The organism is Mycobacterium gastri (assembly GCF_002102175.1).
GTDB lineage: Bacteria > Actinomycetota > Actinomycetes > Mycobacteriales > Mycobacteriaceae > Mycobacterium > Mycobacterium gastri.
Genome location: NZ_LQOX01000119.1, coordinates 1 through 115,343, shown reverse-complemented (window position 1 = coordinate 115,343; position 115,343 = coordinate 1). Strand labels below are relative to the sequence as shown.

Annotated in this window: 91 protein-coding genes and 3 pseudogenes (1 of these 94 running past the window's edge); 52 read left to right on the top strand and 42 right to left on the bottom strand. The window is 65.1% G+C overall.

What is annotated here, in order from left to right:
• The 5 genes from pgl to tkt form a co-directional block, all read right to left on the bottom strand.
• A protein-coding gene (gene pgl / locus AWC07_RS17605; protein ID WP_036415631.1) for a 6-phosphogluconolactonase crosses the window boundary here: on the bottom strand, positions 1-637 show its 5' portion. 107 nt of this gene lie to the left of the window's left edge; 637 of the gene's 744 nt are visible here — the first part of the coding sequence; its start codon is at positions 635-637; its stop codon lies beyond the left edge, outside the window.
• A complete protein-coding gene (gene opcA, locus AWC07_RS17600; protein WP_036415633.1) occupies positions 634-1,545 on the bottom strand; it encodes a glucose-6-phosphate dehydrogenase assembly protein OpcA in 912 nt (303 codons plus the stop codon). The genes pgl and opcA overlap by 4 nt, the downstream gene beginning before the upstream one ends.
• A gap of 102 nt (positions 1,546-1,647) precedes the next feature.
• Positions 1,648-3,198 (bottom strand): glucose-6-phosphate dehydrogenase, encoded by a 1,551-nt coding sequence (gene zwf / locus AWC07_RS17595; protein ID WP_036415635.1) that lies wholly within the window; start codon positions 3,196-3,198, stop codon positions 1,648-1,650.
• The gene (tal, locus tag AWC07_RS17590) at positions 3,195-4,313 is read right to left on the bottom strand and encodes a transaldolase (protein ID WP_036415638.1); all 1,119 of its coding nucleotides are present in this window, start codon (positions 4,311-4,313) and stop codon (positions 3,195-3,197) included. The genes zwf and tal overlap by 4 nt, the downstream gene beginning before the upstream one ends.
• Before the next feature lie 14 nt (positions 4,314-4,327).
• Positions 4,328-6,418, bottom strand: a complete 2,091-nt coding sequence (gene tkt, locus AWC07_RS17585; RefSeq protein ID WP_085105167.1) for a transketolase — start codon at positions 6,416-6,418, stop codon at positions 4,328-4,330.
• A gap of 293 nt (positions 6,419-6,711) precedes the next feature.
• Between tkt and AWC07_RS17580 the strand changes: the two genes are divergently transcribed.
• Both AWC07_RS17580 and otsB read left to right on the top strand, forming a co-directional pair.
• On the top strand, positions 6,712-7,695 hold the full coding sequence (locus AWC07_RS17580) for a heme o synthase (protein ID WP_139829750.1): 984 nt from the start codon (positions 6,712-6,714) through the stop codon (positions 7,693-7,695).
• Between the two features lie 179 nt (positions 7,696-7,874).
• Complete coding sequence (otsB, locus tag AWC07_RS17575) at positions 7,875-11,612, top strand: trehalose-phosphatase (RefSeq protein WP_036414771.1); 3,738 nt, start codon at positions 7,875-7,877, stop codon at positions 11,610-11,612.
• A gap of 137 nt (positions 11,613-11,749) precedes the next feature.
• On the opposite strand, the pseudogene AWC07_RS29855 reads toward otsB, so the two are convergent.
• Both AWC07_RS29855 and AWC07_RS17565 read right to left on the bottom strand, forming a co-directional pair.
• Positions 11,750-11,896: pseudogene (locus AWC07_RS29855) on the bottom strand (YbaB/EbfC family nucleoid-associated protein); the annotation flags it as partial.
• 123 nt (positions 11,897-12,019) lie between these two features.
• Positions 12,020-13,006 carry a quinone oxidoreductase family protein gene (locus AWC07_RS17565; protein ID WP_036414781.1) on the bottom strand — a complete coding sequence of 329 codons (987 nt, stop codon included), beginning with the start codon at positions 13,004-13,006 and terminating at the stop codon, positions 12,020-12,022.
• A gap of 19 nt (positions 13,007-13,025) precedes the next feature.
• On the opposite strand from AWC07_RS17565, the gene AWC07_RS17560 reads away from it, so the two are divergent.
• Entirely contained in the window at positions 13,026-13,880 is an 855-nt protein-coding gene (locus AWC07_RS17560) for a hypothetical protein (RefSeq protein WP_036414783.1), read from the top strand.
• Here the strand turns inward: AWC07_RS17560 and AWC07_RS17555 are convergent.
• From AWC07_RS17555 to mptB, 4 genes are all read right to left on the bottom strand, one after another.
• On the bottom strand, positions 13,830-14,765 hold the full coding sequence (locus tag AWC07_RS17555) for a COX15/CtaA family protein (RefSeq protein WP_036414871.1): 936 nt from the start codon (positions 14,763-14,765) through the stop codon (positions 13,830-13,832). The two genes, AWC07_RS17560 and AWC07_RS17555, sit on opposite strands and share 51 nt — an antisense overlap.
• 150 nt (positions 14,766-14,915) lie before the next feature.
• Complete coding sequence (locus tag AWC07_RS17550) at positions 14,916-15,626, bottom strand: ABC transporter permease (RefSeq protein WP_425271258.1); 711 nt, start codon at positions 15,624-15,626, stop codon at positions 14,916-14,918.
• Between the two features lie 65 nt (positions 15,627-15,691).
• On the bottom strand, positions 15,692-16,642 hold the full coding sequence (locus AWC07_RS17545) for an ABC transporter ATP-binding protein (protein ID WP_036414786.1): 951 nt from the start codon (positions 16,640-16,642) through the stop codon (positions 15,692-15,694).
• The gene (gene mptB, locus AWC07_RS17540; protein WP_036414787.1) at positions 16,639-18,351 is read right to left on the bottom strand and encodes a polyprenol phosphomannose-dependent alpha 1,6 mannosyltransferase MptB; all 1,713 of its coding nucleotides are present in this window, start codon (positions 18,349-18,351) and stop codon (positions 16,639-16,641) included. Before mptB ends, AWC07_RS17545 begins: the two co-directional genes overlap by 4 nt.
• Positions 18,352-18,404: 53 nt before the next feature.
• On the opposite strand from mptB, the gene AWC07_RS17535 reads away from it, so the two are divergent.
• The 7 genes from AWC07_RS17535 to AWC07_RS17505 are packed head-to-tail and all read left to right on the top strand — an operon-like array spanning position 18,405 to position 25,726.
• Complete coding sequence (locus tag AWC07_RS17535; protein WP_036414789.1) at positions 18,405-19,190, top strand: helix-turn-helix transcriptional regulator; 786 nt, start codon at positions 18,405-18,407, stop codon at positions 19,188-19,190.
• The gene (sufB, locus tag AWC07_RS17530; protein ID WP_036414791.1) at positions 19,187-21,706 is read left to right on the top strand and encodes an intein-containing Fe-S cluster assembly protein SufB; all 2,520 of its coding nucleotides are present in this window, start codon (positions 19,187-19,189) and stop codon (positions 21,704-21,706) included. Before AWC07_RS17535 ends, sufB begins: the two co-directional genes overlap by 4 nt.
• Positions 21,703-22,872 (top strand): Fe-S cluster assembly protein SufD, encoded by a 1,170-nt coding sequence (gene sufD / locus AWC07_RS17525; protein WP_036414793.1) that lies wholly within the window; start codon positions 21,703-21,705, stop codon positions 22,870-22,872. Before sufB ends, sufD begins: the two co-directional genes overlap by 4 nt.
• Positions 22,872-23,654, top strand: coding sequence for a Fe-S cluster assembly ATPase SufC (gene sufC, locus AWC07_RS17520; protein WP_036414796.1), 783 nt, complete (start codon positions 22,872-22,874; stop codon positions 23,652-23,654). The genes sufD and sufC overlap by 1 nt, the downstream gene beginning before the upstream one ends.
• 2 nt (positions 23,655-23,656) lie before the next feature.
• Positions 23,657-24,919 carry a cysteine desulfurase gene (locus tag AWC07_RS17515; RefSeq protein ID WP_036414799.1) on the top strand — a complete coding sequence of 421 codons (1,263 nt, stop codon included), beginning with the start codon at positions 23,657-23,659 and terminating at the stop codon, positions 24,917-24,919.
• Positions 24,916-25,386, top strand: coding sequence for a Fe-S cluster assembly sulfur transfer protein SufU (gene sufU, locus AWC07_RS17510; RefSeq protein ID WP_036414812.1), 471 nt, complete (start codon positions 24,916-24,918; stop codon positions 25,384-25,386). The genes AWC07_RS17515 and sufU overlap by 4 nt, the downstream gene beginning before the upstream one ends.
• Positions 25,379-25,726, top strand: coding sequence for a metal-sulfur cluster assembly factor (locus AWC07_RS17505; RefSeq protein WP_036401045.1), 348 nt, complete (start codon positions 25,379-25,381; stop codon positions 25,724-25,726). The genes sufU and AWC07_RS17505 overlap by 8 nt, the downstream gene beginning before the upstream one ends.
• 440 nt (positions 25,727-26,166) lie before the next feature.
• On the opposite strand, the gene fmdA is transcribed toward AWC07_RS17505, so the two are convergent.
• The 3 genes from fmdA to AWC07_RS17485 all read right to left on the bottom strand — a co-directional run bounded on the left by fmdA (position 26,167) and on the right by AWC07_RS17485 (position 30,945).
• Positions 26,167-27,426, bottom strand: a complete 1,260-nt coding sequence (fmdA, locus tag AWC07_RS17500) for a formamidase (RefSeq protein WP_036414813.1) — start codon at positions 27,424-27,426, stop codon at positions 26,167-26,169.
• 454 nt (positions 27,427-27,880) lie between these two features.
• Positions 27,881-29,710, bottom strand: a complete 1,830-nt coding sequence (locus tag AWC07_RS17490) for an acyl-CoA dehydrogenase (RefSeq protein ID WP_036414874.1) — start codon at positions 29,708-29,710, stop codon at positions 27,881-27,883.
• A gap of 134 nt (positions 29,711-29,844) precedes the next feature.
• Positions 29,845-30,945, bottom strand: a complete 1,101-nt coding sequence (locus tag AWC07_RS17485) for a PE family protein (protein ID WP_036414814.1) — start codon at positions 30,943-30,945, stop codon at positions 29,845-29,847.
• A 341-nt stretch (positions 30,946-31,286) separates the two neighbouring features.
• Here AWC07_RS17485 and AWC07_RS17480 point away from each other — a divergent pair, with 341 nt between their 5' ends.
• From AWC07_RS17480 to AWC07_RS17460, 5 genes are all read left to right on the top strand, one after another.
• Positions 31,287-33,269 carry a heavy metal translocating P-type ATPase gene (locus AWC07_RS17480; protein ID WP_036414815.1) on the top strand — a complete coding sequence of 661 codons (1,983 nt, stop codon included), beginning with the start codon at positions 31,287-31,289 and terminating at the stop codon, positions 33,267-33,269.
• Positions 33,270-33,408: 139 nt separating this feature from the next.
• The gene (trxA, locus tag AWC07_RS17475; protein ID WP_036414816.1) at positions 33,409-33,738 is read left to right on the top strand and encodes a thioredoxin; all 330 of its coding nucleotides are present in this window, start codon (positions 33,409-33,411) and stop codon (positions 33,736-33,738) included.
• A 62-nt stretch (positions 33,739-33,800) separates the two neighbouring features.
• Entirely contained in the window at positions 33,801-34,610 is an 810-nt protein-coding gene (locus tag AWC07_RS17470; protein ID WP_036414817.1) for an enoyl-CoA hydratase, read from the top strand.
• A 24-nt stretch (positions 34,611-34,634) separates the two neighbouring features.
• Positions 34,635-36,263, top strand: a complete 1,629-nt coding sequence (locus AWC07_RS17465) for an ABC-F family ATP-binding cassette domain-containing protein (RefSeq protein WP_036414818.1) — start codon at positions 34,635-34,637, stop codon at positions 36,261-36,263.
• A gap of 78 nt (positions 36,264-36,341) precedes the next feature.
• Positions 36,342-36,566 (top strand): helix-turn-helix domain-containing protein, encoded by a 225-nt coding sequence (locus AWC07_RS17460; protein ID WP_036414875.1) that lies wholly within the window; start codon positions 36,342-36,344, stop codon positions 36,564-36,566.
• Between the two features lie 51 nt (positions 36,567-36,617).
• Here AWC07_RS17460 and AWC07_RS17455 read toward each other — a convergent pair whose 3' ends face one another.
• Together AWC07_RS17455 and acnA are read right to left on the bottom strand one after the other, a co-directional pair.
• The gene (locus AWC07_RS17455) at positions 36,618-37,181 is read right to left on the bottom strand and encodes a TetR/AcrR family transcriptional regulator (RefSeq protein ID WP_036414819.1); all 564 of its coding nucleotides are present in this window, start codon (positions 37,179-37,181) and stop codon (positions 36,618-36,620) included.
• Between the two features lie 24 nt (positions 37,182-37,205).
• Positions 37,206-40,037, bottom strand: a complete 2,832-nt coding sequence (gene acnA / locus AWC07_RS17450) for an aconitate hydratase AcnA (RefSeq protein WP_036414832.1) — start codon at positions 40,035-40,037, stop codon at positions 37,206-37,208.
• A 342-nt stretch (positions 40,038-40,379) separates the two neighbouring features.
• On the opposite strand from acnA, the gene AWC07_RS17445 reads away from it, so the two are divergent.
• From AWC07_RS17445 to AWC07_RS17420, 6 genes are all read left to right on the top strand, one after another.
• Entirely contained in the window at positions 40,380-40,958 is a 579-nt protein-coding gene (locus tag AWC07_RS17445) for an Rv1476 family membrane protein (RefSeq protein WP_036414833.1), read from the top strand.
• A gap of 229 nt (positions 40,959-41,187) precedes the next feature.
• Entirely contained in the window at positions 41,188-42,603 is a 1,416-nt protein-coding gene (gene ripA / locus AWC07_RS17440; protein WP_036414834.1) for an NlpC/P60 family peptidoglycan endopeptidase RipA, read from the top strand.
• A 10-nt stretch (positions 42,604-42,613) separates the two neighbouring features.
• The gene (gene ripB / locus AWC07_RS17435; RefSeq protein WP_036414835.1) at positions 42,614-43,333 is read left to right on the top strand and encodes an NlpC/P60 family peptidoglycan endopeptidase RipB; all 720 of its coding nucleotides are present in this window, start codon (positions 42,614-42,616) and stop codon (positions 43,331-43,333) included.
• Between the two features lie 210 nt (positions 43,334-43,543).
• Entirely contained in the window at positions 43,544-44,668 is a 1,125-nt protein-coding gene (moxR1, locus tag AWC07_RS17430; RefSeq protein ID WP_036414836.1) for a chaperone MoxR1, read from the top strand.
• Positions 44,665-45,618, top strand: coding sequence for a DUF58 domain-containing protein (locus AWC07_RS17425; RefSeq protein WP_036414842.1), 954 nt, complete (start codon positions 44,665-44,667; stop codon positions 45,616-45,618). The genes moxR1 and AWC07_RS17425 overlap by 4 nt, the downstream gene beginning before the upstream one ends.
• 34 nt (positions 45,619-45,652) lie before the next feature.
• Positions 45,653-46,660, top strand: coding sequence for a VWA domain-containing protein (locus AWC07_RS17420; protein ID WP_036414844.1), 1,008 nt, complete (start codon positions 45,653-45,655; stop codon positions 46,658-46,660).
• A 55-nt stretch (positions 46,661-46,715) separates the two neighbouring features.
• On the opposite strand, the gene AWC07_RS17415 is transcribed toward AWC07_RS17420, so the two are convergent.
• Positions 46,716-47,558 (bottom strand): hypothetical protein, encoded by an 843-nt coding sequence (locus AWC07_RS17415; protein WP_036414878.1) that lies wholly within the window; start codon positions 47,556-47,558, stop codon positions 46,716-46,718.
• A 147-nt stretch (positions 47,559-47,705) separates the two neighbouring features.
• Here AWC07_RS17415 and fabG1 point away from each other — a divergent pair, with 147 nt between their 5' ends.
• Genes fabG1 through AWC07_RS17400 form a run of 3 tightly spaced genes read left to right on the top strand, consistent with a single transcriptional unit; the run spans position 47,706 to position 50,353 of the window.
• Positions 47,706-48,473, top strand: coding sequence for a 3-oxoacyl-ACP reductase FabG1 (fabG1, locus tag AWC07_RS17410; RefSeq protein ID WP_036414847.1), 768 nt, complete (start codon positions 47,706-47,708; stop codon positions 48,471-48,473).
• A 21-nt stretch (positions 48,474-48,494) separates the two neighbouring features.
• Complete coding sequence (gene inhA / locus AWC07_RS17405; protein WP_036414850.1) at positions 48,495-49,304, top strand: NADH-dependent enoyl-ACP reductase InhA; 810 nt, start codon at positions 48,495-48,497, stop codon at positions 49,302-49,304.
• A gap of 5 nt (positions 49,305-49,309) precedes the next feature.
• Positions 49,310-50,353, top strand: a complete 1,044-nt coding sequence (locus tag AWC07_RS17400; protein ID WP_036414856.1) for a ferrochelatase — start codon at positions 49,310-49,312, stop codon at positions 50,351-50,353.
• Here AWC07_RS17400 and AWC07_RS17395 read toward each other — a convergent pair.
• A complete protein-coding gene (locus AWC07_RS17395) occupies positions 50,319-51,269 on the bottom strand; it encodes a hypothetical protein (protein WP_036414859.1) in 951 nt (316 codons plus the stop codon). The two genes, AWC07_RS17400 and AWC07_RS17395, sit on opposite strands and share 35 nt — an antisense overlap.
• Before the next feature lie 57 nt (positions 51,270-51,326).
• On the opposite strand from AWC07_RS17395, the gene AWC07_RS17390 reads away from it, so the two are divergent.
• Genes AWC07_RS17390 through AWC07_RS17380 form a run of 3 tightly spaced genes read left to right on the top strand, consistent with a single transcriptional unit; the run spans position 51,327 to position 53,294 of the window.
• Complete coding sequence (locus tag AWC07_RS17390; protein ID WP_036414862.1) at positions 51,327-51,761, top strand: NfeD family protein; 435 nt, start codon at positions 51,327-51,329, stop codon at positions 51,759-51,761.
• A 21-nt stretch (positions 51,762-51,782) separates the two neighbouring features.
• Positions 51,783-52,928 (top strand): SPFH domain-containing protein, encoded by a 1,146-nt coding sequence (locus AWC07_RS17385; protein ID WP_036414865.1) that lies wholly within the window; start codon positions 51,783-51,785, stop codon positions 52,926-52,928.
• Positions 52,929-52,937: 9 nt separating this feature from the next.
• Positions 52,938-53,294 (top strand): DoxX family protein, encoded by a 357-nt coding sequence (locus tag AWC07_RS17380; RefSeq protein ID WP_036412918.1) that lies wholly within the window; start codon positions 52,938-52,940, stop codon positions 53,292-53,294.
• Here the strand turns inward: AWC07_RS17380 and AWC07_RS28855 are convergent.
• The 4 genes from AWC07_RS28855 to AWC07_RS17365 all read right to left on the bottom strand — a co-directional run bounded on the left by AWC07_RS28855 (position 53,291) and on the right by AWC07_RS17365 (position 55,091).
• The gene (locus tag AWC07_RS28855; RefSeq protein ID WP_425271257.1) at positions 53,291-53,419 is read right to left on the bottom strand and encodes a hypothetical protein; all 129 of its coding nucleotides are present in this window, start codon (positions 53,417-53,419) and stop codon (positions 53,291-53,293) included. The genes AWC07_RS17380 and AWC07_RS28855 overlap by 4 nt on opposite strands.
• A 107-nt stretch (positions 53,420-53,526) precedes the next feature.
• Positions 53,527-54,144, bottom strand: coding sequence for a TetR/AcrR family transcriptional regulator (locus AWC07_RS17375; protein WP_036412917.1), 618 nt, complete (start codon positions 54,142-54,144; stop codon positions 53,527-53,529).
• 60 nt (positions 54,145-54,204) lie between these two features.
• A complete protein-coding gene (locus AWC07_RS17370; RefSeq protein ID WP_036412916.1) occupies positions 54,205-54,681 on the bottom strand; it encodes a hypothetical protein in 477 nt (158 codons plus the stop codon).
• A gap of 89 nt (positions 54,682-54,770) precedes the next feature.
• Positions 54,771-55,091, bottom strand: a complete 321-nt coding sequence (locus tag AWC07_RS17365; protein ID WP_036412915.1) for a hypothetical protein — start codon at positions 55,089-55,091, stop codon at positions 54,771-54,773.
• A gap of 83 nt (positions 55,092-55,174) precedes the next feature.
• On the opposite strand from AWC07_RS17365, the gene AWC07_RS17360 reads away from it, so the two are divergent.
• Both AWC07_RS17360 and AWC07_RS17355 read left to right on the top strand, forming a co-directional pair.
• Complete coding sequence (locus AWC07_RS17360; protein ID WP_051507969.1) at positions 55,175-55,915, top strand: response regulator transcription factor; 741 nt, start codon at positions 55,175-55,177, stop codon at positions 55,913-55,915.
• Positions 55,912-57,309, top strand: coding sequence for a sensor histidine kinase (locus AWC07_RS17355; protein ID WP_085105166.1), 1,398 nt, complete (start codon positions 55,912-55,914; stop codon positions 57,307-57,309). The genes AWC07_RS17360 and AWC07_RS17355 overlap by 4 nt, the downstream gene beginning before the upstream one ends.
• 108 nt (positions 57,310-57,417) lie before the next feature.
• On the opposite strand, the pseudogene arsB reads toward AWC07_RS17355, so the two are convergent.
• The 3 genes and pseudogenes from arsB to AWC07_RS17335 all read right to left on the bottom strand — a co-directional run bounded on the left by arsB (position 57,418) and on the right by AWC07_RS17335 (position 59,797).
• A pseudogene (arsB, locus tag AWC07_RS17345) lies at positions 57,418-58,910 on the bottom strand (ACR3 family arsenite efflux transporter).
• Positions 58,907-59,296, bottom strand: a complete 390-nt coding sequence (locus AWC07_RS17340) for an ArsR/SmtB family transcription factor (RefSeq protein ID WP_036412911.1) — start codon at positions 59,294-59,296, stop codon at positions 58,907-58,909. The pseudogene arsB and the gene AWC07_RS17340 overlap by 4 nt, the downstream one beginning before the upstream one ends.
• Positions 59,297-59,347: 51 nt before the next feature.
• A complete protein-coding gene (locus AWC07_RS17335; protein ID WP_036412909.1) occupies positions 59,348-59,797 on the bottom strand; it encodes an ArsI/CadI family heavy metal resistance metalloenzyme in 450 nt (149 codons plus the stop codon).
• Between the two features lie 101 nt (positions 59,798-59,898).
• On the opposite strand from AWC07_RS17335, the gene AWC07_RS17330 reads away from it, so the two are divergent.
• Entirely contained in the window at positions 59,899-60,258 is a 360-nt protein-coding gene (locus tag AWC07_RS17330; RefSeq protein ID WP_036412907.1) for an Rv2640c family ArsR-like transcriptional regulator, read from the top strand.
• 310 nt (positions 60,259-60,568) lie between these two features.
• Here the strand turns inward: AWC07_RS17330 and AWC07_RS17325 are convergent, their stop codons facing one another.
• Positions 60,569-61,336, bottom strand: coding sequence for a TVP38/TMEM64 family protein (locus AWC07_RS17325; RefSeq protein WP_036412905.1), 768 nt, complete (start codon positions 61,334-61,336; stop codon positions 60,569-60,571).
• A gap of 190 nt (positions 61,337-61,526) precedes the next feature.
• Here AWC07_RS17325 and mutA point away from each other — a divergent pair, with 190 nt between their 5' ends.
• The 4 genes from mutA (at position 61,527) to lipL (ending at position 68,082) form a co-directional block, all read left to right on the top strand.
• On the top strand, positions 61,527-63,392 hold the full coding sequence (gene mutA, locus AWC07_RS17320; protein ID WP_036412903.1) for a methylmalonyl-CoA mutase small subunit: 1,866 nt from the start codon (positions 61,527-61,529) through the stop codon (positions 63,390-63,392).
• Positions 63,393-63,397: 5 nt separating this feature from the next.
• Positions 63,398-65,659, top strand: coding sequence for a methylmalonyl-CoA mutase (scpA, locus tag AWC07_RS17315; RefSeq protein ID WP_036412901.1), 2,262 nt, complete (start codon positions 63,398-63,400; stop codon positions 65,657-65,659).
• Between the two features lie 100 nt (positions 65,660-65,759).
• On the top strand, positions 65,760-66,731 hold the full coding sequence (meaB, locus tag AWC07_RS17310) for a methylmalonyl Co-A mutase-associated GTPase MeaB (RefSeq protein ID WP_036412925.1): 972 nt from the start codon (positions 65,760-65,762) through the stop codon (positions 66,729-66,731).
• A gap of 64 nt (positions 66,732-66,795) precedes the next feature.
• On the top strand, positions 66,796-68,082 hold the full coding sequence (lipL, locus tag AWC07_RS17305; RefSeq protein WP_036412899.1) for an esterase/beta-lactamase LipL: 1,287 nt from the start codon (positions 66,796-66,798) through the stop codon (positions 68,080-68,082).
• A gap of 20 nt (positions 68,083-68,102) precedes the next feature.
• Here the strand turns inward: lipL and AWC07_RS17300 are convergent, their stop codons facing one another.
• From AWC07_RS17300 to AWC07_RS17290, 3 genes are all read right to left on the bottom strand, one after another.
• The gene (locus AWC07_RS17300; RefSeq protein WP_023373419.1) at positions 68,103-68,315 is read right to left on the bottom strand and encodes a dodecin; all 213 of its coding nucleotides are present in this window, start codon (positions 68,313-68,315) and stop codon (positions 68,103-68,105) included.
• A 137-nt stretch (positions 68,316-68,452) separates the two neighbouring features.
• On the bottom strand, positions 68,453-70,357 hold the full coding sequence (locus AWC07_RS17295; protein WP_036412898.1) for a hypothetical protein: 1,905 nt from the start codon (positions 70,355-70,357) through the stop codon (positions 68,453-68,455).
• Between the two features lie 17 nt (positions 70,358-70,374).
• Positions 70,375-70,833, bottom strand: coding sequence for a GtrA family protein (locus AWC07_RS17290; RefSeq protein ID WP_051507968.1), 459 nt, complete (start codon positions 70,831-70,833; stop codon positions 70,375-70,377).
• 292 nt (positions 70,834-71,125) lie between these two features.
• Between AWC07_RS17290 and AWC07_RS17285 the strand changes: the two genes are divergently transcribed.
• The 7 genes from AWC07_RS17285 to AWC07_RS17255 all read left to right on the top strand — a co-directional run bounded on the left by AWC07_RS17285 (position 71,126) and on the right by AWC07_RS17255 (position 80,887).
• Positions 71,126-72,385, top strand: coding sequence for a nucleotide sugar dehydrogenase (locus tag AWC07_RS17285; RefSeq protein WP_036412897.1), 1,260 nt, complete (start codon positions 71,126-71,128; stop codon positions 72,383-72,385).
• A complete protein-coding gene (locus tag AWC07_RS17280) occupies positions 72,382-73,401 on the top strand; it encodes an NAD-dependent epimerase/dehydratase family protein (RefSeq protein ID WP_036412895.1) in 1,020 nt (339 codons plus the stop codon). Before AWC07_RS17285 ends, AWC07_RS17280 begins: the two co-directional genes overlap by 4 nt.
• 29 nt (positions 73,402-73,430) lie before the next feature.
• Complete coding sequence (locus AWC07_RS17275) at positions 73,431-74,924, top strand: glycosyltransferase (RefSeq protein WP_085105165.1); 1,494 nt, start codon at positions 73,431-73,433, stop codon at positions 74,922-74,924.
• Positions 74,925-75,020: 96 nt separating this feature from the next.
• On the top strand, positions 75,021-75,464 hold the full coding sequence (locus AWC07_RS17270) for an Rv1352/Rv1906c domain-containing protein (RefSeq protein ID WP_036419508.1): 444 nt from the start codon (positions 75,021-75,023) through the stop codon (positions 75,462-75,464).
• 330 nt (positions 75,465-75,794) lie between these two features.
• Entirely contained in the window at positions 75,795-77,669 is a 1,875-nt protein-coding gene (locus AWC07_RS17265) for a hypothetical protein (RefSeq protein WP_244187619.1), read from the top strand.
• A gap of 286 nt (positions 77,670-77,955) precedes the next feature.
• Positions 77,956-79,464 carry a DUF2029 domain-containing protein gene (locus AWC07_RS17260; RefSeq protein WP_180276274.1) on the top strand — a complete coding sequence of 503 codons (1,509 nt, stop codon included), beginning with the start codon at positions 77,956-77,958 and terminating at the stop codon, positions 79,462-79,464.
• A 361-nt stretch (positions 79,465-79,825) separates the two neighbouring features.
• The gene (locus tag AWC07_RS17255) at positions 79,826-80,887 is read left to right on the top strand and encodes an NAD-dependent epimerase/dehydratase family protein (RefSeq protein WP_051508267.1); all 1,062 of its coding nucleotides are present in this window, start codon (positions 79,826-79,828) and stop codon (positions 80,885-80,887) included.
• 35 nt (positions 80,888-80,922) lie between these two features.
• On the opposite strand, the gene AWC07_RS17250 is transcribed toward AWC07_RS17255, so the two are convergent.
• The 7 genes from AWC07_RS17250 to rfbF all read right to left on the bottom strand — a co-directional run bounded on the left by AWC07_RS17250 (position 80,923) and on the right by rfbF (position 89,033).
• A complete protein-coding gene (locus AWC07_RS17250) occupies positions 80,923-81,873 on the bottom strand; it encodes an FkbM family methyltransferase (RefSeq protein WP_036419510.1) in 951 nt (316 codons plus the stop codon).
• 52 nt (positions 81,874-81,925) lie between these two features.
• Positions 81,926-82,537 carry a class I SAM-dependent methyltransferase gene (locus AWC07_RS27685; RefSeq protein WP_167380095.1) on the bottom strand — a complete coding sequence of 204 codons (612 nt, stop codon included), beginning with the start codon at positions 82,535-82,537 and terminating at the stop codon, positions 81,926-81,928.
• Positions 82,538-83,068: 531 nt separating this feature from the next.
• Entirely contained in the window at positions 83,069-83,776 is a 708-nt protein-coding gene (locus AWC07_RS17240) for an HAD family hydrolase (protein WP_036419514.1), read from the bottom strand.
• Positions 83,760-85,622 (bottom strand): thiamine pyrophosphate-binding protein, encoded by a 1,863-nt coding sequence (locus AWC07_RS17235; RefSeq protein WP_075509714.1) that lies wholly within the window; start codon positions 85,620-85,622, stop codon positions 83,760-83,762. The genes AWC07_RS17240 and AWC07_RS17235 overlap by 17 nt, the downstream gene beginning before the upstream one ends.
• Positions 85,623-85,663: 41 nt before the next feature.
• Positions 85,664-87,199, bottom strand: a complete 1,536-nt coding sequence (locus AWC07_RS17230; RefSeq protein WP_201258255.1) for an N-acetylneuraminate synthase family protein — start codon at positions 87,197-87,199, stop codon at positions 85,664-85,666.
• Positions 87,199-88,275: a glycosyltransferase family 2 protein gene (locus tag AWC07_RS17225; protein ID WP_082277003.1), complete on the bottom strand. Its 1,077-nt coding sequence runs from the start codon at positions 88,273-88,275 to the stop codon at positions 87,199-87,201. The genes AWC07_RS17230 and AWC07_RS17225 overlap by 1 nt, the downstream gene beginning before the upstream one ends.
• The gene (gene rfbF, locus AWC07_RS17220; protein WP_036414487.1) at positions 88,257-89,033 is read right to left on the bottom strand and encodes a glucose-1-phosphate cytidylyltransferase; all 777 of its coding nucleotides are present in this window, start codon (positions 89,031-89,033) and stop codon (positions 88,257-88,259) included. The genes AWC07_RS17225 and rfbF overlap by 19 nt, the downstream gene beginning before the upstream one ends.
• A gap of 78 nt (positions 89,034-89,111) precedes the next feature.
• Between rfbF and rfbH the strand changes: the two genes are divergently transcribed.
• The 3 genes from rfbH to AWC07_RS17205 are packed head-to-tail and all read left to right on the top strand — an operon-like array spanning position 89,112 to position 92,061.
• Positions 89,112-90,545, top strand: coding sequence for a lipopolysaccharide biosynthesis protein RfbH (gene rfbH, locus AWC07_RS17215; RefSeq protein ID WP_233027082.1), 1,434 nt, complete (start codon positions 89,112-89,114; stop codon positions 90,543-90,545).
• Positions 90,546-90,547: 2 nt separating this feature from the next.
• Entirely contained in the window at positions 90,548-91,564 is a 1,017-nt protein-coding gene (gene rfbG / locus AWC07_RS17210) for a CDP-glucose 4,6-dehydratase (RefSeq protein WP_036409442.1), read from the top strand.
• Complete coding sequence (locus AWC07_RS17205) at positions 91,561-92,061, top strand: GtrA family protein (protein WP_036409440.1); 501 nt, start codon at positions 91,561-91,563, stop codon at positions 92,059-92,061. Before rfbG ends, AWC07_RS17205 begins: the two co-directional genes overlap by 4 nt.
• Positions 92,062-92,291: 230 nt before the next feature.
• Here the strand turns inward: AWC07_RS17205 and AWC07_RS17200 are convergent, their stop codons facing one another.
• Both AWC07_RS17200 and pks2 read right to left on the bottom strand, forming a co-directional pair.
• Positions 92,292-92,948 (bottom strand): class I SAM-dependent methyltransferase, encoded by a 657-nt coding sequence (locus tag AWC07_RS17200; protein ID WP_036409438.1) that lies wholly within the window; start codon positions 92,946-92,948, stop codon positions 92,292-92,294.
• A 56-nt stretch (positions 92,949-93,004) separates the two neighbouring features.
• Positions 93,005-99,283 carry a sulfolipid-1 biosynthesis phthioceranic/hydroxyphthioceranic acid synthase gene (gene pks2, locus AWC07_RS17195; RefSeq protein ID WP_036409444.1) on the bottom strand — a complete coding sequence of 2,093 codons (6,279 nt, stop codon included), beginning with the start codon at positions 99,281-99,283 and terminating at the stop codon, positions 93,005-93,007.
• Positions 99,284-99,839: 556 nt separating this feature from the next.
• Between pks2 and AWC07_RS17190 the strand changes: the two genes are divergently transcribed.
• Positions 99,840-101,591, top strand: a complete 1,752-nt coding sequence (locus AWC07_RS17190; RefSeq protein WP_085105163.1) for an AMP-binding protein — start codon at positions 99,840-99,842, stop codon at positions 101,589-101,591.
• A 276-nt stretch (positions 101,592-101,867) separates the two neighbouring features.
• Here the strand turns inward: AWC07_RS17190 and AWC07_RS17185 are convergent, their stop codons facing one another.
• The 3 genes from AWC07_RS17185 to AWC07_RS17175 form a co-directional block, all read right to left on the bottom strand.
• A complete protein-coding gene (locus tag AWC07_RS17185; RefSeq protein WP_425271256.1) occupies positions 101,868-102,551 on the bottom strand; it encodes a VldE C-terminal domain-containing protein in 684 nt (227 codons plus the stop codon).
• Between the two features lie 66 nt (positions 102,552-102,617).
• A complete protein-coding gene (locus tag AWC07_RS17180) occupies positions 102,618-105,062 on the bottom strand; it encodes a glycogen/starch/alpha-glucan phosphorylase (protein ID WP_244187620.1) in 2,445 nt (814 codons plus the stop codon).
• Between the two features lie 203 nt (positions 105,063-105,265).
• Positions 105,266-106,129: an SCO6745 family protein gene (locus tag AWC07_RS17175; RefSeq protein ID WP_036415735.1), complete on the bottom strand. Its 864-nt coding sequence runs from the start codon at positions 106,127-106,129 to the stop codon at positions 105,266-105,268.
• A gap of 169 nt (positions 106,130-106,298) precedes the next feature.
• Here AWC07_RS17175 and AWC07_RS17170 point away from each other — a divergent pair, with 169 nt between their 5' ends.
• From AWC07_RS17170 to mmaA2, 4 genes are all read left to right on the top strand, one after another.
• Positions 106,299-107,849 (top strand): MFS transporter, encoded by a 1,551-nt coding sequence (locus AWC07_RS17170; protein WP_084293610.1) that lies wholly within the window; start codon positions 106,299-106,301, stop codon positions 107,847-107,849.
• Between the two features lie 68 nt (positions 107,850-107,917).
• Entirely contained in the window at positions 107,918-108,658 is a 741-nt protein-coding gene (locus AWC07_RS17165; protein WP_036415733.1) for a hypothetical protein, read from the top strand.
• 132 nt (positions 108,659-108,790) lie between these two features.
• On the top strand, positions 108,791-110,599 hold the full coding sequence (locus AWC07_RS17160; RefSeq protein WP_036415731.1) for a serine/threonine protein kinase PknE: 1,809 nt from the start codon (positions 108,791-108,793) through the stop codon (positions 110,597-110,599).
• A 136-nt stretch (positions 110,600-110,735) separates the two neighbouring features.
• Positions 110,736-111,623, top strand: a complete 888-nt coding sequence (mmaA2, locus tag AWC07_RS17155; protein WP_036415729.1) for a cyclopropane mycolic acid synthase MmaA2 — start codon at positions 110,736-110,738, stop codon at positions 111,621-111,623.
• Positions 111,624-111,833: 210 nt separating this feature from the next.
• On the opposite strand, the gene AWC07_RS17150 is transcribed toward mmaA2, so the two are convergent.
• A complete protein-coding gene (locus AWC07_RS17150) occupies positions 111,834-113,330 on the bottom strand; it encodes a potassium/proton antiporter (protein WP_036415742.1) in 1,497 nt (498 codons plus the stop codon).
• 152 nt (positions 113,331-113,482) lie between these two features.
• Here AWC07_RS17150 and AWC07_RS17145 point away from each other — a divergent pair, with 152 nt between their 5' ends.
• The 3 genes and pseudogenes from AWC07_RS17145 to AWC07_RS28850 form a co-directional block, all read left to right on the top strand.
• Complete coding sequence (locus AWC07_RS17145; RefSeq protein WP_036415740.1) at positions 113,483-114,187, top strand: potassium channel family protein; 705 nt, start codon at positions 113,483-113,485, stop codon at positions 114,185-114,187.
• Between the two features lie 151 nt (positions 114,188-114,338).
• Positions 114,339-114,923: pseudogene (locus AWC07_RS17140) on the top strand (IS607 family transposase).
• The coding region (locus AWC07_RS28850) for a helix-turn-helix domain-containing protein (RefSeq protein WP_244187618.1) at positions 114,920-115,343 on the top strand (424 nt) is incomplete at its 3' end. The pseudogene AWC07_RS17140 and the gene AWC07_RS28850, both read left to right, overlap by 4 nt.

Sequence of the window (115,343 nt, the reverse complement as noted above, 5' to 3'; positions counted from 1 at the left end):
CAGCGGCCACCGCGTCGGCCTTGGCGCGTCCGGAAACGATCAGCCACACCTCCCGGGAACGCCGGATTGCCGGCAGCGTCAAGGTAATTCGTTGTGGCGGGGGTTTGGGGGAGTTGTCGACGGGGACCACCAGGCGGGTGGTCTCTCGCACGGCCGCGGTGTGCGGGAAAAGCGAGTTGACGTGGCCTTCAGGTCCCATACCCAAGAGGTGGACGTCGAAATTGGGTGCCCGCTCACCGCGTGCGGCGTTGGCTGCCAGCACCTGTTCGTAGGCCAATGCCGCAGCGTCCAGATCGGTGCCGAACTCACCGTCACTGGCGGCCATCGGGTGCACCTGGCTCGGTGGGATGTCGACGTGATCGAGTAACGCGGCACGCGCCTGCTTGTCGTTGCGCTCGTCATCGTCTTCGGAGACGTAGCGCTCGTCGCCCCAGAACAGATGAATCTTGGACCAGTCGATCCGCGGCCCGGACGCACCGAGATAGCGCAGCAACGCGATGCCGTTCCCGCCGCCGGTCAGCACGATCAGTGCTTGCCCTCTGGCCGCCACCGCGCTGTCGATGGCCCGGATCAGTCGTTGGCCGGTGGCCTCGACCAGAATCTCGCTATCGGGAAAGGTCTGGACGTCCAGATTCATACGTACTGCACCTTCTTGATGCCTTCCAATGCGGCGAAGTAGATTTCGTCGGGGTCCAGCCGGCGCAGATCTTCGGCCAGGCATTCGCCGGTTACCCTGCGCGCCAACGGAACCCGGGCATCGGGCCTGGCCGTCCGGCTCAGGGTGGCGGTGGTCCCTTCCTGGGGTCGGCTCAACACGATGGTCTCGCTCTTGCGCACCAGCTCGACTTGGAGTTTGCCGACCGCACGGCGCACCGGACCGTCGATCCGGCTGGCTAGCCAGCCCGCCAGGATGTCGAGTGCCGGCTCGGTCTTCAAGCCCGACACGAGCGCCGACTCGATCGGTTCGTGGGGCGGCTGGTCGACGGCGGAGGTCAGCAATGCCCGCCAATAGGTGATGCGGCTCCAGGCCAGATCGGTGTCGCCGGCGGTGTATCCGGGTAGCCGGCTCTTGATCGCCGACAGCGGGTCGACGCCGTTGGTGGCGTCCATAATGCGCCGAATGGCCAACTTGCCCAAAGGATCCTGGGCAGGTACCGCCGGAGCGATGTCGGGCCACCAGACCACCACCGGGATGTCGGGCAGCAGGAAAGGGATGACGACGCTGTCGGCGTGGCCGGAGAGCGGTCCGGACAGTCGCAGCACGACGACCTCGCCGGCGCCGGCGTCGGCGCCTACCCGCAATTGCGAGTCCAGGCTCGGCTTCTCGGCGTACGGGTCGCCTCTCATCACGACGATGATGCGGCTGGGATGTTCATGGCTGGCGGAGTTGGCGGCTTCGATCGATTCCTCGACCATCGACTCGCTGTCCGGCGCGATGATCAGCGTCAGGACCCGGCCCATCGTGACAGCGCCGATTCTTGCGCGTAGCTCGTCGAGCTTCTTGTTGACCGTGGTGGTGGTGGTTTCGGGCAGATCGACGATCATTTGCGCCGCTCCTTCTCACTGCTTCGCAGTGCATCGTCGCCGGCGGGGATCATTTGCGCCGCTCCTCCTCATCGCTTCGCTCTGCATCGTCGCCGGCGCGGATCATGGGCGCCGCCATTCCCGGCCGGTGCGGTGCAGCATCTGGAAGGCCGAATCCGGGCCCCACGTGCCGGCCTCATAGGGGTCGGGTTTCCCGTGCGCCGCCCAGTAATCCAGGACGGGATCCAGTATCTCCCAAGCCAATTCGACCTCCGCATTGACCGGAAACAGCGACGGTTCGCCGAGCAGCACGTCGAGGATGAGCCGCTCGTAGGCCTCCGGCGAGTCTTCGGCGAACGCCGAGCCGTAGGAGAAGTCCATGTTGACGTCGCGGACTTCCATCGCAGTGCCCGGGACTTTGGATCCGAACCGCAGGGTCATCCCTTCGTCCGGCTGTACCCGGATGACCAAAGCGTTGGCTCCGAGCTCGTCGGTCATGGTGGCGTCGAACGGCAGATGCGGCGCTCGCTTGAAGACCAATGCGATCTCAGTCACCCTGCGGCCCAGTCGTTTTCCGGTGCGCAGATAGAACGGCACACCGGCCCAGCGGCGGGTGTCGACCTCCAGAGTGATCGCGGCGAACGTCTCGGTGGTGGAGTCCTGAGCGAAACCTTCCTCGTCGAGCAGGCCCACCACCTTTTCGCCGCCCTGCCAGCCGGCCGTGTATTGCCCACGGCTGCTGGTCTCGTCGAGCGGTTCAGCGAGCCGGGTTGCCGAGAGCACCTTGATTTTTTCGGCCTGCAACGCTGACGGTTTGAAGCTGACCGGCTCCTCCATCGCGGTCAGTGCCAGCAGCTGCATCAGGTGGTTCTGGATCACGTCACGGGCCGCGCCGATACCGTCGTAGTAGCCGGCCCGACCACCCAGGCCGATGTCTTCGGCCATGGTGATCTGCACATGGTCGACGTAGTGCGCATTCCAGATCGGATCCCAGAATTGATTGGCGAACCGCAGCGCCAGGATGTTCTGCACCGTCTCTTTGCCCAGGTAGTGGTCGATGCGGAAGACCGATTCCTCCGGAAAGACGGCGTTGACAGCCTTGTTCAGGTCGTGGGCACTGTCCAGGTCGTGGCCGAACGGCTTCTCGATGACGACCCGGCTCCAGCGGTCGCTCTGCGGACGGGCCAGTCCCGACTTGTGCAGCTGCTCGGAGACCACCGGGAATGCCTTGGGCGGGATGGCCAGGTAGAAGGCGTGATTGCCGCCGGTGCCGCGCTCGGCGTCGAGCTTCTCCAGTGTCTCAGCGAGCCGCGTGAAAGCCTGCTCGTCGTCGAAAGAGCCTGGCACGAAACGGAATCCCTCGGCCAGCCGGTCCCAGTTCTCCTGGCGGAACGGGGTCCGGCAGTGTTCTTTGACTGCCTGGTGGACCACCTGGCCGAAATCCTGAGTGTCCCAGTCTCGGCGGGCGAATCCCACCAGCGCGAATGTGGGCGGCAGCAGCCCGCGGTTGGCCAGGTCGTAGATGGCCGGCATCACCTTCTTGCGGGCCAGGTCTCCGGTGACACCGAAGATCACCATGCCGCACGAACCGGCGATTCTGGGCAGCCGCTTGTCCAGCTTGTCGCGCAGCGGGTTGTGCCACTGCGTGGCGGCGGAGTTGCGAGCTGCGCTCATTTGGTGACGGAGTCGAGCTGCGCCTGAGTCTCTTTGAGCAGCTCGGTCCACGCCGCCTCGAACTTCGCCACGCCTTCGTCCTCCAGCACGACGAACACATCGGCCAGGTCTATGCCGATCGCCTGAAGTTTGTCGAATACCTGCTGGGCATCGGATGCGGTGCCGCTGACCGTATCGCCATTGATCACGCCATGATCGGCGACGGCGTCCAGCGTCGGTTGCGGCATGGTGTTCACCGTGTCGGGAGCCGCCAACTCTGTGACATAAAGAGTGTCGGCGTAGTCGGGATTCTTGACGCCGGTCGAAGCCCATAGCGGTCGTTGTACGCGGGCGCCGTGTGCCTTCAGGGCTCGGTAACGGTCTTCGCCCCCGAAGACTCCCTGGTAGGCGGCATAGGCGAGGCGGGCATTGGCCACCCCGGCCTGCCCGCGTAATGCCAGCGCTTCTTGCGATCCCAGCTTTTCCAGCCGTTTGTCGATTTCGGTGTCCACTCTGGAAACGAAAAACGATGCCACCGAATGGATCTTGGACAGGTCCTGGCCGGCTTCTCGCGCCTTCTCGATTCCGGCCAGGTAGGCGTCCATGACCTCACGGTGGCGTTCGACGGAGAAGATCAACGTGACGTTGACCGAAATCCCTTCGGCCAGAACCGCGGTGATAGCGGGCAGGCCGGCCTTGGTGGCCGGAATCTTGATGAACAGGTTCGGCCGGTCGACGATCTTCCACAGCTCGACCGCCTGCTGGATCGTTTTGTCGGTGTCGTGCGCCAGCCGCGGGTCGACCTCGATCGATACCCGGCCGTCCAGTCCGTCGGAAGCCTCCCACACCGGAGTGAACACGTCGCAAGCCCGGCGCACGTCGTCGGTGGTGGCGGTGCGCACCGTGGCGTCCACGTCGGCTCCGCGCTCGGCCAGCTCGGCGATCTGGCCGTTATAGGCGTCGCCTTCGGCCAGCGCCTTCTGGAAGATGGACGGGTTGGTGGTCACGCCGACAACACACTTGGTGTCGATCAGCTCCTGCAGATTGCCCGAATTCAATCGGTCGCGGGACAGATCGTCCAGCCACACGGATACGCCCACGGCGCTGAGCGCAGCGAGGTTGGGGTTCTGAGTCATTGAAACGCCCTTTCTCAGTTGTCGAGTGCTCGTTCGGCGGCAGCGGCAACCGCTTGCGCGGTAAAGCCGTACTCCCGGAACAATGTCTTGTAGTCGGCGGATTCGCCGTAGTGCTCGATCGAGATGATCTCGCCGGTGTCGCCGACCAGTTTGTGCCAGCACTGCGCGACACCGGCCTCGACGGCGACCCTGGCCGACACCGACGGCGGCAGCACGCTGTCGCGGTACTCCGATGGCTGGGACTCGAACCACTCCACGCAGGGCATCGACACCACTCGCGCGATGATGTCCTTGTCCGCCAACAACTTCTGTGCCTCGACCGCGAGCTGCAGCTCCGAGCCGGTGGCGATTATCACCACGTCAGGCTCGTCGTCGCTGTCGTCGCCAAGGACATACCCGCCGCGGGCGACGCCCTCGGCGCTGGTGCCCTCGAGCACCGGTAGGCCCTGCCTGGTCAAAATCAACCCGACCGGACCGCTGCCGTTGCCGCGGGCCAGGATGGTGCGCCAGGCGTATGCGGTCTCGTTGGCGTCGCCCGGGCGTACCACCGAAAGCTGGGGAACCGCCCGCAGCGCCGCAAGGTGCTCGATCGGCTGGTGGGTCGGCCCATCCTCGCCCAGCCCGATCGAATCGTGCGTCCAGACGTAGATGGTGTCGATATCCATCAGCGCAGCTAGTCGCACCGCCGGGCGCATGTAGTCGGAGAACTGTAAGAACGTGCCCCCGTAGGCGCGGGTAGGGCCGTGCAGCACGATGCCGGACAAAATGGCGGCCATCGCATGTTCGCGGACCCCGAAGTGCAGGGTGCGGCCGTACCAGTGCGCGGTGTAATCCTTGGTTGAAATCGACGGTGGCCCAAAGGAATCCGCGCCCTTCATGGTGGTGTTGTTGCTGCCGGCCAGGTCTGCGGACCCACCCCACAACTCCGGCAGCTTCGGTCCCAGCGCAGACAGCACCTCGCCGGACGCCGCTCGGGTGGCCAGCGCTTTGGACCCGGGTTCCCAATGCGGCAGGTCGTCGTCCCAGCCGTCGGGCAACTGCTCGGCGGTCAACCGGTCCAGCAGCGCCTTGCGTTCGGGTTTGCGCTGTGCCCAGGCGTCGAACTCCGCCTGCCACTTCTCGTGCGCTTCCCTGCCCCGGTCCACCAGTGTGCGCGTGTGGGCGATGATGTCGTCGCGCACCTCGAATTTCCTGTCGGGATCGAAGCCGAGAATCTTCTTCACTGCGGCGACTTCGTCGTCGCCCAGGGCCGCGCCGTGCGCCTTACCGGTGTTCATCAAATTCGGCGCCGGGTAGCCGATGATGGTGCGCAGCGAGATGAACGACGGCCGGTCGGTGGCGGCTTTCGCGTTGGCGATGGCCTCTTCGATCCCGACGACGTTCTCGCCGCCCTCGACTTCTTGCACGTGCCAGCCGTAGGCGCGGTAGCGAGCCGCGGTGTCCTCGCACAACGCGATGTCGGTGTCGTCCTCGATCGAGATCTGGTTGTGGTCGTAGAACACGATCAGATTGCCCAGCTGCTGGACGGCGGCCAGCGATGACGCTTCGGAGGTCACCCCCTCTTCGATGTCCCCGTCGGAGGCGATCACGTAGATGTAGTGGTCGAAGGGGCTGGTGCCTGGTTCGGCGTCCGGGTCGAACAGACCACGCTCGTACCGCGACGCCATGGCCATCCCGACCGCTGACGCCAGCCCCTGACCCAGCGGGCCCGTGGTGATCTCCACACCTCGGGTGTGCCGGAACTCCGGGTGTCCCGGGGTCTTGGAGCCCCAGGTGCGCAGCGATTCGATATCGGACAACTCCAGGCCGAACCCGCCGAGGTACAGCTGGATGTAGAGGGTCAGGCTACTGTGCCCGCACGACAACACGAACCGGTCGCGGCCCAGCCAGGTGGTATCGCTGGGATCGTGGCGCATCGTGCGCTGAAAAAGGGTGTAGGCCAGCGGAGCCAGGCTCATGGCTGTTCCGGGGTGACCGTTGCCGACCTTCTGGACCGCGTCGGCGGCCAGCACCCGGATGGTGTCGACCGCAGCCGAATCGATCTCGGTCCAGTCGTCGGGATGGCGCGGTTGGGTAAGCGTCGAGATCTCTTCGAGTGTGGTCACAGATTCAGTCCTCAGTTCAGTCCGCAGGCCAGGGTCATCAAACTGATCAATCCCACCCTAGTGCGGGATGGCCGGCGGTTGCAGGCCCCAAGTTGGAGTAACCATCGCGGCCTGTCGCAAAGCTTCCAACAGCACGGTGAAAATAGCCTGTCGGCTGCGTACGCTGTGCAATCAGTGCCGCAAGGCCGGAAAAGTTGCTGTGAATCGACCCTGCGGCGCTGCTGCCGCGGCCACGCCGTCTACCATCGTGCGTAGTAGAAGCTGTGCGCGGCCGTTCCCCGAGGAGTTATTGCGTGAGCGTTCGTGGCCGCGTCGCGACGGGCCGCATACCTGGCATACCTGGCATGGCCAGGCGGCACTACGCGCCGGGCATTGCGACGTCGAAGAAAAGCCGCACGCTCGCAACGGCGCTGGCCTACCTGGCGTTGACCAAGCCGCGGGTCATCGAGCTGCTGCTGGTCACCGCGATACCGGCGATGCTGCTTGCCGATCGCGGCAGCGTCCATCCGCTGGTCATCCTCAACACACTGATCGGCGGGATGATGGCCGCCGGCGGCGCGAACACCCTTAACTGTGTGGCCGACGCCGACATCGACAAGGTGATGAAGCGGACGGCGCGCCGGCCGCTCGCGCGTGCCGCGGTGCCGACCAGAAGCGCGCTGGTGTTCGGTTTGGCGCTGACGGTGGTCTCCGTTCTCTGGCTGTGGTGGACGACGAACTTGCTGTCCGGGCTGCTGGCCCTGGCGACGGTGGCGTTCTACGTGTTCGTCTACACGCTGCTGCTCAAGCGCCGCACCTCCCAGAACGTGGTGTGGGGCGGGGCGGCCGGCTGCATGCCGGTGATGATCGGCTGGTCGGCGGTCACCGGCACCCTGGCGTGGCCGGCGCTGGCGATGTTCGCGATCGTCTTCTTCTGGACGCCGCCGCATACCTGGGCATTGGCGATGCGGTACAAGGAGGACTACCAAGAGGCCGGCGTGCCCATGCTGCCCGCGGTGGCGACCGAACGTCAGGTCACCAGGCAGATCCTGATCTATACCTGGCTGACCGTGTTGGCGACGCTGGCGCTGACGCCGGCGACCGGGTGGCTGTACGCGGCGGTCGCCGTGGTGGCGGGTGCGTGGTTCCTGGCGATGGCACATCAGCTGGACGCCGGGGTGCGCGCCGGTGAGCCGGTCAAGCCGCTGCGCCTGTTCCTGCAATCGAACAACTATCTGGCGTTGGTCTTCTGCGCGCTGGCGGTCGACTCGGCGCTGGGCCTGCCTACCCTGCTCTAGTTTTCGAGCGGCTCTAGTTTCCGAACGGCGTGCCGCCATGGTCAAGCTGCCTCAGCTCGGCGGGACCTTTGTCACTAATCGGCTGCCGAAATGCTCGGATGGCGCGGAAAGGGTTCTCGCAGTTGCCGATGCGCGCGAACATGAGACGTTGAGTACCCGGGCCTAGGGGGATCCTCTCGATGAAGTCGTTCACGATCGATCCGCGTCGGCACGACGGCGTGGTCTTCGTACTCGACACTCCTGCCGTTCCGGGGCGGCCCGAGCCCGACGACTCGGTGATGGAGTCGACCCTCGCGCTCGCCCATAGGCTCCGCCAGGCCGGTGTGGTCACCGCCCTCTACTCGCCGGGCGGCCACAGCGTCCGAGTGCTGGAGGCGGCGGGGATCGCCGAACCGTTCACCGCCCGGGTCGAGCGAGCCCCTACGGAGGCAGCGGAACTGCCCACCAAGCGCTACTGCACCGGCCTGTTAGCGGCCGCCGTCAAGCTGGGTGTGGCCGCGGAGCGGTCGGCGGTGGTTGCGGGTGATAGCGGCGGCGTGGCGGCGGCCCGTGAGTGCGGCTTCGCCGACGTCATCGGTCTCGACCAGGATGGGCATTCCGACGAGCTACTGCACTGCGGCGCCGACGTCGTCGTCGCCAATCTCTCCGACGTCATGGTCCGCACCGGCGACGAATGCATGTCGCGGCGCCCCAACGCGCTGGATTCCTATGGTCAGGTGATCGGGATGGTCTCCGGGCGGCAGCCGGTCGTCTGCGTGAACTACGACAGCACACTGTCGGAGATCGTGCCGGACCCCGACCTCGCAACGCTGGTCGACGGCGCAGCCGAGGCGCTGGCGGATCTGGCGGTGCAGTGCCCGGTCGCGATATTGTCCGGCCGGGATCTGGCGGATCTTCGCGACCGGATAGGGCTGCCGGGCATCTGGTATGCCGGCAGCCACGGCTTTGAGCTCATGGCACCCGACGGCACTCGGTATCACCATGACGCGGCGGCCGCCGCGGTGGCCGTGCTGGCAAGCGCGGCAACCGAACTTCGCGACGAGCTGGGCCCGACATCGGGCGCGCATGTCGAACACACCCGGTTCGGCGTCCGTGTGCACTATGGCAAGGTCGCGCACGAGCGGGTGCCCGAGGTGATCGCGGCAGTGCACCGGCAGAGCCGACGACAAGGCCTTCGGCTCACTACCGGCCCCGGGAGTGTCGAACTGCACCCGGATGTCGACTGGGACAAGGGCACCGCACTTGCCTGGATCCGCGATCACATCGTTCAATCGAGCGGCCAATCGGGGGTCGAATCGGGGGTCGGATCGGGGGCCCAACCAGGCCGGCTGCTGCCGATCTACATCGGTGGCGATCTCACCGACGAGGACGCCTTCGACGCGGTGCGGTTCAGCGGTATCGGGGTCGTCGTCCGGCACGACGAGGACGGTGACCGCCCGACCGCTGCCAGCTTCACGCTGACCAGCCCCACCGAAGCCCGTGACTTCGTCCGGCGCGGCGCCAGGTGGCTGGCATACGACCACGAGACGCGCGCTCGCGGTTGGACTTTCACCTGGGAGGGTTACGATCCGCCCAACGAAAAGCTGCGCGAAGCGCTGTGCACGGTGGGCAACGGTTACTTCGCCACTCGAGGGGCCGCTCCGGAATCGAAAGCCGGTCAAGTCCATTATCCGGGAACGTATGCCGCCGCTGTGTACAACCGGCTCGATGATCTGGTCGCCGGTACTCGGACTGCGCACGAAAGCCTGGTGAATCTGCCCAACTGGCTTCCGCTGACCTTCCGCGTCAACGACGGTGACTGGTTGGACCTCGACGCGGTGACATTGCTGTCCTACCGCCAGACTCTCGACCTGCGCGGTGCGGTGCTCACTCGGGAGCTGACGTACCGCGACGACGTTGGTCGCACCACCTCGATAACGCAGCACCGGTTCGTTGCGATGAACCAGGCGCACGTGGCGGCGCTGCAAACCACCATCGTGGCCCAGGACTGGGAGGGGACAATCGAGATCCGGTCAACCCTGGACGCCGGCGTCCGCAACTCCGGGGTGGAGCGTTACCGGGACTTGGCCAGCAATCACCTACAGGGACTGGAAAAGGTTGCGCTGTCAGAGAATTCGGTGCTGCTGGCCGTCGAGACCACCCAGTCGAAGATCCCGGTCGCACTCGCCGCGCGGACCAGCGTGTGGCACGGCGATACGCCGGCGCCCGCGACGTATCGACTGCTCGACGAGGAATTCGAAATCGGCCACCAGATCTTCACCGACCTGAAACCGGGTCAGCCGCTGACCGTGGAGAAGATCGTCACCCTGGTGACCGGACGTGACGTGGCCACGTCACACCCGTCGACCGGAGCCGAGCGCAGGCTCGCCCGCCAAGGACGATTCGCCGAGATTTGTGCTGCCCACCGGCTCGCCTGGGCGCATCTGTGGGAGCGGTTGTCGATCGAATTCAGCAACCACACCGAAGAATTGCGAGTCCTGCGGCTGCACCTGCTGCATCTGCTGCAGACGGTGTCCTACAACAGCGAGGAACTCGATGTCGGAGTCCCGGCCCGCGGTCTGCATGGCGAGGCGTACCGCGGCCATATCTTCTGGGACGAGCTGTTCATCTTTCCGGTGCTGAATCTGCGAGTTCCCACGGTCACCCGGTCGTTGCTGCGGTACCGGCACCGGCGCTTGGTGGAAGCGCGGCGCGCGGCCAAGCTGGCCGGTTACCGCGGCGCCATGTACCCGTGGCAGTCCGGCAGCGACGGGCGAGAGGAAAGCCCGGAACAGCACCTGAATCCGCGATCTGGCCGGTGGCGTCCCGATGCCAGCCATCGCGCGCACCACATCGGTATCGCCGTCGCCTACAACGTGTGGAACTTCTATCAGGTCACCGGTGATTTGGCGTACATGATCGACTACGGGACCGAGATGATGGCCGAGATCGCCCGGTTCTGGGTGAGCCGTGCCACCTACGATCGGGACCGCGACCGCTACACCATCAACGGAGTCATCGGGCCCGACGAATTCCACTCCGGCTACCCGGACCGGCCATACGACGGCGTGGACAACAACGCCTATACCAACGTGATGGCGGTCTGGGTGATCCTGCGGGCGATCGACGCACTGCAGCTGATGCCGCTGCCGAACCGGCTGGACCTGTGCGAAGAGCTGGGCTTGACCGACGAGGAACTCGCCCACTGGGACCACGTCAGCAGGCGCATGTTCGTCCCGTTCCACGATGGTGTGATCAGCCAGTTCGAAGGATACGAGCAATTATTGGAACTGGATTGGGATGCTTACCGGCGGCGGTACCGCAATATTCAGCGGCTCGACCGCATCCTCGAAGCCGAGGACGACGACGTCAACCGATACCGGGCCTCCAAGCAGGCCGACGCGCTGATGCTGCTCTATCTGCTGTCGGCCGATGAATTGCGGGAGCTGCTGGACCGGCTGGACTATCACCTGGATCCGCGCCGGATTCCGGAGATGGTCGACTATTACCTCGCGCGTACGTCACATGGGTCGACGCTGAGTGCGGTCGTCCATGGCTGGGTGCTGGCGCGGGCCAATCGGGATCGGGCGCTGGAGTTCTTCCAGCAAGTGCTCAAGTCCGATATCGCCGACATCCAGGGCGGCACCACGTCGGAAGGCGTCCACCTGGCCGCCATGGCCGGCAGCGTCGATTTCGTGCAACGGTGCTTCACCGGCCTCGAGATCCGGGGAGACCGCATAGTGCTGTCTCCGCTCTGGCCGGAATACCTTGGTGCACTTGGCTTTCCGATTCATTACCGCGGTAACCACTTACACCTGCGGGTCAGCGGCAAGGGCGCGGAGATCAGCGTCGAACCGCGTGATGTGCCACCGGTGGAAGTGGAATGCCGCGGACGAGTGGAACGCCTGATACCGGGCAGCGTCGTCCGATTCACCTGAGCCTGAGGTTCGCCCTCGCGGTGTCCAACGGCCAGGCAGGCGACACGCATTACCACCAGGGCATCGGCAATACTGTCTGCAAACTCCGCGACATCAGCAGTTATGCATTCCTCTGCGTAATCGCTTGCCGCACTGATGGTTTCGTTGATCATCTGGCCCACTTCATGGGCGCCCATGCCAAGTATCCCCGGGTGGATGCTGAGTCCGGTCAGGCTTCGATGCCCGTTAACCGTCACCTCGACGGCACCTGTCTGGTGTGTCGCGGTGAACGCCTCGGCGCTCATCCGGTGAACCTGCTGGTCGAGAAGAGACATCACGGCGTCGGCCTGATCAAACATCCGTCTGACCTGGAAGTGATGAGCAGGGCTCATGTTATCTCCGTCGATTCACGCGGCGGGGTCAGCGACTCACGGCAGCAACATTATTGAGCCAGTCGTCTTGCGGCCCTGCAAGTCCTGATGTGCCCGGGCCGCTTCGGCCAGCGGGTAGCGACCGCTGATTTCCACGTTGACCACTCCGCCGCCGATGACGTCGAACAGCTCGGCGGCGCGCCAGCCGAATTCCTCGCCGGTGCGCAGGAAATGGACCAGTGACGGGCGGGTCAGATACACCGACCCGGCCGCGTTGAGGCGCTGCGGGTCGACCGGTGGAACCGGACCGGAGGCGGCGCCGAACAGCGCCAGCGTCCCGCGGACGGCCAGGCTGGCCAGGCTGGCGTCGAACGTGGTGGCGCCCACGCCGTCGTACACGGCCGCCACACCGGCCCCGTCGGTCAGCGCTCGGATTTGATCGGCGAACTGCGCGGGGTCGGTGGGGTAGCCGAGAACCTCGGCCGCACCGGCTTCCCGGGACAGCTTGGCCTTCTCCGGGGTGGAGACGGTAGTGATCACCCGCACTCCCAGTTGAGTGGCCCACTGCGTCAGGATCAGTCCGACACCGCCGGCGCCGGCATGCACCAAGATGGTGTCGCCGGATTGCACCGGGTACACCGACTTCAGCAGGTAATGGGCGGTCAGGCCCTTCAGCAACGCCGACGCCGCCACCTCGGAGCTGACGCCGTCCGGCACCTTGGCGCTCAAAAAAGCTGGGGCCGTGCAAAATTCGGCGTAGCCGCCATTTGCTGACGCGCTGACTACCCGGTCGCCGACAGCGATGGCGCCATTGGCCGTCGCGCTTCCGTCGCCGAGGGCCACCACGGTGCCGCACACCTCGGAGCCGATGATGAACGGCAGTGGCCGTGGGTACTGCCCTGAGCGGAAATACGTGTCGATGAAGTTGACGCCGATCGCCTCGGCCTTGATCAGCAGTTGGCCGTGGCCGGGCTCGGGTTGTTGTGTCTCGACGTAACGCAAAACCTCGGGGCCGCCCGTTTCACTGACTTCGATTGCGTGCATCTGGCTATCATGCCCGGGCATGAAGCTTGCCCGGCCGGATATCTTCCATCCGCGCGTCGTGTTGGCGGGTTGGCCGCGGCAGCCCGCCGGCGACGGCGACGACGTCGGGCTGGCTGCGGCGCTGCGTCACCGTGGGTTACACGCCCATTGGTTACCTTGGGACCATCCCGACGTGGCTCGCGCGCATCTGGTGATATTGCGGGCCACCCGCGATTACGCCGGGCGCCTCGACGAGTTCTTGCCCTGGACCAACAGCGTGGCCAACCTGCTGAATCCGCCTTCGGTCGTCGCCTGGAACGCCGACCGGCGCTATCTGGACGACCTGGCTAGTCGGGGAGTGCCGACCGTCCCCGGTGAGATATGCACGCCGGGCCAGCAGATCCGGGCGCCGCATGCCGGACGGGTCTTCGTCAGCCCAACCGTCGGCACCGGTGCCCGCCGGTTCAGTGATCCCGCGGCGGCCGCTGCGTATATCGCCGAACGTCAGCAAGGCGGCCATCCGGTGCTGGTGCAGACGGCCGACCCGGCCGCCGAAACCGTGCTGATCTTCCTCGGGGGCCAGCCGTCGCACGCCTTCACTTCGCAGGATGACGCGCTGCGTCAGGGCGAGCCCGATTTCGAACTCTGGGAGATCGGCGCCGCGGCGCTGGGTGCTGCGGCGGCCGCGTCGGGCGTCGGCATCGGCGAGTTGCTCTATGCGCGAGCCCATCTGATCGACAGGCGGCTGCTGGAACTGCAACTGGTGGACCCGTCGCTGGGTTGGCGGCGGTTGGACGCAACGGCCCGCGATCGGGGCCAGCGCCAGTTCGCGGTGTGCGTGGAGTCAGCGCTGGAGCGGTTGGGGCTGGGCCCGTTCTCGCATCGACGCCCATAGCGCCGCGGTGGCCGCGGTACACGCTGCGGCCCCGGCGACGTGGAGTGCGACCAGGGCGGCAGGCACCCCGGTGTGATACTGGACGACGCCCACCCCGGCCTGCGCGAAAACCAGGGCGAGCAGCACGGCGAGGCGCCGCAAGATCGACCGGGTCGCACCGACAGCCAACAGCCCGAATCCGAGGCCGACCAGCAACGCCAGGTAGGAAACCAGCAGCGACGAATGCAGGTGCACCAAGGTGTTGATCTCGACTTTCAGCCGCGGCACCGTGCGGGTGGGGCTCTTGTCACCGGCATGCGGCCCCGCGGCCGTCACCAGCGTGCCGGTGACCAGAACCGCGGCCAGATTCACCGCGCTCAACACCGTGAGCACACGCAGCGGGCGAGCGACGAGCCGGCTAACAACCCCCTCGTCGGGCCCGCCGACCTTGACGTAGAGCAACACCGACAGCCAGACCATCGTCATGGACGCCAACAGGTGGATGGCCACCGTCCACCACAGCAGCCCGGTGCGCACGGTGATGCCGCCGATCACGGCCTGCACCACCGTCGAGGCCGGCATCAGCCACGCGTACACCAACACCTCGGCCCGCCGGCGCGCCCTGGTGACCGCCAGCACGGCCAGCGCCGCGGCGATCACGACCGCGAAGGTGATCATCCGGTTGCCGAATTCCACCGCCTGGTGGATCCGCGGCACCTCGGCAACCGCTACCGGGGTGAAACTGCCGGGAAAGCACTGCGGCCAGGTCGGGCAACCCAGGCCGGACGCCGTGACCCGCACGATCGTGCCGGTGACCGCTATGCCGCCCTGGGTCAAGATGACGGCGGCGGCAATTGCGCGCTGCACCCGCAGACTCGGTTCGGGGAGCAGGTCCACCAACCGCATCAGCGTTCGTCCGACGGTCACCGCCCGATCGTAACGACAACTACGTCGCGTAGTAGAAGCGGGCGTCGCGCCGAGATTGCTGCCCATGGTCGTGGTTTCAGCTAGGCCAACGACCCTGGCGGCAATCTCGGCGGGCTCGCCGGTGCCCGATCAGGTGAAGCGGAACCAGCGACGCGCCGCCACCGCGGCCAGCGTTCCCCAGACTGCCAGGACGATCAGCCCGAACCAGTCCACCGACAGGATCATCGCCTGCGACAGCGCCTCGGTGAGCGCACCGGACGGGGTAAGCCGGGCTGCCCATTTGATGGCCGTCGGGATCATCGTGGTTTCGAGGGTGAGCGCCCCGAACCCGGCGAACACGAACCACATCAGGTTGGCGACCGCGAGCACGATCTCGGCCCGCAACGTGCCGCCGAGCAGCAGCCCCAGCGCGGCGAAGCCCGCGGTGCCCAGCGCGATGACGGCCGCCCCCAAAGCCAGCGCGGCCAGCGCCGGTCGCCAGCCCAGCGCAAAGCCGATGGCGCCCAAGATGATTGCTTGCAGAAATACCACGGCAACCACGGCCAAAGACTTGCCGGCAATGATTCCCCAGACCGGTAGCGGGGTTGCGCCGAGCCGTTTGAGTGCCCCGTAGCGGCGGTCGAACGCGACCGCGATGGCCTGGCCGGTGAACGCGGTGGAGACCACGGCGAGCGCCATGATCACGGGCACGAAGGTGGCGGCGCGGTGCTGCCCGAAGGAGCCCAGCGGCAGCAGCGTGAGTCCGACCAGCAGGGTGATCGGGATGAACATGGTCAGCAGCAGCTGCTCGCCGTTGCGCAGCAACAGTTTGAGTTCCAGCCCGAACTGTGCGGCCAGCATCCGGGATACGGCATTGGGGCGTGGATTCGGGGCGAAGGTCCCCGGGGGAAACAGCGTCTTGTCGGTCACGGTCGCAATTTCCTGCCGGTGAGATCCAGGAACACGTCCTCGAGGCTGCGTTGTTCGACCCGCATATCGGTGGCCAGCACGTCGATCTGCGCGCACCAGGCGGTGACGGTTGCCAGTACCTGCGGGTTGACCGGGCCCTCGACGAGGTACTCGCCGGGCGTTGACTCGGAGGCCTGGTAGTCCTCGGGCAACGCGGAAGCCAACAGCGACAGGTCAAGCCGCGGTGGTGCGGTGAACCGCAGCTGGTCTTTGGCTCCGGTGCGTGTCAGCTCGGTCGGGGTGCCCGCGGCCACCGTGATGCCGTGGTCGATGATGACCAGCCGGTCCGCGAGTTCCTCAGCTTCTTTGAGTTGATGGGTGGTCAGCACGACTGTCACACCGTCGCGGCGCAGGGCGTCGATCAATTCCCATACCACTAGCCGGGCGTGGGCGTCCATGCCGGCAGTGGGCTCGTCGAGAAAAACCAGCTCGGGACGCCCCACCAGGGCGCAGGCCAGCGCAAGTCGCTGCTGCTGTCCACCGGAGAGCCGCCGATAGGTGGTCTGGGCGACCTCGGTGAGTCCCAGGGTGTCCAGCAGCCACCGCGGATCGATCGGGTCGGCCGCATAGGCGGCGACCAGGTTCAGCATTTCACCGGCGCGTGCAGCTGGATAGCCGCCGCCACCCTGCAGCATCACGCCGATGCGTGGGCGCAGCCGCGCGTTGTCGGCGATCGGGTCCAGTCCGAGCACCTCGATGGTTCCGGTATCCGGGCGCACGAAGCCCTCGCACATCTCGACGGTTGTGGTCTTGCCGGCACCGTTGGGGCCCAGCAGCGCCAATACCTCGGCGGCCCGCACCTCGAGGTCAAGGCTGGAGACGGCCGTCAGGGATCCGTACCGCTTGGTCACTTCACGTAGCCGGACTATTACGGCGTCTCCTGGGGACGCTTGGGAGGCCGAGCTCACGTGGAGTCAGCGTAGGCGTCCGGCGCCGACGTCGGCCGCCGGGTCGCCGAAGTCTCAGCTGCGGGGACCGGATCCATGGGCGCGCGTTGGCCGGGTTCGCCGTTACCCGTCGGCGGTCCTTGCCACGGTAACCGGTGGTAGGTCAGCGCTATCAGGACCAACACGATGATTGCGCTGGCCAGGGTGGCATCGATGATCTGAAACAACGCGAAACGGTCCCCGTTGGCGGTCGGCCCGAAGATGCCGACGATGAGCGTGACGACGATGGCGGCCACCCGAAATCCGGTGCGGGTTGCCCACGCCGCCATCGGAATAATGGCCCAGAGCAGATACCAGGGCTGCACCACGGGGAACAACAGCACCGTGATGCCCAACGCGACTCCGAGGCCGCCGATCGGGTGCAGCCGGCCGCGGAACACCGCCAGCAGCAACCAGCAGACCATCACCATGATGATCAGCACACCCATGGCACGCGTCAGCGACAACACCGCGGTGGTGTGATCGCCCAACCGCAGCAGAATGCCCACCTGCCCGGTGCCCAGCGCCAGCAGTGTCGGCGGCGACATCCAGCTGCGCACCACGTTGGCGGTGCCCAGCGTGTAGACCCAGCCGAAGCCAAGCCCGCTGACCCATCCGACGATGGCCATCACCGACAGCGACAGTGCCGCCATGCCGCCGCCGGCCAGCAGCAACGCCTTTATCGTGCCGCCGTAGCGGTAGGCCAAGGCCATCGTGATGAAGCCCAACGCCAGCAGGGAAGGAAGCTTCACCTGCGATGACAGGGTGATCAGGATCGACCCGCCGAGCAGCATGGCCAGTGGTTCCCAGTCCGCGCCCGGACGCCACGATCTTGGCATCAGTCGCGAGGCTTTTCCCAAATCGATGCCACGCAGCGCGATTTCGGCGCCGGTCAGCATCAGCCCGAGCATCAGTGCCTCGTTGTGGATACCGGCGACCAGGTGCATGAACAGCAGGGGATTGGCCGCGCCCAACCACAGCGCGCTGACTTCGGCCACACCACAGCGCCGCGCCAGCCGCGGCGTAGCCCACACGATCATCGCCACGCCGATCAACACCACCAACCGGTGGCAGAGCACCGCGGCGACAATGTTTTCTCCCGTCAGCGCGGAGATTCCGCGACCGATCCACAAGAACAGCGGACCGTAGGGGGCCGGCGTTTCCCGCCAGAGGCTGGGAACCGACAGCGTGAACACGTGGCCCAGGCCCAGACCGGACGCCGGGCCCACCCGGTAGGGGTCGAGTCCGTCGCGGGAGATCTGGCTTTGGGCCAGGTAGGAATAGACGTCCTTGCTGTACATCGGCGGAGCGATGAGCAGCGGCACCATCCACAACATCAGGGTGCGGTCCAGGTCGCCGCGCGACATCTTTCTCTTGCCCAGCGCGAACCTGCCGAGCATCAGCCAGGCCAGCGCCATCATGACGGCTCCGGTGGTGGTCATCGTCAATGACACGGTCTGGATTCGCGACGGCAGGTTGAGCAGCCGGACCCCGAAGGTGGGATCCTGCACCACCGGCCTGGCGCCGGCGCCCAGGGCACCGATGCCCATCAACACCGTGCCGGTGGCGCCGAACAGCCGGGTGCGCGCCAGTGCGGTCAGTTCGGCGGCATTCAGCGGCGAGCCCACCGCCTGCTCGTCGCCGTGGAGGCTGGCGATCGACGAACTCAGCGTGTGGTGGCGCGCTGCCATCACAGCAGCCTAGCCCCGGCGACTCGGGATGGGCGGGCGCGCCGCGTTGCGGCGTGAGGGCACCCTCGCTAGACAGCTCCCTGGAATTACGTCACACTTGTGTTGTGAAAATCCCGGCAGCTACTCCTGCTGTCCCAGCCGCGGTCCCGGACGGTCATACCCGTCGCGCCATTGTGCGCTTGCTGGTGGAATCCGGGTCGATCACCGCCGGTGAGATCGGCGACCGGTTGGGGCTGTCGGCCGCCGGTGTGCGGCGTCATCTTGACGCGCTCATCGAAGCGGGCGACGCGGAATCCGTACCGGCCGCACCGTGGCAGCAGGCGGGACGCGGACGGCCCGCCAAGCGTTACCGGCTGACCTCGGCCGGGCGGGCCAAGCTGGACCACTCATACGACGACTTGGCGTCGGCGGCCATGCGGCAACTGCGGGAGATCGGCGGCGAGGACGCGGTGCGGACGTTCGCGCGGCGACGCATCGACGCGATTCTGGCCGATGTCGCCCGGGCCGACGGCCACGGCGACGCCGCGGTGGAAGCGGCCGCGGAGCGGATCGCTGACGCGTTGACCAAAGCCGGTTACGTCGCCACCACCACCCGCGTGGGTGGGCCGATCCATGGTGTGCAAATCTGCCAGCATCACTGCCCGGTGTCCCATGTCGCCGAGGAATTCCCGGAGTTGTGCGAAGCCGAACAGCAGGCCATGGCCGAAGTGCTGGGAACCCACGTGCAGCGGTTGGCGACCATCGTCAACGGCGACTGCGCCTGCACCACCCACGTGCCTTTAACCCCGGCGCCCAGCCCGCGCCGCGACACTACGAGCATCAAAGGAGCGTCCGTATGACCCTTGAGGCCAGCAAGACCGCTGCCGAGCCGCTGACCCAGGCGGAGGCCATCGCCTCGCTGAGCCGCTACGGCTACGGCTGGGTCGACTCCGATGTCGCCGGCGCCAGCGCTCAGCGCGGGCTGTCCGAGGCGGTGGTTCGCGACATCTCCGCGAAGAAGAACGAGCCCGAGTGGATGCTGCAGAACCGGCTGAAGGCGTTGCGTATCTTCGAGCGCAAGCCGATGCCGCGCTGGGGCTCCAACCTCGAGGGCATCGACTTCGACAACATCAAGTACTTCGTGCGCTCTACCGAGAAGCAGGCCGCCACTTGGGATGATTTGCCAGAAGATATTAGGAATACCTACGACCGGCTGGGAATTCCGGAGGCGGAGAAGCAGAGATTAGTTGCTGGTGTAGCGGCACAATATGAGTCAGAAGTTGTTTACCACCAGATCAGAGAGGATTTAGAGGCCCAAGGGGTCGTATTCTTAGACACTGATACTGGTTTGCGAGAGCGCCCGGAAATATTTAAGAAATACTTTGGAACAGTAATTCCAGCAGGAGATAATAAGTTTTCCGCGCTGAATACAGCAGTGTGGAGTGGCGGATCCTTCATCTACGTCCCGCCCGGCGTGCACGTCGACATTCCGCTGCAGGCCTATTTCCGGATCAACACCGAGAACATGGGCCAGTTCGAGCGAACACTGATCATCGCCGACGAGGGTTCCTACGTGCACTACGTAGAGGGCTGTCTGCCCGCCGGGGAGCTGATAACTACGGCCGACGGCGATTTGCGACCCATCGAATCGATCCGTGTGGGTGACTACGTCACCGGCCACGACGGGCTGCCGCACCGCGTGACTGCCGTGCAAATGCGCGACCTTAACGGCGAGCTGTTCAGCTTTACCCCGATGTCGCCCGCAAACCAGTTCTCCGTCACGGCAGAGCACCCGTTGCTTGTCATTCCGCGCCGGGAGGTGCGTGTCAAGCGTAACGAGCGCAACGGGTGGAAGGCTGAAGTCGACAGCGCCAAGCTGCGTCGCGCCGAGCCCCGTTGGATCCCGGCGAAAGACGTCGCCGAGGGCGACTTCCTGGTCTATCCCAAGCCGAAGCCAATCCCGCACAAGGCAGTTTTGCCGCTTGAGTTCGCACGGTTGGCTGGTTACTACCTGGCCGAGGGTCATGCATGTTTGACGAATGGTTGTGAGTCACTGAGCTTCTCATTCCATAGCGACGAGTTCGAGTATGTCGAGGATGTGCGGCAGGCGTGCAAGGCGCTGTACGAGAAATCGGGCTCTGTGTTGGTCGAGGAGCACAAGCATTCGGCTCGCGTCACCGTCTACACCAAGGCGGGTTATGCCGCGATGCGCGACAATGTCGGCATCGGGTCGTCGAACAAGAAGCTGTCGGACCTACTGATGCGTCAGGACGAGACGTTCCTGCGGGAGCTGGTGGACGCCTACGTCAACGGTGACGGCAACACCACCCGGCGTGGCGGCGCGCTGTGGAAGCGGGCACACACGACCTCGCGTGTCTGGGCGTTCCAGTTACAGGCCATTCTGGCGCGGCTGGGTCACTACGCCACCGTCGAACTGCGGCGCGCTGCCGGCCCCGGTGTGATCCAGGGGCGCAACGTCATCCGCAAGGACATCTACCACGTTCAATGGACCGAGGGCGGCCACGGGCCCAAGCAGGCCCGCGATTGTGGCGACTACTTCGCGGTGCCGATCAAGAAGCGGGCAGTACGCGAGGCGCACGAGCCGGTGTACAACCTCGATGTCGAGGAGCCGGACAGCTACCTGGCCTACGGGTTTGCGGTGCACAACTGCACTGCTCCCATTTACAAGTCGGACTCGTTGCACTCAGCGGTGGTCGAAATCATCGTGAAACCGCATGCGCGCGTTCGTTACACCACCATCCAGAACTGGTCGACCAACGTCTACAACCTGGTCACCAAACGGGCCCGCGCCGAAGCCGGCGCCACCATGGAGTGGGTCGACGGCAATATCGGGTCGAAGGTGACCATGAAGTACCCGGCGGTCTGGATGACCGGCGAACACGCCAAAGGTGAAGTGCTGTCGGTAGCGTTCGCCGGCGAAGACCAGCACCAGGACACCGGCGCCAAAATGCTGCACCTGGCGCCCAACACGTCGAGCAACATCGTGTCCAAGTCGGTGGCCCGCGGTGGCGGCCGCACCTCCTACCGTGGTCTCGTCCAGGTGAACAAGGGCGCGCACGGATCCAAGTCCAGCGTGAAATGCGATGCGCTGTTGGTAGATACGATCAGTCGCAGCGACACTTACCCCTACGTCGACATCCGCGAGGACGACGTCACGATGGGCCACGAGGCCACCGTCTCCAAGGTCAGCGAGAACCAGTTGTTCTACCTGATGAGCCGCGGCATGACCGAGGATGAGGCCATGGCGATGGTGGTGCGCGGCTTCGTCGAGCCGATCGCCAAGGAATTGCCGATGGAGTACGCGCTCGAGCTCAACCGGCTGATCGAGCTGCAGATGGAGGGCGCGGTCGGATGACGTCCGCTCCTGTGAAAGCCGGACTGAATAAGGGTGAGCTGTTCGCGTCTTTCGACGTCGACGCTTTCGAGGTTCCGCACGGCCGCGACGAGATTTGGCGCTTCACCCCGCTGAAGCGGTTGCGCGGCCTGCACGACGGCTCGGCGCCGGCCACCGGCGCTGCCCAGATCACGGTCAGCGAGCACCCCGGCATCAGCGTGGAGACGGTGCGCCGCGGTGACAAGCGGCTCGGGCAAGGCGGCGTTCCGGCCGACCGGGTTGCGGCGCAAGCATTTTCGTCGTTCAACTCGGCGATCCTGGTTATCATCGGACGGGACACGCCAATCGGCGAGCCGGTGAACGTCACCGTCACCGGCCCCGGCGAAGGCGCGGTCGCCTACGGGCATCTACAGATCCGGGTCGAGGAGCTGGCCGAGGCCGTCGTCATCATCGACAACCGGGGAAGCGGAACGTACGCCGACAATGTCGAATTCGTCGTCGACGACGCCGCCCGGCTCACCGTCGTGTGGATCGCGGACTGGGCCGATGACACCGTCCACCTCAGTGCCCACCACGCCCGGCTGGGCAAGGATGCGGTGCTGCGGCACGTTGCGGTCATGCTGGGCGGGGAGGTGGTTCGGATGGCGGCCAACGTGCGGTTCGATGCCCCCGGCGGCGATGCCGAGCTGCTGGGGCTGTATTTCGCCGACGACGGCCAGCACCTGGAATCACGGCTGCTGGTCGACCACGCGCACCCTGACTGTAAGTCGAACGTGCTGTACAAGGGTGCGCTGCAAGGAGATCCAGCTTCGTCGCGGCCTGACGCCCACACCGTCTGGGTGGGTGACGTCCTGATCCGCGCCGAGGCGACCGGCACCGACACCTTCGAAACGAACCGCAACCTGGTGCTCACCGACGGAGCCCGCGCCGACTCGGTGCCCAACCTGGAGATTGAAACCGGCGAGATCGTCGGCGCCGGACACGCCAGCGCCACCGGACGTTTCGACGAAGAGCAACTGTTCTACCTGCGCTCTCGTGGCATCCCCGAAGAGCAGGCCCGCCGGCTGGTGATCCGCGGCTTCTTCGGTGAGATCATCGCCAAGATTGCGGTGCCCGAGGTACGCGAACGCCTGACCGCAGCCATCGAACACGAACTGGCCATCACGGAATCGAGATCAACAGCCTGATGACGACCCTGGAAATCAAAGACCTGCACGTCAGCGTCGAGAACCCCAACGCCGCCGACGGAGAGCGGGACATTCCCATCCTCAAAGGCGTCGAGCTGACCGTGAAATCCGGTGAGACACATGCCTTGATGGGTCCCAACGGCTCGGGGAAGTCCACCCTGTCCTACGCCATCGCCGGCCACCCCAAGTATCAGGTGACCTCGGGATCCATCACGCTGGACGGCGCCGACGTGTTGGCCATGAGCGTCGACGAGCGAGCGCGAGCCGGAATATTCCTGGCCATGCAGTATCCCGTCGAGGTGCCCGGCGTCTCGATGTCGAACTTCCTGCGTTCGGCGGCAACCGCCATCCGCGGCGAGCCGCCGAAGCTGCGGCACTGGGTCAAAGAGGTCAAGGCGGCGATGGCCGCACTCGACATCGAGCCGGCCTTCGCCGAACGCAACGTCAACGAAGGCTTCTCCGGTGGCGAGAAGAAGCGGCACGAAATCCTGCAACTCGAGCTGCTCAAACCCAAGATCGCCATCCTCGACGAGACCGACTCGGGCTTGGACGTCGACGCATTGCGGGTGGTCAGCGAGGGCGTGAACCGCTACGCCGAAACCGAGCACGGCGGCGTCCTGTTGATCACCCACTACACCCGCATCCTGCGCTACATCCATCCGCAACACGTGCACGTGTTCGTCGGCGGCCGCATCGTCGAATCCGGTGGCCCGGAACTGGCCGACGAGCTGGAGGAAAACGGCTACGTGCGCTTCACCCAAGCTGCGGCCGCGGGGGCGTAAGCATGACCATCTCCGCGACGCCAATGGATCTCGCGGCGATCCGTGCCGATTTCCCGATCCTGCAGCGCGTCATGCGGGGCGGAAATCAATTGGCGTACCTGGATTCCGGCGCGACGTCGCAGCGGCCGCTGCAAGTACTCGACGCCGAACGGGAGTTTCTCATCACCTCCAACGGCGCGGTGCACCGTGGTGCGCACCAGCTGATGGAAGAGGCCACCGACGCCTACGAGCAGGGCCGGGCCGCCATCGCGGCGTTCGTCGGTGCGTCATCCGGATCAGCCGACGAATTGGTATTCACCAAGAACGCCACCGAGGCGCTCAATTTGGTGTCATATGTGTTGGGCGACAAGCGGTTCAACCGTGCCGTCGGACCCGGAGACGTCATCGTCACTACGGAACTCGAGCACCACGCGAACCTCGTCCCATGGCAGGAGCTGGCCCGGCGCACCGGCGCGACGTTGCGCTGGTACGGCGTGACCGACGACGGCCGCATCGATTTGGACTCGCTACAGCTCGACGAGCGCGTCAAAGTCGTTGCCTTCAGCCATCATTCCAACGTGACCGGCGCTCTGGCACCGGTGACCGAATTTGTCTCCCGGGCGAGAGAAGTCGGCGCACTCACCGTGCTGGACGCCTGCCAGTCGGTGCCACACCAGCCGGTGGATTTCCACGCGCTGGACGTCGACTTCGCCGCCTTCTCGGGGCATAAAATGTTAGGCCCCAACGGAGTCGGCGTGCTATATGGCCGTCGCGAGTTGCTGGACGCCATGCCCCCATTTCTCACCGGCGGTTCGATGATCGAGACGGTGACCATGGAAGCGTCCACCTATGCGCCGTCGCCGCAACGCTTCGAGGCCGGCACCCCGATGACCTCTCAGGTGGTCGGATTAGCTGCCGCTGCAAGCTATCTGGGCGCTATCGGCATGGACGCCGTCGAGGCTCACGAACGTGAACTGGTCGCCGCGACCATCGATGGCCTGTCCGGTATCGACGGTGTTCGTATCATCGGGCCCACATCGATGGAAAACCGCGGCTCCCCAGTCGCATTCGTTGTCGACGGGGTGCACGCCCACGACGTCGGCCAGATTCTCGACGACGAAGGTGTGGCCGTGCGGGTTGGACATCACTGCGCCATGCCGCTGCACCGGCGGTTCGGCGTGGCCGCCACCGCGCGAGCATCCTTCGCGGTGTACAACACGCTCGACGAAGTCGACCGGCTGCTGGCCGGGGTGCGACGATCCCTGAAGTTCTTTGGGAGAGCCTGACGTTGCGACTAGAGCAGATGTATCAGGACGTGATCCTGGATCATTACAAACACCCGCAGCACCGCGGGCTGCGGGAACCGTTCGGAGCGCAGGTCTACCATGTCAACCCCGTCTGCGGCGACGAGGTCACGCTGCGGGTCGCGTTGTCCGGCGACGGTATGACGGTCACCGACGTCTCCTACGACGGCCAAGGTTGTTCGATCTCCCAAGCGTCGACGTCGGTGCTCACCCAACAAGTGATCGGCCGCAGCCTGCCGGAAGCGTTGCAGATCATCGACGCGTTCACCGAGATGGTTTCCTCGCGTGGGACGGTGCAGGGTGACGAGGACGTTCTCGGAGACGGGATTGCGTTCGCCGGCGTGGCGAAATACCCCGCACGGGTGAAATGCGCGCTGCTCGGATGGATGGCTTGCAAAGATGCGCTGGCTCAGGCCAGTCATGCCCTGGAGGAGGTCAGCAATGAGTGAAACCGCCGCTCCCAACGAAGAATTGCTCGCCGATCTCGAGGAGGCGATGCGTGACGTCGTCGACCCGGAGTTGGGGATCAACGTCGTCGACCTGGGCCTGGTCTACGGGCTGGACGTGGCCGACGGCGACGAAGGAACCGTCGCGCTGATCGACATGACCTTGACCTCGGCGGCCTGCCCGCTCACCGATGTCATCGAGGATCAGTCGCGCAGCGCACTGGTCGGCAGCGGTCTGGTCGACGAGATACGGATCAATTGGGTGTGGAACCCGCCGTGGGGTCCGGACAAGATCACCGACGACGGCCGCGAGCAACTGCGCGCGCTCGGCTTCACCGTCTGACTTCCTTTTGCTGACGGGCAAGGCGGGGACTGGTTACATCAGTCACACGCGTCACCCGGAGGCTAGGGTGCCCCTCGTGTCCACCTCACTCGGAAATTCATGGTGACCACGAATGCTGCAGGTCAACGATGTCCTCGCGCGCGGCCGTGGCTGCCCGCGCGCACTTTGCTCTATTTTCGGCACGCCGATACCGCCGCACCTTCGCTCAACCCTCATGTGACGGCGGGCGTTCGGGGGATGTCTCACGTGCTCACCGAGTCGGCTGTCTTGCCGCGGTGTCGGGTGTGCGGTGGCGGCTTTGGCTGTGTATGTAGGGCGCGAACCGCCACGATCGGTCGCCCTGACGGCACAGTCGGCGCCGTCAGCGCACAGTCGGCGCCGTCAGCCGGGCGACCCAACCGCACCAGCGTGCAATTTCCATCTCCCACACCGGGGCGTGGTCAACCGGTGAAGCTGGCCCGCGGCGCCCCCATGCCGGGGTCGATCCGATGCGGTCCAGATGCTGAGGGCGTCACCGGGAAGTCAAAGATCGCAGTCGGGATGTACACGGTGGCACACGAATTGGGAATATCGACCACTCCGGACAAGCGTCCCTCGATAGGGGCCGATCCGAGTAGCAGATAGGCCTGCTCGGGGCTATACCCGAACTTTGTCAGGTAGTCGATCGCATGGAGGCAGGCGCGCTTGTAGGCCAAATCAGAATCGAGATATTTCTGTTCGCCGTCCAAGGTCACCGACGTGCCCGAGAAAGCGATCCACTCCGAATACTGCGGGTCGGTATTGCCCGGGACGAAGATGGCGTTTTCATGGACGCCGTAGGTCTGCATGCCTCCTTTGATCACGTCCACATGGACGTCGATGAAACCACCCATTTCGATGGCCCCACAGAAGGTGATCTCGCCGTCACCCTGAGAAAAGTGCAGATCGCCGAACGACAAGTTGGCGCCGGGCACGAACACGGGATAAAACACCCGGCTACCTTTGGTGAGATTCTTGATGTCCTGGTTGCCGCCGTTCTCGCGGGGCGGAGCGGTGCGGGCGGCCTCGGCCGCGACGCGGTTGAACTCGTCGCCGGTCAGCGCACCCAGAATGGCGCCGTCGGGTTCGGGTGGCAGCGCAAGTGGCGGTACCCGGTTGGGATCGGTCGCGATGAGCGCCCCCTCGCGCTTGTTCCAGGTCGCCAACAGCTGCGCGGACGGGGCCGTTCCCATGAGACCCGGGTGCACGATGCCGGTGTACTTGACGCCGGGAATGTGTCGCGAGGTCGCGGTTTGTCCGGCGAAGTCCCAGATCGCCTTATAGGCGTCGGGAAATTGATCGGTGAGAAAGCCGCCGCCGTTGCGTTTGGCGAATATCCCGGTATAGCCCCAGCCCTGTCCGGCAAGCGGGCCCGAGTCCTCCTGCGGGATGGGACCGAGGTCCAGGATGTCCACGATCAGCAGGTCACCCGGTTCGGCGCCGTCGACCGCGAACGGCCCGGACAGGCAGTGCACATTCTGCAGGGGAGCGTTGAGGATGTCGTTGGCCGAATCGTCGTTGTGTATGGCGCCGTCAAACCATTCCCGGCAGTACGCGCGGAACGGGGCACCGCGCTTGACGGTGACAGCCGGGGGGATATCAGGATGCCAGCGATTGTGGCCGATTATCTGTTGCTCATGGAATTTCTTGGCCGAATCCAACGGGAACAGTAATTCAGGCACGTGTCACTCGCCGCACATGCCGACCCTTGCAGCCCAACATGGCCGGTAACTGTGATGGCGCTGATGATCTTCTGCAAACCGCCCACGACAACGCCGGCAGCGGCCTACCCGTCGCCGCCAACGATTTATAGTCGGCGGGGTGCCGACCTACGTATTCCGCTGCGCGCAGGGCTGTCCGAAATTTGTCGAGCGGCATCCGATGGCCTCAGTGCCCGACAGCGCAGACTGCCCGCAGTGCGCTCGCGTGGCCAGAAGAATTCCCACTGCGCCTATGGTCGGTGTCGGTCGCACCGCCGCGATGCGACTCCATGACCGCACCCGGGCCACCGCTGACTCGCCGCAAGTGGTCGGCGCCCTGCCTCCTGCCCGACGTAGCAGCTCCAACATCACTATGAACCCACTGCACCGCGCACTGCCCCGGCCATAGCACGCCGGCTTCGACGCCGACGACGCGTCAGAAGGCAGCTTCAGGCATGCGCATGATCTCGTCGTCGACGGATTCGATGACGGCCCGAAGTCCGGACAGCTTGGGCAGTATGTTCTTGGCGAAGAAACCCGAAACCGCGACCTTGCCTCGATAGAACGCCTCGTCGTCCTTGGAAGGTCCGTTGGCCAACGCCGCATGGGCGACACCGGCTTGCACCAACAGCCGCCAGCCGATGATCAGGTCGCCGACGGCCAGCAGGTATCGCACCGACGCGAGCCCGACCTTGTAGATGTCGGTCGGGTGCTGCGCGGCGGACATCAGGTAGGTGGTCAGCGCGCCCGTCATTGCGGTGACCTCGTCGAGCGCGGTCTGCAGCAGCGCGGCTTGCGGTTTCAGCGCTTCGTCGATGTTGTCGATGGTCCGCGTTATCTGAGCTGTCACAAACTGCAGCGCCTGGCCGTGGTCGCGCACGATCTTGCGGAAGAAGAAGTCCAGTGCCTGGATGGCGGTGGTGCCCTCATAGAGCGAATCGATTTTCGCGTCGCGGATGTATTGCTCGATGGGGTAGTCCGTCAAAAAGCCGGAGCCGCCGAGGGTCTGCAACGACTCGGTCAGGACCTCGTAGGCCCGTTCTGAGCCGACCCCTTTGACGACTGGCAGCAGCAGATCGTCCACGCGGTGCGCCATGTCTGGGTCGGCGCCCGAAACATGTTGCGCCACAGCGTTATCCTGGTGCGCGGCGGCATAGAGATACAGCGCCCGCAGGCCCTCGGCGTAGGCCTTCTGGGTCATCAGGCTGCGGCGAATGTCGGGGTGGCGCATGATCGTGACGCGAGGCGCGGTCTTGTCGGTCATCTGCGTCAGATCCGCGCCCTGCACCCGTTCTTTGGCGTAGGCGAGCGCGTTGAGGTAACCGGTGGACAGCGTGCCCGTGGATTTGACGCCGATCGTCATGCGGGCGTGCTCGATCACGGTGAACATCTGCGCGATCCCGTTGTGCACCCCGCCGACCAGGTAGCCGACCGCGGGCACGTCGGTGGCGCCGAAGGTCAACTCGCACGTGGGAGAGGACTTCAGGCCCATCTTGTGTTCCAGGCCGGTGACGTAGACGCCGTTGCGGGGGCCGAGTTCACCGGTGTCCGGATCGAACAGGTAATTGGGCACATAGAACAGGCTCAATCCTTTGGTCCCCGGACCGGCGCTCTCTGGTCGGGCCAGCACCAGGTGGAAGATGTTCTCGGCCGTGTTGCCTACGTCGCCGCCGGAGATGAACCGCTTGACGCCCTCGATGTGCCAGGTGCCGTCGGGTTGTTCGACGGCCTTGGTCCGGCCGGCACCCACATCGGAGCCCGCGTCGGGTTCGGTGAGCACCATGGTGGCCTGCCAACCGCGTTCGACACCCATCGCCGCCCACTGCCGTTGCTGCTCGTTGCCCTCGACGTACAGGGACTGGGACAGCGTCGGGCCCAGGTTGTAGAAGGCCGCAGAAGGGTTGGCACAGTAAATCATTTCGTTGACAGCCCAGACCAGCGGCGCGGGCGCGGGCATGCCGCCGATCTCCTCGGCCAAACCCAGGCGCCACCACTCGGCGTCTTTGATCGCTTGCACCGTCTTGACCAACTCGTCGGGCACGCTGATGGAGTGGGTGGCCGGGTCGAACACCGGCGGGTTGCGGTCGGCGTAGGCGAAGGTCTCGGCGACCGGACCTTCGGCCAAGCGGGCCGCCTCGGCCAGGATGGTGCGCACCGTGTCGGCGTCGAGTTCGCTATAAGGCCCGGTGCCGAGGACGGCGCCCACATCGAGGACCTCGAAGAGGTTGAATTCGAGATCGCGGACGTTGGCGATGTAGTGGCCCAATGCGGTTCCCTTCACTTCGGCGGCTCGATCCTTGGCCGGGTTTTGATCCGGCCCAGTTTCCCCGAGTGAGGAAAACGTACGCAACCGTAACCACCGGCACGGTGCGCTGACCTGCCGCTCCTCCTAGTACGAAGCTAGCCGTTCGCGCCGTTTTGGCCGAACAGCAGCCCGCGCAGGCCGCCGGTGCCGGGGGTGCCGGCGGTGCTATTGCCGCCGTTGCCGCCGTTGCCGATCAGCAGCGCGTTGCCGCCGTTGCCGCCGTTGCCGGGCGGAAACGCTCCGCCATTGCCGCCGCCCCCGCCGTTGCCGATCAACCCCGCCTGGCCGCCGAGCCCGCCGCTGGCGTTGCTAAAGCCGTTGCCGCCGGCACCGCCGTTGCCGACAAAGAACCCGCCGCCGCCGCCGGCCCCGCCGGTCCCGGCGGAGAGAGCGTCCCCGCCGGTGCCGCCGTCGCCGAGCAGGAAGGCCCTGCCACCATTGCCGCCGCCGCCGAGGAAGCTACTGCCGCCACCACCGCCGTTTCCGTACAGCACACCGCCGTTGCCGCCGGCGCCGCCGGCCCCCGCGCCGTTGGGGCTGATACCGCCGGCGCCGCCATGTCCAAACAGTAAGGCGGAGCCGCCGACACCGCCCGCACCGCCGCCGCCGCCGCTGTTGCCGCCGGCACCGCCGTTGCCGAAGAACAGCCCACCGGTGCCGCCGGCGCCGCCGTTGGCGCCCGCGTCGCCGACGCCGCCGGCGCCGCCGAAACCGACCAGGCCCGCGGAGCCGCCCCGACCGCCGGCCTGCCCAGCCACTCCATCTCCGCCTCTACCGCCGTTGCCGAACAAGATTCCGCCGTCCTCACCGGCCTTGCCGGGCCCGCCGTCGACGCCGTCACCGATCAGCGGACGCCCGAGTAGCGCCCGGGCGGGCGCGTTGATCGCGTCGAGCAGCGGCTGCAACGGGTTCGCCGCGGCGGCCTCAGCACTGGCGTAGGCCTGCGCGCCGCCGAACAGGTTCTGCACGAATTGGTCATGGAACGCCGCTGCCTGCGCGCTGAGCGTCTGATAGCTCAGGCCGTGCGCTTGGAAGAACGCCGCGATGGCGGCCGACACCTCGTCTGCGCCCGCGGCCGCCACGGCGGTGGTCTGGGCCGCGGCCGCCGAGTTGGCCTCGCTGATCACCGAACCGATGCGCGCCAGATTCCCGGCCGCCCCCGACACATACTCCGTATTAGTGACCACGAACGACATCCCGCACCTCCACAGTGAAGCGTCAGCGACTGACGAATCCTATCGCGATTCGGCAGCTGTGATTGGCCATTCCACGAGCAATTTCATGACATGAATTTTTCTGCGCAGATGCAAATTTCAATCGCCTGCGCAATACCCGCCACGGCAGTAGCCGGGGTTGCGTGCACGCCCGGCGCTGCCGCCCACGGCAGCGCCGGCGCCGGTAACGGCAGACACCGCTTACCTTGTGCCAGTGACCAATTCAATCGCATACCGCAATGCAATCGAGATACTCGACGATCGCCGTGTCCCTAGACTCGGTTCATCCTGACGAACTCCCACCCCTCTGTGAGGCCGCCGGAATGACCTTGACCGCTGTTGAAGCGTGCACCTCCGAGGTTTCTTTCGACCACATTCCCGTCGCTGTCGCGCGGCCGCTGAGTTGGCGTGCGGCGTTGTGGTCGGTGATGTCGGTCCGCTGGGCCGCATTCGCGCTGGCCTTGTTTCTTGCCGGGCTGGTCGCCCAGCTGAACGGTGCACTGCATCCCGTGTGGTGGACCCTGTATTTGGCCTGTTATCTCGCCGGTGGCTGGGGCTCGGCATGGGCTGGGGCGCAAGCGCTTTGGAACAAGGCACTGGACGTAGACCTGCTGATGGTGGTGGCGGCGATCGGAGCGGTCGCAATCGGGCAGATCTTCGATGGTGCCCTGCTGATCGTGATTTTTGCGACGTCGGGCGCCCTGGACGACGTGGCCACCAAACACACCGCCGATTCGGTCAAGGGGTTACTGGACCTCGCCCCGGAGCAGGCCGTCGTCGTCGATGGCGACGGCCGCGAGCGGCTGGTTGCGGCCGGCGAGCTGGTCATCGGTGACCGGGTGCTGGTGCGGCCGGGCGAGCGCATACCCGCCGACGGCGCCGTGCTGTCGGGCTGCTCCGAAGTCGATCAATGCTCGATCACCGGCGAGTCCATCCCGGTGGCCAAGGGCCGCGGTGACGAGGTGTTCGCGGGCACGGTCAACGGGTCCGGGGTGTTGCAGCTGCTGGTCACCCGGGACCCGTCGCAGACAGTGGTGGCCCGCATCGTCGAGCTTGTCGCCGAGGCGTCGGCCACCAAAGCCAAAACCCAGTTGTTCATTGAAAAGATCGAGCAGCGGTACTCCGTGGCCATGGTGGCGGCGACCCTCGCGCTGATCGGCATCCCGTTGATGCTGGGCGCGCCTCTGCAACCAGTTCTATTGCGCGCCATGACATTTATGATCGTGGCTTCGCCGTGCGCGGTGGTGCTGGCAACCATGCCGCCGCTACTTTCGGCGATCGCGAATGCCGGTCGGCACGGAGTTCTGGTCAAATCGGCTGTGGTCGTGGAACATCTGGCCGACACCAGCATCGTAGCCTTGGATAAGACCGGCACATTGACCTGTGGCACACCGCAATTGACCACCATCGAGCCGCTACGGCCGGACGTGGTAGGTCTGCGAAGGTTGCTCCAATTGGCTGCTGTCGCAGAGCAATCCAGTGAGCACCCGTTGGGCAGGGCCATTGTCGAGGAAGTTCGCCGGCGCGGTATCGCCATCCCCGCGGCCGAGGATTTCCGTGCCCTGCCCGGCCGCGGAGTGCGAGCCACCGTGGGTCGCGATTTCGTCGAGGTGTGCAGTCCGCAGAGCTACCGGGGTGTGCCGCTGCCCGAGCTCGCGCCGATCCTCGACGCCGGTGCCACGGCTGCCATCGTGATGCTCAACGGCGTCGCCGTCGGTGTGCTGGGGCTCACCGACCAGGTGCGCCCCGATGCCGCGGAGTCCGTCGCGTGCTTGACCGCACTGACGTCGGCGCCGCCTGTCCTGCTGACCGGGGACAACGGGTGCGCGGCCCGGTGGGCGGCCGGGCGCGCCGGGATCAGCGATGTGCGGGCCGCGCTGTTGCCCGAGCAGAAGGTCGAGGCGGTTCGCGATCTGCAAGCCAGCGGTCACCGGGTGCTCGTCGTCGGCGACGGTGTCAACGATGCTCCCGCAATGGCCGCGGCGCGTACGTCCGTCGCGATGGGCGCGGGCGCCGACCTGACCTTGCAGACGGCCGACGGCGTCACGGTTCGTGATGAGCTGCAGGTCATCCCGACGATCATCGGGCTCGCCAGGCAGGCCCGCCACGTGGTGACCGTCAACCTGATCATCGCAGGCAGTTTCATCAGCGTCCTGGTGTTGTGGGACCTGTTGGGGCACTTGCCGTTACCGTTGGGTGTGGCCGGTCATGAAGGATCCACGGTGCTGGTCGCCCTCAACGGCATGCGCCTGCTGACCAACCGGTCCTGGCATGCGGCGGCGTCGATGGGCGCGCCAACGGCCTGAACCCGCAGCGATTCTGGCCGCGCTCGACGTACGCTCTACGTCGCCGGACCCGCCAGGCCTGGAGTCTCGCCGTCACGGCAGCGCGGCCTGCTGTAGACCTCCTGGAACAAAGTCGCCTGGCCGAGGCGTTAGGGCAGTCATGGCAACCAAAGACCTCACTGCTGCGCAGTTCAACGAAACCGTCAACGACAACGACATGGTGCTTGTCGATTTCTGGGCCTCCTGGTGCGGCCCATGTCGCGCGTTCGCCCCGACGTTCCAGGCGTCCTCGGAGAAACACCCGGACGTGGTCTACGCCAAGGTCAACACCGAAGAAGAGCAAGAATTGGCAGCGGCGGCCCAGATCCGGTCGATTCCCACGCTGATGGCATTCAAGAAGGGCCAACTGCTGTTCAACCAGCCCGGGGCGCTGCCCCCGGCAGCCCTAGAAGACCTGGTACAGCAGCTCAAGGCCTATGAAGTCGCCTAGACCGTCACTAATCCGGCGGCGGTGACAGCCGGGCGTACTGCCGTCCGCGATACCGTGCACGGGTGAGTTTGGTCCTGTTGGAACACCCGCGCCCAGATGTTGCGCTGATCACCCTCAACCGGCCGGAGCGGATGAACTCCATGGCTTTCGACGTCATGGTGCCGCTCAAAGAGGTCCTGGAGACGGTGAGTTACGACAATTCGGTTCGGGTGGTGGTGCTGACCGGGGCGGGGCGCGGGTTCTCCTCCGGTGCGGATCACAAGTCCGCGGGTGCGGTGCCGAACGTCGAGGGCCTGACCCGGCCGACCTATGCGCTGCGGACGATGGAGCTCCTCGACGAGGTCATCCTGAAGCTGCGCCGGTTGCACCAACCGGTGATCGCCGCGGTCAACGGCCCGGCCATCGGCGGGGGTCTGTGCCTAGCGCTGGCCGCGGACATCCGGGTGGCCTCCACCAGCGCTTATTTCCGGGCCGCCGGCATCAACAACGGGCTGACGGCCAGCGAACTGGGGCTGAGCTACCTGTTGCCCAGGGCCATCGGATCCTCGCGTGCCTTCGAGATCATGCTGACCGGACGCGACGTCAGCGCGGAGGAAGCCGAGCGCATCGGACTGGTGTCCTGCCGGGTGCCCGACGCCCAGCTGCTGGACACCTGTTATGCGATCGCGGCACGGATGGCGTCCTTCTCGCGGCCGGGAATCGAGTTGACCAAACGTACGTTATGGAGTGGACTAGACGCCGCCAGCCTGGAAGGGCACATGCAGGCCGAGGGCTTGGGCCAACTTTTTGTGCGGCTGCTCACGGCCAATTTCGAAGAGGCCGTTGCCGCACGCGCCGAGAAACGGCCGCCGGTGTTCACCGACGACAAATGACCAGCACCACCAAGGAGAGCGATTGTGATCACGGCGACGGACCTCGAGGTCCGAGCTGGTGCGCGCATCCTGCTCTCGCCCGAGGGTCCGGACCTGCGCGTGCAGCCGGGCGACCGCATCGGGTTGGTGGGCCGCAACGGCGCGGGCAAGACCACGACGCTGCGCATCCTGGCCGGGGAGAGCGAACCGTATGCCGGATCGGTCAGCCGTAACGGCGAAATAGGCTATCTGCCACAGGATCCCAAAGAGGGAGACCTTGACGTGCTGGCTCGGGACCGGGTGCTGTCGGCTCGTGGGCTCGACGTGCTGCTCACCGATCTGGAGAAGCAGCAGGCGTTGATGGCCGAGGTCGCCGACGATGACGCGCGCGACCGCGCGATCCGCCGCTACGGTCAGCTCGAGGAGCGCTTCGTCGCACTGGGCGGCTACGGCGCCGAAAGCGAGGCGGGCCGGATCTGCGCGAGTCTCGGCTTGCCCGAACGGGTGCTGACCCAACAGCTGCGTACCCTGTCCGGAGGCCAGCGCCGCCGGGTCGAGCTGGCGCGGATTCTGTTCGCCGCCTCCGACAGCGGCGCGGGCTCGGGGACCACGCTGCTGCTCGACGAGCCGACCAACCACCTCGACGCGGATTCGATTGGCTGGCTGCGGGATTTCCTGCGGTCACACACCGGCGGGCTGGTGATGATCAGCCACAACGTCGACCTGATCGCCGATGTGGTCAACCGGGTGTGGTTCTTGGATGCGGTGCGCGGCGAGATGGACGTCTACAACATGGGCTGGCAGAAATATCTCGATGCCCGGGCCACCGACGAGCAGCGTCGTCGCCGGGAACGCGCCAATGCCGAACGCAAGGCCGCCGCGCTGCGAACCCAAGCCGCCAAGCTGGGCGCCAAGGCCACCAAAGCCGTTGCGGCACAGAACATGTTGCGTCGCGCCGATCGGATGATGGCCGCACTCGACGAGGAACGGGTAGCCGACAAGGTGGCCCGGATCAAGTTTCCCACCCCGGCCGCCTGCGGCCGCATTCCGCTGGTGGCCAAGGGGCTCAGTAAGAGCTACGGATCGCTGGAAGTGTTCAGCGGTGTCGACCTGGCCATCGACCGGGGCTCGCGCGTTGTCGTGCTCGGACTCAACGGCGCCGGCAAGACCACGCTGCTGCGACTGCTGGCTGGTGTCGAGACACCCGACACCGGGGCGCTTGAGCCCGGACATGGTGTGCGCATCGGCTATTTTGCGCAGGAGCACGACACGCTGGACAACGATGCGACCGTCTGGCAGAACGTTCGGCACGCCGCACCGGAAACCGGTGACCAGGAGTTGCGCGGCCTGTTGGGCGCGTTCATGTTCAGCGGCCCGCAGCTCGAGCAACCGGCCGGCACACTGTCCGGCGGCGAAAAGACGCGCCTCGCGCTGGCCGGACTGGTGGCCTCCACGGCGAACGTGCTGCTGCTCGACGAACCGACCAACAACCTCGATCCCGCCTCGCGTGAACAGGTCCTTGACGCGCTGCGCAGCTATCGCGGCGCGGTGGTGTTGGTGACCCACGACCCCGGTGCCGCCGAGGCGCTCGACCCGCAACGGGTCGTGCTGTTGCCCGACGGCACCGAGGACTATTGGTCCGAGGAGTATCGGGACCTCATCGAGCTGGCCTGAGAAATCGCAAGCGTTTTCAGCCAAAGCGGTCCCGCTATCGCCGGCCGGTTCCTACCCTGGAACCCGGGGATCGTGATCATGCGTGGGAGGCAGCCGGTGAGAACCCAGCGGAAGTCGAAGAAGACGCGCGATCAGTTGTTGCACGAGTTGCGCAACGCTTATGAGGGCGGAGCCAGCATCCGCAACTTGGCGGCCAGCGTTGGGCGATCGTACGGATCCGTTCACAGCATGCTGCTCGAATCCGGTACCACGATGCGCAGCCGCGGCGGACCAAATCATCGCGCCCGGCCGGCCCGAGCGTAACACCACGGCGAGATTCGGATTTTCGCCGTGGCGTGACGCGCACGGCCCAAATCAGCGGCGGCGCACTGAGTTTTCCACCAGGTCCAGTACGGCGGAGAGCCGCTGCGGGTCTTCGCCGGAGGCCAGCCTGGCCACCAATCCGTCGAGGACCAGATCCAGGTAGCACTGCAACACGTCACTGGCAACGTCGTCGCGCACCCTTTTGGCTTGCTTCTGCCGGCGCAGTCGATCGGTGGTCGCGGCGGCCAGTTCCAGGGAGCGCTCTGCCCAGCCGCGGTTGAACGCCGGGTCATTGCGTAGCTTGCGCGCGATCTCCAGCCGGGTGGCCAGCCAGTCGAACTGTTCGGGCGCGGCGAGCATGTCACGCATCACCTGGATGAGGCCTTCGCGCGAAGCGACATCGGCCATGCGCTCGGCGTCCTCGTGCGCCAGCGCGAAAAACAGCGCGTCCTTGTCCCGGAAGTGGTGGAAGATGGCACCGCGCGACATACCGATCGCCTGTTCCAGACGCCGGACGGTGGCTTTGTCGTAGCCGTATTCGGCAAAGCAGCGGCGTGCGCCGTCGAGGATCTGGCGGCGGCGAGCCGCCAGGTGGTCCTCGCTGACTTTCGGCATGGCCAGGGCTGGGGTCGCCTGGCGTTAACCCGATTTGAGCATGTTGCGCAGCACGTACTGCAGGATGCCGCCGTTGCGGTAGTAGTCGGCCTCGCCGGGTGTGTCGATGCGTACCACCGCGTCGAACTCGACTGCGGCGTCACCGCCGGCATCCTTGCTGGCCTTGACATGCACCGTTTTCGGCGTCTTGCCGTCGTTGAGCGCCTCGATCCCGGTGATGTCGAAGACCTCGGTGCCGTCCAGTCCCATTGACGAAGCGGACTCCCCCTCGGGGAATTGCAGCGGAATCACCCCCATGCCGATCAGGTTGGAGCGGTGAATGCGTTCGAACGACTCGGCGATCACTGCCCGCACGCCCAGCAGCAGCGTGCCCTTGGCCGCCCAGTCGCGTGAGGAGCCGGAACCATACTCTTTACCGCCGAGCACCACCAGCGGAATGTTTTGTGCCGCATAGTTTTGCGCCGCGTCGTAGATGAATGCCTGCGGGGCCTTTCCATTTTGGGGGTCTTGGGTGAAGTCGCGGGTGTAACCGCCGGACACGTCGTCCAGCAACAGGTTGCGAAGCCGGATGTTGGCGAACGTGCCGCGGATCATCACCTCGTGGTTGCCGCGCCGCGAGCCGAAGGAGTTGTAGTCCTTGCGCTCCACACCGTGCTCGTCGAGGTATTGCGCGGCGGGGGTGCCCGGTTTGATGCTGCCGGCGGGGGAGATGTGGTCGGTGGTCACCGAGTCACCGAGCAGCGCAAGCACCCGGGCGCCGGTGATGTTGCCCACCGGCTCCGGTTCGGCCGACATTCCCTCGAAATACGGCGGCTTGCGGACGTAGGTCGAATCCTGGTCCCACTCAAAGGTATTGCCGCTCGGGGTCGGTAGGTTACGCCAGCGCTGGTCACCCTTGAACACGTCGGCGTAGTTCTTGGTGAACATCTCCTGGTTGATCGCCGACGCGATGGTGTCGGAGACGTCTTTCTGCGACGGCCAGATGTCTTTCAAGTAGACGTCGTTGCCGTCGTTGTCGGTGCCCAACGGCTGCGACTCGAAGTCGAAGTCCATGGTGCCGGCCAACGCGTAGGCAACCACCAACGGTGGTGAGGCGAGGTAGTTCATCTTCACGTCGGGGTTGATGCGGCCTTCGAAGTTGCGATTGCCCGACAGCACGGCCGCCACCGAAAGGTCGTTGTCGTTGATGGCCTTCGAGATCTCGTCGGGCAGTGGGCCCGAGTTGCCGATACACGTGGTGCACCCGTAGCCGACCAGATAGAAGCCGAGCTTCTCCAGATACGGCCACAGCCCGGCCTTGTCGTAGTAGTCGCTGACCACTTGGGAGCCCGGCGCCATGGTGGTCTTCACCCAGGGCTTGGCGGTCAGCCCCTTTTCGACGGCGTTGCGGGCCAGCAGGGCCGCGCCGAGCATCACCTCCGGGTTGGAGGTGTTGGTGCACGAGGTAACCGCGGCGATCACCACCGCGCCGTGGTCGAGCACGAATTCGCCCAGTTCGTCGGATTTCACCGTCACCGGGTTGCTCGGGCGGCCTTCGGCACCCACGGCCGCTGACTGCATGACGGCGGCGTCGTCGTCGGCAAACGACAGCTGCCCCGGGTCGCTGGCCGGGAAAGTCTCCTCGACAACCTCGTCGAGCTTGGTGTGCACGGCCGGCTGATGCTCCTCGACGTAGTTGTGAATGTCCTTGCGGAACTGGGACTTCGCTTGCGCCAACACGATTCGGTCCTGCGGGCGCTTGGGTCCGGCGATCGACGGAACCACGTCGGAGAGGTCGAGCTCGATGTATTCCGAGTACGCGGGCTCGTGCTTCGGGTCGTGCCACATGCCCTGTTCTTTGGCGTAGGCCTCGACCAGCGCCAGCTGTTCCTCGTTGCGGCCGGTGAACCGCAGGTAGCTGATGGTCTCTTCGTCGATCGGGAAAATTGCTGCGGTAGAACCGAATTCGGGACTCATGTTGCCCAGTGTGGCGCGGTTGGCCAGCGGCACCTCGGCGACGCCCTCGCCGTAGAACTCGACGAACTTGCCCACCACGCCGTGCTTGCGCAGCATCTCGGTCACGGTCAGCACGACGTCGGTGGCCGTGACGCCGGGCTGGATCTCACCGGTCAGCTTGAAGCCGACCACTCGCGGGATCAGCATCGACACCGGCTGACCCAGCATCGCCGCCTCTGCTTCGATACCACCCACACCCCAGCCCAGCACGCCCAGGCCGTTGACCATCGTTGTGTGCGAGTCGGTGCCCACACAGGTGTCGGGGTAAGCCACCCCGTCGCGGGCCATCACGACACTGGCCAGGTATTCGATGTTCACCTGGTGCACGATGCCGGTGCCCGGCGGCACCACCTTGAAGTCACGGAAAGCGCCCTGGCCCCAACGCAAGAACTGATAGCGCTCACCGTTGCGCTGGTATTCGATCTCGACGTTGCGCTCGAACGCGTCGGCCCGCCCGAACAGGTCGGCGATCACCGAGTGGTCGATCACCAGGTCCGCCGGCGCCAGCGGATTGACCTTGTCGGGCTTGCCGCCCAGGTCGGCGATGGCCTCCCGCATGGTGGCCAAGTCGACGATGCAGGGCACGCCGGTGAAGTCCTGCATGACGACCCGGGCGGGCGTGTACTGGATTTCGACGCTGGGCTCGGCTTCGGGGACCCAGTTCGCGATGGCCTCGATGTGATCCTTGGTGATGTTGCTGCCGTCTTCGTTACGCAGCAGGTTCTCGGCGAGGACCTTGAGGCTGTAGGGAAGTCTTTCGGTGTTCGGAACGGCGTCGAGGCGATAGATCTGATAACTCCGGTCGCCGACCTTGAGTGTGTCGCGGGCTCCGAACGAGTTCACAGACTCTTTGCTGGTCACATCAACTCCCGAGGATTCAGTTCTGCCGCCGACGGGCCGTGTCGACGGTGCTTCACAGGCGCAGCTACTTTAACAGTACGTTTGTCCTGCATTGCGGTTGGTACCCGTGCCCTTCAGTCTCGTCGTGCCGGGCGCGAGTTGAAAAGCCCCTCGCTGATTCGACTGGCCGGGATACCGACGACGCGGCCCGCAGTGACGACGGCGCTCCGCTGGCTTCGAGCGCGTCGCCAGTGCGGATACTTCGCGAAATTGCCGTCCCTACGGGCACACTGAACGCCGCCGACGCATCCTCGACGCGTACGGTTCCTGTAGCACCGCGGGACGTGTGAGAGGAGCGACACCATGACCGGGCACGACACCGGAGGCCAGCTGCCGTTACCCCAGACGATCCCGTTCCTGCCGGCCTACATTCCACAGGATGTCGACATGACGGCGGTCAAGGCACAAGTCGCCGCGGTTGGCGTCAGCGCGCCACCGGCGGCCGTGCCGGGATTGCTCGAGGTGGTCAACCACGCTCACGACGAGGGCATCAACCTCAAGATCGTCCTGCTGGACCACAACCCGCCCAATGACACTCCGTTGCGGGATATCGCGACCGTCGTGGGCGCCGACTACAAGGACGCGACGGTGTTGGTGCTCAGCCCCAGCTATGTCGGCAGCTACAGCACGCAGTACCCGCGGGTCACGCTGGAGGCGGGGGAGGACCATTCCAAAACCGGTAACCCAGTGCAATCCGCGCAGAATTTCTTGCACGAGCTGGACACGCCGGAGTTTCCCTGGGCGGGGTTGACCATTTTTTTGCTGATTGCGGTGCTTGTCACGGCCGTCGGAACCCGGTTCATGCAACTGCGCACCCGGCAGTCAGCAACCTTGGGTGACAGCGCCGACGGGACATTGGATCAAGCCGGCCAGGGCATCTAGCCAGCATGTGAGCCTCGGCCGAGGGTAGTGCGCCGGCCGTGCGTCTGGTTGGCGGCAAACGCTTCACATCACCGTTCGGTCACATTAATTGCACGTCCAGGGTGCACTTTGTGACATACGTTTCTTTAGCGTCAGGTGTGACGTACGGTGCAAATGATGATTGTGATGCCATTAGCGCTTTCGGCGCTGACTCCGTCCATCCGGTTTGAGCCATAGGAGACCAAAGTCGATGAGACGGCCCCGAGGTGGCTCTGCTTCACGATCGGCAGCGCGGTGGGTGCGGCCGGCCATTCCGCCGGTCTTGAGTGTGCTCTTGCTGGTATCGACTCCCGGACTGGCGCCCGCCGCTCCCGGCACTGACCCCATCGCCGCACTGATCGCCGAGGTCGCCAAGGCCAATCAGCGGCTGGAGGACCTCAGCGCCGCCGTGGAGATGGAGCAGGAGAGCGTCAACAAAGCGATGGTCGCCGTGGAGACCGCTCGTGACGAGGCCACCGCTGCCGAACATGAGCTCGAGATCAGCCAGCAGGCCGTCAAGGACGCCAACGCGGCGATCTCGGCAGCGCAACACCGATTCGACACGTTCGCGGCGGCCACCTATATGAATGGCCCGTCCGACAGCTACCTGACCGCCAAGAGCCCCGACGACATCATCGCCGCGGCGACCGCGGCGCGGGCGATGACCGCCAGCACCCAGACGGTGATGGCCAACCTGCAGCGGGCCCGGACCGAACAAGTGAACAAGGAATCAGCGGCCCGGCTGGCCAAGCAGAAGGCCGACAAGGCCGCTGCCGATGCCAGGACCAGCCAGGACGCGGCGGTGGCCGCCCTCACCGACACCCAGCGCAAGTTCGGCCAACAGCGCGAGGAGGTCAACCGCCTGGCCGCAGAACGAGACGAGGCGCAGGCCAGGCTGCAGGCGGCCAGGCTGGTCGCCTGGTCCTCGGCCGGCGGGCAGGGTCTGCCCGGCGAGATGTGGGACCCGGGCGCGGGACCCGGCGGCGGCCGCCGGTGGGACGGGTGGGATCCCTCGTTGCCGCAGATTCCCAGCGCCAACATCCCGGGCGACCCGATCGCGGTGGTCAACCAGGTATTGGGCTACTCGGCTACCTCGGCACAGGTCACCGCTCAGATGGGACGAAACTTCCTGCAGCAGCTGGGCATCCTCAAGCCCACCGACACCGGTATCACCAACGCCCCGGCGGGTTCGACGCATGCCGGCCGGATTCCGCGGGTCTACGGACGGCAGGCCAGCGAGTATGTGATCCGTCGTGGCATGTCTCAGATCGGGGTGCCGTATTCCTGGGGTGGCGGCAATGCCGCCGGCCCCAGTAAAGGCATCGACTCCGGGGCCGGCATTACCGGCTTCGACTGTTCCGGTCTGGTCTTGTATTCGTTCGCCGGGGTTGGCATCAAGCTGCCGCACTACTCGGGTTCGCAATACAACCTGGGTCGCAAGATCCCGACTTCCCAGATGCGTCGCGGCGACGTCATCTTCTACGGTCCCGGCGGCAGCCAGCACGTGACGATCTACCTGGGCGACGGTCAGATGCTCGAGGCGCCCGACATCGGCCTGAAGGTCCGGGTTGCGCCCGTGCGCACCAGCGGGATGACGCCCTTCGTGGTGCGCTACATCGAGTGGTGAACGGGGATTTATGCGGCACAAGCGATTTCGCCTGATCAACCTAGCCTGGATCACCGCGATGGTGACCGGGTTCCTGGTTGCTGTAGCGGCGCCGGCCGACGCCGATCCCGGTCAGTGGGATCCGACTTTGCCGGCAACCGCCAGCGCGGGCGCACCCGGGGATGCTCTCGCCGTCGCCAACGCGTCGCTTCAGGCCACCGCCCAGGCCACCCAGACCACCCTCGACTTGGGGCGACAGTTTCTGGGCGGGCTGGGCATCAACCTCGGCGGCAGTCCTGCCCCAGGTGCCGCCAACACCAGCCCCAGCCGGATTCCGCGTGCCAACGGCCGGCAGGCCATCGAGTACGTGATCCGCCGGGCCGGATCGCAGATGGGCGTCCCCTATTCCTGGGGCGGCGGCACTTTGGAGGGCCCGAGTAAGGGCGTGGACTCCGGCGCCGGGACCGTCGGCTTCGACTGCTCGGGGTTGATGCGCTACGCGTTCGCCGGCGTGGGCGTGCTGATCCCGCGGTTTTCCGGTGACCAGTACAACGCGGGCCGCCACATCCCGCCCAATGAGGCCAGACGCGGCGACCTGATCTTCTACGGCCCGGGCGGTAGCCAGCACGTCACGATGTACCTGGGCAACGGTCAGATGCTGGAGGCGTCCAGCCTTGCCGGCAAAGTCACCGTGAGCCAGGTACGTAAGGCCGGCATGACACCGTTCGTGACCAGGATCATCGAATACTGAGCCGGTGCGGCTCAGGCAACTGTCCGGGGCGTCTCGTCCGGCTTCCCCCGCACGGTTGCGTCCCGCCCGGACGGTCTAGGGTGGCCGGGCAGGAACCGCGGCGTCGACGGAATCCACGGCGCCTGGAATAGTTGAACGCGGGCACGTCGCTGCCCCGCGACGTTGGTTGGTGTCAGCAGTCGTGTCTGATCGAGCGGTGGAGGGTTGTCGATGACAGCAGCAGGTGGCGGTTACCCGGGTCCGGGCGGGCATTCCGGCGCGCCGGCCCATGAGGCGCCGCCGGGCGGTCCTGGTGGTTCTGACGGGCTGGCCGCCGAGGTGCACACGCTTGAGCGGGCCATCTTCGAGGTCAAGCGGATCATCGTGGGCCAAGACCAGTTGGTGGAGCGGATGCTGGTCGGCCTGCTCTCCAAGGGCCACGTATTGCTCGAAGGCGTGCCCGGCGTGGCCAAGACGCTGGCGGTGGAGACATTCGCGCGGGTGGTCGGCGGGAGCTTCGCACGTATCCAGTTCACCCCCGATCTGGTGCCCACCGACATCATCGGCACCCGCATCTATCGGCAGGGCAAGGAGGAATTCGACACCGAGCTTGGTCCGGTGGTGGTCAACTTCCTGCTCGCCGACGAGATCAACCGAGCTCCGGCCAAGGTCCAATCGGCGCTGCTGGAGGTGATGCAGGAACGTCACGTCTCCATCGGCGGCAAGACCTTCGCGCTGCCCAATCCGTTCCTGGTGATGGCGACCCAGAACCCGATCGAGCACGAAGGTGTCTACCCGTTGCCCGAGGCGCAGCGCGACCGGTTCCTGTTCAAGATTCACGTCGGCTATCCCTCGGCAGAGGAAGAGCGCGAGATCATCTACCGGATGGGCGTCACCCCGCCGCAGCCCAAGCAGATCCTGGATACCGGCGACCTGGTGCGGCTACAGGGCATAGCGGCCAACAACTTCGTCCACCACGCGCTGGTCGACTATGTGGTCCGGGTCGTCTTCGCAACTCGGGCACCCGAGCAGCTGGGGATGAACGACGTCAAGAGCTGGATCGCGTTCGGAGCATCTCCGCGAGCCTCATTGGGCATCATCGCCGCCGCCCGCTCACTGGCGCTGGTGCGTGGTCGCGACTATGTGATCCCGCAGGACGTCATCGAAGTCATTCCCGACGTGCTGCGGCACCGGTTGGTGCTCACCTATGATGCGCTGGCCGACGAGATCACCCCGGAGGTCATTATCAACCGGGTGCTTCAGACGGTCCCGCTGCCGCAAGTGAATGCCGTTCCGCAACAAGGCCATTCGGTTCCGCCGGTGATGCAGGCGGCGGCCGCGGCTAGCGGCCGGTGACCGAAAGCAAGGCGCCGGCGGTCGTCCATCCGCCGTCGTTGCTGCGGGGCGACATCGATGACCCGAAGCTGTCGGCGGCGCTGCGCACCCTGGAGTTGGCCGTCAAGCACAAGCTGGACGGTGTCTTGCACGGCGATCACCTCGGCTTGATCCCGGGGCCGGGCACGGAGCCGGGGGAGTCGCGTCTCTACCAGCCGGGCGATGACGTGCGCCGGATGGATTGGGCGGTCACCGCCCGGACCACCCACCCGCATGTGCGCCAGATGATCGCCGACCGGGAACTGGAGACCTGGCTCGTGGTGGACATGTCGGCCAGCCTGGACTTCGGTACCGCCGTCTGCGAGAAACGTGACCTCGCGGTGGCGGCCGCCGCCGCGATCACCTTCCTCAACAGTGGGGGCGGCAACCGGATCGGTGCGTTGATTGCCAACGGCGCCACGATGACTCGGGTCCCGGCCCGTACCGGCCGCCAGCATCAGCACACCATGTTGCGCACCGTCGCGACCATGCCCAAGGCGCCGGCCGGGGTGCGCGGCGACCTGGCGGTGGCCATCGACGCGCTGCGCCGGCCGGAACGTCGCCGGGGAATGGCGGTGATCATCAGCGACTTCCTGGGCCCGATCAACTGGATGCGGCCGCTGCGGGCGATCGCGGCCCGCCACGAGGTGCTGGCCATGGAGGTGCTCGATCCACGCGATGTCGAGCTGCCCGATATCGGCGACGTAATCCTGCAGGACGCCGAAACCGGCGTCACCCGCGAATTCACCATCGACACACAGCTGCAGAACGATTTCGCCCGGGCCGCAGCGGCGCATCGCGCCGAGGTGGCCCGGACCCTCCGCGGTTGCGGCGCACCGGTGCTGACGCTTCGCACCGACCGCGACTGGCTGGCCGACATCGTCCGCTTCGTCGCCTCCCGGCGACGTGGTGCCATGGCGGGGGCTCAGTGACACACCTGCTCGCATCTTTTATGACGGGTCTGATATGACACTGCCGTTGCTCGGTCCGATGACACTGTCCGGCTTCGAACACTCCTGGTTCTTCTTGTTCCTCTTTGTCGTTGTCGGGCTGATGGCGCTCTACATCGTGCTGCAACTGGCGCGCCAGAAGAGGATGCTGCGGTTCGCCAACATGGAGTTGCTGGAGAGCGTGGCCCCCAAACGGCCCTCCCGCTGGCGGCATGTTCCGACGATCCTGTTGGCGTTGTCGCTGGTGCTGTTGACCACCGCGATGGCCGGGCCGACGCATGACGTCCGGATTCCGCGCAACCGGGCGGTCGTGATGCTGGTGATCGACGTGTCGCAGTCGATGCGCGCGACCGACGTCGAACCCAACCGCATGGGCGCCGCACAGGAGGCCGCCAAGCAGTTCGCCGACGAGCTCACCCCCGGCATCAATCTCGGACTGATCGCTTACGCCGGCACGGCGACGGTGCTGGTGTCGCCGACGACCAACCGTGACGCGACCAAGAACGCGTTGGACAAGCTGCAATTCGCCGATCGCACGGCCACCGGGGAGGCGATCTTCACCGCCTTGCAGGCCATCGCCACCGTCGGCGCGGTGATCGGTGGCGGGGACACGCCGCCGCCGGCGCGCATCGTGCTGTTCTCCGATGGCAAGGAGACGATGCCGACCAATCCGGACAACCCCAAGGGCGCCTATACCGCCGCGCGTACCGCCAAGGACCAGGGCGTGCCGATCTCGACGATCTCGTTCGGCACGCCATATGGCTTCGTCGAGATCAACGGCCAGCGCCAGCCGGTGCCCGTCGACGACGAGACGATGAAGAAGGTCGCCCAGCTCTCCGGTGGGAACGCCTACAACGCCGCGACGTTGGCCGAGCTGAAGGCGGTATACGCGTCGCTGCAGCAGCAGATCGGCTACGAGACCATCAAGGGCGACGCCAGTACGGGCTGGCTGCGGCTGGGGGCGTTGGTGTTGGCGCTGGCCGGACTGGCCGCGTTGCTGATCAACCGTCGGTTGCCGACCTGACGTCACGCCGAACGTAACGCCACGGCGAGAAATCGCGCCGGATTTCGCCGTGGCGTTACAGTCGGCGCGCTCGTGCTTCGCGCACCCGGTGGACGACATCCTCGGGGTGGTCTTCGGCTACCACTCGGATCACTATCCACCCGTAGCGCTGCTCCAGCTTGGCGAGGCGCCGGATGTCCTTCACATATTGACGGCGGTCGGACCGATGTTGGTCGCCGTCATACTCGACGGCGACCTTGATGTCTTCCCAGCCCATATCCAAATAGGCTTCTACCCAACCCCATTCGTTGCGGACGGCGATTTGTGTCTGCGGGCGCGGGAAGCCGGCGGTAACCAGCAGTAGCCGCAGCCACGTTTCCTTGGGCGATTGCGCCCCGGCATCCACAAAATCCAGGGCAGCTCGGGCCGCCCTGACGCCTCGGCGGCCCCGATAGCGATCGAGAAGTACCTCGACATCGACGAGCTTCAACTCCGTAGCTTGCGCCAGGGCATCGATCGCAGCGACCGCGACGCCCAGCGGGTAGCGGCATGCCAGGTTCAGGGCGGTGCGCGCCGGCGTGGTGACGCGCATGTCGTCGACAACGCCGATTTCATCGTCACCGATGAGCTCTTCCCATACCTGCACGCCCTTGGCGGGCCGGCGGTTGGTGTCGATGATCGTGGCCGGTCGGGCCGGATCGATCCACTTGGCGCCATGCAGGGCCGCGGCGGAGAAGCCGGCCAGGATGCCCCGGCGCCGGGAGCGCAGCCACAGCGCCTTTGCCCGTAGCACCGCCGTCAGCTCGGTGTCTCTCGGTATGTAGACGTCTTGATGCAGCGCGATATACCGACTGCGCAGCTCATAGCGGGACAACTGGTGCGAGGAGAGGGCTTCAGTGCCCAAGAACGGATCGGCCACGGCGAAAGTGTGCTCGATCACACCGACACCGGCCGCCGAGCGTAACGCCACGGCGAGATTTGGCCCGATTTTTCGCCGTGGCGTTACTGTCGCGACATGCGACGAGCCGATTTCGGTGTTGCCTCCACAAGGCGTTAGGTTGACGGGGTGACTGACACAGCCACCGACACCACAAGCGAGGCCGCCACCGACGGCGGCAAGCCCGCCTTCGTATCCCGTTCGGTCTTGGTCACCGGCGGAAACCGCGGGATCGGGCTGGCGATCGCACAGCGGCTGGCCGCCGACGGCCACAAGGTGGCCGTGACGCACCGCGGATCCGGGGCGCCCGAGGGGCTGTTCGCCGTCGAGTGTGACGTCACCGACAGCGACGCCGTCGATCGTGCCTTCAAAGAGGTCGAGGAGCACCAGGGTCCGGTCGAGGTGCTGGTGTCCAACGCGGGCGTGTCCGCGGACGCGTTCCTCATCCGGATGACCGAGGAGAGGTTCGAGAAGGTCATCGACGCGAACCTCACCGGGGCGTTCCGGGTGACTCAGCGGGCAGCGCGCAGCATGCAGCGACGGAAGTTCGGCCGGCTGATCTATATCGGTTCGGTCTCCGGCAGCTGGGGCATCGGCAATCAGGCCAACTACGCAGCCTCCAAGGCCGGTGTGATCGGCATGGCCCGCTCGATCGCCCGAGAGCTGTCAAAGGTCAACGTGACCGCGAATGTGGTCGCCCCGGGTTACATCGACACCGATATGACCCGCGCGCTGGATGAGCGGATCCAGGAGGGGGCACTGCAATTCATCCCGGCGCAGCGCGTCGGCACCGCTGCTGAGGTCGCCGGGGTGGTCAGCTTCCTGGCGTCGGAGGACGCGAGTTACATCTCCGGTGCCGTCATCCCGGTTGACGGCGGCATGGGCATGGGCCACTAAGAGCAAGAGGGGACGAAACAAATGGCAGGACTGCTGGACGGCAAACGGATCCTGGTCAGCGGGATCATCACCGACTCCTCGATCGCGTTTCACATCGCCCGGGTGGCCCAGGAGCAGGGCGCGCAGCTGGTGCTGACCGGTTTCGACAGGTTGCGGCTGATCCAGCGGATCACCGACCGGTTGCCGCAGAAGGCGCCGCTGCTGGAACTCGACGTGCAAAACGACGAGCACCTGGCGACTCTCGCAAACCGGGTTGGCGAAGTGATCGGCGAGGGCAACAAACTCGACGGCGTGGTCCACTCGATCGGCTTCATGCCGCAAAGCGGGATGGGTATCAACCCATTCTTCGACGCGCCCTACGAGGACGTGTCCAAGGGTATCCACATCTCCGCGTACTCCTACGCCTCGATGGCAAAGGCGTTGCTGCCCATCATGAATCGCGGTGGCTCCATCGTCGGCATGGACTTCGACCCGAGCCGGGCGATGCCGGCCTACAACTGGATGACGGTCGCCAAGAGTGCGCTGGAGTCGGTGAACCGGTTCGTGGCGCGCGAGGCCGGCAAGTACGGTGTGCGCTCGAACCTCGTTGCCGCCGGGCCGATCCGGACTCTGGCGATGAGCGCGATTGTCGGCGGGGCGCTGGGCGAAGAGGCCGGCGCGCAGATCCAGCTGCTCGAGGAGGGCTGGGACCAGCGCGCGCCCATCGGCTGGAACATGAAGGACCCTACGCCGGTCGCCAAGACTGTCTGCGCGCTGCTGTCGGAGTGGCTGCCGGCCACCACGGGGGACATCATCTTCGCTGACGGCGGCGCGCACACCCAGTTGCTGTAGCCCGCATGGAATTTGACGCCGTCCTGCTGTTGTCCTTCGGTGGGCCGGAGGGGCCCGAGCAGGTGCGGCCGTTCCTGGAGAACGTCACCCGGGGCCGCGGCGTGCCCCCCGAGCGCCTCGATGCGGTGGCCGAGCATTACCTGCATTTCGGTGGTGTATCACCGATCAACGGCATCAACCGAGCGCTGATCGACCAGCTTCATGCCGAACTGGACCTGCCGGTGTACTTCGGCAACCGCAACTGGGAGCCCTACGTCGAGGATACGGTAATCGCCATGCGGGACAATGGCATTCGCCGTGCCGCCGTGTTTGCGACATCGGCGTGGAGCGGCTATTCCAGCTGCGCGCAGTATGCCGAAGACATTGCCCGCGCCCGCCGGGCGGCCGGCCCGGACGCGCCCGAGCTGGTCAAGCTACGGCCCTACTTCGACCATCCGCTGTTCGTCGAGATGTTCGCCGATGCCATCGCAGCGTCCGCCGAAACCGTGCCTGATGGCGCGAGACTGGTGTTCACCGCGCATTCGATCCCGGTGGTTGCCGACCAGGGCTGGGGGCCCCGCCTCTACAGCCGCCAAGTCGCTTATGCCGCAACCCTTGTCGCAAAGGCCGCCGGATATGCCGACTATGACCTGGTCTGGCAGTCGCGCTCTGGCCCGCCACAGGTTCCGTGGCTGGAGCCCGATGTCGGCGACCACCTCACCACATTGCACGCAGCCGGTACCGCGGCCGTGATCGTCTGTCCCCTTGGATTTGTCGCAGACCACATCGAGGTGGTGTGGGATCTCGACCATGAATTGCGCTTACAGGCAGAGGCATTGGGTATCGTATTCGCCCGGGCCGGCACTCCCAACGCCGATCGGCGGTTCGCCCGGCTGGCCGCGGATTTGATCGACGAACTTCGCTACGGTCGGGCGCCGTCGCGGGTCAGCGGCCCCGACCCGGTGCCCGGCTGTCTGGCCGGCATCAACGGCGAGCCCTGCCGTCCGCCGCATTGCGTTGCGCGCGAACGGGAGGTCAGTCCGACCAAGCTGAATGCAGGATCGCGCTGACGGCGGCTATCCGCGCGGAGCGCACCACCGCGGTCAGCGGCCGCAATGCGTCGAACGCAGTCTGCACTTCCGACGACGACTGCGCTCTGATCAGTTCGAGACCGGCCGACGGGCGCGGCATGAAGCGGTCGGCTGCGGAGTCAGGCATTCGGCTGAGGCCGGCGCTGACCGCGATGATGGCGTCGACGTGGGCGGCGTTCTCCAGCACCCGCACTGCGCGCGACGGCGCATGGTCGGGAATGCGGTGTTGCCGTGCGGATTCCAGCAACTGCTCGACCAGGCCGCGCGGGTTGGCGATGCCGGCGGCGCTGGGTCCCATGCCGATGGCGCCCAACGCGTCGGCTGCCGAGCGCACCGCGGCCCGCAGGGCGTATTCGGCGTCGCCCAGTTCGCAGTGGTCCAACACCGGGGTGTCGGGCAGCGAGTACACCATCCACGACAGTGCGCACAACTCGGGCAGGCCCGAATCGTCGTCGGAGGCATGTTCGGTGTCGCGGTAAGAGAACTCGGGGACCAGTCCGATAGATCGACCGGGGTCATCGGGATTGGTGATAATGATGGCTTCGCCCGCGGCCAGCGCGTCGCGCTCGAATTGTGTTCCGGCGGAAAGCCCGCGCACATCGCCCGGCACCGGCAAAACAACGTTGATCGTCCTGCGCGGCCGATCCGGCGGGCCCGGCGCCGACGTCCTTCCCCGGCCCGCGGCAGCACGCAACGTTGCCAACAGCGAAACCGTCCCGGCGCTATCCACGTCCGGCCATGGCAGGCCGGTATGTCCGGCCGCGACCGCGTCATACGCCGTGACTGATTGCGTTGGGGCCCAGAGGGATAACGCGTCCAAGAGGTCGTCGGGCGCGGCCTTGCCGGCGAGCCAGGCGTTGGCCCACATCGAAAGCGTTGCACTGGGACACCACATGATCTCGCAGTCTAGTTGTTGGGCACGGTTGCCGGGGATCGCGCGTATTCTGTGCGCATGCCCGTCGCCCTGATCTGGCTGATCGCAGCGTTGGCGCTTGCCAGCGCGGAGGCGTTGACCGGCGACATGTTCCTGCTGATGCTCGGCGGCGGCGCGCTGGCGGCGTCGGCAAGCAGCTGGCTGATGGACTGGCCGGTGTGGGCCGACGGTGCGGTGTTTCTGATCGTGTCGGTGCTGTTGCTGGTGCTGGTTCGCCCCGCGTTGCGGCGGCGGCTGACGCCGGGCAAGGGCGTGCCGATGGGGATCAAGGCGCTGGAGGGCAAGAGCGCGCTGGTGCTGGATCGGGTCGCCCGTGATGAAGGCCAGGTCAAAATCGACGGCCAGGTGTGGACGGCGCGTCCGCTGAACGAGGGCGACGTGTTCGAACCGGGTGATTCGGTGACCGTGGTGCACATCGACGGAGCCACCGCGGTCGTATTCAAAGACGCGTAGCAACTCGAGAAAGGAATCCCGGTGGAAGGTGCCGTTGCCGGCCTGGTATTTCTGGCCGTCCTGGTGATATTCGCCATCATTGTGGTGGCCAAGTCGGTTGCGCTGATCCCGCAGGCCGAGGCCGCGGTGATCGAGCGGTTGGGTCGTTACAGCCGCACCGTCAGTGGGCAGTTGACGTTGTTGGTGCCGTTCATCGACCGGGTCCGCGCCCGGGTGGATCTGCGCGAGCGGGTGGTGTCGTTTCCGCCGCAGCCGGTCATCACCGAGGACAACCTGACCCTCAACATCGACACCGTGGTGTACTTCCAGGTCACCGTGCCCCAGGCCGCGGTCTATGAGATCAGCAATTACATCGTCGGTGTCGAGCAGCTCACCACCACCACGCTGCGCAACGTCGTCGGTGGCATGACCCTCGAGCAGACGCTGACGTCCCGCGATCAGATCAACGCGCAGTTGCGCGGGGTGCTCGATGAGGCGACCGGCCGCTGGGGTCTGCGGGTGGCGCGGGTGGAATTGCGCAGCATCGACCCGCCGCCGTCCATTCAGGCGTCGATGGAAAAGCAGATGAAGGCCGACCGGGAAAAGCGGGCGATGATCCTGACCGCCGAGGGCACCCGGGAAGCGGCGATCAAGCAGGCGGAGGGGCAGAAGCAGGCGCAGATTCTTGCGGCCGAGGGCGCCAAGCAGGCCGCGATCCTGGCTGCCGAGGCCGAGCGGCAGTCGCGGATATTGCGTGCCCAGGGCGAGCGAGCCGCGGCCTACCTGCAGGCGCAGGGGCAGGCCAAAGCCATCGAGAAGACGTTCGCGGCGATCAAGGCCGGCCGGCCGACACCCGAGATGCTGGCCTACCAGTACCTGCAGACGCTGCCGGAGATGGCCCGCGGCGACGCCAACAAGGTATGGGTGGTGCCCAGCGATTTCAGTGCGGCGCTGCAGGGCTTCACCAGGCTGTTGGGCACGCCGGGGGAGGACGGCGTGTTCCGCTTCGAGCCGTCTCCGGTCGAGGAGCTGCCCAAGCACGCCGCCGACGGCGACGACGCCGAGGTCGCCGAGTGGTTCTCCACCGAGCCCGACCCGACGATCGCCCAAGCGGTGGCCAAGGCCGAGGCGATAGCTCGCACACCGGCGGAAAATCCGCTGGGTCCGCCGCCGGAGCTCAGGCGCTAGGAGCAGCTGATGGGCCTTTTGACCTCACCGAAAACCTATGCGGCCCTGGCGGTGTTTCAGGCCGGCGATGCGGTGGCATGCGCGATCCCGCTGGCACCGATCGAGAAGCTGCTCGACGACCTGGGAGTGCCGGCCGGTATTCGTCCGGTCCTGCCCGTGGCCAAGGCCGCCTCGGCGGTCGGACTGCTCTCGGCCACCCGGTTTCCCGCGTTGGCGCGATTGACGACGGCGATGCTGACGGTGTACTTCGTCTTGGCGCTGGGCACGCATATTCGCGCACGAGACTTCAGTGTCCGGGCGATTCCGGCGGCCCTGTTTCTGGCGCTGTTCGCGGCGATGACGGCCAAGGGGCCGGACCGGGTTTAGTCGAGGCGCAACTCGACCAGCGGCAGTGGGGTGTCGGTGTCGGTGATGGCAGTGCCGAGAGTCTGCTCGAGTGCCGGCTTGAGCTGTCGCCAGGCTCGCGGGTGGCGGCTGCGGTAGGCGGCCATGGGCGCACGCATTAGCCTGCGGGAGCGTAACAGCCGTGCGCCGGCCGGGGCCAATAGGGACGCCAATAGGGACGCCAATAGGGACATTGTTAGCCTCCAAACCTTCGTCAGGTGCTGAGGAGTCCGTCGCGGTAGATCGAGAAGACCTCGCCGGCCCAGCGCTGCATCCCGGTAGCCGTGAGCGGGTCCACGTCAAGCACCTCGATCAGCCGTGGCCGTAGGGTCAGCAGCGCCAGATCGTTGACCAGCAAGAAGGCGGCGCGCATCTCGGGATCCGCGCCGGCACTGGCCGTGCCGGCGGCCACCATGGCGTCCAGAGCGGCTTTGCTGAGCCGGAAAAGGCGTTCGAACAATGTCGACCCGGCCGGACCCCCGGCGATCAACATCCGGCTCAGGTAGGCCGGGATCGCCGAGTCGGGCGGCAGGTGGGTGGCCAGGCCGTCGAGCAGGCCGGGCACCGTTGCCGGGCCGAGGCCCGATGCCCCGGTCTGGTCGGTGATTTCGGTCAGCAGCACGTCGAAGGTCGCGACGACATGAGTGTCGACGGCCTCGATCAGACCGTCCTTCGAGCCGTAGTGGCGGATGACCAAGGCCGCAGACACTCCCGCCGCGGTCGCGATGTCGCGCATCGTGACCGCGGCGGGGCCGCGCTCGGCGAACAGTCGCAGGGCCTCGTCACGGATTCGTGCTCGCGCTGTCCGGTCGTCCGGCTGGGGTAAACGCACGTTTACAATTATAAACGTATGTTCACTCCGGTGGTTGCGTGGTTCGTGCTCCGCGACGCATCAGGGGCGGGGCGTCGGCGACGGTTGCGACGACGGTGGTGCGGGCGGCTGATCGGGCGCTCCCGGTGGCTGACCCGGGCCGAAAGGCCCGGCTTGCGGTGGCGTCGGCGGCCGCGGACCACGCGGCACGCCCATCGGCCCGGGCATCGGCCGGAAAGCTCCCGCGACCGGCCCGGGTGGGCCGCCGGGACCGGGAGGGGGCGGTTGGCCGTGGCTGAACGCTTGCCCCGGCATTTGCATGGGCCCCGGCCCCGGGGGAGGTGGCGGTGGCCCGACGCTGATCAGCCAGGCGAACGCGATCGCAGCCATGCTGCCGGCTGCGCCCAGGATCAGGCCCGCAACCCCGGCGCCGATCAGCGCGGCCAGCGAGAAACGGCGGCGCTCACGTCCGGGATCGGCGACGACAGCCGGTGGGGGCCCGGCTGGTGCGGGAGTTGCGACAGGGCCGGTGGTGGTGGTGTTCTCGTCGGCGGTCATACGGCTCCTCACGTCGGGGTGTTCGGTAGTCGCGACGCTAACGGCCGTACTTGAAGTGGATCTGAAGAAACTCGGGTGCTCGAAGCTGCTTACTGACCAGGCGGCAATGGCGGCAACGGCGCCGGTGGCGGCGCGGGGGAGCTGCTCGGCGCCGATGTCGGCGCTGTCGGCGCTGCCGGCGGTGACAGGGGATTACTCACCGGTGGCGTCGCTGACAGCGCGGGTGGATACAGCGGGGCGGGCAGCTCGACGCGGATTTTCCAGGTGACGCCGGTGACCGCGAAGACGGCGAGTGCGCCGATCGCCAAACCCGCCACCGCGGCACCGATCACCACGCCGGTGGAATGGCGCCGCCCGGCTGCGGCTCCGGTTGCCGGTGGGGGTGGCGGGTTGGTGTGGTGGGCGGTCATGTGCTCCCCATGTCGGTGAAATTGGTTGGGACAAACGTGCGTGCTTCAGATTGATCTCAGCACCGCACGTTAACAATGGAGCCATGACCGATCGTTCGCGCCCGGACCGCGTCGCGGGTCATTCGGCGGCGGGGCGCATCGGCCGGTTCAGTGTCGGCACGCCGCGAGTGCTGGTGGTCGAGGACTCCGAGACCATTCGGGAAATGGTCGGCGAAGCGTTGGCCGACGTCGGTTATCACACCGAGACCCGTTGTGACGGGGAAGATTTGGAAGAGGTCCTGGAGGGACTGCGGCCCGATCTGGTGGTGCTCGACGTGATGTTGCCGGGTCGCGACGGCTTCGACCTCATCAACGTCATCCAGGCGTGGGGCGACATCAGCATCGTGTTGATCACCGCCCGCGACGGCCTGCCCGACCGGTTGCGCGGTCTTGACGGCGGCGCCGACGACTACGTGGTCAAACCCTTCGAACTCGCCGAGCTGGTGTCACGGGTGGGGGCGGTGCTGCGGCGGCGGGGCCGGTTACCGCGCGTGGTCCAGGTCGGCGATCTGATCCTCGACGTCGACGCCGGAGTCGCCGCACGCGACGGCCACCGGCTGGAACTGACCGCCACCGAGCTTCGGCTGCTCGACTTTCTCGTGCAGCAACGCGGCCGGATTGTCAGCGCCCGTCAGATCCTCAATGCGGTGTGGGGTTACGACGCCTACGACACCAATCTGGTGCAAGTCCACGTCAGCAGTCTGCGGCGAAAGCTCGAGGCCCGTGGCCCGCGGATGCTGCACACGGTTCGCGGCATCGGATACCGACTCCAACCACGGGCATGACGGTCGCGACGCCGACGCCGTCCCTGCAGCGTCGGGTGGTGCTGCTGGTAGTCGCCCTATTAGTGGGGTTGCTCGTGGTGCTGGGTGTCACCGTCGACGTCAGCCTGGGGCTGCAGGCTCGACGGAATCTGCGGGATCGGCTCATGGCGGCCACCTCGCGCGCCGATGCGCTGGTGGCCGCGCACACATCACCCGAATTGCTTGCCGCCCAGCTCAACGGGGGTAGTGTGCGGGCCCTGCTGGTGACCGCCGACGGCAGCGCCTATGGTGATCGCAGCATCAGCCCCGCGACCACCGCGGGCCCGGTCGTCCCGGCGCCGCCCGGCCTGCCACCCGACACCACTGCAACGGCGGTGGTGCACCCGCTGCCGGACGGTTCCCGGCTGATCCTGGTTGCCGACACCACGCAGACCACCCAGGTGACCCGTCAGCTGCGTCAGCTAATGATCGCTGCCGGGCTGGGAACGTTGGCGGTGGCGGCACTGCTGCTGGTTGCGGTCAGCAGGACGGCGCTGCGGCCCTTGGACCGGCTCGCCGCGCTCGCCCTGGACATCACCACCGGCGACCGCGGCCGTCGGCTGCACCCGGATCGCACCGATACCGAATTAGGCAGGGCCGCAAGCGCTTTCGACGGGATGCTGGATGCGTTGGAAGCTTCTGAGCTGCGGGCGCGGCAAGCCGCGGAATCGGCGCAGCGAGCCGAGAGCGCGACCCGGCAATTCCTCGTCGATGCTGCTCATGAGCTGCGCACCCCGATCGCCGGGATCCAGGCCGCCGCCGAACAGCTGGCCACCAGCGCCAGCCAGCACGTGGCCGACGCTGTGGCGCGCGGTCAGTACCGTCGCGCCAGCCTGTTGTTGTCGGACGCCCGCCGGGCCGGTCGGCTGGTCGCCGACATGCTGGATCTGAGCCGGATCGACACCGGGCTATCGCTGGATGTGCACGACACCGACCTGGGTGCCATTGTCGAAGCCGAAGTGCACCGGGTCGCCATGCTGGCGCCGAACCTCACGATCAACCGGACCGGCCTCGCCGAGTTGACCATCGCGGCGGACCCGACGCGGGTGGCGCAGATACTGTCCAACCTGCTTGACAATGCCCGCAGGTATACCCCCGCGGGCGGGTCCATCACCGTCGAGCTGAGCGCCGGCAGCGGGGTAGCCGAGGTCACCGTTACCGACACCGGCCCGGGCATCCCCGACGACGAGCGCTACCGCATCTTCGAGCGCCTGGTGCGCCTGGACGCTGGACGCGCCCGAGACCACGGTGGTGCCGGGTTGGGCCTGCCGATCGCGCGGGCGCTGGCTCGGGCACACGGCGGGGACCTGGTGTGCCTGCCGCATGATGGCGGCGCGCAATTCCGGCTCACGTTGCCTGCGGTCGCCGGCCGTTAGATGCGCGGGGGACGTCGGCCGCCGATATCAGGGCGGCGGTTTGGTTCGGTACTGAGGACCATGCCGGAGTCGGCGTGAAACCGATTGGCACACAAGCGTTCTAGCTCGTTACCCGGTAGTGGGTGCCGGCAGCAGTTCGGCGATCAGTGCACGAACATGTGCGGTGATGTCGTCGCGGATGGCCCGCACGACGTCAAGGGGCTGGTCGGCGGGGTCGTCGAGTTTCCAGTCGCGGTAGGACACCCCGGGAAAGTACGGACACGCGTCGCCGCAGCCCATGGTGATCACCACATCGCTGGTCTGCACGGCCTGAGGGGTGAGTGCCTTCGGGGTCGCCGAGGTGAGGTCGATGCCCAGTTCGGCCATCGCGGCCACTGCGACCGGGTTGATCCGGTCAGTGGGTTCGGTTCCGGCCGAACGGACTTCGATGCGGCCCTCGGACAGCTGGGTCAACAGAGCGGCGGCCATCTGGGAGCGGCCGGCGTTGTGCACGCAGACGAACAACACGCTAGGCGTATCGGTCATGAGCGCAGCCTTTCCACCGGACGGGTCGCGGTCGGCGGTGACGGGAAGAGCCGCGGCCGCAGCGCCAAAGAGACGTATACCAGGGTGACCAGCACGGGCACTTCGATCAGCGGTCCGACCACTCCGGCCAGCGCCTCACCGGACGAGGCGCCGAAGGTGGCGATTGCCACCGCGATGGCGAGTTCAAAGTTGTTGCCAGCGGCGGTAAATGCCTGCGTGGTAGTGCGGGCATAGCCCAGCCGCAACGCTAGTCCCAGCGCGTAGCCCCCGGCCCACATGACGGCGAAGTAGGCCAGCAGGGGTACCGCGATACGGGCGACGTCCCATGGCCGGGAGGCGATTTGATCACCTTGCAGGGCAAAGAGAATCACGATGGTGAACAGCAGTCCGTACAGAGCCCAGGGCCCGAGTCGGGGCAGCAGCCGGGTCTCATACCACTGCCGGCTCTTGACGCGTTCTCCGAGCCGACGGGTCAGGTATCCGGCGGCCAGGGGGATACCGAGGAAGATGAGCACGGATTTGGCGATTTGCCACGCCGAGACATCGATGCCGGTTTGCGGCAGGCCGAGCCAGCCGGGCAACACCGAAAGGTAGAACCAGCCCAGCACGGCGAACATGACGACCTGGAACATCGAGTTCAGCGCGACCAGGACGGCGGCCGCTTCGCGGTCACCGCAGGCCAGGTCGTTCCAGATGATCACCATGGCGATACAGCGGGCCAGCCCGACGATGATCAACCCGGTCCGGTAGTGCGGCAGGTCCGGCAGCAGCAACCAGGCCAGGGCGAACATGACCGCCGGGCCGACCACCCAGTTCAACAGCAGTGAACCGATCAACAGGCGGCGGTCGGCGGTAACGGTGTCGAGCCGGTCGTAGCGGACCTTGGCCAGCACCGGATACATCATGATCAGCAGCCCGGCCGCGATCGGCAGCGAGATCCCATCGACCTGGACGGCGCTGAGCAGCCCGCCCAGGCCTGGGATCAGCCGGCCCAGTGCCAGCCCGGCGGCGATCGCCAGCCCGATCCACACCGGCAGAAATCGATCCAGCGTGGAAAGCCGGCCTGTATCGGTCACCGGGCTGCCGCCGCTGCGGTCGCGGGGACACCGGCCAGCAGCTCCGATAGTTCGGTGAGCACCTCGGGCACTACGGCGTAGTAGACCCAGGTGCCGCGGCGCTGCGAGGTCAACAGCCCGGATTCGCGCAGCACCTTGAGGTGATGGGAGATGGTCGGTTGACCAACCCCGAGCGCGTCAAGGCCGGCGGCGATGTCGCACACGCAGGCCTGCCCGCCGGCGTGGCTGGCCACCGCCGAGAGCAGGCGCAGCCGTACCGGATCGGACAGGGCCTTGAACCGGGCCGCCATTACCGCTGCCGCCGGGGCGCTCAGCGGTTCGGTCACCAATGGGCTGACCTCACAACACGGATCGCCGACGCCAGTCGGCTCAGCCTGTTTCGACATACTTCGATATTGACAGTTATCGAATCAAGGCGCAACCCAGCAGTCGGGGAGTCAGCAGCACGACGTCGCCGCAGCCTCGGCGCCGCAGCACGCAGCGTCCCCGTCGCCGGGGCGAGCCGGGCTGGCGCCGAAGGTTTCGGAATCGGCCAGCACGGTGTAGACCTCCCAGCGCTCCCCGCCGGGGCCGGCGACCCAGACCTTGTCCTGGGTGGCGAAACAACAGGTGGTTCCCATCTCCTCCTCGGTGAACATGCCGGCCTCGGTCAGCCTGGCGATTTCGGCATGCACCGCGGCGCTTGAGTCGACCTCCACCCCAAGATGGTTCAGGCTGCCACCGGAGCCGGGGTTTTCCAGCAGCACCAGTTTCAGCGGCGGATCGGCGATCGCAAAGTTGGCGTAACCCGGCTTGACTTTCGCCGGTTGCGTGCCAAATAGCTTGGAGTAGAACGTAATCGCGCTCTGCAGGTCATCGACGTTGAGAGCCAGTTGGACACGGGGCATCGGAAACAACCTCCAGTCGGTTAGACATATATCGAACTGATGTCGAATGCCCATGATGCCACTATTTTGATATATGTCAAGAAACCTGGCATCGTGGGATCATGCCTAAAGCGTTGCCCGTAATCGATATCTCCCAACCGGTGTGCTGCGCTCCCGTGGCCGCGGGGCCGATGAGCGACGACGACGCCCTCGAGGTGGCACTGCGGCTTAAGGCCTTGGCCGATCCGGCCCGGGTCAAGATCATGTCGTATCTGTTCAGCTCCAGCGCGGGGGAGCAGACCAGCGGCGAGTTGGCCGCGGCCCTAAGCCTGTCGGACGGCACGGTCAGCCATCACCTGGCCCAGTTGCGCAATGCGGGCCTGGTCCGCTCCGACCGTCGCGGCATGTACGTCTTTCACCGCGCCCACCCGCATGGCCTGCAGGCACTGTGCACGGTTCTGGACCCGCGCTGCTGTAGCTGAACCGGTCGTGGTGGGCCGGGGTGCGGGCTACCCGGGCGCCCATTGCCGTGTCGCGATGGGCGAACGTTCGCTCCTGCGGTGTCGAACTGGGCGCCCGCGCCGCCACGGCCGAGATGGCCGCCATCCCCGCCGCTATCCCCGCCGACAGCGCCGGTGCCGCGGGCGCCGCCTCGCCCGTCGAAGCCGCCTTAGCCGTGCCTTAGCCGACCAGCCACCCGGCACACCAACCCTGGGGGGCGGGTATCCGGAGAAGGTGATTTAGGTAGGAAATGCGCTGGTTACAGCGTGACCGCTCGGTGCAGTCGCCGGCTCAGTGGGTGACGGTCGACTCGCGCAGAGGCTCGTCGTCATAGCGGGGCAGGCTGCGGCGGTGCTGGCGCCGATAGTGACGGATCTCGAAGATCAGGCCCGCCATGCCCAGGGTGCCCGTGCACACCCAAACCAGGGTCAACAGGGGGCTGCCGTCTCCGGCGAGCGCGTTGCCCAAAATCACCACCGCGGCGGTGCCGGGGAGCAGACCGGCCAGGGTGGCCCACATATAGGGCATGACCCGCACGGCTGAGGCGCCGGCGGCATAGTTGATCGCCGCGAAGGGTACGGCGGGAATCAACCGCAACGACAATATGGACAGCCATCCGCGCTCGCGCAGCCGCTCGTCCAGCCGGGCAATCGCGCCGCGGCGTACCAACCGGTCAAGCCGCCATCCGGTCGCGCGCACCAGCAGCATCGCGATCACCGCACTCGCTGTACTGGCGATTACCGCGATCATCACACCGACCAGCGGTCCGAACAGCAGGCCTGCGGCTACGGTGAACGCGGTGCGCGGAAACGGCGGCACCGTGACGACCACGTGGGCCACCAGGAAAGCCAGCGGCAACCAGGGGCCCACCGAGGTGGCCCAATCCCGCAGCTGCACCGCGGTGGGCAGCCGAACAAGCAGCGCCACGAGTACCAGAACTGTGATTCCCACCACGGTGACCACCATCCGCGGTAGCGACAGCTGGCGTACAGCCGCACCGAGCGCGATAACGATACCGCGCACCGTATCGGTGGTTTTGCACATGGCGGGAGCCGTCACGCCTACCAAGGGTACGGGTCGAAGGTGAATATCCCGTTTCGCCGGGCTGGCGTTTCCCATCCCACCCTGGCTCACATCCGGCCTCACCCACACCTCGCCACCGGTGTGACGGCCGTCATCAATTAGCCTTGTTAGTTACGTGGCAGTCTCGGATCAACCTCGTCAATTGCTGCGGAAATAGGAGCAGTCGGTGTCCATTGATGTACCCCGGCTCGCCGACCTAGAACAGGTTCGCGAGCGTTGGCGCAGCGCGGTCGCCGGTGTGCTTGCCAAGTCCAGCCGCCGCGGACCCGCCGAATCGGGAGATCGTCCCGAGCGGCTGCTGGACACCCCGACCTACGACGGGTTCGCTATCCGGGCCCTCTATACCGTTTTCGACGAGCTGCCCGAGCCCTCCCTACCCGGCCGATGGCCCTATGTGCGCGGCGGTGACGCGCTGCGCGACGTCAATGCGGGCTGGAAGGTCGCCGAGGCCTTTCCGCCTCCGCACGCGATAACGCCCGAAGACGCCAACGCGGCGGTGCTCGCCGCGCTCGGCGAGGGAGTGAGCGCGCTGCTGATCAGGGTGGGCAAACACGGTGTGGAACCCGACCAGCTCGGCGAGCTGCTTGCCGGTGTGTACCTGAACCTGGCGCCGGTCATCCTCGATGCCGGCGCCGACTACCCGGCAGCCTGCGAGGCCATGCTCGCGCTGGTGGCCAAACTCGACCCCGACCAGCACGCCACAGTGTCGATCGATCTGGGCGGCGATCCCCTGACAGCCTCGTTCAGCGATCGTTTCGCCCCGACCGTCGAGGACGTCGTGGCGGTCGCCACGCGGGTCGCGGGTGATCGGGGGGTGCGCGCCATCACCGTCGACGGACCGGCCTTTCACAACGTGGGCGCCACCGCGGCCTGGGAACTCGCCGGCACCATCGCCGCGGGGGTGGCCTATCTGCGGCTGCTCACCGAATCCGGGATTCCGGTCGGCGAGGCATTGCGGCAGATCAGCCTGCGGCTGGCCGCCGACGACGACCAGTTCATGACGCTGGCCAAAATGCGGGCCGCCCGCCAGTTGTGGGCCCGTGTCGCCGAAGTCGCCGGAGACCCGGATGGCGGCGCGGTCACCGTGCACGCGGAGACGTCGCTGCCGATGATGACCCAGCGCGACCCGTGGGTGAACATGCTGCGTTGCACCCTGGCAGCCTTCGGCGCGGGTGTCGGCGGCGCCGACACGGTGCTGGTGCATCCGTTCGATGTGGCGATTCCCGGCGGCTTTCCCGGCACTTCGAACAGCTTCGCGCGCCGCATCGCCCGCAATACGCAGCTGTTGCTGCTAGAGGAATCACATGTGGGCCGGGTGCTGGATCCGGCCGGCGGTTCGTGGTTCGTCGAGGATCTCACCGAACAACTGGCGCAACAGGCTTGGCGGCATTTCCAGTCCATCGAGGCGCACGGCGGTTTCGTCGCTGCCCATGACTATCTTGCCGGCCAGATCGCCGAGCTTGCCGCTCGCCGCACCGACGACATTGCACATCGCCGCCTCGCGATCACTGGCGTCAACGAATTTGCGAATCTCGAGGAACCCCCGCTGCCACAAGGTGATTCGCTGGGCAACGGCGGAAGCCTGGTGCGCTATGCCGCCGGGTTCGAAGCACTGCGTGATCGCTCGGATATCTTCCTGGCCCGCACCGGGTCGCGACCGCGAGCGCTGTTGCTGCCGTTGGGTCCGCTGGCCGAGCACAACAAACGGACGACGTTCGTCGCGAACCTGTTGGCCTCCGGTGGCATCGAGGCGCTCAACCCCGGACCAGTCGACGCGGCTGGTGTGGCAAAGGTTGTGGCGGAGTCGGGGTCGCCGACAGTGGCGGTGATCTGCGGTACCGACAAGCGCTACCGGGACGAGGCCGCCGACGTGACACAGGCCGCGAGGAACGCCGGCGTCGAGCGCGTCTACCTGGCCGGACCGGAAAAAGCACTGGGGGACTCGACGGCACATCGGCCCGATGAGTTCCTGACCGCGAAAATCAATGCGCTGGAAGCTTTGTCGAATTTGCTCACACGGTTGGGAGCGTAGCCACGATGACGACGACCGTACCCGCTATCGGCAGTTTCGCCGATGTCCCGCTGCACGGCGATGGCGCCGGGCAGCCGGCCACCGAACAGGCGGTGGACGAGCTTGTCGCCGCGGCCGCGGCCGCGCACGCCTACTCACCCGACCAGCTGCACTGGCACACCCCGGAAGGCATTGACGTCAAACCGGTCTACGTCGCCGCCGACCGCAGTGCCGCCGCTGCCGACGGTTACCCGCTGCATAGCTTTCCCGGCGAGCCGCCGTTTGTGCGCGGCCCTTATCCGACGATGTATGTCAACCAGCCGTGGACCATTCGCCAGTACGCCGGCTTTTCCACCGCCGCCGACTCCAACGCGTTCTATCGCCGTAACCTGGCCGCCGGCCAGAAGGGCCTGTCGGTGGCCTTCGACCTGGCCACCCACCGCGGCTACGACTCTGATCACCCACGAGTGCAGGGCGACGTCGGAATGGCTGGTGTTGCAATCGATTCCATCCTCGACATGCGGCAGTTGTTCGACGGGATCGACCTGTCCGCAGTCAGTGTGTCGATGACGATGAATGGCGCGGTGCTGCCCATTTTGGCGCTGTATGTGGTGGCGGCCGAGGAGCAGGGCGTGCCGCCGGAGAAGCTGGCCGGCACCATCCAGAACGACATCCTCAAAGAGTTCATGGTCCGCAACACCTACATCTATCCGCCCAAGCCGTCGATGCGGATCATCTCCGACATCTTCGCTTACACCAGCGCGAAAATGCCTAAGTTCAACTCCATCTCGATTTCCGGCTACCACATCCAAGAGGCCGGAGCCACAGCCGATTTGGAGCTGGCCTATACCCTGGCCGACGGCGTCGACTACATCAAGGCCGGCCTGGACGCCGGCTTGGACATCGACACGTTTGCGCCGCGGCTGTCCTTCTTCTGGGGCATCGGGATGAACTTCTTCATGGAAGTCGCCAAGCTGCGCGCCGGCCGGCTGTTGTGGAGTGAGCTGGTGGCCGGATTCGAACCCCAAAGCCCGAAATCGCTGTCGCTGCGCACCCATTCGCAGACCTCGGGCTGGTCGCTGACGGCACAGGACGTCTTCAACAACGTGGCCCGCACCTGCATCGAGGCGATGGCCGCAACCCAGGGCCACACTCAGTCGTTGCACACCAACGCCCTCGACGAGGCGCTGGCCCTGCCCACCGACTTCTCGGCGCGCATCGCCCGCAACACCCAACTGGTGTTGCAACAGGAATCGGGCACCACCAGGCCCATCGACCCCTGGGGCGGTTCGTATTACGTGGAGTGGCTGACCCATCAGCTCGCCCGGCGGGCGCGGGCCCACATCGAGGAGGTCGTCGAGCACGGGGGCATGGCGCAGGCCATCAGCGACGGCATTCCCAAACTGCGCATCGAGGAAGCCGCCGCCCGCACCCAGGCCCGCATCGATTCCGGTCAGCAACCGGTGATCGGGGTGAACAAGTACCGGGTCGACGAGGAGCAGCAGATCGAGGTGCTCAAGGTCGACAACAGCCGGGTGCGTGCCGAACAGCTGGCCAAACTGCAGGAGCTGCGGGCCGGCCGCGACCCGGCCGCGGTCGAGGCCGCGCTGGCCGAATTGACCCGTGCCGCGTCCGCCCAGGGCCGCGCCGGGGAAGACGGGCTGGGCAATAACCTGCTGGCATTGGCCATCAACGCTGCGCGCGCCAAGGCCACCGTCGGCGAGATCTCCGACGCGCTGGAGAAGGTGTACGGCCGTCACCAGGCCGAGATCCGTACCATCGCCGGCGTCTACCGTGACGAAGTCGAAGGAGGCGGCAACATCACCCCGCTTTCCAAAGCAACCGAACTCGTTGAGAAGTTCGCCGAGGCCGACGGCCGCCGGCCGCGGATTTTGGTGGCGAAGATGGGCCAGGACGGCCATGACCGCGGTCAGAAGGTGATTGCCACCGCATTCGCCGACATCGGGTTCGACGTCGACGTCGGATCGCTGTTCTCCACGCCGGAGGAGGTCGCCCGCCAGGCCGCCGACAACGACGTTCATGTCGTCGGCGTGTCCTCGCTGGCCGCCGGGCACCTGACTCTGGTGCCCGCGCTGCGCGACGCGCTGGCGAAAGTGGGTCGGCCCGACATCATGATCGTGGTCGGCGGGGTCATCCCGCCCCGTGACTTCGACGAGCTCCACGCTGCCGGGGCCGCCGCGATTTATCCGCCCGGAACGGTGATCGCCGACGCCGCCATCGGCCTGCTGCACCAGCTGGCCGAGCGTCTGGGATATGCGCTGGACTAGTGGCCGGCCAAAACCTTCCCGCGAGCGTGACGTCACGGCGAAATTTGGCGCATTTTTTCGCAGTGGCGTTACGCTCGGTGCCCGCGACGGGGCCGGCCAGGTGACCACCGAACAACTGGCGCAGGCCATCCGCAGCGGCGACCGCGCCGCGCTGCCACGGGCCATCACCCTGCTGGAATCCACCCGCAAAGACCACCGTGAGCAGGCGCAACAGCTGCTGCTGGCCCTACTGCCGGACTCCGGCAAGGCGCACCGCGTCGGCATCACCGGCGTTCCCGGCGTGGGCAAGTCGACCGCCATCGAGGCGCTCGGGATGTATCTGATCGAGCAGGGGCATAAGGTTGCGGTCCTCGCGGTCGACCCGTCGTCGACGCGCACCGGCGGGTCGATCCTGGGTGACAAGACAAGGATGACGCGGCTGGCCATCCACCCGGATGCCTACATCCGGCCCTCGCCAACCTCGGGCACGTTGGGCGGAGTAGCAAAGGCCACCAGGGAAACGGTCGTGCTGTTGGAAGCTGCCGGTTTCGATGTACTCCTGATCGAAACCGTCGGCGTCGGCCAGTCCGAGGTCGCGGTCGCCAACATGGTCGACACCTTCGTCCTGCTGACCCTCGCGCGTGCCGGCGACCAGTTGCAGGGCATCAAAAAGGGTGTGCTGGAGCTCGCCGACATCGTGGTGGTGAACAAGGCCGACGGCGAACACCTGCGCGATGCGCGGATCGCTGCCCGGGAGCTGTCCGGGGCGATGAGATTGATCCATCCTCGTGAAACACTTTGGCGTCCACCGGTTCTCACGATGAGCGCAGTCGAGGGGACCGGTCTGTCCGAGCTGTGGGAGACCGTCGAGCGCCATCGCCGGGTGCTCACCGAGGCCGGAGAGTTCGAAGCCCGCCGGCGAGAGCAGCAGGTCGACTGGACGTGGCAGCTGGTCCGCGACGCGGTGTTGGACCGGGTGCTGTCGCACCCAGAGGTGCGTAAGATCCGCTCTCATGTGGAGTGCCAGGTCCGAGCCGGGGAGTTGACCCCGGCCTTGGCGGCTCAGCAAATACTCCAGGCGGCATCGTCCTAACGGAACGGTAAATAAAATTCCGGTTTGACACTGGCCTCTGTGAAATCCAAGTAAATTTGAAGGTGTGACGGTAGACATCGGAGTCAATCGACGCGCGGTTCCTTTCCGCGATGACCCTGACGCAGGTCATCGGCTGTGCGGCGCGGCGGATTCCCACTTTGCGTGCGTCGTTCGTTTCTTTTCCAGCATGTTTCCCTCCCGCCGGACCGGCGGCGGGGCACTGACGGTGTATCTCGACGGGCAGCCCGTCGTCGACGTCTGGAAAGGGTGGGCCGACCGGCGCGCTGAGGTGCCGTGGTCGGCGGACAGCGCGCCGATGGTGTTCTCGGCGACCAAAGGCATGGCGGCCACGGTCATCCACCGGCTGGCCGATCGGGGGCTGATCGACTACGAGGCCCCGGTCGCCGAGTATTGGCCGGAGTTCGCGGCCAACGGTAAGGCGAACCTCACCGTGCGCGACGTGATGAGGCACCAGGCCGGTTTGTCGGGTCTGCGCGGCGCCACCATGGACGATTTGATGGATCACGTCGTGATGGAAGAGCGGCTGGCCGCCGCGGCCCCCGGACGTCTGCTGGGCAAATCGGCATATCACGCGCTGACCTTCGGTTGGCTGATGTCCGGGCTCGCCAGGGCCGTCACCGGAAAGAGCATGCGCACCCTGTTTCGCGAGGAGCTCGCCGAGCCACTCGACACCGATGGCTTCCACCTGGGTCGTCCGCCGGCCGGATCGCCCACCCGCGCGGCGCAGATCATCATGCCGCAGGATGTCGCCGCCAACCCGGTGCTGACTTACGCGATGCACAAGATCGCCAACCAGATCTCCGGCGGATTCCGCTCGATGTACTTCCCGGGCGTCCTGGCCGCCGTCCAGGGCGATATCCCCATGCTGGACGCCGAGATTCCCGCGGCGAACGGGGTGGTGACGGCCCGGGCGCTGGCGAAGATGTACGGTGCGATCGCCAACGGCGGCCAGATCGACGGGACTCGGTTCCTGTCGCCGGAGCTGATCGCGGGACTGACCGGTGAGCGGCGGCTTCGGCCGGATCGGAATCTGTTAGTGCCGCTGGCCTTCCACCTGGGCTATCACAGTTTGCCGATCGGCAACGTGATGCCGGGGTTCGGGCATGTCGGAATGGGCGGCTCGGTCGGGTGGACCGACCCGGCGACCGGGTTGGCGTTCGCCTTGGTGCACAACCGGTTGCTGACCCCGCTGGTGGCGACCGACCACGCCGGTTTCGTCGCTGTCTACGCCCTGATCCGGCAGGCTGCCGAGAAGGCGCGCAAGCACGGCTACCAGCCGGTGACGGGATTCGGAGCGCCGTATTCCGAGCCGGATGCGGTCGCAGGTTGATGGTCGGGGGTGGCCTCGGCCTACGAATCCTCTAGGCGGAAGCCGACTTTCATGGTCACCTGAAAGTGGCCGACGGCGCCGTCGACCAGGTGGCCGCGTACCGACTCCACCTCGAACCAGTCCAGGCTGCGCATGGTCTGCGCCGCTCGATCCAGACCATTGCGGATCGCGGCGTCGATTCCGTCGGGTGAACTTCCGACGATCTCGATAACCCGGTAGGTGTGATTGCTCATCGCATCCCCTTGTGTTCAGTGGTTGACGGCGCCCTCGAAGGCACCGAAGGCTCGAAGCATCATCTTGCTGCACTGCCGGCCGGGTGAGGTGCCGACGCGCCTGCCCGCTGATGAGAACGCTCGAACTCGGCCGGTGATTACCGGCTGATTCGCATTTCGTAGAAGCGCAGTCGTGCGGTGGGGTTGTGCTGTCCCAACGATCGGCTTCGGCCGACACCGATGGTGTGGGAGTGGATCTCGAGGTTGGTGGCGGTGACCGAATCCGGTGTGTTGACCAGAAACGGCTCGGCGGCGTTGCCGGCGGTGAGGCGGTAGCTGACCCCGTCGAGGGCCACCGTGTAGGTGGTCAGCGGAACGAGAGATCCCATGAAGAGCCGATCGACGATGGTCCGGTCCAGGTCGATGCCTACCAAGACCGCCGTGTGCGGCCCACTTGGTGCCGGCACCGCAACCGGGTTTCCTTCGCGCACAACAACTTCCGAGAGCAGGGCCAGCGGTCCGCAGTGGGGTTGACTGCGCGCCAGCAGCTCCCAGTGGTTCTCGACGCCGTCAACAGTGAAGTCGCACAGCAGCGTACGTGAATACAGCGGGTTTTCCTGCACGCCGAGCCGGCCGTTGATGCCGACGGCGGGCGAGGTCGGAGATTGTCGCGACAGCACGAATTGTGGCCCGGCGGCCAGCGTTTCGCTGTTCAGTTTGTCCAGCGTGGGTGTATAGGCCGAATAGGTCTGGAAGACGGGCGCCGGACGCCAGGCGAAGTCATACGCCCATACGACCGAAGTCTCGTCGGGATCGACGTGAACCGCTGCAGACCCGATGGTTTTGACGAACCGCTCGGGAATGCCGTAATGCCCGCGCTGGCGTGCCTTGCTCTGGCGGATGTGCGCCGCCGCGCGACCGGGAAAGGCCACTGTGGCCAGGCGATCGACCGAGCGCACGGGAGCCTGCAGCACCGCGAGGGGTCGCTGCTCGATCACCAGTGTCCCGATGAGGAACACGACCAGGATCACCACCACGGCGATTTCGAACCGAGGCCGGAGAATGCCGTAGAGCGGGGTGATGGCCACCGCAATCACCATCAGGCCCAACAGCGCGGAAAAGTGGTTGGTGTCGTAGCGTCCGAACGCGCTCTTGGCGATCAGCACCGAGGTGACGGCGACGAGCATCGCGTAGTTTCGCGGGATTACTCGGCCCCCGCGCACCAGCATTGCGCAAACCACGACGAGCCACGCAACGGTGAGCAGCGCCGCGCCTGCGGCATCGAGCGGGATGGGTACGGCCTGCGCATGGATATAGCCGGAGACGATCTGGCCGCTGTACCGAAGCCAGACGGGCAGGTTCCCCAGTCGCTGACCCGCCAGCAGCCACCAGATCGGGATTGACGCCCCGAAAGCGGTCACCGTTGCGCAGTGGCGCCCCACAGCTCGCCAGTCCCGCAAGATGGAAGCCGCCAACGCGATGAACGCGATGACGGGCCCGGTGTTGAACTTCACCAGCAGCTCGAAGCCGCCGACCGCGGCCAGCGCGACGGACGTGATGAACGCCGTCGACCGCTTCAGGTCGTTCTGCAAGAGCAGCAGGCTGGCCCACGCGAACGCGGCCAGAACGACCACCTCGGGATACATGGGACCCAGCAGAATGGCGGTGGTTCCGGTCGTCACGAACGCGCCGACCAGCGACGTTGTAGCCGGGTAGCGCCGGCGCAGGGCAGCCGCGACGCCGAGGAACAGCGCGGCGATGACGCCCACCTGGTAGAACGTGGCGAGCACCGCCTGCTGGGTCGAGTAGTAGCCGGTGTTCTGGAGGAATGCCAGGGGTCCGTAGGTGAAAACGATCTCGGGGCCCCACGCGAGATGGTGAATCCGGGCCAGCGCGACGGCGGCCTCCCAGGAGGGGTCGACCCCGATGTCGGCGTCGACCGACGACTGCGGCCAAAACAGGACGGCGGTGAGCAGCGCGGCGAGGCACCGTTGCCAACGAGCCAACCCCCAACCGGCCGTCGAACACCACGCTTTCACGCGACCTGCGCGCGTCGCCACCATCCCGGCAAGCTATCGATTCAGGTGCGGATTTCGCGGAACAGCCAGCGATCCAGGATCAGGTAGCGGCCGATCCATACGAGGCCGAAGCCGAGCACTTGAACCAGGAACACAACGATGCCGTGGACGGGTCTGCTGTGACCGGCCATGGCGTCGTCGACCAGGTAGGTGAGGTACGTGGCCAGTCCGACGGCCAGCATCACCACCGTCCAGAACACCAGCACCTGGTGATGGAGGTTCTTGCCCGAGGCCGCGCGCCAGACGAAGTGCTTGTTGGCGAAGAAGTTGGGAACCGTGGCGATGGCTGCCGCCAGCAGCGAAGCCCTGGTATAGCTGTTCAGCCACGGACCCAACACCTGGATGAGACCCTGCCCGATGGGCAGAAAGACCAGCGCTACGGCCGTGTAGCGCAACTTCTTGCGCGCTGCATCGGTGCCGGTGGTGTTGGTGTGCGCGACCCAGCCCCCCGCGAGCTCCATGGTGAGTCAAGGTACTAGGACTCACGTCGCCTCGGGTCAGAACCAGAGAATCGGAGTGCCGGAACTTTGTCATTCAAAAGACAAGGTCGGCGCCCACGTGAAATGCTGTCGCGAAAGGCTGCCGCCGTCAACGGAGCCGCGGGGGATCGGCCTTGTTGGTTCGCGTGAAATGCCGCGTGGTCGGGCGTTGATCTCGTAGGCTCCAACACCATCTATACAGACGACGATTGGTTTTGTTATGGTCCAGCACCCTGGACCAGACCGGGAACAGGAAGGGGAGGCGACGGTTCACGTGGCAACTCAACCCGCTGAGCGTATTTGCATAGTCGGTGGCGCCGGGCATGTCGGATTACCGCTGGCGCTGGTGTTGGCGGACGAGGGTTTCACCGTCGACATCTTGGACACCAACGCCGAGGCGTTGCGGACCATCATGGCCGGCCGGATGCCCTTCATCGAGAACGGCGCCGAGGATCTGCTCAAGCGGCTGTTGCCGACCGGGCGGATCAGCGCCAGCACCGACTCGTGGGTAGTCAGGAATTCCGACATCGTGATCTGCGTCGTCGGCACCCCGGTCGACGAATACCTGACACCGCAGGCGCACACGTTCTTCCGCATCATCGACGAGATCAGCCCCTACTTCCACGACGGGCAGACGCTCATCCTGCGAAGCACGGTCTACCCGGGACTGAGTCAGCGGGTCCAGGACATGTTCGCCGAGCGTGGGATCGGCGTTCACGTCACCTTCTGTCCCGAGCGGATCGCGCAGGGCCATTCGATCCGGGAGTTGCGGATCATCCCGCAGGTCATCAGTGGGTTCGACGCCGAGGGCCGGCGGGTGGTGCGCGAGCTGTTCTCGCGAATCACCAGCGAGATCATCGAGGTGGAGCCGCAGGAAGCCGAGCTGGCCAAACTGTTCTGCAACAGCTACCGCTATATCCAGTTCGCGGTTGCCAACCAGTTCTATCTGCTCAGCCGCGAAGCCGGACTTGATTTCGACCGGGTCCACCATGCGGCCACGTACAAGAATTTTCGGGTCGACAGCCTGCCCCGGGCCGGGCTGGCGGCCGGCCCGTGCCTGCTGAAGGACACCATGCAGCTTGCGGCGTTCAGCAACAACAATTTCATGCTCGGCCACGCGGCCATGCTCATCAACGAGGGCCAGCCGCAGTTCATCGTCAACATGCTTAAGCGCCGGGTTAACTTGCGCGACAAGACCGTTGGCATCCTGGGCATGACGTTCAAGGCCGATTGCGACGACACCCGCGACTCGCTCAGCTTCAAACTGCGCCATCTGCTGATGCTGGAAGCCAAGGAAGTGCTGCTGCACGATCCGTTCTTGGCGGGCAAGGACTACTACCCGCTGGACACCGTGGTGGATCGTGCGGACGTCATCGTGGTCGGCGTTCCCCACTCGGCCTACCGAGGTCTTCCGGTGCCGCGTGGCAAGATCGTCGAGGATGTCTGGGGATGCCTGGATGTGAGCGAGCTTGACACCGACGCGCTCAACGGAGCCCAGTTGGCGACGCTGGGGCCGGAAGCGGTGGCCCGGTGAAGATCCTGGTAACCGGCAGCGCCGGATTCATCAATGGCTACGTCGTCGAAGAGCTGCTGCGCGCCGGCCACGAAGTCGTCGGGATCGACAATTACTCGAAATACGGGCCGGTCAGCAAAAGCTACGACGACCACCCGCGGTACCACTTCGTCGAGGGCGACGTCAAAGACGTCGACTTGATGTTCCGGTTGGTCGAAGGCTGCGATCAGATGGTGGCCAGCGCGGCCCGCATCGGTGGTATCACCTATTTCCACGAGTACGCCTACGACCTGCTGGCCGAGAATGAGCGAATTGCGGCCGCCCACTTCGATACCGCAATCTATGCCTATCGCAAGGGCTGGCTCAAGAAGATCAATGTGATCAGTTCGTCGATGGTGTTCGAGAACGCCACCGTCTTCCCGACGCCGGAAAAGCACATCACCGAATGTCCGCCTCCGACAAGCACTTACGGGTTCCAGAAGCTGGCCTGTGAGTATTTCGCCCACGGCGCTTACGAGCAGTATGGACTGCCCTATACCATCATCCGCCCGTTCAACTGTGTCGGCACCGGCGAGCAGCGGGCGCTGGGCGGGCATGAAATCCCCAGCGGGAACGTCAAACTCGCGATGAGCCATGTGGTGCCGGATCTGATTCAGAAGGTGGCCAAGGGCCAGGACCCGCTGCACATCCTCGGGGACGGTACCCAGATACGGCACTACACCTACGGCGGTGACCTGGCGCGCGGCATCCGCATCTGCATGGAGCACCCGGCCGCGCTCAACGGCGACTTCAACCTGTCCACACCCGAGGCCACCACGGTGCTGGAGCTGGCCGAGGTGATCTGGCGCAAAATGCGGCCCGACACCCCGTTTCGCTACGAAAGCGATCCGCCGTTCGAGCATGACGTGCAGCTGCGCTCACCCGACGTCCACAAGGCATCGGAGGTACTCGGCTTCGAAGCCACAACTACCCTGGACGCCATGCTCGACGAGGTCATACCCTGGGTTGCCGACGCCGTCAAGGCGGGGACCATCTGACGTGTGTGGGTTGTATCCGCAAGGACGCCATGCGAATCGCGGGTGAGCCCGATCTTCAACAGCTCTACCGCAACCGGTTCGGCCACGCCCGGGAAGCGCGATCGGCCATCTGGGGCGTGCTGGTCCGCGACTTCTTCCAGGCATGGATCAGGCGCAGCGACACGGTGCTGGACTTGGGTTGCGGTTACGGCGAATTCCTCAATCAGGTGCGTGCCGCTCGACGAATAGGCGTCGACCTGAACCCCGACAGTGCCGGCATGCTCGAGGCCGGCGTCGAGTTCCATCACGGTAGCGCAGCCGATCTGAGCTTCCTCGACGATGACTCGGTGGATGTAGTCTTCACCAGCAACCTGCTCGAGCATCTGGCGAGTAAGGCCGAAGTCGAACGCACGATCACCGAGGCCCGCCGGGTGCTGAAACCGGGTGGGCACTTCATCGCCATGGGGCCCAATATTCGCTTCGTCGGCGGCGACTACTGGGACTTCTGGGACCACAGCGTGCCGATCAGCGACCGCTCGCTGATCGAACTGCTGGAGTCCAACCAGCTCAAAATCGTCGACACCTATGACCGGTTCCTGCCGTACACGTCGAGGTCGCCGTGGCCGCAGGCGCCGGTGCTGGTGCAGCTGTACCTGCATTCCAAAATGGCGTGGCCGGTCTTCGGCAAGCAGTTCGTGATCCGCGCCCGCAAGGCACGGGTAGCGGCCGGAAGCGAGCGGCTGGTGAGCGTGGTCATCCCGGTCTACAACGAGGGCGAGAATATCCAGGTCTGCGTCCGCAGACTCGCGGAGGCGCTCGCGGACATGCCTCATGAACTGTTGGTCTGCTATGACTTCGACGAGGACACCACGTTGCCGGCGCTGGCCGCCATGCCCGACAAGCCGGTCACCGTCCGGCTGGTCCGCAACTCTATCGGCAAGGGCGTGGCCAATGCGCTGATCGCCGGCTTCGCCGCCGCACGCGGTGATGTCGTGGTCACCAGCATGGCCGACCTGTCCGATCCGCCGTCGGCAATTCCCTTGATGGCGGCCAAGATTCGCGACGAGGGAGCCGACGTCGTCAGCGGGTCGCGGTACATGCCCGGCGGCTCCCAACAGGGCGGGCCCCGGCTGAAGACGCTGATGTCGCGGACGGCGGGGCTGAGTTTGCATTATGTGGGCCGAGTGCCGACCCATGATGCCACCACCAACTTCCGCGCGTACAGTCGCCGCTTCCTCGACGATGTCCCGGTGGAGAGTCTGCGCGGGTTCGAGGTGGGGCTGGAGCTCACGACGAAGGCGCACCTGCTGGGCTATCGGGTCGACGAGGTACCCAGCAGCTGGGAAGACCGAACCGCCGGCACCAGCAAGTTCGACTTGGCGGGTTGGCTGCCGGCGTATCTGCACTGGTACGGGCTGGCCATGCGGCGGCCGATGTTGCGCTGGACAGGCGGTGGGCTGGCCGCGATCGCGGCCGCACAGCTAATGCGCCGCCATCGACCGGGCGACTCTGACCGAGCTCGGCGCGAAAAGCCCCGTAGCTGAAGTGAATTGGAGCTAACCCGAGGGGCTCGAATGGTAGCGAGCTTTTTGGCAGAAAGTGGCCATATATCGAGTTGGCTCCGTCTACAATCCATCTGCATGAAGCCCCTTGCAGTGGTTGCCGGTGCACTACTGCTTTCAGCGTGCGGGGGAGGCACGCACACCACGGCCTCGACAGTGACCATCACGCAGACCGTCACCGTGCAGGCCACCGCCCCGCAAACGGTGGACGGTCTCAAGCCGCCGCCACCTCCGGGTTCCAAGACGGTCATTGACCCCTTCGGCACATACACCGGTGTCATCGATAGGGACGGCACTTATCTGGTCGGGGTGGATATCATGCCGGGGATGTATCGCACAGCCGGTGGGGCGATTTGTAGTTGGGCGCGGCTGGGCAGCCTTGACACGAGCGACATCATCGATAGCTGGAAGGGCAGTGGTCCGCAGCGAATCGAGATCAAGGAGAGTGACACCGCGTTCTTGACGCAAGACTGCGGTACCTGGCAGATGATGCATGTCCCGAGCGTCACGGGACTCGGATGACGATCCATTCCAAGGTGAACCTGTCGCGCTGTGCCTCAACCAGTTGGGTATTCGCCTGTGGCCGTTGATGCGGCCCGCGAGCCAGGCCGCACACACGATGGTGAGCAGCGTGCTGGTCGATCGCCGCACAACTCGGAGACGAGCTGCCCGCAAAGAAGCGACGAACTCCATGGTGATCGTCACCAGCGACAAAAACTGCGAATTCTCTTGGACTCATTGGTAGAACGCGGACGTGGCCGCGGGCGCGTGGGTACCCTGACGGCGTCGCGACGAGTGGGAACGTGGTTCTCGACGACAACATGGGGCTCCGCGTTATGGCAACGAGTTCTGGTGGCTGTCCTCGCCGCTGTCATCTTCTGGCCACAGCCATCGGCCGATCCTAACGTCGGGCTCGATCCGTCTTGGCAGGCCGGGCTCGCTATGGCCCGAATTGACCATATTGCGTGGGGTCGCGAGCTGGTGTTCACCTACGGGCCCCTTGGCTTCCTGCGGACCAGCGCCTACTACTCATTCGAGCAGTCGCTGCTCGCCACGATCTGCCAGCTGATTGTCATCGCCGCGCTGTTCCTCGGCATCGCGGCAGCCCTGCGCCTGCGCCACCCTCCGCTGCCATCACTTCTCGGCGCGTTCGCGTTGACCGGTATCCTCACCGTCCTGCACCTCGGTCATGGTTTGGCTCTCCGAGGGTCTTCCTCCCTGGAAATGATGTATCCCGAGCTGGGGGTTCTCGCGGCGTTCGTGTGGGCGAGCGTGCCCCTGTTGCAGCGCGAGCCCAAGCGGTCGAGGGTGTTCACCACCTGCGTCGTGCTCGGCGCCGTCGCAGGCTTTCAGCTGTTGATGAAATTCAACACCGGCCTTGCGATCATGGTTATCGCGTTGGCCACGTCGGTATTGCTCGGCTGGAAAGCTGTCGGCCGGCATTGCGCAACGGTAGCCGCATTCGCAGTGTCTACCCTCGTCTGCTGGGTGCTCGCCGGCCAACGACCGGGAGATCTTCCGGCGTGGCTTCGGGGCAGCGCCGCGATTGCATCGGGTTACACCGACGGAATGGCGACCGCGCCCCTCCCACAGTGGGCCCTACCGTCAATCGTCTTGAGCGTGGCCTGGATGGGCGGGCTCTGCGTGGTGTTCGTACGGGGAGGCCACGACATCCCGCGCCGCTACCTGGTGCTCGTCGGCCTCGCGAGCCTGATCGCCGGAAAGGCCGCGTTCGGACGTTTCGAACCGTGGCACTTCGCCATTTTGGTCGGCGTGATGGTTGTTGCGCTGGCCATCACCCCTTGGCCCCGGGCTCGCCGTCGTACCCTGGTGGTGGCTGCGCTGGCAGTCGCGTTGGTTGTCGTGGTCGACCTTGGGGGGACTCCCGCCCTCTCCGACCGCGGTGTGCTGGCGATGCGGGCACCGGTGCAAGCGGTGGACCGCATGGTCACGTTCGCCTCGCCCGGTCATGTGCAGCGCAAAATCGAAGAAGCCAAAGCACGCCAGCGTGCGCTTTACGGTATTCCGGACCGCTTCATCAAAACCATCGGGTCGAGCACGGTACACATTGACCCCCACGAGATTTCGGCCGCATGGGCCTACGATCTAACGTGGCACCCGACACCGGTCTTCCAGACATATCAGGCTCTCACGCCCATGCTCGATGCCCTCAACGGCGAATCACTCGCTAACGGGCCGCAATTCGTGCTCTCCCGCCTATCGCCGGCCATGCCCGCCCTCGGTATCGACGGCCGGCTTGGCGTGCAAGAATCCCCGCTGTATTCGCGTGCGCTGCTGTGCAACTACACGCTGAGCGGTGTCGAGAACCGCTGGGCCCTGTTCAGACACACCGCCCCCCACTGCGGACCGCTCACCAAGCTGTCGGAGGTCTCCGTGCGGGAAGACCATGCGGTTCCGATTCCCGCTCCCAGCGCACCGGATAGGGCGGTGCTCGTTGGAATTGATCTGGATCAGACCTTCGCCGACCGGTACTTCCACGGAAAGATCGCTCCACTGAGCACCTTCACGCTCGTGGTCGATGGGGTCACCTACCGCCTCATCGCGACGAACGCGGCCGAGCCGTTTCTCGTCAACACCCCTGCTTCGGCAGCGGACACGAATCTGCAGATCCAGGCTCACACCATTGGTGTCGGCCGTACCGTAAATCTCAATGAGCCCTTGGTTTCTGCACGATTGCGCTTTTATGAGATGCGCGTTGGACCGTAGGCCGCGGCCCAGGCATGCCGTTCAGCTTTTTCTCGGTAGCGGGCAACGGCACCACGTACAGGGGTTTGGACGCCGGACGCGGCGCGGTAGTTGTCGGCAGGAAAGGTGTTTCGTCGATCCGGTACGACGGCCAACGCCTTGCGCCGCTTGGTGGGTCACCATGAGCGGGCATGAACATCTGTATTCGTCGGCGCTGGCCCAACGCGGACATTAGAGTGTCTCCCGGTAGCCTGCTTGAGCGCCTCACTCTTGCCGGAGGCTCAATCCGAACCGAGGGGAATCGTCCGTGAGTGGACCTGCTGAGGTGGCACGGCGGGCCGTCACCCCAATCCGGCAGCAGCTCTTGGCATTAACTCGCCAATCCGAGCGCACGCTCCTGCTGGGCACCATTCTGCTGGTGTCAGCGCTGTCAGCGGTGACGAGCTTCGTTCTCGTGCAGTATTACTCGATCGATGTGCTTAGCTCTCTTGTTTTCCCACCCCAGGACTGCTGGCTCGATTGGGGTACGCGAATCGGCCGGCACTGCTTCTCCGATTATGGAATTTCGATGGACGTGGGGCTGCGAGCCAATCCTTGGGAGCCCTACCCGCTAATGCTGCCCTGGGACAATTACCGCTTGGGGGGCAGCAACTACCCTGCGGCCGGGTTGGTGCCGCAAACATTTTTCGGGCTTCTCGGCAGATTGCTGCATGCCCCGCGACTGGGCTTGTTGGCTTATCTGCTCGTTTTGACGATCGCCTTGCTGGCTTCGGCTGTCTGGGCGGCCCGGGGCGCTCGCGGTCTAGAGCGTGTGGTGGTATTTCTTACGTTGAGCGTCGCAGCCATTCCGGTGTGGGCGGTGATTGATCGGGGCAATTCGGTGGGATTTGTGACACCGATCGAGTTGGTCTTTCTGGTGGGGTTGCAGCGACGCCGGTGGAAGCTGGTAGCGATCATGGTGGTGTTGGCAGCGCTGGTGAAACCACAATTCGCGCTACTGGCTGTCGCGTTGTTCGCTGCCCGACAATGGCGGCTGGGCAGCATAGCGGTCATGGGGGTCGTTGTTTCCAATCTGGCCGCTTATCTGCTGTGGCCTCGCGACTTGCCGAGAACTGTCGCGCAGTCGATCCATGGCGTCCTCAACTACGGCGGTTCGCTCTCAATGCTTGTCGGTCCTTATAACGTGTCTTTCGGAAAGGGGATCTTATTCATTCCGGATAGGATCTCCCACCCACAATGGGGCTATTTGTCAAACGGCTTTCTTGATGGCGCACGATTGCACGTGGGGTACTTAGTACTTGCATTGGTCGTTGTCTCGGTACTTGCTCTGGGGCGACGTATTTCCCCAGTCATGGTGGGTATTTCGTTGCTGGTCACCGCGTCACTTTTCCCCGTCCTGGTGTACCAAACCTATCTGGTGTTCGCGTTGCCGGTTGCGGCGCTGGTGGTGCGGGATCCGGAGGGGCAGCCGGGATCTGGGATTTTCGACCGGTTCGCGGTCCTCGGTGACGGCCGTCGCGCGGTCGGCATTTGCGTGAGTCTTGCAGCGGCGCTGAGCATCGCGCACATCGCCCTACCCGGGCCTCCGATGCTGACGCCGATCGCTGGGCAACTGGGGGTCGTTGGGGTCGTCGGTAGCACGCCGATCGTTTACACAACTGCGGCCCTGGCACCGATTGCATGGATGATCGCGTGCGCGGCGATCATCTTCTCGTATGCGCGAAGACCGGCTCTCCACGCCCGAGCGGATGGCTCTGCTGAATCGGAGTTGGACGAAGCAGGACTCGTCGCCGCACCGCAAGGTGATCACAAGTGAAATCCGCCTGCTGAATTCGGGTATCCGCGCACTCGGGGCCGTTGATTTAGGAGGACAAGTGGCCTCGAATGCGCGCGTCAGGCGATCACCGCGCTGGCGATGAAAGCAAACCGGCTTCACGACGTAGCCCGCGCTACACAGCCGTCGATCGTGCACGCTACGACGGCCAACCGGCGGAGCAGTCCACCGGACACGGCTTTAGGGCGTTCCATTCGGTGTCGAGACGTGTCCGGTTCCGGAGACACGTCTTCCAGTTGGGGTAGGAGTTCCTCAAGGCGGCTGTGCAAATCCATTTCCACTCCACCTTCAGGCGGCTCCTGTCTTTGATGAACTCGCGAGCCCCGACCAAACTGCGGTTAGAATGCTCCCCATTACTGCCGTCGCTCGCCACCCGATCGTCGAGGCCGACCTAGACCAGATCCTCGAAGCGCCGCTGCCCTGGGAGCGCTTTGCCGGGCGGACCGTGCTGGTAACGGGGGCGGCTGGCTTTCTGGGCGCCTACATGGTTGAGACCCTCCTGCGTCTGAACGAGACCCGCGGCCAGGCGCCGGTCCGGGTGCTGGCACTGGCCCGGCGCGCCGAAGCCCTCCGGGCGAGGTTCCCGGCTCATGATGCGCGAGCCGATCTGGGGTTCGTGGTCCAGGACGCATGTGCCCCGGCGCCCAGGGATCAGCCGGTCAACTTCGTCGTCCACGCTGCCAGTCCGGGTACCCCCAGAGCTTTCGGCCGGGATCCGGTCGGCACCTTCGCCACCAACGTGCTCGCTACTCGCGAACTGCTGGAGCTTAGGCCACCCGACGGGTTTCTGTTCTTTAGTTCTGGCGAGGTGTACGGCCTTGGCAATGACCAGGTCATTCCCACCCACGAAGACGCGTACGGGTTCTTGGATCCAACACAGGTGCGGTCCTGCTATGCCGAGGGGAAGCGCGCAGGGGAGACGTTGTGCGCCTGCTATGCCGCACAGGAAGGCGTGCCCACCACCATGGCGAGGATCTTCCATACCTATGGACCGGGCATGACTCTGTGCGACGGTCGGGTGTTTTCCGATTTCGTCGGTGACGCCCTGGCAGGTCGTGACCTGGTGATGCGCAGCGATGGCCGGGTGAGCAGAGCGTTCTGCTACCTGGCTGACACCGTGGAAGGCTGCTTCACCATCCTGCTCAAAGGTGCTCCCGGCACGGCCTACAACGTAGGTAATGACCGAGCAGAGCTGACCGTCCTCGAGCTGGCGAATCTAGTCGCCGGGCTGGAGCCGGAACGCGGGCTGGCAGTGCGCCGGGAGGCGGCCGAGGCCGCCGATACTTACCTGCCGAGCCCGATCCAGCGCGGCTGTCCCGATGTGTCCCGCTTGCGCAGCCTGGGCTGGGCACCTCGGACTGAGCCGCACGAAGGCTTTCTTCGGACGCTCAAGAGCTTCCAATGAATCTGGTGGAGTTGATGGCAGCTTCCGCGTGAGCTTCAGGAATCTTGTGGTTCGAACAGAAAATTTCCGTTTGGCAGATGCTGGGGGTCAAGGTCCACAAGGTCTCCTCGATCTGCGATATAACGGCCGGTGTAGCCTCTTTCGACCAGGTATTGGTAAACCTCCTGTGGCGCGTGACCAAAACGCCGGCAATGGATATCGACGATCTCGATCAAGATGATGGGTCGAAACATCTTCAGCAGGTTTTCGCCACCGCGCAGCAGGTCCAACTCACCACCTTCAATGTCAGCCTTGATAAAGTCGACCCGGGCCAGGCAATTGTCTCTTACAAAATCGTCCAAGGTGGTCATCGGAACTTGAATTTTCTGGCCGGAATCCAGGAATTGTGATGCGGCCCCGGCGCCCAACGCGATTTGTGGGACATATATGTTGATTGGATCTGCGCTGTTTCCGACGGCCACGCGAAACATTTCAAGATTCTGGCATGAATTGAGCGCCACATTGGCGTTCAATTCCTGGAAGGTGTCGGGCACCGGTTCAAAGGCGAAGACTTTTCCGTCCGGTCCTACGAGCCGCGAAAGATGGACGGCGTGCCAACCGTAGTTGGCGCCGGCGTCGATCGTCGTCCAACCCGGCTTAACGATCCGGCGGAGTAAAGCGGTTTCCGTCTTTTCGTATTCTGCACTGAGCCACAATGCATGGCTATGCGATGTGTCGGAGTTAGACACCTCGAAAGCACAGTCGTCTTGGTAGACAAAAGTGGCCTTCCCCGCTGCAATCTCGATCCTTTCGAGCGGAGTTCCTTCAAGCGACGCGAGCACCCGCCGCCACGCAGCCATCTGCAATTTTCCCTTCAGATCTGTGATGCTGAGAAACCGTTGCAGGGTAAACAGGCGGATGGTGAAACGCGCACAAAATGCTACAAACCATTTTCGTGTCAGCGCATTCCGGTTGATAATGTTTCTGACGGTGTCCTTGATGCTCAAAGCGGATTCTCCCAGTCATCGAATTGCCGTGTCCTTTTGGAACTGTCACCACTCATACCGGAACCGCAAGAGCCCCCAGTCGGCCCAGACGCATACCGCCGTAGCTCATCTTCGGGTCGGCCTGGGCTCTGAGTACACGAAACCCACCGCCAATGAGCAGCTGCTCCAGAGATTGGGTGGAGAAGTAGTTGATGTGCTCGCTCTGCTTGACAGCCCCCAGCCTCGGCACCGTGCGCCCAAAATTGCGCGCGACGCCGGAGACGAAATCCGAGACAATCCAGCTGCCACGGGTAGCAGAAACCCAGTCAAGGAAACGGCGATAACGTGCCTGAGAGTGCCATTGGCGAACTTTGGGCCGGTCCAGCGGCACCTCAGCGTAAAACAATCCATCATCAGCGAGCGCGGCTCGGATCTCTTTCACCGTCGCCACGGGGTCGATGAGGTGTTCGAGAACGCCACATGCGGTCACCAGGTGCGGTCGCTCGGGAAGCTCAGCAAGTGATGAGGCAGCCTGGACGCCCTCGACCATGTTCTTTCCCGAAACGTCGATCACGTACTTCGGGCCCAAGTAACCCGGTGGGAAGAACTGACCTTCGTCGCCCCCGTAGTCGACGATGTTTCGCAAGGTGTCTATTTGGACATGCGGCTCGACGATGCTGGTCACAAACCGGATGCGCTCGGCGACCGCCTCCGATCCGGGTTCCATCGCGTTATGAACATCCCGCGAGTACCAAGGTTCCCAGTGTCGTCGGACCGATAGGTATCGGTCGTTGTGGTAGTCCGAATATATGGCGGCGAGAGTCTTGTCATCAAAGCGATGGGAGAAGTAGACCAAATCGCATTTGTCGCAACCGCATAGCGTGGTATCGCGCGGAACGTCCCTCGTGTCACCTCGCAGCTGAAGAATAAATGGCGCTATTCGGCCGTACGCCCGGATGGTCCCTGGGCTCCCGCAAATTGGGCACAGCTGAGACATGCCGCTATGAACCCCCGTTCGACTCGGAGTATGGCAAACTGATGATGGATTCGTCTCCGAAATCCGTTGGTAGCCAGCCGGACTCACCCGCCGGAACACCATCTCGGTGCGACCGCATATCAACACTGGTACGCGATAGGTGAGCGCCTGACCGGGTTTTGAGATCTAAAAGCTTTGAGGTGTCGCGAAAGGCGCACCTGCCGAACCAGCATCGCGAAGTCATCCGCGAGTTCCCTCTGCCTGTCGCGTACATCTGTGGGCGGACATCGAGCTCACCAGGAAGGGCAGCGCATCGAAGCTGTTGAGTCGCGCATCTGCTGGAATCGCGTCGATGTTGCCATGGGGATATCCGAACGTTACGAGGACAAAACGGAGCCCGGCGGCTATCGCGGTGTCGGCGTCGATCTCGCTGTCCCCGACCAAGATTGCTTCGTCTGCTTGTGCTCCCAGCTGCTTCAGTGCCATATGGGCAAGCAACGGATCTGGCTTGAGCTCGCGGCCAGGGGCCCCGCCGACGATGACATCGAAGTAAGCGGCGATACCGAGCCCGGCCACATAGGCTACTGCGATTTCTTCGCGCTTATTTGTGCAGATCGCGGTACGGTAGCCGCGTTTTCTTAGAGCCGTGAGCATGGCATGCACGCCAGGGTAGAGGTCGGTAGGGTCGGCGCGCTGGCGGCGCAGGATGTCGCGGAATTGGTCGAGATCACCGATTGGGTCGGTCTGCATGCCGAACGCTCCGCGCAGCATCGCCTCGCCGCCAAGGCTTACCCATCGGCGCACCGATGCTATCTCGACAGGTGGGGCACCGCGGCGACGCGCCATCTCATTGAGGCCCCGCGTCATCGTTGGGGCGCTGTCGACGAGCGTGCCATCGAGATCGAACAGGATCGCACCGGTCGAGTTCGGGCTAGGGTTTGGCACCATTTTTGGACTGTTCGATGAGTCGTTCGGGCAAGTTTTTCGACGCTGGATCCAGCGGCACTAGCATGTTGGCGCCGAACTCTGCCCGCGGCAGTAGCGGCGACATGTCCTCTAGCGGCATCGAGCGAATCGATCCGTCAGGCTGGGGCAGCGCGGCAGATTTTGGCCAAAGTGCCTCGTCGTGCTGGACCTGCACGTCCACGATAAGTGGTCCACGCTGCGAAAGTGCTTCGCGCACAACCAGAGCGAGTTCACCTACGTCCTGGATGCGCATCGACTCGATGCCGTTAGCCTTTGCAAGCGCCACGAAATCGGGCAGGCCAAGGCGTCCTTCTGGTCCGGTCCCGACATAGTGACCCTCGAAATAGTTGCGCTGCGTGTTGCGGATCGAGGCATAGCCGCCATTGTTAAAAAGGAAGAGCTTGAGCGGTAGGTCGAGCATGCGGATGGTCTGCAGCTCTTGGACATTCATCATGAGGCTGCCGTCGCCCTCGATGCCCACAAAGGATTTAGCGTCTGAGGCTAAACCCGCCCCGACCATCGCCGGCAAGCCGTAGCCCATTGCGCCGAGGCCAGAAGTGAGAAAGATCCGCTGCCCCGGCTTGTTCGCGAAGCCGGTGTGGAAGATCTCGATCGCTAGCCCCGAGCTGCCCGTGACGATAAGTGTGTTTTCAGGGATCTCGTCGGCGAGCACCTTGGTGAGGTGGTAATGGCTGATGACGCCCGACTTCGGGAACGGCGCACCGTCGTTAATCGGATACCGCGCCTTCCAATCGTTGCAATGGTCGAGCCAGGATGAGCGATCCTTGGCAATCATCCGTGGCTTCTGTTCCAGCATCGCGCGGATGAAGTCCCGCGCGTCGGCACAGACTGTGCGCGCGATATTCATGTCGTCGGGGAATTTGCCTAGTTCGGCGGGATCGACGTCAACGATGACCTTGGGCGCATGACGGCCGAACTTCGCCGGGTTGTAGGCAGTCACGACATTGTCGAGCCGAGCGCCGATGGACAAAACGAGGTCGCTGTTCTGGATGGCGAAATTTGGTGGGCGCAGCGCGACTGTGCCGGGCTTTCCCACCGAAAGGCGGTGGTTCGAGGGAATGAGGTCGGTCGCGTTCCACGTAGTGACGACTGGAATCCCAAGCGTCTCATACAGGGTGCCGAAATCCTCCGCCGCCTCGGCGAGGCGAATGCCGTGCCCCGCGAGAATGATCGGCCGTTCGGCCGCGTTGACGAGGTCGAGGACCGCGGTCGCGTCGGCGGTGAGGTTCTTGGAGCCGGTTGTCGAAGGAACATAGCCCTTGAGCGCGGAAGGGTTGATCTGCGCGGCTTGAACGTCGAGGGGAATGTCCAGCCAGACCGGCCCGCGCCGACCAGTAGTGGCCAGATGCACCGCCTTCTCGAAGTGGTAGCGAATCTCCGATGGATCCGGCACCGTCACCGCATATTTTGTGATTGGCTTCACCATCGAGACGATGTCGACTTCCTGCGGACCTTTTTGTCGCACGCCGCTGTTGCCCATAAGGTCAGCACGCTTGACTTGGCCAGAAATGACAAGAAGCGGTACCGATTCGATCCACGCGCCCGCGACCCCGGTGATTGCGTTGGTCGCGCCGGGGCCGGTTGTGACGAGCGCGCAGCCGAGGTGGCCATTGATGCGCGAGTAGGCTTCAGCGGCAATCGCCGCCGCCTGTTCGTGATGGGTGGGCACATAACGGAGTTCTCGGTTCTGTCCGAGGGCGTCGACGAGATACATCGCCCCGCCGCCTGGGACGAGAAAAACTGCGTCGACGCCCTCGTCTCGCAAGCGCGCAAACAGATAATCCGCGAGTCGCATGGTCTGGGACATGCCGGGGTTCGTCTTATCGGGCGCGACAGTCGCTGTTCTCATCACATCCAATGCGTGAGAAAAGTCTTACGCTCCATGTTCTCGCCGATCTTCGGATCGATATAGAACGAATCATCTTTGTAATGGGTCGAGGAGATCTCCTCGAAGATCGCGCCGTTCTTGCTATTGAAAGCATGGCGTACCGTGCGTTCGATTGTGATGACGTCGCCGGGTCCGCATTGGCGCGCCTCTCCGTCGAGCACGACGTCGAGGTCGCCGTAGAGAACGTGAAAAGTCTCTTCTTTGCGATTGTGATACTGCTCGGGATGTTTTTGTCCGGGCAGTACGACAATAAGCTTCTTGCAATATTCGCGGTTCACCACGGTGATCATGGTGATCCCAAATTCGTCAAACTTATCGATGCCGTAATGGTGTGAGATTTCGAGATCAGCCCGGCCGGGAATCACCACGTTGGCGCGTTCCAGCAGCGACTTCACACTTTGCACGATGGAGAACACCTTCTCGCGCACTTCCTCGCGCCGGCTGTTCGAAGTCAGAATCGGTTCGTTCTTCTTGATTTCAGTCGTGGCGTAGAAATGAGTGTATTTTGACCAGTCGTTGGCGGTGACATGGTCTTCCTGGGTGGGGATCGCCATGAAGACCTCGCCACTGCCGATCTTCTCGCCGGCCTCGATGTCGCGATTGGCGAAGACGCCTCGGCGCAGCGACAAGAGACTCGCCCGCTCGTCGGGTGTCGCTGTGGTGCGTTCACCGGATTTGCCGTTTATGGTACGTGCTGTGCGTGCCGCCTCAAGCCACGCCCGAGCCTGCTCGGGACTGGCGGAATAGCCATTGATGCCGTATTTGTCGGTGACTAGTCCGACATGTTTTTCGAACACGGTGCAGCCCTTGCCAATAGCGACCGCTACTGGCAGCGTCTCGGTAGGGAATTCGTGGGTCGAGTACCCGATACGGATCTCCTCATAGCGTTGACGCAGGAAGTCGATCTGGTTGAGCTGGAGTTTGTCGTTGCTGGTCGGATATTCAGCCACGCAATGCATCAGCACGAAATCTTTGTCGCGGTGTTTGAGGAACGCAACGACGTTGTCGATCTCTTCGAGAGTTGCTCCTGCAGTCGAGACAATCATCGGCAGGGTGCTGCCCACCGCCTTCTCCAGTAGCGGCCAGTCGGTGAGCGAGCAGCTCGCGATTTTGAGGATGTCAAAGCCATCTGCCACCACTCTGTCGACCGATTCATCGTCAAAGGGCGTACAGACCGGAATGAAACCGTTGTCGCGGATCGCATCCACCAGCTTGCGCGACTCCTCGGGGCGCAAGCGAGTTTCCTCAAACCGCTTGATGTATTTGATGTCGTCGCGCCCGTGGTAGTCGGGATGGATGAACGTGTCGAGCGCGCGATACTGCATCTTGAAGGCGAACTTGAAGTCGAAATCTCCTGTGAGCGAAGCGAATTCACTGATCAGGCGCAAGCCATGTTCCACGTCGCCCATGTGGTTGTTGGCCATTTCGAAGATGAAGAGCCAGTCCGGAATGCGTGATGGAGCAACATCCTTCGGGGCTTTCGCTTCCTGCAGCACTACAAACGACCTCTCGGTTGGTGGGGGACGGGCGTCATCCTGTCCGAGAATTTCGTCATTTCGCGGGCCTGCGCTTGGACGGCATTCCATCCCTCCTCCGCATCTTCTAAGCCGGATCGGAGCGGTCCCATACCGACTTTTCTGGTAATGACGAAGTTCGGCCGCTGTTTGACTTCCTCGTAGATGAGCCCGAGGTATTCGCCGACGACCCCGAGAAATAGCGTGACTACCCCGAAGCCGATCAGCATGACACAGATGAGCGAACCGTACCCATGGAAGGGAAGTTCGCCGTAGAAGACGATGCGCACTGCGAACACGAAGACGGCGACGGCCGCGATGAAGCTCAAGAGAAAACCGGTCATGGTGATAAGTCGTAGCGGCATGTAGGAGTGCGCAAAGATGCCCTTGAAAGCCAGGTTAATGACGCCGAAGCTGTATGCCTTGGACTCGCCCGCGAAGCGTGGCGGGCGCACCATGGGTAGCCCGACCGACTTGAAACCTACCCAGGAGAACAGGCCCCGAACGAACCTGTTGCGCTCGTCCATCGAGCGAACCACTTCGTAAACTTTTCGGTCAACCAAGCGAAAGTCGCTGGCGTTCTTGGTGATACGCTCGTCGGTGACTTTCCCCGCCAGCCAGTAGAACAGCCGGGAGTTCATCGCGCGGATCGGGCCGGTGCCTCGTCGTTCAGTGACCAGTCCGTAAACGTTCTCGTAGCCCTCCTCCCATTTGCGGATCATCTCCGGGATGAACTCGGGCGGATCCTGCAGGTCAGCAGTCATGAGAACGACGGCGTCAGCGTCAACCACATTGAGACCGGCCGTTAGCCCGCCGTCCATCCCGAAGTTGCGGGCTAATTGGACGATCTTGAACCGCGGGTCCGCTGCGCTGATTGTGAGCAGTTTGTCCATCGTGTCGTCGGTCGACCCGTTTTCTACGATTATTGCCTCAAAGTCATAAGCGGCCTCGCTATCGAACATCAGGGCCAGCCGCCTTGCTAGCTCGTAGACACATTCGCTTTCGTTGTAGGCAGGAACGATGCATGCGATCTTTTTCTTCACCGCCACACCTTCCATGGTGGGTTGCCGTTGCTCCAAAGGTTGTTAAGCAGTTGCGCTTCCCGGTAGGTATCCATTGGTTGCCAGAAACCGTGGTGCGGGTAGGCGGCGATCTGGTGTTCTTGGGCGAGCCGAAACAGCGGCTTGTCCTCGAGGACCGAGTCGTCGCCGTCGATGTAGTCGAACACTGCGGGCTCGAACAGGAAGTAGCCGATGTTGACCCAGTCGTCAGTCTGTGGCTTCTCTCGGAATGTGGCGACTGCGCCGTCCTCCTCTAGGTCGAGGACCCCAAATCGGCTAGTCGGCTGGGTGGCCGTAATCGTTGCGAGTTTGCCATGCGAGCGGTGGAACTTCAGCAGGGCATGGATGTCGACGTCGGCGATGCCGTCGCCGTAGGTGCATAGGAAGGTCTCGCAGCCTATGTACTTCTGAATGCGTTTGATGCGGCCCCCGGTCATCGTGCTCAAACCGGTGTCTGCGACGGTGACCTGCCAATTGCATTCGTCGTGGGAGCCATGGTAGCGAATGTTCGACTGGTCACCCAGGGTCACCGTGAAGTCCAGATTGGAGATCCCGTAGTTCGTGAAGTAGTTCTTGATGTGCTCGCTCTTGTAGCCCGTGCACACCACAAACTCGGAAATGCCGTAGTGACCAAGAATTTTCATGATGTGCCACAGCACCGGCCGACCACCCACCTCGACCATCGGCTTGGGGCGGAATTCGGTCTCCTCACGCATGCGCGTGCCAAGACCACCCGCCAGCAGAACGGCTTTCACGACGAGTCTTCCAATCTCAATCTATCGTCCCCCCGCGCGGTTTTGCTGACGCGGCGTCGCGTAGGTGACACACTATCAATGCAGTGGCACGCCCGTGGGGTTTTCGGCCGCAATATCTGGATTCACACGTCAGTAGGAGATCTGATTTCAACGTTCGATGCAGATGGTTCCGAGGAAGACGGGCTCGAGGCGGATCGTGAGGACATACTTGCGGCGGTTCGAGGCTATGCCAAGCGGAAGCTGGCGACATCCGAGTTTGTCCCGGGCACAACGCCGGTTCCCGTCTCGGGCAAGGTCCTTGACCCGGAAGACTTCGCCGCACTGGTCGACGCGTCCCTCGACGGTTGGTTGACTGCGGGCCGGTTCCATCCGTTGTTCGAGCGCGCCCTGTCCCGTTATGTGGGTGCCCGCGGTGCGGTCTTCGTCAACAGTGGCTCGAGCGCCAACCTGTGCGGCCTCAGTGCCCTGACTAGTCCAAGGCTGGGCAGGTCTAAAAAGAGACTTGGAAAACGTCCGCTGGAGCCCGGTGACGAGGTGCTGACTGTGGCATGCGGGTTTCCCACCACCGTCAATCCGATCATCCAGAACGGACTGCGGCCCGTCGTCGTCGACATCGAGCTGGGCACGTACGACGCTATCCCGGAGAGGCTGCGGGAAGCTGTCGGGCCCAAGACGCGGGCGATCATGATGGCGCACACCCTGGGCAATCCGTTCGACTTGGACACGGTGCAGGAATTGTGCGACGAGCATGGACTGTGGTTGGTCGAGGACTCGTGCGACGCCTTGGGCTCTACCTATGACGGCAAACGCACTGGGAGTTTTGGCGACACCGCAACCGTGAGTTTCTATCCCGCGCACCACATTACGACCGGCGAGGGCGGTGCGGTGTTCGTCAAGTCGGCACTAATCCGTAAACAGGTCGAGTCCTTCCGCGACTGGGGGCGGGACTGCTATTGCGCTCCGGGGAACGACAACACGTGCCAAAAGCGTTTTGAGTGGCAACTCGGCGGCCTGCCCAAGGGCTATGACCACAAGTACATCTACAGCCACATCGGATACAACTTGAAAGCCACCGACATGCAGGCCGCACTTGGACTTTCACAGTTGGCTAAGCTCGACGGATTCGTTCAGGCGCGTAAGGACAACTTCGACCACCTGACCGCGCGGTTGTCCCGAGTCGATGGGCTAATCCTGCCAGTCGCCACACCAAAATCGGAGCCGTCGTGGTTCGGTTTCCCGATCACACTCGACCCCGCGCACCCCGTGGAACGCAGCAAGTTCATGCGGTTCCTCGACCAGCGCAAAATCGGCTTTCGTCAGCTGTTCGCCGGCAATCTCATCAAGCAGCCGGCCTACCGCAACGTTGACTTCCGGATCGTGGGAGACCTGACCAACACCGATATCGTGATGAACCGTACATTTTGGGTGGGCACCTACCCGGGGCTGACCATTCCGATGCTCGACTTCGTGGCAGACTCGATCGGCGAGTACATGGCCGAAGCCGCGCGATAGCCGTGCACTACTTGGTCACTGGCCATACCGGGTTCAAGGGAGCTTGGCTGGCGTTGCTTCTGCTCAGCCGAGGCCATCAGGTTTCCGGTCTGGCGCTCGACCCGCAGCAGGGCAGCTTGTTCCAGCGGGCGGGGCTCGCCGACCACCTTGTCTCCGATCTGCGGGTAGACATCCGCGACGCCACGGCTACCACGGCAGCGATTCAAGCGGTTGCCCCCGACGTTGTGCTGCACATGGCCGCCCAGTCGTTAGTGCGTGAGTCGTATCGCAACCCGCGCTACACCTACGAGACCAACGTCTTTGGCACGCTCAACGTTCTGGAGGCCGTCGGGGCCACCCAATCGGTGCGTGCGCACGTCGTGATCACGACTGACAAGGTCTACCGCAACGTCAACCAAGAAGCCGGCTATGTCGAAACCGATCCCCTAGGGGGAGACGACCCGTATGCCGCATCCAAAGCGATGGCCGATCTGCTGGCACAGTCCTGGATTCGCAGTTTCGGCGGTTGCCCCACGGCCATTGCCCGTGCCGGCAATGTCATCGGTGGCGGCGACATCAGTCGTGATCGGCTGCTTCCGGACCTGGTGAACGCCTATGCGAATGGTAAGGCTCCCCAGCTGAGGTTCCCGCGCGCGGTGCGGCCGTGGCAACACGTACTTGATTGCCTCAATGGGTACCTGACCCTCGGCGACGCGCTGCTGGCCGGCTCTGGTCTGGGGCAATGGAACTTTGGTCCGGGCCATGACAGCTATATCGAGGTAGGCCAGGTTGCGACGTTGGCGGCCGAACTGTGGGGCTGCGGCGCGCATTGGGAACTGGATAGGGGGAACCATCCACACGAAGCAAACCTGCTTGCACTCGACGCCGCCAAGGCGCAAGCAGAACTGGGCTGGCGGAATCGGTTGGGATTTCGCGACGCGGTCGCATGGACGATCGACTGGGAGCGGCGCGTGTATTCGGGTGCTGACGCGCTGGAGCTGACCCGCGAGCAGATCGCCACATTCGAAAGCCTCCAATGACTGAGTTCGATCTGCCACCCGAATCCGCGCCGCCGGGGCCGCTAATTCGACTCTTCCGGGACCAGCGCGTGGCATTTCTTGTGGTCGGGGGCATCAACACGGTGATTGGCTTCGCAATTTTCATCGCCTGCTCAGTGATTGTGGGCCAGTTCATCGACCACCGATATGGCAAAGTCTTGGGGTCGATGGTGACGGTCGTCCTCACGCACGTGCTGGCCCTGCTGTCTGCCTTCGTAATGCATAGGCGGTTCGTATTCCGCGTTCGCGGCCATGTGCTGCGCGACCTAATGCGGTTCTGGAGTGTCTATCTGACCGCAGGGGCCATCAATCTTCTCGCCTTGCCCCTCCTGGTCAAGCTGGGCATGAACCGCATCCCAGCTCAGGCATTAATTATTGCGACCCTTACGGTGCTGAGCTACTTTGGCCACCGGCACTTTTCGTTTCGGCGCGGTCCCGCCGAGTCTCAGGATGGGACCTCAAATATCGGGCGAACTTAGAGCGCGTACCACCACGGCATCGGTGACGGGGATGATAAACCCAGGACGGTTACCCTCAACTCCACCATCCGCAGTGGGCCCGGCCCTATCCCTCACGGGCCAACGACATGCCCGACGCGGGCACTATTGATGGGGCAATGCGGCGCCGCCGAGGTACCAGCTGGCGTTGTCAATGCTGCTGCCGGCGCTATCGAGGCCGCTGTGACCTACGCGCTCGCGCAAGCTGGCCATCACGCAGCCGGCGACGCCACACAGGCGTACTGCAGAAAGACCCCGTCGGCGAAGTGCCCGCCGCTCAACACGATGAACAACGCCCCAAAAGGCCCCAAGAACGGGTTGATGCCCTTGATCCGCTGCATGGAATAGCCCGCGTCCTCGAACATCCGCACGATGCTGCTGCGTGTGAAGAAGCGCAAGTGGGTGCGGTCGAAGATGCCGAAGTCTTCCTGCGGGAAGTCTCTTCGAAACACCACCTTGCCCAGCGCGGGCAGGTAGCGGATGTTGGGGATCGAGGCGACAACGACGCCTTCGGGTTTGAGCTTGCTACGAAGCTGCGTCAGCGTCTCGAGCGGATTGACCAGATGCTCCAACACGTCGTTACAAACGATCGCGTCGAAGTAGCCATCAGGCAGCTCGGTGATCCGCTCGTTCGCGTCTCCGGCCAGAACATGATCGAGGATGTCGCCGGCGCGTCGGGCCGCTTCCTCGTTGTACTCGATGCCCCAGACTTCCGCACCCCGGCTTTTCTTGACCGCGGCACTGAACATGCCTGCCCCGCAGCCAAGTTCGAGCACGCGTCGCGCGTTGTCCGGGATGAACCGCAACATCTCCGGCCGCTTGTGGCCGTAATAGTGCCTGACGCTTGCCGGTTCCGGCAGGATACGCATGGCTTATCCGCCTCGTACCGCGAGCCGCCCTGAGCGGCAACCGTTCCCAGCGGCCATCAGGAGGACGTGGTGGCTTCTTCCGGGGCCAACTGAGTAAACAGGTGGTCGGCCAAACCCCGCACCGTGGTGATGTCGGTGGAGCTGATCCGTATCCCCGTTTCGGACTGGACACGGGTGCGCAGCTCCAGGTTGCCCAGCGAGTCCAGTCCGTACTCGGAGAGTTGACGGTCCGGATCGATGGTGCGCCGCAGGATCAGGCTGACCTGCTCGGAGACCAGACGCCGCAGCAGGCCCGGCCATTCGTCCACCGGCACCGAAGCCAGCTCGTTGCGGAATTTGCTTGAACCCGAACGTCCTTGCTCCGATGCCTTGAACGCCTCGGCGAACTTGCTCCGCTCCGCGAAAGCGGCCAGCCACGGCACTCCGACGGTCGGGGAGTAGCCGGTGTAGGCGCGGTCGTGGCGGAGCATCGCCTCGAACGCGTAGGCGCCTTCCTCCGGAGCGATCGCGGCATCGGTGCTCTCCGCCAGCGCGATGGCGCGTCCGATCTCGGCCCAGGCACCCCAGGCGATCGAGGTGGCCGGCAGACCTTGCAACTGTCGCCAATGGGTGAAGGCATCCAACCAGCTGTTGGCCGCGGCATAGGCGCCCTGGCCCGGCGAGCCCAGCATGGCCGCCGCCGACGAGAACGAGCAGAACCAGTCCAGCGGCTGACCGACGGTGGCCTGGTGCAGATGCCAGGCGCCGTACACCTTGGGCGCCCAGTCCCGGTCGAGCAACTCGTCGCTGATGTTGGTCAGGGTGGCGTCCTCGACCACGGCAGCCGCGTGGAGCACACCGCGCAACGGCAGTCCGGTGGCCGTGGCGTTGGCCACCAGCCGCTCCGCGGCGCCGGCCTGGGCGATATCGGCGCACTCCACCACGACATCGGATCCGATCGAGCGGATGAGTTCGATTGTCTCCAACGCCTTTTGGCTGGGAGCGGACCGGGAGCTGAGTACGATTCGCCCGGCGCCGGCGGTGGCCATCTTCTCGGCCAGGAAGAGCCCCAGGCCACCCAGGCCACCGGTGATGATGTAGGAGCCGTCGCCGCGGAAGACGGGCACCTGCTGCGGCGGCAACACCACACTGCTGCTCCCGGCACGCGGGATATCGAGGATGAGCTTGCCGGTGTGGTCGGCGGCACCCATAACCCGGATCGCGGTGGCAGCATCGGCCAACGGGTAGTGCGTGCTGTCGGGCATCGGCAGCGTGCCGTCGGCGGTCAGCCGGTACACCGTGCTCAACAGCTCGCGGATGTACTGCGGATGAGTGAGCGACATCATCCCCAGATCGACACCGTAGAACGACAGGTTGCGCCGGAACGGGAAGAGGCCCATCTTGGTGTCGCCGTAGATGTCACGCTTGCCGATCTCGACGAAACGCCCACCCCACGAAAGCAATTCCAACCCGGCGCGCTGGGCCGCGCCGGTCAGCGAGTTGAGCACGATGTCGACGCCGTAGCCGTCGGTGTCGCGGCGGATCTGCTCGGCGAAGTCGATGCTGCGCGAGTCATAGACGTGGTCAATCCCCATGTCGCGCAACAATTGCCGGCGTTTCGGACTGCCCGCGGTCGCGTAGATCTCGGCTCCCGCCGCGCGGGCGATCGCAATCGCGGCCTGGCCGACCCCGCCGGTTCCGGAGTGGATGAGCACCTTGTCACCGGCTTTGATCCGGGCCAGGTCGTGCAGCCCGTACCAGGCGGTGGCGTGCGCGGTGGTCACGGCCGCGGCCTGGGCGTCGGTCAGGCCCTGCGGGATCGGTGTCGCCAGGTTCGCGTCGCAGGTGACAAACGTCGCCCAGCAGCCGTGGGGTGACATGCCGCCGACGTGATCACCGACCTGGTGCGTCGTGACGTCGGGCCCGACGGCAGTGACCACGCCCGCGAAATCGGTGCCCAGCTCCGGCATCCGGCCGTCTGGGGAGTTGTATCGACCGAACGTGACCAGGACATCGGCGAAGTTGATGCTGGACGCGGTGACGGCGACTTCAATCTCGCCGGGCCCCGGCGTAATCCGGTCGAAGGCGACGAATTCCATGGTCTGCAGATCACCCGGGGTACGGATCTGCAAGCGCATGCCATCGCATTCGTGATTCACCACAGTCGTCTTGCGCTCTTCGGGACGCAACGGCACGGGCGACAGGCGCGCGGTGTGCCATTCGTCGTTTCGCCAGGCGGTCTCGTCTTCTTCCGAGCCGGACAGCAGGTGGCGCGCGATGTGCTCGGCCTGAGTGTGCTCGTCGACATCGATGTGGGTGGTGTGCAGGTGTGGATGCTCGGCACCGATTACCCGCAGCAGACCTCGCAGCCCGGCCTGCTCGAGGTTGGGGCTGTCGGCGGCGAGCACGGTCTGCGCGTTACGGGTCACCACATACAATCGGGGCGCCTCGCCCATGATTTCCGGTAGCTCGCGGATGATGCGCACCAGGTGCCGGACGCGCTCGACACCGCGGACTGCGCTCTTCTCGTCGCGGCCGCCGTTGTCCGGCACGGTCAGGATGACCACATGGTGAAAACCGCCGGCATTGAGCTGGTTTCGCAGCCGTTCGGCGCTGCCGACATGGTCGGCGTGTTCCGGCCAGCTCACCGTTGCGCACTGTGCGCCGTGCGACTTCAACGTGTCGGTCAACTCGGTCGCCAATAGGTCCGCAACGTCGGTGGTGCTGATCAGCAGCCACGTTCCGGCGTCGGCGAGGTCCAGTTCGGGCAGCTCACGTTGTTGCCATTCGATGGTCAGCAGCCGCTCGCCGAGTACGCGATCCCGGTTGCCTTGCTCGGAAACCCCCGTGCCGAGCCGTAACCCACGCACGGCCACCAGCACGGTCCCGTGCTCGTCGAGCACATCGAGGTCCGCGTCGACCCCGGCCGCGTCGACGTTTGTCACCCGCGCATAGCAGTAGTGGGCATTGCGAGTGGAGGCGTAGGCACGGATCCGGCCTACACCCAGTGGCAGCATCAGACCGCCGTTGCCCGCGACCTGGACGTCGGGGTGAGCGCCGACGGCCTGGAAACAGGCATCCAACAGGGCGGGGTGGATCGCATAAGCCCGCTGCTGGGATCGCATCGCGCCGGGCAGCGAGACCTCGGCCAGCACCGTGCTGACGGCCCCGTCCGCGATGTGCGCCGCGCCCAGTCCGGTGAAGGCCGGACCATATTGCACGCCGTGCTCGTCGAACCGTTCCCGTAGTTCGGACCCCTCCTCGGTGCGCAGGTGGCCGGCCAACAAGCCGGGGATGTCGTAGGCGGGCGGCTGGTCCTCGTCTTCGGCGACGTGCAGCACCGCCGCGCCGCGCCGAATGGACCCGCCCTCCTGGAAGGTCTCCACCACGAAGTCGACGACACCGGGCGATTTCACCGATCCGACCACCGACAATGGGGTTTCCTCGTCCAGCAGCAGCATCTGCTCGAAGCGCATATCGCGGACTTCGGACGCCTCGCCGAGGATGGTGCGGGCAGCCGCCAGCGCCATCTCACAATACGCAGCTCCCGGAAGTGCTGGGGCACTGTGGATTTGGTGATCAGCCAACCAAGGCAGCTCCTCGGTGCCGACGTCGGTCTGCCACACATGCCGCTCCGGTTCCTCCGGCAGCCGCACATGCGCACCCAGCAGCGGGTGCACGACCACCGACGAGCCGCCTTGGCCCTGGTAGTCGTGACCCGCGCGGTTCAACAGCAACGATCGGTGCGTCCACATCGGCAGCGGCGCTTCCACCAGCCGCCCGGCCGGATAGAAAACGGAGAAGTCCACCGCGGCGCCCGCGCTGTGCAGATCCGCCAGCAGGGGGCGCAGCCCGTGCGGCAGCGGCTGCTCGCGCCGCATGCCGGCCAATGCCGCAACCGGTATGTCGAGGCTCTCAGCCGTCTTTTCGACGGCGCGGGTCAGCAGGGGATGCGGCGCCAGTTCGGTGAAGACCCGGTAGCCGTCCTCGAGCGCCGCCTGCACCGCCGCGCCGAAGCGCACCGTGTGACGCAGGTTGTCCACCCAGTAGTTGGCATCGCAGTACGGCTCCTCGCGCGGGTCGAACAGCGTCGCGGAATAGTAGGGGACCTCCGGTGTCAGCGGCTCAAGGTCGGCCAGTATCTCGTACAGGTTGTCGAGGATCGGATCCACCTGCGGGGAGTGCGATGCGACGTCGACGGCCACCTCACGGGCCATCACCTCGCGCTGCTCCCACGCCGCGACGAGTTCGCGAACGGCCTCGGTGGCGCCGCCGATCACCGTCGACTGCGGCGAAGCCACGACCGCGACCACGACGTCGTTGACGCCGCGGGCCATCAGTTCCGAAAGCACTTGCTGGGCAGGCAGTTCCACCGATGCCATGGCTCCGGAACCGGAGATGCGCGTCATCAGCCGGGAGCGGCGGCAGATGACCTTCGCCCCGTCTTGCAGTGACAGCGCGCCCGCCGCGACGGCCGCCGCCGATTCTCCGAGGGAGTGCCCGATGACCGCGCCGGGGCGGACCCCGTAGGACTTCATGGTGGCGGCCAGCGCCACCTGCATGGCGAACAGCGTTGGCTGCACGCGGTCGATCCCGGTCACGGTCTCCGGTGCGGTCATCGCTTCGGTCACCGAGAATCCGGACTCCCGCGCGATCAACGGCTCCAGCTCCGCGATGGTCGCGGCGAATACCGGTTCGTTGGCGAGCAGGTCGGCGCCCATCGCCGCCCACTGCGAGCCTTGGCCGGAGAACACCCATACCGGGCCTCGGTCGTCCTGTCCGACAGCGGCTTGGTAGGGGGTCTCGTCGTCGGCAATCTCGCGCAAGGCCGCGGAGAGTTCCGCCGCGCTGCTGGCCAGCACCGACGTCCGGACGGGTCGATGACTGCGCCGACGGGCCAGGGTGTAGGCCAGATCCGACGCCGACCATTCCGGGGCCTGCGCATCGACCCAGTCCGCGAGCCGCCCCGCGGTCTGCCGCAGTGCGTCGGCTGACGTCGCGGACAACGGGAAGATCAGCTCGCCTGCAGCCGGGGTGGCCGGCACGTCGTCGGGCGCTGTGAGTTCGGGCGCCTGCTCGAGGATGGCGTGCACGTTCGTCCCGGATATCCCGTACGCCGACACCGCCGCCCGCCGTACCTGCTCACCGTTTGTTGGCCACGGCGTGATTTCTTGCGGCACAAAGAGTTTGGTTTCGATTCGGGCCATATCGTCGGGCAGGCGGGTGAAGTGCAGGTTCCGCGGGATCACCCCGTGCTGCAGGGCGAGAATGGCCTTCATCAGCCCGAGCGCCCCGGCGGCCGCTTGGGTGTGTCCGAAATTGGGCTTTGCCGATGTCAGCGCGCAGGGCCGGTCGATGCCGTATACCTCGGCCAGACTCTCGTATTCGATGGGGTCGCCCACCGGGGTGCCGGTGCCGTGCGCCTCGACCAAGCCGACGCTGTGCGGCTCCACGCCCGCCGCGGCCAGCGCCGCGCGGTACACCATGGACTGCGCGTGTCCCGACGGCGTCGCGATGCTTACCGTGTGGCCGTCCTGGTTGGCGGCGGTTCCGCGCACGACGGCCAGGACCCGATCGCCGTCGCGCAGTGCGTCCGGTAACCGCTTGAGCAACAGCACCACCGAGCCCTCGCCGGACACGAACCCGTCCGCCGCGGCGTCGAATGCGTGGCAATGTCCGGTGGGCGACAACATATTCTGCGCGGACGCCGAGGCGAACCTGCGCGGTTCCATCATCACGTAGACGCCTGCCGCGAAGGCCAGATCGCTTTCGCCGTCGATGAGGCTGCGGCAGGCCAGGTGGGTTGCGAACATGCTGGACGAGCATGCGGTGTCCACTGTGACCGCGGGCCCGTGCAACCGCAGCGCATAGGAAATCCGCCCCGACGCAAAGCAGGAATTGGTTCCAGTGTTGCCGTAAGGCCCGTCGAAGGCCTCCGCGTCAATGTGCACGAACTGGTAGTCGCCGTGATTGAGACCGACGAAGACGCCGGTTAGCGACTCGGCCATCTTTTCCGGTGTCAGCCCGGCGTGTTCCATCGCCTCCCAGGCGGTTTCCAGAAGCAAGCGGTGCTGCGGATCGACCGCCGTTGCTTCTTTTTCGGTGATCCCGAAGAACTCGGGATCGAAGTCGCCGACGTTGTCCAGGAAGGAACCCCACTTGCAGACGGTCCGGCCGGGCACGCCCGGTTCGGGGTCGTAGTACTCGTCGGCGTCCCAGCGGTCGGCGGGAACCTCGGTGACCGTGTCGTCTCCCCGTAACAACGCCTCCCACAGCGTTGTCGGGGAGTCGATTCCGCCGGGAAGCCGACATGCCATCCCGATCACAGCCACCGGGGTCACACCTGGTTCGTTCACCGCCGTCACCTCTTCTTCCCCCTGTCTTAAGGAGACTTCGCCGAATGTCGATCCGGGCTGTCGATGCCGGCGCATCGCGCGCCGCGCCGTGATCCCCCTGATCGCATCCGACCCAACTAGTCAGGTGAAAAGCAGCGTAGCCCCTCAGCTTCACCAATGTGGGAAAACTGTGCGTACGTACAAAAAAATCTGTCGAATAAGGCTGAAAGAGCAGGTCGACGGCTTAAGGGTGTCGCCGGATGTCCGTAAAAAGCGATATGCGGGCGCTTTGCTCGGCTCGCCGCCAGCGCCACCCGGTTGACGACTATATATGCGGTATATATGCGCCCAATACCTCGGCATGCCGAGGCATGCCGAGGCGGACCGCCGCGTGTTGCAAGCAAGTCGCACACAACGCGGGCGCCCCGGAGGTGCCAGATGTCAGGGCCTGACTGTCACGTCGGCCCCGAGCCGGCCGGATCCGTGTGGTCGGCCCGGCGGGCGGATAATCCGCGTGGTACCCCTGTGACGAGCGGATTTGGCACCAGCCAGGCGCATCCGAGGTAGTGTGAGGCCCGTGGTTGAGTCTTCGATTCCCGCTGTGCTGCGCGAGCGTGCGAGCTTGCAGCCCAACGACACAGCGATGACATTCATTGATTACGAGCAGGATTGGGAAGGTGTCCCGGAGACGCTGACGTGGGCGCAGCTGTATCGCCGCATGCTCAACGTAGGTCAGCTCCTCAGGCAATGCGGATCGCTTGGCGATCGGGCAGTGATACTTGCGCCGCAGAGCCTTGACTACATTGCCGGCTTTCTCGGGGCGCTGGAGGCCGGGCTGACCGCCGTTCCGCTTTCGGTTCCTTATTCCGGCGTTCATGATGAGCGCACCACTTCCGTGCTGGCTGATACGTCGCCCTCGGTCATCCTGACGACTTCCGCGGTGAGCGACCATGTCTCCGGTTACGCGAAGCCGCAACCCGGACAATCTGCGCCCGCCGTTGTCGAAATCGATCTACTGGATCTTGACTCTCGGCCGGCGTCGTCGGTCCGGCCGGGATCTCGTAGCGCAGAGGTGCCGGATGCGCTGTATTTGCAATACACCTCCGGGTCCACCCGCACGCCGGCCGGGGTTGTGGTCTCGAATAAGAATTTGTTCATCAATTTCGGGCAGATCATGGACGGCTACTACGGAAAGTACGGGAAGGTTCCCCCGCCCGGCAGCGGTGTGGTGTCCTGGCTGCCGTTTTACCACGATATGGGTTTCTTTGTCGGAATTATCATTCCCATTCTTGCGGGCATTCCCGTGGTCTTGACGAGTCCGGCGGGGTTTTTGCAGAGACCGGCTCGGTGGATGCAATTGATGGCAAGTAGTGGCCGGGTGTTCACGGCAGCGCCAAATTTCGCATTCGACCTGGTAGCGCGCAAGACGTCCGACGATGATATGGCCGGTTTTGATCTCGGGGAAGTGCTGCATGTCCTCAGCGGCAGTGAGCGGGTGCAGCCCGTCACCGTGAAGCGCTTCACCGACCGGTTCGCAAAATTCAACCTTGATCCCGCCGCGGTCCGGCCGTCATATGGGATGGCCGAGGCAACGGTCTATATCGCGACTCGTGAACCGGGCGAACCGCCGAAAGTCGCGTATTTCGATTCCGCGAAACTGCCCGCAGGTGAGGCGGAGCTGTGCGCATCCGGAACCGGTACCGGGCTGGTGAGCTATGGCAGCCCGCGGCAAATGACGGTGCGAGTCGTCGACCCCGATACCGCTGTCGAGTGCCCGGAGAGAGCGGTCGGTGAGATCTGGCTGCACGGACCCAACGTGGGTGCCGGCTATTGGCAGAAGCCTGTCGAGTCCGAGTGCACCTTCCGGGCGCGCATTGTCAACCCTTCGGCCGACACCCCGGAAGGTCCCTGGCTCAGAACTGGTGATTCCGGCTTCTTCTTCGACGGAGAGTTGTTCATCATCGGCCGTATCAAAGACCTCTTGATCGTGTACGGCCGCAACCACTCGCCAGACGACATCGAGGCGACGATCCAGGAGGTCACTCCGGGTCGATGCGCGGCAATATCGGTTCCGGACCGTGGCGCTGAGAAGCTGGTCGCAATCATCGAGCTCAAGAAGCGTCCCGGTACGGACGAGGATTTGGCTGACAGGTTGCAGGTCGTCAAACGTGAAGTGACGTCGGCAATTTCGAAGTCGCACGGCCTGAGCGTGGCGGATCTGGTTCTGGTCTCGCCCGGCTCGATTCCGATAACGACAAGCGGCAAGATCAGACGAGCGCAATGTGTCGAGCTGTATCGCCACGATGAGTTCACCCGCCTAGACGCTTAGTTCTTTCGCGCTCGCTAGTTTGGGTCAGACGTTCGCTGAGATCGACGGCAGCGCGACGTTCCGGCGGCGAGAGTGAATCTCACGACGCCTCCTGGGACACCTTCATTACCAGTCGACACCAGTCGACGTTCGCGACTCCTGACGGGCACGAAGTGGTAGTGCTCCCGATATCAGCAGCACGTCGTAATCGGTGTCGACGTGTCGGACCGACGCCGCTCGGCGGACTTCGCAGAAGTCCGGGGCCGGCGTAACTTCGGTCTAGCACCGATCAGCTGATCACTGTGGCGGCAGCGGCCGCATGGATCCGATGAAGTAGCTTTCCTGCCCGGTGGGGTATCCGCCGCCGTCGGTGGCGATATGAACGTGGTCGTAGTGGTTGAGGGTTTCGGAGCCGTAGTCCGCCGTCCAGCTCGGGGCGCCGATGCCCGGGTAGAGCTTCTGCCGCCAGATCACATGGAGCACGCCCCAGCGTTTGGCGTTGGCCAGGGCATACCCGGCGATCTGGTTGCCGAGCTCGATACCGGCGGGGGAGCTGTGGTCGGGGATCATCACGTCGATCGCCAACCCGTTGGGATGCCACTTCAGGGGATCCTGCCGAAACCCGTAGATGGCGCTGATCTGGGGAAAGAGCACGCTGATGGCGCGGGCCGCCCAGATGGTCTTGATCTGCAGCCCCTGCTCGGACGCGGCGCCGGCAGGTAACGCCATTTGGAAGTCTTGGCCGGCGACGGGTGCGGCCGCCGCCAACATGTCCACCTCCGCCGGACTGGCGGTGGGCGCTGCGCTGGGCGGCGCGGCTGCGGTACTTGTCGGGGTTGCTGCCGGGGCCTGGACGCAGCACGGCCGCTCGGTGCCTTTGCTTTGGGCGTAGATCATGCCGGCAGAGACGGCGAGTGAGGCCGCGATTGCCAACCAGCGACCTCGCCCGTTGGCTAACACGGCGGTGCCCACGCACAGCACTCTAGTGGCGTGTGCGACGCATGTGGCAGTCCTATTGATCTTTTTGTTGCACGAGTCCCCACCTGGCTAGTCGTTCGGGGATCCGATCGGCACCGGCGTGATGTTCCAGATGTCGTCGCAGTACTCGGCGATCGCCCGGTCCGAGGAGAACTTTCCGCTGTGCGCCGAGTTGAGGATGGATTTGCGGGTCCAGCTTCCGGTGTCCCGCCAGGTGGCGTCGACCTCCTGCTGGGCGCGCAGATAGTCGGCGTAGTCGGCGATGACCAGGAACGGATCGTGGTCGGTAAGGTCGGCGATCAGCGGGGCGAACACCGCGGTGTCGCCGCGCGAGAACCGGCCGTCGGCGATCAGGCCGAGAACTGCTGTGAGCTCGTCGCTTTCGGCGATGTAGTCCCTGGGCCGATAGCCTTGACCGAGCACCCGTTGCACCTCTTGGACGGTCAGCCCGAAGAGGAAGAAGTTCTCCGCGCCGACCTGCTCGCGGATCTCGACGTTGGCCCCGTCGAGGGTGCCGATGGTCAGCGCCCCGTTCATCATGAATTTCATGTTTCCGGTGCCGGACGCCTCCTTGCCGGCGGTAGAGATCTGCTCCGAGAGATCTGCTGCCGGATAGATCAATTGCGCGTTCTGCACGTTGAAGTTCGGGATGAACGCAACCTTCATGCGGTCGTTGACGTCCGGATCCGCGTTGACCGTTTCCGCAACGGAGTTGACCAATTTGATGATGAGCTTTGCCATCGTGTAACCGGGCGCCGCTTTGCCGCCGAAAATGTATGCGCGCGGCGCTATTTCAAGGTCCGGCCGCTGCTTGAGGCGGTGGTAGGCGGTGACGATGTGCAGCAGGTTGAGGTGTTGGCGCTTGTATTCGTGAATGCGCTTGACCTGGATGTCGAAAAGCCACTCCGGATCCAGCGCGATACCGGTGTGAGCTCGGACATAGTCCGACAGCCGCGCCTTGTTCTCCCGCTTGACGGCGCGCCACTGTTGCTGCAATTCGGGATCACCGGCCAGGTCAGCCAGCTCACGCAATCGGTCCAAGTCGCGCAACCACCCCTCGCCGAGCCGCTGATCGAGCAGCCTGCGCAAGCCGGGATTGGCCAGGGCGACGAACCGGCGCGGTGTGGCCCCATTTGTCTTGTTGCTGAACCGCTCCGGCCACATCTCGTAGAAGTCTTTGAGCACAGTCGTTTTCAATAGCTCGGAGTGCAATGCCGCGACACCGTTGACGGCATGGCTGCCGACGGTGGCCAGGTGCGCCATCCGAATCCGCTGGTCGCCGTCCTCGTCGATCAGCGACATCCGCCGGACCCGGTCCTCGTCACCGGGAAACCGGGCGCGCACCTGGTCGAGGAAGCGGCGGTTGATCTCGTAGATGATCTCGAGGTGGCGCGGCAAGAACCGCTGAAACATTGACAGCGGCCAGGTTTCGAGAGCTTCGGGCAGCAGGGTGTGGTTGGTGTAGCCCAGCGAAGCCACGGTGATCTGCCACGCCTCGTCCCAGTCGAGGTCGCGCTCGTCGACGAGCAGCCGCATCAGCTCGGCGACGGCGATCGAGGGGTGGGTGTCGTTGAGTTGTATCGCCACCCGGTTCGAGAGCTCCCGTACCGGCAGGCCGGCGAAATCTTCGAGCAGGTGCAGCATGTCCTGCAGCGAGCAGGACACGAAGAAATACTGCTGGGCCAGCCGCAGTTGCTTGCCGACTTCCGGCTGATCGTTGGGGTAGAGCACCTTGGTGAGGGTTTCGGACACCACCTGGTCATCCACGGCCCGGTAGTAGTCGCCGGCGTTGAATGCGTCCAGGGCCAGCGACTGGATGGCGCGGGCGCTCCACAGCGTGAGGGTGTTGCAGGTGTTAACGCCGTAACCCTGGATGGGCGTGCCGTAGTAGACGCCCTTGGCCGCGCGTTGCGGGACCCAGCGCACCCGGTACCTGCCCCGCTCGTCGGTGTAGGACTCGGTGTGGCCGCCCCAGCCGACCTGATAGCTCAGTTCGGGCTTGGCGATCTCCCACGGATTGCCGTCGGCCAGCCAGTTGTCGGTCTTCTCCAGCTGCCAGCCGTCGTGGATCTCCTGGTCGAAGATGCCGAACTCGTAGCGGATGCCATAACCGATGGCCGGACGCTCCAGAGTGGCCAGCGAGTCCAGGTAGCAGGCCGCCAGCCGGCCCAGTCCGCCGTTGCCCAGGCCGGGCTCCTCCTCGCAGGCCAGCACCTCGTCGAGGTCTTGGCCCAGCGCCGCCAACGCGGTGCGGGCCTGGTCCTCGAGTTGCAGGTTGAGCAGGTTGTTGCCCAAGTGCGGGCCGAGCAGGAACTCCGCCGACAGATAACACGCCACCTTGCGGGAAAGGTCGAGATAGGTCTGGGTGGTCTCGATCCACCGCTGCTGCATCCGGTCGCGCACGGCCAGTGCCAAGGCGCGGTAGTAATGCTTCGGCTGCAACAGGGTGGCCGGACGACCGAGTGAGTAGCGCAGGTGGTCTTCGATGGCCTGACGAAGAGCCTCCGAACTCATCCCGGTGCGGACATCCTCGACGCTGGTGGATGCCCCCTCCGCAGGGGAGGCTGTCGTCAACGGGTGGGCCGAAGGTCGAATGACATCGCTCATGTTCGCGTTCCCTAGATTTCAGCCGGGTGGTGGGTGCGAGTATCGCACCGCAGTGGTACCCGATGCGGCGGCAGTTGGCTGTCTTTTCACGCAGGACGGCGGCCCACGCTTTAGAAATCCCGTCGCAGTCTCATCGGGGTGACGGCCGGCATGTCACCGCCGTCAATCACCGTCTGCGCGATCGGGGTCAGTGCCTGCAGTAACGCCTCGAGCTCGCTGTCGTCCAGCGCGTCGTACGCGTGCAGCGCCAGCGCGTCGGTGGTGGCCTCGATGTGGTTCTTCACATCGCGTCCGGCTGGGGTCAGGGAACCATCGTCGTCGAGCAGACCGCGGTGAATCAGGCTCTGCTGGCATGCACGCCACTCGGCGTCGTCGTAGTGGCGGGTCTGCATGATGTGGTCGCGGGGCACCGCGTCGGCCGCGCAGTGCAACACGTTGGACTCTCGCCCGGAGATGCCGGCGGTAACCAGCACCGCTACATGACCGTCGCCGCGGTGCTCGCGCAGCAACGTTGTCGCATGCCAGAGCGCGGCAACCGGTTCTTGCGGCCAGGGCAAGGCGCGGTTGGCGGCGAACAGTGGTCTTCCGTCGACCCGCGCCCGGCGCGCAGCGTTTCCCGCTAATCGGGCTGCGGTGCGGACGTTTTCGTCGTCGTCGGTGAGGCCGTATCGCCGCAGCGCCGCCACCGCCGACTCGGCGCGGGCCCGCAACGCAAGGTGCGGCCCCGCGATTTCCCACGCCGTCGGTAGCGCCTTCGTCACCCGCGCAAGGGCGAAGTTGTAGAACACCGCGGTCACGACTTCGGGTGGCACCTGGCCCAGCGGGGCCGACCGAGCAGCGAAGTAACCCATCCAAAACCCGCGGTAACCGAGATTTGTCAGGGCCGCACGCGCCTCCGGCGCGAAGTACGTCACGGCGTGGACCGGCTCGAAGCGATCGTAGAGATGACGGGCAAGCTCAGGTTGGCGTTGCATTGCTGAAGCTAACCACTCGGTTTGGGGATACCGGCGCGGGCCCGGCCGAGTACGGGTCTTGCCGGTGAGTTGGCTAGGGTCGCGGACGGTGTTCGGTGCCGGCACGCCTGTCGGCATCCCCAGGCGCGGTAGTGGGGCCAGTCGCTGCCTACCCAGAACGGAGTCAGCCATGAGTGCGAGCGCGCAAACCGGAACCATCACCACCCAGGTACCGGCACGCCTGGACCGGCTGCCCTGGGGGCGGTTTCACTGGCGCGTCGTCGTCGGGCTGGGCGGCGTGTGGATTCTTGACGGGCTCGAAGTCACGATGGTCGGCAACGTGTCGTCACGCCTGACCGAGCACGGTAGCGGTATCGAGCTCAACGCCGCGGACATCGGCTTGGCGGCGTCGTTCTATATCGCCGGAGCCTGCCTGGGCGCGTTGTTCTTCGGTCACCTGACCGACCGGTTCGGCCGGCGCAACCTGTTTCTAATGACCCTCGCGGTGTACTTGATCGCCACCGTCGCAACGGCTTTCGCCTTTGCGCCGTGGTATTTCTTCCTCACCCGCTTTTTCACCGGCTCGGGGATAGGCGGCGAGTATGCCGCCATCAATTCCGCGATCGACGAGTTGATCCCGGCCCGGGTGCGCGGTCGGGTGGATTTGGTGATCAACGGGACCTATTGGCTGGGCTCGGCTGCCGGAGCGGCCGGCGCTTTGGTCCTGTTGGACACATCGCACTTCCCGGCGAACATCGGCTGGCGACTTGCCTTCGGTGTGGGGGCTATCTTCGGCATCTTCGTTCTGCTGGTCCGGCGAAACGTTCCCGAAAGCCCCCGATGGTTGTTCATTCACGGGCGCGAGCACGAAGCCGAGCGGATCGTCGGGGAAATCGAGGAGGAAGTGGAGCGGGATACCGGCCAGCGGCTGCCCGAGCCGCCCGGGAGACCGCTCAGAATACGTCAACGCCATACGATTTCGTTCTGGGAGATTGCCAGGGTGGCGTTTACGCTCTATCCGCGGCGCGCGATCCTCGGCTTGGCGCTGTTCATCGGGCAGGCGTTTCTCTACAACGGCGTGACGTTCAACCTGGGCACGCTGTTGAGCGGTTTCTACGGGGTCGCGTCCGGACACGTTCCGGTGTTCTTCATCGTGTGGGCGCTCAGTAATTTCGTCGGCCCGGTGGTGCTCGGGCGGCTGTTCGACACGGTCGGCCGCAAACCCATGATCACTTTCTCCTACATCGGGTCGGCGGTGGTGGCCGTGGTGCTCGCGGCGCTGTTCGTGACTCGGACCGGCGGTGTCTGGACATTCATCGTCGTGCTGGCGGTGGCATTCTTCCTGGCCTCGGCGGGGGCCAGCGCGGCTTACCTGACCGTCAGCGAGATCTTCCCGATGGAGACACGCGCGCTGGCGATCGCGTTTTTCTACGCGGTCGGCACCGCGATCGGCGGCATCAGCGGTCCATTGTTGTTCGGTCAGTTGATCAACTCCGGCCAGCGCAGCCAGGTGTTCTGGTCGTTCCTCATCGGCGCCGCGGTGATGGCCGCGGCCGGCCTGGTCGAACTGTGGCTTGGGGTGGCGGCCGAACGGCGCCCGCTGGAAGAACTGGCGTTGCCGCTGACGGTGGCCGACGCCGAGCAGGACGAAGGACCGGCGGATGCTCGGGACGGTCAGCGTGCGGCCACACCGCCGGCGCGCGACGATGATCCGCACGATGGGCTCCCAGAACGACCCTGACGCTGAAGCAGCTATTGGTGTTCGATTACCTCGATGAGCACTGATCAACCTGGACCGAGGACGTGGCAATGACGAGCACCCTGCTGGATGAGGCGCTGGAGGCCCACGGCGGGCTGCAGCGATGGCGAACCGCCGCCAGAATCCATGCGCAGGTACGCAGCGGCGGGCTGTTGGTCCGAACACGGGTCCCGGGCAACAGGTTCGCGGACTACCGCATCACGGTCGACGTCCAGGAGGCTCGAACGGTCCTGGACCCGTTCCCGGGTGATGGGCAGCGTGGGGTCTTCGACAACGGGACGGTGCGGATCGAGAGTCACGACGGCCACGTCATCAGCTCACGGGCAAACCCCCGGCCGGCGTTTTTCGGTCGCTCGGGCCTGCGGCGGAACTTCCGGTGGGATCCGCTGGATTCGGTCTATTTCGCCGGCTATGCCATGTGGAATTACCTCACCACCCCCTACCTGTTGACGCGCGACGGCGTCGAAGTCGACGAGGCTGGGACATGGCAGCAGGGCGGCGAGACCTGGCGGCGGCTGAACGCGACGTTCCCGCCGCACAGCCCTACCCACTCGCCGCGGCAGAGTTTCTATTTCGATGCCAGCGGTCGGCTGCGTCGACATGACTACGTCGCCGAAGTGGTGGGCCGCTGGGCGCGGGCCGCGCACTACTGCGCCGAGCCGGTTCACGCCGGCGGGCTGGTTTTCCAGACGCGCCGGCGGGTCTACCCGATCGGCCCCGGCAATCGCTCGCTGCCCGCTCCGACCCTGGTGTCGATACAGCTAGACGGGCTGCGGGTCGATCCCGGATAGATTCGCTGTCGCGGCGGCATTCTCGTTGTTCGCCGCGCCTCCCGGATGACGAAACCATTAGCCTTATGCCTGCACGTCACCGCGTCCAGGCGCTTTCAGTCGTGCATGCGGAAGGCGGGTGAGGAGTCGGCGATGGGTGATACGACCGCGGATTCGCGCGAGGGTTCGCAGTTCGGTCAGTATCGGCTGCGGCGTCTGGTCGGTCGCGGCGCCATGGGCGACGTCTATGAGGCCGAAGACACTGTGCGCGAGCGCGTCGTGGCGCTGAAGCTCATGTCGCCGGCGCTGTCCAGCGATCCGGTCTTCCGCACCCGTATGCAACGCGAAGCCCGGACCGCCGGGCGGCTGCACGAACCACACGTGGTGCCGATTCACGACTACGGCGAAATCGACGGTCAACTCTACGTGGACATGCGCCTGATCGACGGCAAGGACCTGGCCGCCATGTTGAAGCGCTACGGGCCGCTGACCCCTCCGCGGGCCGTGGCGGTAGTGCGCCAGATCGGCTCGGCGCTCGATGCCGCGCACGCTGCCGGAGTGACCCATCGCGACGTGAAGCCGGAAAACATCTTGGTCAGCGGCGACGACTTCGCCTACCTCGTCGATTTCGGGATCGCCAGCGCCACCACCGACGAAAAGCTGACCCAGCTGGGCAACACGGTGGGCACCCTCTACTACATGGCCCCGGAGCGGTTCGGCAACACCGAGGTCACCTATCGGGCCGACATCTATGCCTTGGCCTGCGTGCTGTACGAGTGCTTGACCGGCTCACCGCCGTATCGAGGCGACCAGCTCGGCGTCATGGGCGCACACCTGAATCAGGCCATCCCGAGGCCCAGCGCCGCACGGCCCGGCATCCCGGCCGCCTTCGACCAGGTGATTGTCCGCGGCATGGCCAAAGATCCGGCCGACCGATACGCCACCTGCGGCGACCTGTCCGCGGCCGCCTACGCGGCGCTGGCCACCCCCGACCAGGATCGGGCCACCGACATCTTGCAACGCAGTCAGGTAGCCCCGCTGCCGGCCGCGGTGGTCGGCCAGGCTGCCGGCGGTCTCGCGGCGCCGACGCCCGCAGCACAGCCCACCGGGTGGCCCGCACCATCAGCGCCGGGGTCGCCGGTCCCGACGGGTGTACCGCAGCCCACACTATGGAACGGCGCCACCGGATGGGGCACGGGTTATCCGGGGACCATCGGAGCACCACCTTGGGGCCAACCGCCGGTCCAGCCTTCCGGTGGCAGGGGCAAGCCATGGCTGTGGGTCGGCGTAGCGCTGGCCGTCGTGGTAGCCGTCGCCGGTGGACTGGGCATCGTTGTCGCGCAGCCGTGGCGGTCGTCGGCACCGCGGCCGGCGCCTGCGTCGCCGCCGCCGGCCGACGCGGTTGAACTCCGGGTGCTCGATGACGGGGTATTTGTCGGCAGCTCCGCCGCGGCGAAAACGATCGACATTTTCAACGAACCCATCTGTCCACCGTGCGGCGCTTTCATCAGGTCGTATGCGAGCGACATCGACGCCGGAGTGGCCGACAAGAAGCTTGCGGTGCGCTATCACCTGCTCAACTTTCTCGACGACCAATCGCACACCAAGAATTACTCGACGCGTGCGGTGGCGGCCTCGTACTGTGTTGCAGGCCAAAACGACCCGAAGACGTACACCAACTTCTATTCCGCCTTGTTCGGCAGTGACTTCCAACCCCAGGAGGGCGCCCCATCCGATCGCACCGACGCCGAACTGGCCCACCTGGCCCAAACCGTCGGCGCCAACGCCGCCGTGATCAGCTGCATCAAATCAGGCAGGGACCTCGGCACCGCCCAAACGAAGGCCACCAACGCCAGCGAGAGCCTGGCCGGGTTCAACGCAAATGGCACCCCGTTCGTGTGGGACGGCACCAAGGCCGTGGACCTGCAGAATTCGAGCTGGCTGACGAAGCTGATCGGGTGACATGGCCGGCGTGGATTTAGTGGCGCGACGCCCAATCGGCTAGCATTTCCCGAGCACGCCTCGGGGGAGATTATTGGTGCGCATTCGGGGGGCACCATAAACGTGGTCTCCGGGCCGGAAAGGCACAACAATCCCAATGGCTGGACAACTGACGCCGCATTTCGACGACGTGCAGGCGCATTACGACTTGTCCGACGATTTCTTCCGGCTGTTCCTGGACCCGACCCAGACCTACAGCTGCGCCTACTTCGAGCGCGACGATATGACGCTGGAAGAGGCCCAGATCGCCAAGATCGACCTGTCCTTGGGCAAGCTGGGCCTGCGGCCGGGCATGACGCTGCTTGACGTGGGCTGCGGCTGGGGCGCCACCATGCGCCGGGCCATCGAGAAGTACGACGTCAACGTCATCGGCCTGACCTTGTCGAAGAACCAGGCCGCCCACGTCCAGAAGACTTTCGACGAGCTCGACTGGGGGCACCGCCCGCTTGCGGGGGACCCGCGCAGCAGGGCGGTGTTGCTGGCGGGCTGGGAACAGTTCGACGAGCCCGTCGACCGGATCGTGTCCATCGGCGCCTTCGAGCACTTCGGCCACGACCGTCACGCGGACTTCTTCGCCCGGGCCTACCAGATCCTGCCCGCTGACGGCGTCATGTTGCTGCACACCATCACCGGACTGACCATGCAGCAAATGGTCGATGCCGGCTTGCCGCTCACCTTGTGGTTGGCCCGCTTCCTGAAGTTCATCCAGACCGAGATTTTCCCCGGTGGCCATCCGCCGACGATCGAGATGGTGGGGGAGCAGTCCGCGGCGGCGGGTTTCGCCCTGACGCGGCGCCAGTCGCTGCAGCTGCACTACGCGCGGACCCTGGACCTGTGGGCGCAGGCGCTGGAGGCACACCACGACGAGGCCGTCGCCATCCAGTCCGAAGAGGTGTACCAGCGGTACATGAAGTACCTGACCGGCTGCGCCAAGCTCTTCCGCGACGGCTACATCGACGTCAACCAGTTCACCCTGCAGAAGTAGGGGTTGCGGCCCGCCTGCCGGTTCAGGCCATCGGCGCCCGTTCGGTCGCCGCCGGTGCGCTGGCGGGTGTGGCGGGTGTCGCGCTCGTCGCGCTGGCCAACAACGGCCTCGGCGGGGTCAAGGGGTGGACAGCGCTGGGGTGCTTCCTGGTGAGCTTGAGTGGCGCGCGGGCGAGTTCAGTTCGGCTTCGCGGCCGACGCCGACGGGGCGTCAGTCGGGTTCGCCGTACTCGTCGAACCAGTAGGCCAGTTTGCCCCGCCGGCTCACCGCGCGAAGTCTTGCCTCGGCCGCGGCCCGCGTGTTGGAGGTGGTGACGATCAGTAGTTCGTCGCCGCGTTCGATCCGCGTGTCGGGCAGCGGGACGAAGGTGTGGCCGTTGCGGATGATCAGGGTGATCACGGCGGGGTCGGGCAGCCGCAGCTCCAGGACGGTGACGTTGTGCAGGCGTGACGGCGGCTGCACGGTCATGGTCAGCAGTTCCGCGTCGAGCACGTCCAGCGGCGCCGCTTCCACCTGGATCTCGCGGGTGGCTTCGCGGGAAATCAGTCCCAGCCGATGCGCGATCGGGCGCAGGCTCGGGCCCTGCACCAGGGTGAATACCACGACCAGCATGAAGACGATGTTGAGCAGGCGATAACTGTCCGCGACGCCCGCGACGACCGGAAAGGTGGCCAGCACGATCGGCACCGCACCCCGCAGACCCGCCCACGACAGGAAGACCTGGTCATGCCACGGGATGCGGAACGCCGCCAGCGATGTCACCACCGACAAGGGCCGGGCGATCAGCAGCAACAGCAGGCCGACGACGATCGCGGCCACCACGTCGTGGGCCACGTCGCCAGGGTCCACCAGCAGTCCGAGCAACACGAACAGCCCGATCTGCGCCAGCCAGCCGACGCCCTCGGCGAACGACCGGGTCGCCGACCGGTGCGGCAGGCCCGAGTTGGCCAACACCACCGCGGCCAGATAGGCGGCGATGAATCCGCTGGCGTGGCTGGCGCCGGCGGCCGCGAACGCGACCAGACCCAACCCGAACATCGCGATCGGGTACAGGCCGGAGGCGGGCAGCGCGATACGTCGCAGCGCGAAGGCACCCAGGTAGCCGATCGTCACCCCCACCGCGGCGCCGGCGAGGAGCTCGAACAGCAGATCGGCGATCGCAGTCCCGGGCTCGACGGCGAAGGGCACCGCACTGAACATCAGCACCAGAATCACCGCGGGCGCATCGTTGAACCCGGATTCGGCCTCGAGCAGCCCGGCGACACGCCGCGGCAACGGCAGCACCCGTAGGACCGAGAACACCGCTGCGGCGTCGGTGGAAGAAACGATGGCGCCGAGCAACAGGGCCACCTGCCAGTCGACACGCAGCAGCAGGTGCGCGCCAACGGCCGTAACGGCCATACTGACGAGGACCCCGACAGTGGCCAATGTTGCCGCGGGTGCCAGCACAGTGCGGATGTCGGTGAATCGGGTGGTCAATCCGCCTTCAACGAGAATCAGGGCCAGGGCCGCGGTACCCACGTTCCTGGCCAGCTGTACGTCGTCGAACTTCAGCCCCAGCCCGTCCTCACCGACGGCGACGCCGACTAGCAGGAAGAGCAGCATGCTGGGAAATCCCACCCGAGTCGCCAACCGGGTGCCCACAATGCTGGCCAGCAGCACGAGGCCACCGATCAACAAAGCCAGATACAGCTGCTGCAAGCTCATTTGGTTTCCGTCCAGATGTGATCTCGGCGGCGGTAGCTCGGCGCCCAAGGTGGCGTGCTGCCAGTAAATCAGTACGGGGCGGCCCGCTGTCGGCCGCACAGTCCGAAGCCTGGCAGCCGATGAGACAAGATGGCTGGGTGGCGAAGGGAAAAATACGGATCGCGATTGCCGGCGCGGGCAAGGTCGGCCGTTCGGTCGCGCAGGAATTGCTGGATCGCGGTCACAAGGTGTTGCTGATCGAACGGCAACGGAACAACTTTGAACCACATACGGTTCCCGCCGCGGATTGGTTGCACGCCGACGCCTGCGAACTGTCGACGATGCACGAGGCGGGGGTGCAGACGTGCGACGTGCTGATCGCCGCCACCGGAGACGACAAGGCCAATCTGGTGGTGGGTCTGCTGGCCAAAATGGAGTTCAGGGTGCCCCGGGTGGTGGCGCGGATCAACGACCTGCGCAACGAGTGGCTGTTCGGCCGCGCCTGGGGCATCGACGTGGCGGTCTCGACGCCGGGCGCCATGATCGCCGGTGTCGAGGGCGCCATCGACGTCGGTCACCTGGTGCGCATGATGGTGTTGCGCGAGGGCCGGGCGGCTTTGACGAAACTGACCCTGCCCGAAGACAATCCGCTGGTGGGAAGGCGGGTGTGCGAGCTGGACCTACCGGCCAACACCGCTTTGGTCACCGTGCTGCGAGGTGACGCGGTCAAAGTTCCACAGCCCGACGACGTCCTCCGGGCCGGTGACGGGATGCTGTTCATCGCCGACAGCTTCCTGGAGCGTTCGGTGTGGGCTGCCATGTACAGCGCCGCACCCGCACGTGCCTCGACCAGGCCGGGCTGGCCACCGTCGGCCTGAGGGATCGGCGTCGCGCAGCGCACGCTTGCGACGCGCCGTGCCCGGTTGCCCGAGTGGTGTCGGGACCATTCGGTAGGGTTCCTGCGAACTGTTCGGCAAAACGCACGTGAATGTATGTGTTTGTGAGTGAATGTATGTTTGGGTTGTTGGTGTGAAGTTGGCGGCGTGGGCGCGGTCGGTGGGTGTGCATCCGCAGACGGCGTATGCGTGGGTGCGTGAGGATCGGATGCCGGTGCCGTATCGGCGGTTGGCGTCGGGGACGATTTTGGTGGATGTCGCCTAGCCCGAGGGTCGGCAGCGGGTGGTGTTGTATGCGCGGGTCTCGTCGGATGATCAGCGACAAGATTTGGATCGGCAGGTAGCCCGTTTGACCGGGTGGGCCACGGACGAAGGTCTCGACGTGGGCCAGGTGGTGTGCGAGGTTGGGTCCGGTTTGAATGGGAAACGCCCGAAGTTGGCCCGCATTCTGTCGGACCCGTCTGCGACAGTGATCGTTGTGGAGCATCGGGACCGTTTGGCTCGCTTTGGTGTTGGGCATTTGCAGGCGGTGTTGGCGGCGCAGGGTCGCCGAATCGTGGTCGTCGACGATGGGGAGACGACCGAGGATCTGGTGCGCGACATGATCGAGGTCCTCACCAGTATGTGCGCACGGCTGTATGGGCGGCGCGGGGCTCGCAATCGCGCCATGCGCGCGGTCACCGCCACCAAGCATGATCGTGGTGGTGAGGCGGGATGATTGTGCAGATGCGCACCCGCGCGCAAGCGGCGAAGGTGGCCGCGGTCACTGGTGGGGTGCAGTTGTGCGGCAAGCCGAAACGCGATGGCACGCCGACGTTGTCGACGCGGGTGGACGTCGGCGCGGATTTCGAAGCGCATCGGGTGGCGGTGGAGGCGGTGTCGGTTTTGTTCACGCTCTTTGACGCCGATGCCTTAACTGGTGAGTTGGTGGAGGTTTCGTCGGGGTGGGTTGTGCAGGCGTATCAGTACGCGCTGGACCCGACGTCGGCGCAGCTGAGGGCGTTGCAGTCGCATGCTGGTGGTGCGCGGTTCGCGTTCAACACGATGCTGGCCGCGGTGAAAGCCAATCTGGACCAGCGCAGCGCGGAGCGTTCCTACGGGATCGCCGAGCAACAGCTGACGCCGGTGCTGTCGTGGT

Coding starts and splice junctions, on each gene's coding strand:
- opcA (WP_036415633.1), bottom strand. CDS start 1,545: ATGATCGTCGATCTGCCCGAAACCACCACCACCACGGTCAACAAGAAG.
- zwf (WP_036415635.1), bottom strand. CDS start 3,198: ATGAGCGCAGCTCGCAACTCCGCCGCCACGCAGTGGCACAACCCGCTG.
- tal (WP_036415638.1), bottom strand. CDS start 4,313: ATGACTCAGAACCCCAACCTCGCTGCGCTCAGCGCCGTGGGCGTATCC.
- otsB (WP_036414771.1), top strand. CDS start 7,875: ATGAAGTCGTTCACGATCGATCCGCGTCGGCACGACGGCGTGGTCTTC.
- AWC07_RS17565 (WP_036414781.1), bottom strand. CDS start 13,006: ATGCACGCAATCGAAGTCAGTGAAACGGGCGGCCCCGAGGTTTTGCGT.
- AWC07_RS17560 (WP_036414783.1), top strand. CDS start 13,026: ATGAAGCTTGCCCGGCCGGATATCTTCCATCCGCGCGTCGTGTTGGCG.
- AWC07_RS17555 (WP_036414871.1), bottom strand. CDS start 14,765: ATGCGGTTGGTGGACCTGCTCCCCGAACCGAGTCTGCGGGTGCAGCGC.
- AWC07_RS17550 (WP_425271258.1), bottom strand. CDS start 15,626: ATGCTGGCCGCACAGTTCGGGCTGGAACTCAAACTGTTGCTGCGCAAC.
- mptB (WP_036414787.1), bottom strand. CDS start 18,351: ATGGCAGCGCGCCACCACACGCTGAGTTCGTCGATCGCCAGCCTCCAC.
- sufB (WP_036414791.1), top strand. CDS start 19,187: ATGACCCTTGAGGCCAGCAAGACCGCTGCCGAGCCGCTGACCCAGGCG.
- sufD (WP_036414793.1), top strand. CDS start 21,703: ATGACGTCCGCTCCTGTGAAAGCCGGACTGAATAAGGGTGAGCTGTTC.
- sufC (WP_036414796.1), top strand. CDS start 22,872: ATGACGACCCTGGAAATCAAAGACCTGCACGTCAGCGTCGAGAACCCC.
- AWC07_RS17515 (WP_036414799.1), top strand. CDS start 23,657: ATGACCATCTCCGCGACGCCAATGGATCTCGCGGCGATCCGTGCCGAT.
- AWC07_RS17505 (WP_036401045.1), top strand. CDS start 25,379: ATGAGTGAAACCGCCGCTCCCAACGAAGAATTGCTCGCCGATCTCGAG.
- AWC07_RS17485 (WP_036414814.1), bottom strand. CDS start 30,945: ATGTCGTTCGTGGTCACTAATACGGAGTATGTGTCGGGGGCGGCCGGG.
- AWC07_RS17480 (WP_036414815.1), top strand. CDS start 31,287: ATGACCTTGACCGCTGTTGAAGCGTGCACCTCCGAGGTTTCTTTCGAC.
- trxA (WP_036414816.1), top strand. CDS start 33,409: ATGGCAACCAAAGACCTCACTGCTGCGCAGTTCAACGAAACCGTCAAC.
- AWC07_RS17460 (WP_036414875.1), top strand. CDS start 36,342: ATGCGTGGGAGGCAGCCGGTGAGAACCCAGCGGAAGTCGAAGAAGACG.
- AWC07_RS17455 (WP_036414819.1), bottom strand. CDS start 37,181: ATGCCGAAAGTCAGCGAGGACCACCTGGCGGCTCGCCGCCGCCAGATC.
- AWC07_RS17445 (WP_036414833.1), top strand. CDS start 40,380: ATGACCGGGCACGACACCGGAGGCCAGCTGCCGTTACCCCAGACGATC.
- ripA (WP_036414834.1), top strand. CDS start 41,188: ATGAGACGGCCCCGAGGTGGCTCTGCTTCACGATCGGCAGCGCGGTGG.
- ripB (WP_036414835.1), top strand. CDS start 42,614: ATGCGGCACAAGCGATTTCGCCTGATCAACCTAGCCTGGATCACCGCG.
- moxR1 (WP_036414836.1), top strand. CDS start 43,544: ATGACAGCAGCAGGTGGCGGTTACCCGGGTCCGGGCGGGCATTCCGGC.
- AWC07_RS17420 (WP_036414844.1), top strand. CDS start 45,653: ATGACACTGCCGTTGCTCGGTCCGATGACACTGTCCGGCTTCGAACAC.
- inhA (WP_036414850.1), top strand. CDS start 48,495: ATGGCAGGACTGCTGGACGGCAAACGGATCCTGGTCAGCGGGATCATC.
- AWC07_RS17400 (WP_036414856.1), top strand. CDS start 49,310: ATGGAATTTGACGCCGTCCTGCTGTTGTCCTTCGGTGGGCCGGAGGGG.
- AWC07_RS17395 (WP_036414859.1), bottom strand. CDS start 51,269: ATGTGGTGTCCCAGTGCAACGCTTTCGATGTGGGCCAACGCCTGGCTC.
- AWC07_RS17390 (WP_036414862.1), top strand. CDS start 51,327: ATGCCCGTCGCCCTGATCTGGCTGATCGCAGCGTTGGCGCTTGCCAGC.
- AWC07_RS17380 (WP_036412918.1), top strand. CDS start 52,938: ATGGGCCTTTTGACCTCACCGAAAACCTATGCGGCCCTGGCGGTGTTT.
- AWC07_RS28855 (WP_425271257.1), bottom strand. CDS start 53,419: ATGGCCGCCTACCGCAGCCGCCACCCGCGAGCCTGGCGACAGCTCAAG.
- AWC07_RS17370 (WP_036412916.1), bottom strand. CDS start 54,681: ATGACCGCCGACGAGAACACCACCACCACCGGCCCTGTCGCAACTCCC.
- AWC07_RS17365 (WP_036412915.1), bottom strand. CDS start 55,091: ATGACCGCCCACCACACCAACCCGCCACCCCCACCGGCAACCGGAGCC.
- AWC07_RS17360 (WP_051507969.1), top strand. CDS start 55,175: ATGACCGATCGTTCGCGCCCGGACCGCGTCGCGGGTCATTCGGCGGCG.
- AWC07_RS17355 (WP_085105166.1), top strand. CDS start 55,912: ATGACGGTCGCGACGCCGACGCCGTCCCTGCAGCGTCGGGTGGTGCTG.
- AWC07_RS17340 (WP_036412911.1), bottom strand. CDS start 59,296: ATGTCGAAACAGGCTGAGCCGACTGGCGTCGGCGATCCGTGTTGTGAG.
- AWC07_RS17335 (WP_036412909.1), bottom strand. CDS start 59,797: ATGCCCCGTGTCCAACTGGCTCTCAACGTCGATGACCTGCAGAGCGCG.
- AWC07_RS17330 (WP_036412907.1), top strand. CDS start 59,899: ATGCCTAAAGCGTTGCCCGTAATCGATATCTCCCAACCGGTGTGCTGC.
- scpA (WP_036412901.1), top strand. CDS start 63,398: ATGACGACGACCGTACCCGCTATCGGCAGTTTCGCCGATGTCCCGCTG.
- AWC07_RS17300 (WP_023373419.1), bottom strand. CDS start 68,315: ATGAGCAATCACACCTACCGGGTTATCGAGATCGTCGGAAGTTCACCC.
- AWC07_RS17295 (WP_036412898.1), bottom strand. CDS start 70,357: ATGGTGGCGACGCGCGCAGGTCGCGTGAAAGCGTGGTGTTCGACGGCC.
- AWC07_RS17290 (WP_051507968.1), bottom strand. CDS start 70,833: ATGGAGCTCGCGGGGGGCTGGGTCGCGCACACCAACACCACCGGCACC.
- AWC07_RS17275 (WP_085105165.1), top strand. CDS start 73,431: ATGCGAATCGCGGGTGAGCCCGATCTTCAACAGCTCTACCGCAACCGG.
- AWC07_RS17270 (WP_036419508.1), top strand. CDS start 75,021: ATGAAGCCCCTTGCAGTGGTTGCCGGTGCACTACTGCTTTCAGCGTGC.
- AWC07_RS17255 (WP_051508267.1), top strand. CDS start 79,826: ATGCTCCCCATTACTGCCGTCGCTCGCCACCCGATCGTCGAGGCCGAC.
- AWC07_RS17240 (WP_036419514.1), bottom strand. CDS start 83,776: ATGGTGCCAAACCCTAGCCCGAACTCGACCGGTGCGATCCTGTTCGAT.
- AWC07_RS17235 (WP_075509714.1), bottom strand. CDS start 85,622: ATGTCCCAGACCATGCGACTCGCGGATTATCTGTTTGCGCGCTTGCGA.
- AWC07_RS17225 (WP_082277003.1), bottom strand. CDS start 88,275: ATGGAAGGTGTGGCGGTGAAGAAAAAGATCGCATGCATCGTTCCTGCC.
- rfbH (WP_233027082.1), top strand. CDS start 89,112: ATGCAGTGGCACGCCCGTGGGGTTTTCGGCCGCAATATCTGGATTCAC.
- AWC07_RS17205 (WP_036409440.1), top strand. CDS start 91,561: ATGACTGAGTTCGATCTGCCACCCGAATCCGCGCCGCCGGGGCCGCTA.
- AWC07_RS17200 (WP_036409438.1), bottom strand. CDS start 92,948: ATGCGTATCCTGCCGGAACCGGCAAGCGTCAGGCACTATTACGGCCAC.
- AWC07_RS17180 (WP_244187620.1), bottom strand. CDS start 105,062: ATGAGTTCGGAGGCTCTTCGTCAGGCCATCGAAGACCACCTGCGCTAC.
- AWC07_RS17175 (WP_036415735.1), bottom strand. CDS start 106,129: ATGCAACGCCAACCTGAGCTTGCCCGTCATCTCTACGATCGCTTCGAG.
- AWC07_RS17170 (WP_084293610.1), top strand. CDS start 106,299: ATGAGTGCGAGCGCGCAAACCGGAACCATCACCACCCAGGTACCGGCA.
- AWC07_RS17165 (WP_036415733.1), top strand. CDS start 107,918: ATGACGAGCACCCTGCTGGATGAGGCGCTGGAGGCCCACGGCGGGCTG.
- AWC07_RS17160 (WP_036415731.1), top strand. CDS start 108,791: ATGGGTGATACGACCGCGGATTCGCGCGAGGGTTCGCAGTTCGGTCAG.
- mmaA2 (WP_036415729.1), top strand. CDS start 110,736: ATGGCTGGACAACTGACGCCGCATTTCGACGACGTGCAGGCGCATTAC.
- AWC07_RS17150 (WP_036415742.1), bottom strand. CDS start 113,330: ATGAGCTTGCAGCAGCTGTATCTGGCTTTGTTGATCGGTGGCCTCGTG.